This is a genomic window from Nocardia sp. NPDC003726 (assembly GCF_053586955.1).
In genome coordinates this window covers 72061-185832 of the sequence record NZ_JBSFNF010000011.1, presented here as the reverse complement: position 1 = coordinate 185832, position 113772 = coordinate 72061, and the positions used below count along the sequence as shown (strand labels likewise).

103 protein-coding genes, 1 tRNA gene and 2 pseudogenes (1 of these 106 only partly in view) are annotated in these 113772 nt (G+C 68.9%); 48 read left to right on the top strand and 58 right to left on the bottom strand.

What is annotated here, in order from left to right; all coding sequences use genetic code 11:
* Positions 1-200, top strand: partial view of an NRDE family protein gene (locus ACWDMM_RS17620; protein ID WP_357110529.1) — the end only. 688 nt of this gene lie to the left of the window's left edge; only the last 200 of its 888 coding nucleotides appear in the window; its start codon lies off the left edge, out of view; it ends in the stop codon at positions 198-200.
* A gap of 68 nt (positions 201-268) precedes the next feature.
* Here ACWDMM_RS17620 and ACWDMM_RS17615 read toward each other — a convergent pair whose 3' ends face one another.
* Positions 269-982, bottom strand: coding sequence for a hypothetical protein (locus ACWDMM_RS17615; RefSeq protein WP_195080861.1), 714 nt, complete (start codon positions 980-982; stop codon positions 269-271).
* A gap of 459 nt (positions 983-1441) precedes the next feature.
* Between ACWDMM_RS17615 and ACWDMM_RS17610 the strand changes: the two genes are divergently transcribed.
* Entirely contained in the window at positions 1442-4594 is a 3153-nt protein-coding gene (locus ACWDMM_RS17610) for a (Fe-S)-binding protein (RefSeq protein ID WP_449938390.1), read from the top strand.
* Between the two features lie 100 nt (positions 4595-4694).
* Here the strand turns inward: ACWDMM_RS17610 and ACWDMM_RS17605 are convergent, their stop codons facing one another.
* From ACWDMM_RS17605 to ACWDMM_RS17580, 6 genes are all read right to left on the bottom strand, one after another.
* Positions 4695-5852, bottom strand: coding sequence for an FAD-dependent monooxygenase (locus ACWDMM_RS17605; protein ID WP_449938386.1), 1158 nt, complete (start codon positions 5850-5852; stop codon positions 4695-4697).
* On the bottom strand, positions 5849-6325 hold the full coding sequence (locus ACWDMM_RS17600; protein ID WP_357208901.1) for a GbsR/MarR family transcriptional regulator: 477 nt from the start codon (positions 6323-6325) through the stop codon (positions 5849-5851). The genes ACWDMM_RS17605 and ACWDMM_RS17600 overlap by 4 nt, the downstream gene beginning before the upstream one ends.
* Positions 6326-6455: 130 nt before the next feature.
* Complete coding sequence (locus tag ACWDMM_RS17595) at positions 6456-7604, bottom strand: acyl-CoA dehydrogenase family protein (RefSeq protein WP_449938382.1); 1149 nt, start codon at positions 7602-7604, stop codon at positions 6456-6458.
* Complete coding sequence (locus ACWDMM_RS17590; RefSeq protein ID WP_195080866.1) at positions 7604-8833, bottom strand: acyl-CoA dehydrogenase family protein; 1230 nt, start codon at positions 8831-8833, stop codon at positions 7604-7606. The genes ACWDMM_RS17595 and ACWDMM_RS17590 overlap by 1 nt, the downstream gene beginning before the upstream one ends.
* 208 nt (positions 8834-9041) lie before the next feature.
* Positions 9042-9215, bottom strand: a complete 174-nt coding sequence (locus ACWDMM_RS17585; protein WP_449938378.1) for a calcium-binding protein — start codon at positions 9213-9215, stop codon at positions 9042-9044.
* An 82-nt stretch (positions 9216-9297) separates the two neighbouring features.
* The gene (locus ACWDMM_RS17580) at positions 9298-9834 is read right to left on the bottom strand and encodes a YdcF family protein (RefSeq protein ID WP_449938375.1); all 537 of its coding nucleotides are present in this window, start codon (positions 9832-9834) and stop codon (positions 9298-9300) included.
* Positions 9835-9969: 135 nt separating this feature from the next.
* Here ACWDMM_RS17580 and ACWDMM_RS17575 point away from each other — a divergent pair, with 135 nt between their 5' ends.
* Positions 9970-11292 carry a UDP-glucose dehydrogenase family protein gene (locus ACWDMM_RS17575; RefSeq protein WP_449938373.1) on the top strand — a complete coding sequence of 441 codons (1323 nt, stop codon included), beginning with the start codon at positions 9970-9972 and terminating at the stop codon, positions 11290-11292.
* Between the two features lie 151 nt (positions 11293-11443).
* The gene (locus ACWDMM_RS17570; RefSeq protein WP_323124685.1) at positions 11444-12751 is read left to right on the top strand and encodes an Hsp70 family protein; all 1308 of its coding nucleotides are present in this window, start codon (positions 11444-11446) and stop codon (positions 12749-12751) included.
* A gap of 13 nt (positions 12752-12764) precedes the next feature.
* Here the strand turns inward: ACWDMM_RS17570 and ACWDMM_RS17565 are convergent, their stop codons facing one another.
* The 3 genes from ACWDMM_RS17565 to ACWDMM_RS17555 all read right to left on the bottom strand — a co-directional run bounded on the left by ACWDMM_RS17565 (position 12765) and on the right by ACWDMM_RS17555 (position 16802).
* Positions 12765-14045: a YibE/F family protein gene (locus tag ACWDMM_RS17565; RefSeq protein WP_195080871.1), complete on the bottom strand. Its 1281-nt coding sequence runs from the start codon at positions 14043-14045 to the stop codon at positions 12765-12767.
* 394 nt (positions 14046-14439) lie between these two features.
* Complete coding sequence (locus ACWDMM_RS17560) at positions 14440-15693, bottom strand: pyridoxal phosphate-dependent aminotransferase (RefSeq protein ID WP_195080872.1); 1254 nt, start codon at positions 15691-15693, stop codon at positions 14440-14442.
* Positions 15694-15794: 101 nt separating this feature from the next.
* On the bottom strand, positions 15795-16802 hold the full coding sequence (locus tag ACWDMM_RS17555) for a tetratricopeptide repeat protein (RefSeq protein WP_323124684.1): 1008 nt from the start codon (positions 16800-16802) through the stop codon (positions 15795-15797).
* Positions 16803-17362: 560 nt separating this feature from the next.
* Between ACWDMM_RS17555 and ACWDMM_RS17550 the strand changes: the two genes are divergently transcribed.
* A complete protein-coding gene (locus ACWDMM_RS17550; RefSeq protein WP_195080874.1) occupies positions 17363-17812 on the top strand; it encodes a hypothetical protein in 450 nt (149 codons plus the stop codon).
* Positions 17813-17891: 79 nt separating this feature from the next.
* On the opposite strand, the gene dcd is transcribed toward ACWDMM_RS17550, so the two are convergent.
* Positions 17892-18491, bottom strand: a complete 600-nt coding sequence (dcd, locus tag ACWDMM_RS17545) for a dCTP deaminase (protein ID WP_067796475.1) — start codon at positions 18489-18491, stop codon at positions 17892-17894.
* A 114-nt stretch (positions 18492-18605) separates the two neighbouring features.
* Here dcd and ACWDMM_RS17540 point away from each other — a divergent pair, with 114 nt between their 5' ends.
* From ACWDMM_RS17540 to ACWDMM_RS17525, 4 genes are all read left to right on the top strand, one after another.
* A complete protein-coding gene (locus ACWDMM_RS17540) occupies positions 18606-19379 on the top strand; it encodes an SDR family NAD(P)-dependent oxidoreductase (protein ID WP_039804349.1) in 774 nt (257 codons plus the stop codon).
* A gap of 123 nt (positions 19380-19502) precedes the next feature.
* Positions 19503-20210, top strand: a complete 708-nt coding sequence (locus ACWDMM_RS17535) for a phosphatase PAP2 family protein (RefSeq protein WP_449938366.1) — start codon at positions 19503-19505, stop codon at positions 20208-20210.
* Positions 20211-20467: 257 nt separating this feature from the next.
* Positions 20468-20541, top strand: a tRNA-Gly gene (locus tag ACWDMM_RS17530).
* 204 nt (positions 20542-20745) lie between these two features.
* A complete protein-coding gene (locus tag ACWDMM_RS17525; RefSeq protein ID WP_449938364.1) occupies positions 20746-21444 on the top strand; it encodes a 2'-5' RNA ligase family protein in 699 nt (232 codons plus the stop codon).
* Positions 21445-21450: 6 nt separating this feature from the next.
* On the opposite strand, the gene ACWDMM_RS17520 is transcribed toward ACWDMM_RS17525, so the two are convergent.
* On the bottom strand, positions 21451-22713 hold the full coding sequence (locus tag ACWDMM_RS17520; protein ID WP_357110494.1) for a helix-turn-helix domain-containing protein: 1263 nt from the start codon (positions 22711-22713) through the stop codon (positions 21451-21453).
* A gap of 210 nt (positions 22714-22923) precedes the next feature.
* Between ACWDMM_RS17520 and ACWDMM_RS17515 the strand changes: the two genes are divergently transcribed.
* The 3 genes from ACWDMM_RS17515 (at position 22924) to ACWDMM_RS17505 (ending at position 25733) form a co-directional block, all read left to right on the top strand.
* On the top strand, positions 22924-23151 hold the full coding sequence (locus ACWDMM_RS17515) for a hypothetical protein (protein ID WP_449938361.1): 228 nt from the start codon (positions 22924-22926) through the stop codon (positions 23149-23151).
* 872 nt (positions 23152-24023) lie between these two features.
* Positions 24024-24407: a DoxX family protein gene (locus tag ACWDMM_RS17510; RefSeq protein WP_449938359.1), complete on the top strand. Its 384-nt coding sequence runs from the start codon at positions 24024-24026 to the stop codon at positions 24405-24407.
* Positions 24408-24611: 204 nt separating this feature from the next.
* Positions 24612-25733, top strand: a complete 1122-nt coding sequence (locus ACWDMM_RS17505; protein ID WP_195080881.1) for an alpha/beta hydrolase — start codon at positions 24612-24614, stop codon at positions 25731-25733.
* 37 nt (positions 25734-25770) lie between these two features.
* On the opposite strand, the gene ACWDMM_RS17500 is transcribed toward ACWDMM_RS17505, so the two are convergent.
* Positions 25771-26331: a TetR/AcrR family transcriptional regulator gene (locus tag ACWDMM_RS17500; protein WP_195080882.1), complete on the bottom strand. Its 561-nt coding sequence runs from the start codon at positions 26329-26331 to the stop codon at positions 25771-25773.
* A 238-nt stretch (positions 26332-26569) separates the two neighbouring features.
* Between ACWDMM_RS17500 and ACWDMM_RS17495 the strand changes: the two genes are divergently transcribed.
* Together ACWDMM_RS17495 and ACWDMM_RS17490 are read left to right on the top strand one after the other, a co-directional pair.
* Entirely contained in the window at positions 26570-26953 is a 384-nt protein-coding gene (locus ACWDMM_RS17495; protein WP_195081044.1) for a DoxX family protein, read from the top strand.
* A 45-nt stretch (positions 26954-26998) separates the two neighbouring features.
* The gene (locus ACWDMM_RS17490) at positions 26999-27883 is read left to right on the top strand and encodes an RNA polymerase sigma-70 factor (protein WP_195080883.1); all 885 of its coding nucleotides are present in this window, start codon (positions 26999-27001) and stop codon (positions 27881-27883) included.
* A 259-nt stretch (positions 27884-28142) separates the two neighbouring features.
* On the opposite strand, the gene ACWDMM_RS17485 is transcribed toward ACWDMM_RS17490, so the two are convergent.
* The 7 genes from ACWDMM_RS17485 to ACWDMM_RS17455 all read right to left on the bottom strand — a co-directional run bounded on the left by ACWDMM_RS17485 (position 28143) and on the right by ACWDMM_RS17455 (position 35064).
* On the bottom strand, positions 28143-29252 hold the full coding sequence (locus ACWDMM_RS17485; RefSeq protein WP_449938354.1) for a methyltransferase: 1110 nt from the start codon (positions 29250-29252) through the stop codon (positions 28143-28145).
* A 227-nt stretch (positions 29253-29479) separates the two neighbouring features.
* Positions 29480-29992, bottom strand: a complete 513-nt coding sequence (locus tag ACWDMM_RS17480; RefSeq protein ID WP_449938351.1) for a uracil-DNA glycosylase — start codon at positions 29990-29992, stop codon at positions 29480-29482.
* Positions 29993-30177: 185 nt separating this feature from the next.
* On the bottom strand, positions 30178-30693 hold the full coding sequence (locus tag ACWDMM_RS17475; RefSeq protein WP_195080886.1) for a flavin reductase family protein: 516 nt from the start codon (positions 30691-30693) through the stop codon (positions 30178-30180).
* Positions 30686-31201: an NADPH-dependent FMN reductase gene (locus ACWDMM_RS17470; protein ID WP_195080887.1), complete on the bottom strand. Its 516-nt coding sequence runs from the start codon at positions 31199-31201 to the stop codon at positions 30686-30688. The genes ACWDMM_RS17475 and ACWDMM_RS17470 overlap by 8 nt, the downstream gene beginning before the upstream one ends.
* 11 nt (positions 31202-31212) lie before the next feature.
* Positions 31213-32430, bottom strand: a complete 1218-nt coding sequence (locus ACWDMM_RS17465) for an SfnB family sulfur acquisition oxidoreductase (protein ID WP_195080888.1) — start codon at positions 32428-32430, stop codon at positions 31213-31215.
* Positions 32430-33545 (bottom strand): dimethylsulfone monooxygenase SfnG, encoded by a 1116-nt coding sequence (sfnG, locus tag ACWDMM_RS17460; protein WP_449938348.1) that lies wholly within the window; start codon positions 33543-33545, stop codon positions 32430-32432. The genes ACWDMM_RS17465 and sfnG overlap by 1 nt, the downstream gene beginning before the upstream one ends.
* Before the next feature lie 127 nt (positions 33546-33672).
* Positions 33673-35064: a styrene monooxygenase/indole monooxygenase family protein gene (locus ACWDMM_RS17455; RefSeq protein WP_357110470.1), complete on the bottom strand. Its 1392-nt coding sequence runs from the start codon at positions 35062-35064 to the stop codon at positions 33673-33675.
* Between the two features lie 98 nt (positions 35065-35162).
* On the opposite strand from ACWDMM_RS17455, the gene ACWDMM_RS17450 reads away from it, so the two are divergent.
* A complete protein-coding gene (locus tag ACWDMM_RS17450; RefSeq protein WP_195080891.1) occupies positions 35163-35645 on the top strand; it encodes a GAF domain-containing protein in 483 nt (160 codons plus the stop codon).
* A gap of 58 nt (positions 35646-35703) precedes the next feature.
* Here ACWDMM_RS17450 and ACWDMM_RS17445 read toward each other — a convergent pair whose 3' ends face one another.
* Positions 35704-37137 (bottom strand): LLM class flavin-dependent oxidoreductase, encoded by a 1434-nt coding sequence (locus ACWDMM_RS17445; protein ID WP_449938344.1) that lies wholly within the window; start codon positions 37135-37137, stop codon positions 35704-35706.
* On the bottom strand, positions 37134-38357 hold the full coding sequence (locus ACWDMM_RS17440; RefSeq protein WP_357208919.1) for an acyl-CoA dehydrogenase family protein: 1224 nt from the start codon (positions 38355-38357) through the stop codon (positions 37134-37136). Before ACWDMM_RS17440 ends, ACWDMM_RS17445 begins: the two co-directional genes overlap by 4 nt.
* 110 nt (positions 38358-38467) lie before the next feature.
* Here ACWDMM_RS17440 and ACWDMM_RS17435 point away from each other — a divergent pair, with 110 nt between their 5' ends.
* A complete protein-coding gene (locus ACWDMM_RS17435) occupies positions 38468-38716 on the top strand; it encodes a DUF1905 domain-containing protein (protein WP_449938341.1) in 249 nt (82 codons plus the stop codon).
* Positions 38717-38746: 30 nt separating this feature from the next.
* Here the strand turns inward: ACWDMM_RS17435 and ACWDMM_RS17430 are convergent, their stop codons facing one another.
* The 4 genes from ACWDMM_RS17430 to ACWDMM_RS17415 form a co-directional block, all read right to left on the bottom strand.
* Positions 38747-39376, bottom strand: a complete 630-nt coding sequence (locus ACWDMM_RS17430; RefSeq protein ID WP_195080895.1) for a hypothetical protein — start codon at positions 39374-39376, stop codon at positions 38747-38749.
* Between the two features lie 110 nt (positions 39377-39486).
* Positions 39487-39816 carry a hypothetical protein gene (locus ACWDMM_RS17425; protein ID WP_245562771.1) on the bottom strand — a complete coding sequence of 110 codons (330 nt, stop codon included), beginning with the start codon at positions 39814-39816 and terminating at the stop codon, positions 39487-39489.
* A 102-nt stretch (positions 39817-39918) separates the two neighbouring features.
* Entirely contained in the window at positions 39919-40215 is a 297-nt protein-coding gene (locus ACWDMM_RS17420; RefSeq protein WP_195080896.1) for a hypothetical protein, read from the bottom strand.
* A complete protein-coding gene (locus ACWDMM_RS17415; RefSeq protein WP_039802891.1) occupies positions 40202-40426 on the bottom strand; it encodes a hypothetical protein in 225 nt (74 codons plus the stop codon). The genes ACWDMM_RS17420 and ACWDMM_RS17415 overlap by 14 nt, the downstream gene beginning before the upstream one ends.
* 110 nt (positions 40427-40536) lie before the next feature.
* On the opposite strand from ACWDMM_RS17415, the gene ACWDMM_RS17410 reads away from it, so the two are divergent.
* Positions 40537-41328 carry an alpha/beta fold hydrolase gene (locus tag ACWDMM_RS17410; RefSeq protein WP_195080897.1) on the top strand — a complete coding sequence of 264 codons (792 nt, stop codon included), beginning with the start codon at positions 40537-40539 and terminating at the stop codon, positions 41326-41328.
* An 8-nt stretch (positions 41329-41336) separates the two neighbouring features.
* On the opposite strand, the gene ACWDMM_RS17405 is transcribed toward ACWDMM_RS17410, so the two are convergent.
* From ACWDMM_RS17405 to ACWDMM_RS17395, 3 genes are read right to left on the bottom strand one after another with little or no spacing between them, the layout of a single operon-like run.
* Entirely contained in the window at positions 41337-41933 is a 597-nt protein-coding gene (locus tag ACWDMM_RS17405; protein WP_323124680.1) for a TetR/AcrR family transcriptional regulator, read from the bottom strand.
* Positions 41934-41977: 44 nt separating this feature from the next.
* Positions 41978-42742 carry a crotonase/enoyl-CoA hydratase family protein gene (locus ACWDMM_RS17400; RefSeq protein WP_195080899.1) on the bottom strand — a complete coding sequence of 255 codons (765 nt, stop codon included), beginning with the start codon at positions 42740-42742 and terminating at the stop codon, positions 41978-41980.
* Entirely contained in the window at positions 42739-44268 is a 1530-nt protein-coding gene (locus ACWDMM_RS17395; RefSeq protein WP_449938336.1) for an acetyl-CoA acetyltransferase, read from the bottom strand. The genes ACWDMM_RS17400 and ACWDMM_RS17395 overlap by 4 nt, the downstream gene beginning before the upstream one ends.
* A 117-nt stretch (positions 44269-44385) precedes the next feature.
* On the opposite strand from ACWDMM_RS17395, the gene ACWDMM_RS17390 reads away from it, so the two are divergent.
* The 4 genes from ACWDMM_RS17390 (at position 44386) to ACWDMM_RS17375 (ending at position 48451) form a co-directional block, all read left to right on the top strand.
* Positions 44386-45141, top strand: a complete 756-nt coding sequence (locus ACWDMM_RS17390; protein WP_195080901.1) for a crotonase/enoyl-CoA hydratase family protein — start codon at positions 44386-44388, stop codon at positions 45139-45141.
* A gap of 176 nt (positions 45142-45317) precedes the next feature.
* Positions 45318-46424 (top strand): DUF4185 domain-containing protein, encoded by a 1107-nt coding sequence (locus ACWDMM_RS17385; protein WP_449938333.1) that lies wholly within the window; start codon positions 45318-45320, stop codon positions 46422-46424.
* Positions 46425-46518: 94 nt separating this feature from the next.
* Positions 46519-47727: an erythromycin esterase family protein gene (locus ACWDMM_RS17380; RefSeq protein ID WP_449938331.1), complete on the top strand. Its 1209-nt coding sequence runs from the start codon at positions 46519-46521 to the stop codon at positions 47725-47727.
* 49 nt (positions 47728-47776) lie between these two features.
* Positions 47777-48451 carry a class I SAM-dependent methyltransferase gene (locus ACWDMM_RS17375; protein WP_357208925.1) on the top strand — a complete coding sequence of 225 codons (675 nt, stop codon included), beginning with the start codon at positions 47777-47779 and terminating at the stop codon, positions 48449-48451.
* A 4-nt stretch (positions 48452-48455) separates the two neighbouring features.
* Here the strand turns inward: ACWDMM_RS17375 and ACWDMM_RS17370 are convergent, their stop codons facing one another.
* The gene (locus ACWDMM_RS17370) at positions 48456-49046 is read right to left on the bottom strand and encodes an alpha/beta hydrolase family protein (protein ID WP_195080905.1); all 591 of its coding nucleotides are present in this window, start codon (positions 49044-49046) and stop codon (positions 48456-48458) included.
* Between the two features lie 819 nt (positions 49047-49865).
* Here ACWDMM_RS17370 and ACWDMM_RS17365 point away from each other — a divergent pair.
* From ACWDMM_RS17365 to ACWDMM_RS17355, 3 genes are all read left to right on the top strand, one after another.
* The gene (locus ACWDMM_RS17365; protein ID WP_357109591.1) at positions 49866-51701 is read left to right on the top strand and encodes an acyl-CoA dehydrogenase; all 1836 of its coding nucleotides are present in this window, start codon (positions 49866-49868) and stop codon (positions 51699-51701) included.
* A 191-nt stretch (positions 51702-51892) separates the two neighbouring features.
* Positions 51893-52627 carry an MmyB family transcriptional regulator gene (locus ACWDMM_RS17360; RefSeq protein WP_449938328.1) on the top strand — a complete coding sequence of 245 codons (735 nt, stop codon included), beginning with the start codon at positions 51893-51895 and terminating at the stop codon, positions 52625-52627.
* An 86-nt stretch (positions 52628-52713) separates the two neighbouring features.
* Complete coding sequence (locus ACWDMM_RS17355; protein WP_195080908.1) at positions 52714-53799, top strand: DUF4185 domain-containing protein; 1086 nt, start codon at positions 52714-52716, stop codon at positions 53797-53799.
* Between the two features lie 47 nt (positions 53800-53846).
* On the opposite strand, the gene ACWDMM_RS17350 is transcribed toward ACWDMM_RS17355, so the two are convergent.
* The 4 genes from ACWDMM_RS17350 to ACWDMM_RS17335 form a co-directional block, all read right to left on the bottom strand.
* Positions 53847-54974, bottom strand: a complete 1128-nt coding sequence (locus tag ACWDMM_RS17350; RefSeq protein ID WP_357208512.1) for a hypothetical protein — start codon at positions 54972-54974, stop codon at positions 53847-53849.
* 73 nt (positions 54975-55047) lie between these two features.
* Entirely contained in the window at positions 55048-55578 is a 531-nt protein-coding gene (locus ACWDMM_RS17345; RefSeq protein ID WP_195080910.1) for a hypothetical protein, read from the bottom strand.
* A gap of 140 nt (positions 55579-55718) precedes the next feature.
* Positions 55719-55928, bottom strand: a complete 210-nt coding sequence (locus ACWDMM_RS17340) for a hypothetical protein (protein WP_357109601.1) — start codon at positions 55926-55928, stop codon at positions 55719-55721.
* 258 nt (positions 55929-56186) lie between these two features.
* A complete protein-coding gene (locus ACWDMM_RS17335; protein WP_357109604.1) occupies positions 56187-56582 on the bottom strand; it encodes a DNA-directed RNA polymerase subunit beta in 396 nt (131 codons plus the stop codon).
* A gap of 373 nt (positions 56583-56955) precedes the next feature.
* Between ACWDMM_RS17335 and ACWDMM_RS17330 the strand changes: the two genes are divergently transcribed.
* Both ACWDMM_RS17330 and ACWDMM_RS17325 read left to right on the top strand, forming a co-directional pair.
* Positions 56956-57849, top strand: coding sequence for a helix-turn-helix domain-containing protein (locus tag ACWDMM_RS17330; RefSeq protein WP_195080912.1), 894 nt, complete (start codon positions 56956-56958; stop codon positions 57847-57849).
* Positions 57846-58052, top strand: coding sequence for a DUF397 domain-containing protein (locus ACWDMM_RS17325; RefSeq protein WP_195080913.1), 207 nt, complete (start codon positions 57846-57848; stop codon positions 58050-58052). The genes ACWDMM_RS17330 and ACWDMM_RS17325 overlap by 4 nt, the downstream gene beginning before the upstream one ends.
* Before the next feature lie 68 nt (positions 58053-58120).
* Here ACWDMM_RS17325 and ACWDMM_RS17320 read toward each other — a convergent pair whose 3' ends face one another.
* The gene (locus tag ACWDMM_RS17320) at positions 58121-59776 is read right to left on the bottom strand and encodes a VanW family protein (protein ID WP_323124613.1); all 1656 of its coding nucleotides are present in this window, start codon (positions 59774-59776) and stop codon (positions 58121-58123) included.
* 555 nt (positions 59777-60331) lie between these two features.
* On the opposite strand from ACWDMM_RS17320, the gene gnd reads away from it, so the two are divergent.
* The gene (gene gnd / locus ACWDMM_RS17315; protein ID WP_195080915.1) at positions 60332-61360 is read left to right on the top strand and encodes a phosphogluconate dehydrogenase (NAD(+)-dependent, decarboxylating); all 1029 of its coding nucleotides are present in this window, start codon (positions 60332-60334) and stop codon (positions 61358-61360) included.
* Positions 61361-61409: 49 nt separating this feature from the next.
* Here the strand turns inward: gnd and ACWDMM_RS17310 are convergent, their stop codons facing one another.
* Positions 61410-62732 carry an acetyl-CoA C-acetyltransferase gene (locus ACWDMM_RS17310; RefSeq protein ID WP_195080916.1) on the bottom strand — a complete coding sequence of 441 codons (1323 nt, stop codon included), beginning with the start codon at positions 62730-62732 and terminating at the stop codon, positions 61410-61412.
* Positions 62733-62941: 209 nt separating this feature from the next.
* Here ACWDMM_RS17310 and ACWDMM_RS17305 point away from each other — a divergent pair, with 209 nt between their 5' ends.
* Together ACWDMM_RS17305 and ACWDMM_RS17300 are read left to right on the top strand one after the other, a co-directional pair.
* Positions 62942-64300 carry a 3-oxoacyl-ACP reductase gene (locus ACWDMM_RS17305; protein ID WP_195080917.1) on the top strand — a complete coding sequence of 453 codons (1359 nt, stop codon included), beginning with the start codon at positions 62942-62944 and terminating at the stop codon, positions 64298-64300.
* Positions 64300-65187 (top strand): MaoC family dehydratase, encoded by an 888-nt coding sequence (locus tag ACWDMM_RS17300; RefSeq protein ID WP_449938319.1) that lies wholly within the window; start codon positions 64300-64302, stop codon positions 65185-65187. The genes ACWDMM_RS17305 and ACWDMM_RS17300 overlap by 1 nt, the downstream gene beginning before the upstream one ends.
* A 96-nt stretch (positions 65188-65283) precedes the next feature.
* On the opposite strand, the gene ACWDMM_RS17295 is transcribed toward ACWDMM_RS17300, so the two are convergent.
* The 3 genes from ACWDMM_RS17295 to ACWDMM_RS17285 all read right to left on the bottom strand — a co-directional run bounded on the left by ACWDMM_RS17295 (position 65284) and on the right by ACWDMM_RS17285 (position 68498).
* Complete coding sequence (locus ACWDMM_RS17295) at positions 65284-66525, bottom strand: DUF5685 family protein (protein WP_357109623.1); 1242 nt, start codon at positions 66523-66525, stop codon at positions 65284-65286.
* Positions 66526-66635: 110 nt separating this feature from the next.
* Entirely contained in the window at positions 66636-67235 is a 600-nt protein-coding gene (locus ACWDMM_RS17290) for a TetR/AcrR family transcriptional regulator (RefSeq protein ID WP_039802917.1), read from the bottom strand.
* A gap of 99 nt (positions 67236-67334) precedes the next feature.
* Positions 67335-68498: a glycoside hydrolase family 3 N-terminal domain-containing protein gene (locus ACWDMM_RS17285; protein ID WP_195080920.1), complete on the bottom strand. Its 1164-nt coding sequence runs from the start codon at positions 68496-68498 to the stop codon at positions 67335-67337.
* 397 nt (positions 68499-68895) lie between these two features.
* Here ACWDMM_RS17285 and ACWDMM_RS17280 point away from each other — a divergent pair, with 397 nt between their 5' ends.
* The 5 genes from ACWDMM_RS17280 to ACWDMM_RS17260 all read left to right on the top strand — a co-directional run bounded on the left by ACWDMM_RS17280 (position 68896) and on the right by ACWDMM_RS17260 (position 75843).
* The gene (locus ACWDMM_RS17280; protein WP_084485711.1) at positions 68896-69369 is read left to right on the top strand and encodes a universal stress protein; all 474 of its coding nucleotides are present in this window, start codon (positions 68896-68898) and stop codon (positions 69367-69369) included.
* 135 nt (positions 69370-69504) lie between these two features.
* Positions 69505-70599, top strand: coding sequence for an isochorismate synthase (locus tag ACWDMM_RS17275; protein ID WP_195080921.1), 1095 nt, complete (start codon positions 69505-69507; stop codon positions 70597-70599).
* A 138-nt stretch (positions 70600-70737) separates the two neighbouring features.
* Positions 70738-70908 (top strand): DUF2613 domain-containing protein, encoded by a 171-nt coding sequence (locus ACWDMM_RS17270; RefSeq protein ID WP_083880942.1) that lies wholly within the window; start codon positions 70738-70740, stop codon positions 70906-70908.
* Positions 70889-75250 carry an alpha-(1->3)-arabinofuranosyltransferase gene (locus ACWDMM_RS17265; RefSeq protein ID WP_449938313.1) on the top strand — a complete coding sequence of 1454 codons (4362 nt, stop codon included), beginning with the start codon at positions 70889-70891 and terminating at the stop codon, positions 75248-75250. Before ACWDMM_RS17270 ends, ACWDMM_RS17265 begins: the two co-directional genes overlap by 20 nt.
* 92 nt (positions 75251-75342) lie before the next feature.
* Positions 75343-75843 carry a DinB family protein gene (locus ACWDMM_RS17260; protein ID WP_195080923.1) on the top strand — a complete coding sequence of 167 codons (501 nt, stop codon included), beginning with the start codon at positions 75343-75345 and terminating at the stop codon, positions 75841-75843.
* Between the two features lie 16 nt (positions 75844-75859).
* On the opposite strand, the gene ACWDMM_RS17255 is transcribed toward ACWDMM_RS17260, so the two are convergent.
* Positions 75860-77044 (bottom strand): acyltransferase family protein, encoded by a 1185-nt coding sequence (locus tag ACWDMM_RS17255; RefSeq protein WP_195080924.1) that lies wholly within the window; start codon positions 77042-77044, stop codon positions 75860-75862.
* 204 nt (positions 77045-77248) lie between these two features.
* On the opposite strand from ACWDMM_RS17255, the gene ACWDMM_RS17250 reads away from it, so the two are divergent.
* Positions 77249-78409 (top strand): DUF3068 domain-containing protein, encoded by a 1161-nt coding sequence (locus ACWDMM_RS17250; protein ID WP_195080925.1) that lies wholly within the window; start codon positions 77249-77251, stop codon positions 78407-78409.
* Between the two features lie 81 nt (positions 78410-78490).
* Here ACWDMM_RS17250 and ACWDMM_RS17245 read toward each other — a convergent pair.
* Together ACWDMM_RS17245 and ACWDMM_RS17240 are read right to left on the bottom strand one after the other, a co-directional pair.
* A pseudogene (locus tag ACWDMM_RS17245) lies at positions 78491-78714 on the bottom strand (VOC family protein); the annotation flags it as partial.
* A gap of 20 nt (positions 78715-78734) precedes the next feature.
* A complete protein-coding gene (locus ACWDMM_RS17240) occupies positions 78735-79967 on the bottom strand; it encodes a polysaccharide biosynthesis protein (RefSeq protein WP_449938309.1) in 1233 nt (410 codons plus the stop codon).
* Between the two features lie 598 nt (positions 79968-80565).
* Here ACWDMM_RS17240 and ACWDMM_RS17235 point away from each other — a divergent pair.
* Entirely contained in the window at positions 80566-82632 is a 2067-nt protein-coding gene (locus ACWDMM_RS17235) for a hypothetical protein (protein WP_449938307.1), read from the top strand.
* Positions 82633-82647: 15 nt separating this feature from the next.
* Here the strand turns inward: ACWDMM_RS17235 and ACWDMM_RS17230 are convergent, their stop codons facing one another.
* Positions 82648-82995 (bottom strand): MerR family transcriptional regulator, encoded by a 348-nt coding sequence (locus ACWDMM_RS17230; RefSeq protein WP_449938304.1) that lies wholly within the window; start codon positions 82993-82995, stop codon positions 82648-82650.
* Between the two features lie 54 nt (positions 82996-83049).
* On the opposite strand from ACWDMM_RS17230, the gene ACWDMM_RS17225 reads away from it, so the two are divergent.
* Complete coding sequence (locus ACWDMM_RS17225; RefSeq protein WP_449938302.1) at positions 83050-83655, top strand: RBBP9/YdeN family alpha/beta hydrolase; 606 nt, start codon at positions 83050-83052, stop codon at positions 83653-83655.
* 42 nt (positions 83656-83697) lie between these two features.
* Here ACWDMM_RS17225 and ACWDMM_RS17220 read toward each other — a convergent pair whose 3' ends face one another.
* Positions 83698-84870 (bottom strand): glycosyltransferase family 4 protein, encoded by a 1173-nt coding sequence (locus ACWDMM_RS17220; RefSeq protein WP_195080931.1) that lies wholly within the window; start codon positions 84868-84870, stop codon positions 83698-83700.
* A gap of 115 nt (positions 84871-84985) precedes the next feature.
* On the opposite strand from ACWDMM_RS17220, the gene ACWDMM_RS17215 reads away from it, so the two are divergent.
* A complete protein-coding gene (locus tag ACWDMM_RS17215) occupies positions 84986-85771 on the top strand; it encodes a class I SAM-dependent methyltransferase (RefSeq protein ID WP_195080932.1) in 786 nt (261 codons plus the stop codon).
* On the opposite strand, the gene ACWDMM_RS17210 is transcribed toward ACWDMM_RS17215, so the two are convergent.
* Positions 85768-86079: a hypothetical protein gene (locus ACWDMM_RS17210; protein ID WP_195080933.1), complete on the bottom strand. Its 312-nt coding sequence runs from the start codon at positions 86077-86079 to the stop codon at positions 85768-85770. The genes ACWDMM_RS17215 and ACWDMM_RS17210 overlap by 4 nt on opposite strands.
* A 209-nt stretch (positions 86080-86288) precedes the next feature.
* On the opposite strand from ACWDMM_RS17210, the gene ACWDMM_RS17205 reads away from it, so the two are divergent.
* Positions 86289-87734, top strand: a complete 1446-nt coding sequence (locus ACWDMM_RS17205; protein ID WP_357208502.1) for an aldehyde dehydrogenase — start codon at positions 86289-86291, stop codon at positions 87732-87734.
* Here ACWDMM_RS17205 and ACWDMM_RS17200 read toward each other — a convergent pair whose 3' ends face one another.
* Both ACWDMM_RS17200 and ACWDMM_RS17195 read right to left on the bottom strand, forming a co-directional pair.
* Positions 87735-87908: a hypothetical protein gene (locus ACWDMM_RS17200; protein ID WP_195080935.1), complete on the bottom strand. Its 174-nt coding sequence runs from the start codon at positions 87906-87908 to the stop codon at positions 87735-87737.
* Between the two features lie 344 nt (positions 87909-88252).
* Positions 88253-89209: a GlxA family transcriptional regulator gene (locus ACWDMM_RS17195; protein ID WP_195081045.1), complete on the bottom strand. Its 957-nt coding sequence runs from the start codon at positions 89207-89209 to the stop codon at positions 88253-88255.
* A gap of 103 nt (positions 89210-89312) precedes the next feature.
* Between ACWDMM_RS17195 and ACWDMM_RS17190 the strand changes: the two genes are divergently transcribed.
* From ACWDMM_RS17190 to ACWDMM_RS17180, 3 genes and pseudogenes are all read left to right on the top strand, one after another.
* Complete coding sequence (locus tag ACWDMM_RS17190) at positions 89313-90065, top strand: HD domain-containing protein (protein WP_195080936.1); 753 nt, start codon at positions 89313-89315, stop codon at positions 90063-90065.
* 175 nt (positions 90066-90240) lie between these two features.
* The gene (locus ACWDMM_RS17185; RefSeq protein WP_357109647.1) at positions 90241-91005 is read left to right on the top strand and encodes a hypothetical protein; all 765 of its coding nucleotides are present in this window, start codon (positions 90241-90243) and stop codon (positions 91003-91005) included.
* Between the two features lie 140 nt (positions 91006-91145).
* Positions 91146-91466: pseudogene (locus tag ACWDMM_RS17180) on the top strand (TrmO family methyltransferase domain-containing protein); the annotation flags it as partial.
* 222 nt (positions 91467-91688) lie between these two features.
* Here ACWDMM_RS17180 and ACWDMM_RS17175 read toward each other — a convergent pair.
* The 4 genes from ACWDMM_RS17175 to ACWDMM_RS17160 form a co-directional block, all read right to left on the bottom strand.
* Positions 91689-93521: a phosphoenolpyruvate carboxykinase (GTP) gene (locus ACWDMM_RS17175; protein ID WP_195080938.1), complete on the bottom strand. Its 1833-nt coding sequence runs from the start codon at positions 93519-93521 to the stop codon at positions 91689-91691.
* Between the two features lie 218 nt (positions 93522-93739).
* Complete coding sequence (locus ACWDMM_RS17170) at positions 93740-95326, bottom strand: hypothetical protein (protein WP_449938294.1); 1587 nt, start codon at positions 95324-95326, stop codon at positions 93740-93742.
* Entirely contained in the window at positions 95313-96446 is a 1134-nt protein-coding gene (locus ACWDMM_RS17165) for a hypothetical protein (RefSeq protein WP_357109656.1), read from the bottom strand. Before ACWDMM_RS17165 ends, ACWDMM_RS17170 begins: the two co-directional genes overlap by 14 nt.
* A gap of 68 nt (positions 96447-96514) precedes the next feature.
* On the bottom strand, positions 96515-97297 hold the full coding sequence (locus ACWDMM_RS17160) for an SDR family oxidoreductase (protein WP_195080940.1): 783 nt from the start codon (positions 97295-97297) through the stop codon (positions 96515-96517).
* Positions 97298-97448: 151 nt separating this feature from the next.
* On the opposite strand from ACWDMM_RS17160, the gene ACWDMM_RS17155 reads away from it, so the two are divergent.
* The 4 genes from ACWDMM_RS17155 to ACWDMM_RS17140 are packed head-to-tail and all read left to right on the top strand — an operon-like array spanning position 97449 to position 103421.
* Complete coding sequence (locus tag ACWDMM_RS17155; protein WP_449938291.1) at positions 97449-98795, top strand: lipase family protein; 1347 nt, start codon at positions 97449-97451, stop codon at positions 98793-98795.
* Positions 98796-98854: 59 nt separating this feature from the next.
* On the top strand, positions 98855-99667 hold the full coding sequence (trmB, locus tag ACWDMM_RS17150) for a tRNA (guanosine(46)-N7)-methyltransferase TrmB (protein WP_195080942.1): 813 nt from the start codon (positions 98855-98857) through the stop codon (positions 99665-99667).
* Positions 99664-100392 carry an NYN domain-containing protein gene (locus ACWDMM_RS17145; RefSeq protein ID WP_039802982.1) on the top strand — a complete coding sequence of 243 codons (729 nt, stop codon included), beginning with the start codon at positions 99664-99666 and terminating at the stop codon, positions 100390-100392. The genes trmB and ACWDMM_RS17145 overlap by 4 nt, the downstream gene beginning before the upstream one ends.
* The gene (locus ACWDMM_RS17140; RefSeq protein ID WP_449938287.1) at positions 100392-103421 is read left to right on the top strand and encodes an MMPL family transporter; all 3030 of its coding nucleotides are present in this window, start codon (positions 100392-100394) and stop codon (positions 103419-103421) included. Before ACWDMM_RS17145 ends, ACWDMM_RS17140 begins: the two co-directional genes overlap by 1 nt.
* 248 nt (positions 103422-103669) lie before the next feature.
* On the opposite strand, the gene ACWDMM_RS17135 is transcribed toward ACWDMM_RS17140, so the two are convergent.
* A complete protein-coding gene (locus ACWDMM_RS17135) occupies positions 103670-105349 on the bottom strand; it encodes a DUF2339 domain-containing protein (RefSeq protein WP_449938285.1) in 1680 nt (559 codons plus the stop codon).
* Positions 105350-106283: 934 nt separating this feature from the next.
* Complete coding sequence (locus ACWDMM_RS17130) at positions 106284-106751, bottom strand: hypothetical protein (RefSeq protein WP_323124616.1); 468 nt, start codon at positions 106749-106751, stop codon at positions 106284-106286.
* A 345-nt stretch (positions 106752-107096) separates the two neighbouring features.
* Here ACWDMM_RS17130 and ACWDMM_RS17125 point away from each other — a divergent pair, with 345 nt between their 5' ends.
* Positions 107097-108287: a helix-turn-helix domain-containing protein gene (locus ACWDMM_RS17125; protein WP_357109661.1), complete on the top strand. Its 1191-nt coding sequence runs from the start codon at positions 107097-107099 to the stop codon at positions 108285-108287.
* On the opposite strand, the gene ACWDMM_RS17120 is transcribed toward ACWDMM_RS17125, so the two are convergent.
* Positions 108284-108652, bottom strand: coding sequence for a MerR family transcriptional regulator (locus ACWDMM_RS17120; RefSeq protein WP_195080946.1), 369 nt, complete (start codon positions 108650-108652; stop codon positions 108284-108286). The genes ACWDMM_RS17125 and ACWDMM_RS17120 overlap by 4 nt on opposite strands.
* A gap of 65 nt (positions 108653-108717) precedes the next feature.
* Here ACWDMM_RS17120 and ACWDMM_RS17115 point away from each other — a divergent pair, with 65 nt between their 5' ends.
* On the top strand, positions 108718-109830 hold the full coding sequence (locus ACWDMM_RS17115; protein ID WP_449938280.1) for an alkene reductase: 1113 nt from the start codon (positions 108718-108720) through the stop codon (positions 109828-109830).
* Between the two features lie 8 nt (positions 109831-109838).
* On the opposite strand, the gene ACWDMM_RS17110 is transcribed toward ACWDMM_RS17115, so the two are convergent.
* The 4 genes from ACWDMM_RS17110 to ACWDMM_RS17095 all read right to left on the bottom strand — a co-directional run bounded on the left by ACWDMM_RS17110 (position 109839) and on the right by ACWDMM_RS17095 (position 113718).
* Positions 109839-110474: a DUF1707 SHOCT-like domain-containing protein gene (locus ACWDMM_RS17110; protein ID WP_195081048.1), complete on the bottom strand. Its 636-nt coding sequence runs from the start codon at positions 110472-110474 to the stop codon at positions 109839-109841.
* Positions 110475-110593: 119 nt separating this feature from the next.
* Positions 110594-111259, bottom strand: coding sequence for a response regulator (locus ACWDMM_RS17105; RefSeq protein WP_195080948.1), 666 nt, complete (start codon positions 111257-111259; stop codon positions 110594-110596).
* 16 nt (positions 111260-111275) lie between these two features.
* Positions 111276-112469 (bottom strand): MacS family sensor histidine kinase, encoded by a 1194-nt coding sequence (gene macS / locus ACWDMM_RS17100; RefSeq protein ID WP_195080949.1) that lies wholly within the window; start codon positions 112467-112469, stop codon positions 111276-111278.
* Entirely contained in the window at positions 112429-113718 is a 1290-nt protein-coding gene (locus ACWDMM_RS17095) for an AI-2E family transporter (RefSeq protein ID WP_195080950.1), read from the bottom strand. The genes macS and ACWDMM_RS17095 overlap by 41 nt, the downstream gene beginning before the upstream one ends.
* Between the last annotated feature and the right edge of the window lie 54 nt (positions 113719-113772).

Genomic DNA, 113772 nt, shown 5'->3' with positions numbered 1-113772 from the left:
CGCACACCGGCGTCCCTTACGAGATGGAGCGGGCGCTGTCGGCCAGGTTCGTCGCGCACACCGTGCACGGCACCCGAGCGAGCACGGTGCTGATCGTCCGCGAGGACGGGACGTTCGAGATGGTCGAGCGCTCGTTCGGCCCGCTGGGCGAGGAACGGGGCGAGAACGTCGTGCGCGGCCTGCTGGATCTGACGGGATGAACGACGACGGCCCGCCCTCCGAGGAGAGCGGGCCGCCGAGGATCTGACGAGCGGGTGCGACCGAAGGCCTACTTCGGCTTGTCCGCCCACTTGGTGGTGCCTTCCGGCGCCTGCAGCGTGTTCACCAGGTCGATGCCCGCGACGAGCAGAGCGGGACCGCCGATGGCGACCGTGCCGAGGATGCCGCCGATGCCGGCGCCCGCGATCGCGGCCGGGATGCAGCCGACGCCGAGGAACGGCAGACCGAGGATGCAGCCGATCACCGCGCCACCGATGACGCCGATGGCGGTGCCGAGGAAGCCGCCGACGGCGGTCGCGATGCCGAACTGGCTGGCGAACTCGTTCTGCGCGCGCTGGTTCTCGATCGGCGACGCGATCGGCTGCGCGACGACGTTCACCGCGTTGAGCGGCTTGTCCTTGGGCACGTTGACGTTGACGCCCTGCTCAGGCGTCAGCTCGAGCACCGTGTTGTCTTCCTTCACGACCGGCTTCACCGGGACGACGGTGTCGGCGACCTTGAAGGCGATCGGCAGCGTGAGGACCGCGTTGCCCTCCGAGTCCTTGATCCGGTAGACGTCGTCTTCCTTGACGTCCTCGGAGGACTTGGCCAGCTCGAACGTTCCCCCCTTGAGCGTCGTCACGACGGTCTTCTCCACCAGCTTGACCGAGTACCGGATCGGGTCGGGCGTAGCAGCGGCCGGCTCGGCATGGGCGGTCCCCAATCCGATGGTCATCGCACCGATGACCATCGCGGCCGCCGCGGTGGTTCTGCGGAGATTCAATTCAGTTTCCAATCCATCATCAGGTCGTACGTCACCACTGGTCTTCAGCACGCGAGAGCTCTGTACAGCAAATCCGGGTGGTCGGCTCCGGATCCTCCCCGAGCAGTGTGAAGACGGTCGCGGCAATCAGAACGTCGTGAGCCTAATAGAACGCCGCGTTTTAAGCGAGATCCCTTATCAGGACTGGGGACTAAGCCAATCCTTACCGACTGTACGGAATGCTTCGCCGTTTACGGTGGTGGTCGACCACGCGGCAGCGTGATCGGCAGAATTTACTGTGACATTGATCACAGGTAAATAGACGGTCAAGCCCCAGCATATGGGGCTATAGCCGAAAAGCCGATCGTACGATGGACATAGTTGTTACTGGCGGGTAACTTACTGCCGGTTAGGATACGAGCGAACCGAGACGGTAGCGGAACGAGCCGCACTCGGGTGCCTCTAAAGAAAGGTCGCGACATGAATGCCCTGACAGTGACGCTGGGCACGATTGGGGCGGCGCTCAGCCTCTTGTGTTGGGCGTCGTTCATCGGCGGCGTCCGCAATATCGCGCGCGCCATCATGGTCGGACAGCCCGCGCCGGACCGCTGGCGGCCCTTCTTCCCGCGCTTCAAGCAGATGCTCGTGGAGTTCATCGCGCACACGCGGATGAACAAGTTCCGCACCGTCGGCTGGGCGCACTGGCTGGTGATGATCGGCTTCATCGGCGGAGCCATGCTGTGGTTCGAGGCGTACGGGCAGACCTTCGACCCGGCGTTCCACTGGCCGATCATCGGCAACCTGGCGATCTACCACCTGTGGGACGAGATCCTCGGCATCGGCACCGTGGTCGGCATCCTGACGCTGATCGTCCTGCGCCAGCTCAACCACCCACGGGTGCCGGAGCGGTTGTCCCGGTTCAGCGGTTCCAAGTTCGGCCCGGCCTACGTCATCGAGGCGATCGTCCTGCTCGAGGGCCTCGGCATGATCTTCGTGAAGGCGGGCAAGATCGCCGCCTACGGCCACTCCGACCCGGCCACCGACTTCTTCACCATGCAGGTGGCCAAGCTGCTGCCCGCGAACACCACCATGGTTGCGCTGTTCGCCTTCGTGAAGCTGATGTCCGGCATGGCGTTCCTGTACTACGTCGGCCGCAACGTCACCTGGGGCGTTGCCTGGCACCGCTTCTCGGCGTTCTTCAACATCTACTTCAAGCGTGAGGAAGACGGCGGCGTCGCGCTGGGCGCGGCCAAGCCGATGATGTCCAAGGGCAAGCCGGTCGACATGGAGACCGCCGACCCGGACACCGACACCTTCGGCGCCGGCCGGATCGAGGACTTCTCCTGGAAGGGCTGGCTGGACTTCACCACCTGCACCGAGTGCGGTCGCTGCCAGTCGCAGTGCCCGGCCTGGAACACCGGCAAGCCGCTGTCGCCGAAGCTGCTGATCATGTCGCTGCGCGACCACGGGTACGCCAAGGCTCCCTACCTGCTGGCCGGTGGCCGCAAGGACCTGGGCGGCGAGGAGATCGGACTGGTCGACGCCGAGGGCAACCCGAACGAGGCGAAGCTGGCCAAGATCTCCGAGGCCGCCAAGGCCGAGGCCGAGCGGCCGCTGGTCGGCGGCGCCGACGTCAACGGCATCATCGATCCCGAGGTGCTGTGGAGCTGCACCACCTGCGGCGCGTGCGTCGAGCAGTGCCCGGTGGACATCGAGCACGTCGACCACATCATCGACATGCGCCGCTACCAGGTGCTCATCGAGTCGGAGTTCCCCTCCGAGCTGGCGGGCCTGTTCAAGAACCTGGAGAACAAGGGCAACCCCTGGGGTCAGAACGCCAAGGACCGGCTCAACTGGATCAACGAGCTCGATTTCCAGATCCCGGTCTTCGGCCAGGACGCCGACAGCTTCGACGGCTACGAGTACCTGTTCTGGGTCGGCTGCGCGGGCGCCTACGAGGACCGCGCCAAGAAGACCACCAAGGCCGTCGCCGAGCTGCTGGCCACCGCCGGCGTGAAGTTCATGGTGCTCGGCGCCGAGGAGACCTGCACCGGCGACTCGGCTCGCCGCGCGGGCAACGAGTTCCTGTTCCAGCAGCTGGCCCAGCAGAACATCGAGCTGCTGAACTCGGTGTTCGACGGCGTCGATGACCGCAAGAAGAAGATCGTCGTCACCTGCGCGCACTGCTTCAACGCGCTGAACAACGAGTACCCGCAGGTCGGCGGCAGCTACGAGGTCGTGCACCACACCCAGCTGCTCAACCGCCTGGTGCGGCAGAAGCAGCTGATCCCGGTGAACTCGGTGTCGCAGAAGGTCACCTACCACGACCCCTGCTACCTGGGCCGCCACAACAAGATCTACAACGCGCCGCGTGAGCTGATGGCCGCGTCCGGCTCCAACCTGGTCGAGATGCCCCGCCACGGCGAGCGCTCGATGTGCTGCGGCGCCGGTGGCGCGCGGATGTGGATGGAAGAGCAGCTCGGCAAGCGCGTCAACATCGACCGCGTGGACGAGGCGCTGACCACCTCCCCGGCGAAGATCGCGACGGGCTGCCCGTTCTGCCGCGTGATGCTCACCGACGGCGTCACCGCGCGTCAGGAGAAGGGCGAGGGCGAAGGCGTCGAGGTGGTTGACGTCGCCCAGTTGATGCTGGACGCCATCGAACGCGTCGAGCCCGCGGTGCTCACCGAGAACCTGACCGTCATCCAGGAGCCCAAGGCGCCCGAGGCGGAGCCCGAGCCGGAACCCGAGCCCGAACCGGCCCCGGCCGCCGAGGCTCCCGCGCCGGCGAAGGCCGCGCCGAGCGGCGGCGGCCTGGCGATGAAGGGCCCCGCCAAGGCACCCGGTGGCGGCGGTCTTGCCATGAAGGGCCCGGCGAAGGCCCCCGGTGGCCTGGGCATGAAAGGCGCGGCCAAGGCGCCCGGCGCCAAGGCTCCCGCCGCCGAATCGGCGGAGACCGAAGCCACGCCGGCTCCCGCCGCTCCGGCCAAGGGTCTCGCCATGAAGGGTCCGGCGAAGGCGCCCGGTGGTCTGGGGATGAAGGGCGGAGCAAAGGCACCCGGTGCCAAGGCCACCGCTTCCCCCGCCGCCGAAGCTCCGGCCGAGGCTCCCGCAACCGAGGCTGCCGAGGCCAAGCCGGTCAAGGGCTTGGGTATGAAGGGCGGCGCGAAGGCGCCCGGTGGTGGTCTCGCCATGAAGGGCGCGGCCAAGGCACCTGGCGCGAAGGCTACGGCGGCTCCTGCGGCCGAGGCCGCGCCCGCCGAAGCGGCTGCGGAACCAGCCGAGGCGAAGTCGGCCGAAGCGGTTACGGAAACGGCCGAAACCGGCCCGACCGAGACCAAGCCGACGGTGCCCGCCAAGGGTCTGGCCATGAAGTCCGGCTTCAAGCGGCCCGGCCCCAAGGCCCCCGGCAAGACGGCAGCGGCCCCGAAGGACGCGGCTCCCGCCGAACCGGCTCCCGCGGAGCAGGCTCCCGTCGCGGAAGCTTCCGCCACGCAGCCCGGACCCGCCGCCGAACCGGAGCAGTCCAACGGCGCGAGCGGCAACGGCGCACCCGAAGTCGCGCCGCCCACCGCCAAGCCGGGCGGTCTCGGCTTCAAGGCCGGTGCGAAGGCTCCGGGCCGCAAAAGCTGAGCCAGGATAGCGGAGAAGAGCCCGGGTACTCGAGGAGTACCCGGGCTCTTTCGTTCGCGCCGTATCCGGCGACCGGCACAGCTCATCGACGCGGGGTGCGCTACTCGCCTATCGCCGGAGGCGTCCAATCCCACAATCTGGCCGACTTCCGTCCGGCCACGCCGCGTCCGGCGAGGCGGGTCAGGCCGGTCGCCAGTCCGTAGACCAGGGCATTGGTGGACAGACTTATCGCGGGATCCTGGCGTGCCATGCGCTGCACCTGCTGTCCGCGTGGGCGGCGCAGCTGGTCGAAGCGGGCCAGCGCCGCCGGAACCGGGCCGTCGCGCAGCTCAGCGGCGAGCGCGGTCGCATCTTCGAGCGCCTGGCACGCGCCTTGGGCGAGGAATGGCGTCATCGCGTGCGCGGCGTCGCCGAGCAGCGCCACCCGGCCCTGGGCGAACGACGGCAACGGATCGAGATCGAAGATGTCATGACACAGAATCGCCTCCGGTGGCGTCGCGGCCAGCAGAGCAGGGATCGGGTTGTGCCAGCTGCCCACCCGCCGACGCAGTTCCGCGAGATCGTTCCCGTAGCGGATCCCTGGTTCGGACTGCCGAACGGTGAGAAACCAGAACACCCGCCGATCGGTCAGCGGGTGGGCGCCGAAACGCGCACCTCGTCCCCAAGTCTGGAATCCTTCGATCGGCCATACCGAGCCCGGCTCGGTCACCCCGCGCCAACACAGAATGCGCTGAAAGACCGGATCGGAGTCGGCAAACAGGCCGCGTCGCACCCCGCTGTGGATGCCGTCCGCTCCCACGAGGACGTCCGCGGCGGCTCGGTGCGTTCCTTCCTCCGTCCGGTAGGTCACCGACATCTCTGATCCGGACTGCTCGAACCCGATGACCTCGGCTCCGGCACGTACGACGCCGGTGGGCAGATGGCCGAGCAACCCGCTGTGCAGATCAGCGCGATGATTGGCCAGCAGCGCGACGTCGCGCCCCGCCTCGTATCGCATCAGGTATCGGCCGGACGGAGTCCGCAGGGTCGCTCCGGCCTGCGTCGGCACCGAGACGGCGCGGAAGTCCGCTCCGACACCCAGCGCGTCCGCCGCACGCACGGCGTTCGGAGCGAACGACCAGCCCGCGCCGATCTCTCCCGCTCGCGCTCTCCGCTCCAGAACGGTCACCGCCCATCCGGACCGGTGTAGTCCGACGGCCGCGGCGAGTCCGCCGATCCCGCCTCCGGCGACGATCGCCGATCGGCCCTGCCCCGTCACCGGTCGCCGCTCTCGCGCGAAGGCAGCGGTTGTTCGCTCAACCGCTTCGCCATCCAGTCGTAGACGTCGTGCGCCGCCCGTAACCGCTCGGCCCGCGCGCTGCCGGGCCCCGCCAGTTCCATGCCCTGCGCGGCGACGTCGCGAAACGAGTGCAGACCCGCCACCCGCCGCTGCACGACGGTGCTCCACGCGTCGTCGTCCATCCGGTAGAAGTGCGTGCGCTCACCGGGTTTCGTGCGCCGTCGTACGAAACCGGCATCGATGAGCACCCGCATGTTCGTGGCCAGCGACGCCCGGCTCGCTCCGATGGCCGCACCGATTTCGTCCGCCGATTGCTCGGCCGGATCACAGATCATCAACCATCCGAGGATGCGCCCCGAGATCGGCGGGATGCCGTATTCCGCCGTGCAGAACATCGCCACCCGCTCGACCCACTCCAGCACCTGCTCGTGGCCGGGGTCCCGATTCGCCATACTCACTCCGATTCACACATGTCTAGTTGATTCAGTATTTACTGAAACATATGGACATGGCAAGGCGCGGCCGAGCACGAGACCGGACGATGCGCGGGGCCGATAGCGACCCGCGCGCGCCGTCGTGCGACTATGGCCGGGTCAGTGCGGCGTAGCGTGCGAGATGCTCGTCCGCCGAGCCGAATTCGTGCTCGATGACGGTGAGCCGCTTGAAGTAGTGGCCGATGGCCAGCTCTTCGGTCATGCCCATCGCGCCGTGCAGTTGCACGGCGTTCTGCCCGATGAAACGCGCCGCCCGCGCGACGGTGACCTTCGCCGCCGAGACGGCGCGGGCCCGGTCGTCGGCGGAGGCGCGCAGGGAATGGACGGCCAGGTGGACCGCCGCGATGGCCTGCTCCAGTTCGATGTACATGTCCACCATGCGATGCTGCAGCGCCTGGAAGCTGCCGATCGGCTGACCGAACTGCTCGCGCTGTTTGGCGTAGTCGATGGTGTCGGCCAGCACTTTGCGCATGCAGCCGACCGCTTCGGCGCAGATCGCGGCGGTCGCCTCCGCGACGGTCGGCTCGATGACGCTCCAACCGTCCGACTCCGTGCCCAGCAGCGCGTCGGCGGGCAGTCGCAAGTCGGTGAACACCAGATCGGCGGCCGTCCGGTCGTCGATGGTGCGGTAGGCGTGCACCTCGACGCCCGCGGGGGGAGCGCTCGCGTCGAATTCCAGCCGGAACAGCGAGATGCCCGCCTCGTCGCGGCGATCGCCGGACGTGCGCGCGGTGATCAGCAGATCGGTGGCCAGCGGCGCGCTGGTCACCACGGTCTTCTCGCCGTCGAGCACCCAGGCGTCGCCGTCGCGGCGGGCGGTGGTCGACACGTCGTGCAGCGTGGCTCCCGACGTCGGTTCCAGCGCGGCGAACGCGACGCGCGCGTCACCGGACACGATCCGGCGCAGCACGGCATCGGCCTGTTCGCCGCCGGAACGGTCGAGCAATCCGGCGCCGAGGACCACGGTGTCCACGAACGGCTCGACCACCAGCGCGCGGCCGAGTTCCTCGGCGATCACCATGAGTTCGACGGGGCCGCCGCCGGTGCCGTCCACCCGCTCGGGCAGGGTCGCGCCGAGAATGCCGAGTTCGTCGGCGAAGCCGCGCCAGACGGCGGGCTGCCAGCCCGCCTCCGATTTCGCCGCCGCGCGGCTCTTCTCCAGGTCGTAGCGGGCGCCGAGGTATCCGGCGATCGCGGAGCGGAGCATTTCCTGCTCGTCGGTAAGCGTGAAGTCCATCAGAGCCCCAATGCTGCTTTGGCGAGGATGTTTCGCTGAATCTCGTTGCTGCCCGCGTAGATCGAGCCCGCTCGGTCGTTGAAGTACTTCAGCGGCGCGACGGCCTGCCAGTCCGCGCCGCTGTGGTAGCCGTCGGCGGGCGGCGTGTACTGGGCGATCGGGCCGCCCGGCTTGGTGGCGTGCGGCTGGTAGACGCGACCGCGCGGTCCCGCGACCTCCAGCGCCAACTCGGTGAGCTTCTGGCTGAGTTCGGTGCCGAGGATCTTGAGTGTGGAGGAGGCGGGGCCCGGGTTCTTCCCCTGCGCCATCGCGGAGATGGTGCGGTACTCCAGGATTTCCAGCACCTCGGTGCGGATCCGCAGATCGGCGAGCTTGGCCGCGAACACGCGGTCCTCGATCAGCGGGTTGCCGTCCGGGCCTGGCTGCCGCGCCGCGTTGGCGGCGATGTCCTGCGCCATGACCTGCAACCACGGCGCGGCCGCGCCACCTCGCTCGTGCACGAGCAGGTACTTCGCGACGGTCCACCCGTCGTCGATCCGGCCGAGCACATTGGCCTTCGGCACCCGCACGTTGTCGAAGAAGACCTGGTTCTGCACCTGCTCACCCGAGGTCATCACCAGCGGCCTGATCTCGATGCCCGGCGCGGTCATGTCGATCAGCAGGAACGTGATGCCCTGCTGTTTCTTACCCGTGCGCGAGGTGCGCACGAGGCAGAAGATCCAGTTGGCCTCGGTGGCGTGGGTGGTCCAGATCTTGCTGCCGGTGCACACGAAGTCCTCGCCGTCGTCGACGGCGGCCATGGTCAGCGCGGCCAGGTCCGATCCGGCCTCCGGCTCGGAGTAGCCCTGGCAGAAGAAGACCTCGCCGGTGAGGATGCGGGGCAGATAGAACGCCTTCTGCTCGGGGGTGCCGAACGCGATGATCGCAGGGGCCACCATCCTGATGCCCATCGGTGACAGCGCCGGCGCGCCGGCCAGCGCCGATTCCCGCTGGAAGATGTAGTGCTGGGTCAGGCTCCAGTCGCATCCGCCGTGCTCCACCGGCCACGCGGGCGCCGCCCAGCCGCGCTCGTGCAGGATGCGCTGCCATTCCATGCTCGCCTCATGGTCGGGATACACGCTCGTCGCCAAGCGCCCGGCCCGCCGCAACTCCGGCGTGAGCTTCGCGTCGAGGAATGCGCGCACCTCGTCCCGAAACGCCAGATCCTCCGCTGACCAGTCGTAATCCATCTGCCCTCCCAGAGGGTGTGCACCGTTGCTTCCGTGGCGACCATCCCGCCACCACGCGAGAGAATGTACGACCGTTTGTTTTACAGAGTCAAACTGACGTCATATGCCCGCAGACTCTTCACCAGGGGGCGAACCGACGGCACGGTGGCCGGACCCCAGCACAGGCCCGGCAACCGGTCCATCCGCGCCGAGCAATCGCCGCCGCACCTCAGCCGCAGGGACTGGATTCACCGATCTTGACCACCGACAGCACGGCCTCCCCCTCTCCGATCAACGTTCCCGGCCCGGGTGACTGCGCCACCACGATCCAGTTCCGGTCCATCACCTGCATCCGGCCCTTCCCGGTCGCATCCTTCGAGCGCGAGGACCCATCCGCGTTCACGCATCGACGGTCGATGCGCACGGGCATCAGATCAAGACGCCGATCACATTTGTTACTGGTGCGCTATCAAAACGTCCGGCGTTCAGCAGTCCCCGAAGAATGCCTTCAGGTAGCCCACCGATTGGTAGACGTAGTCGTAAGCCCACCGGGGGACCGACAGGGTGGGTTCGGGGTCGGTGAAGAGAAGTTCTCCGGCCCAGCACTTTTGCAGGACATAGCGGGCTCGTGAGATGTGCGGGGTGAAGGTTACGACGATGACGCGGTGCCAATTGTGGGCGCGGGCGAGGCGGGCGAGTTCGCGCCCCTCGCCGCGGGTGGTGCGGGGGGACGGGTCGAAGCAGAGCACCTCGAAGCTGTAGCCGCCGTGACAGATCCGGTTCAGCATGGCGCTGTGCTCATAGGGATTGGAGAACACCACCCGCGGCGCGTACCCCTCGCGCGCCAAGCGCAGGCCCAGCTGTTCGCGACCGTCGTGTGCTCCACCGAGAACGAGCACGGCGTCGGCCCGCGCGGGCGGATCGGTCCGCGGACGCACGTAGACCGGCCACAGCGCCACCGTGGCGACAACCACCGCCAGACCGGCGCCGAGCGCGGCAGAGACCAACCGACGACGTCGCACCATGCCGATGCTAGCCGGGCGTAACACCAGGTCACGGCGCCGGCCTCGGCCATGTAGCCGCATGTACATCTGCTGTTGCCCGGACCCTTGCCTCGCTGACGTGGCGTGTCCACCGGCGGGGCTTACCAATCGATCATGCGATGCACAGTCTTCGGAACCGGGTACCTCGGGGCCACGCACGCGGCGTGCATGGCCGAACTCGGGCACGACGTCATCGGAGTGGACGTGGACCCGGGCAAGGTCGCGAAGCTGTCCGACGGAGTGGTGCCGTTCTACGAACCGGGCCTGGAGGATGTGCTGCGCCGCAACCTCGACGCGGGCCGCCTGCGGTTCACCACCTCCTACGCCGAGGCGGCCGACCACGCGGACGTGCATTTCCTCGGCGTAGGCACGCCCCAGAAGAAGGGCGAGTACGCCGCCGACCTGAAATACGTGCGGGCGGTGGTGGATACGCTCGCCCCGCTGCTGGAACGTCCCTCGGTGATCATCGGCAAATCGACCGTTCCGGTCGGCACGGCGGCCGCGCTGGGAACTCGCGCTCGCGCACTGACTTCCACCGACGTCGAAGTGGCGTGGAATCCGGAATTCCTCCGAGAAGGATTCGCGGTCAGGGACACTCTGCGGCCCGACCGGCTGGTTCTCGGCGTCGACCGCGACCGTGACGCCGCCGGGTGGGTCGAGGAGCTGGTGCGCGAGGTCTACGCCGACCTCATCGCCGCCGAAGTCCCGTTCCTGCTGACCGACCTGGCCACAGCGGAATTGGTGAAGGTCTCCGCGAACGCCTTTCTGGCGACGAAGATCTCGTTCATCAACGCGGTGTCCGAAGTGTGCGAGGCGACCGGCGCCGATGTGACCATGCTGGCCGACGCCCTCGGCTATGACGCGCGCATCGGCCGTCGATTCCTCAACGCCGGACTTGGTTTCGGCGGCGGATGTCTGCCCAAGGATATCCGCGCGTTCATGGCCCGCTCCGGCGAACTCGGCGCCGACCACGCCGTCGCCTTCCTGCGCGAGGTGGACAACATCAACATGCGCCGCCGGACCAAGGTGGTCGACATGGCCGCTCGCGCCTGCGGCGGTTCACTGCTCGGGGCCAATGTCGCGGTGCTCGGCGCGGCGTTCAAACCCGAGTCCGACGACGTGCGCGACTCCCCCGCGCTGAACGTCGCGGGCATGATCCAGCTCCACGGAGCCGTGGTGACCGTCTACGATCCCAAGGCGCTGGAGAATTCGCGCCGAGTGTTCCCCACCCTGAACTACGCGACCTCGGTCGTCGAGGCGTGCGACCGCGCCGACGTGGTGCTCGTGCTCACCGAGTGGGACGAATTCACCGCGCTGCGCCCCGGCGACCTCGACCGGGTGGTGCGTGCCCGCTCGATCATCGACGGCAGGAACTGTCTCAATCGTGCCACCTGGAGAGCAGCCGGATGGGTGTACGCGGGACTCGGCACACCGTAGAGTTGCGGGGCGAGGCGGGCTACTGCCAGACAGACGACCAGTCCTGCCTTAAGCACAGCTGATCGCCGACGGTAGGGTCCGTCCAGCGGGTCTCCGCCGACGGATGGTGCAGGCTCGCATGTCGTGCAGTGTGAAACGAGATGGGCAGCTGATGAGTTCGGTACTGGGAGTTTCGGTGGGGGCCGGCGCTGTCCGTATGGCGCGACCACACACCGCGAACCCCCACGGGCATGTCTCCCCGCATTCCTTCGATCTGCAGACCATTCCAGTCGTCGACCAGAGCGTGGAAGAGCTGGCTGCAGAGGCCATCGGCGTCACCCTGGAGGCCACGCCCGGTATCGGCGCCACCGCGATCGCCTACCGCAGTGAGCAGCACGCCCGCGCCATTCGCGCCGCCATGGCGCGCCAGCAGTTGACCAATTACGAACTCGTGCCGGAGATCGCGGCCGCGCTCGAATTCGCGCAGGCAACCGGCGATATCCGGGGCATCTCCTCGCTGGTCGTCTACGACCTGGGCAGTTCGGGCCTGACGGTGAGCGTGGTCGACACGCAGACCCGCGAGGTCAGGCACAGCGAGCGCACCAGCGACATCAGCGGCGACTATCTCGACTCGTTGATCCGGGAGCAGCAGATCGCCTCGGGGCGGATCGCGCACCCGCCGAACGCCGCGGGCCTGGCCGCGCTGGACGCGCTGTGCCGGGAGGCGAAGGAGCAGCTGACCACCAACACCGCGGTGGCGCTGCCGAGCGAGCAGGGTCTGGTCCTGCTCGCGCAGGAGAACTTCGAATCGCTGATCATGCTGGCCATCGAATCGTCGGCGCGGATGGCGCGCGACGTGATCGTCCGTTCGGACCGCCCCGTGCACGGCGTGCTCGCCATCGGCGGTTGCGCCAGGATCCCGCTGGTGGCCAAGGTGCTCGAACGCTGGATGGGCGTGCCCGTCATCGTGCCCGACAGCCCGGAGACCGTGATGGCGCGCGGCGCGGCGCTGCTGGCCAGACCGGTCCGCAAGGAGACGCCGACGGCGAGCGCCCTGCTGGACGACGAGCTGTCACCCGCCTGGCTGTCGGCTCCGGCCCAGCGCGGCAAGCGCGAGATCAGCGGCGCGGTGCTGACCGTGAGCGCGCTGGCCGTGGTCGCCGCGATCGGACTCGGTCTCGGTTACGGACCGCAGGTGCTGGAACGCGATTCGCACACCAGCGAGGGATCGCCGTCGCTGTCGCCGACCACCACACCGCGCACCACCAGCTTGGACCCGCAGGTCGCGGTCGCGCCGGGCACCACGGAGTCACCCGCGCACGAATCCATCGCCGCGCCGCCGCCGAATCGCAGGCAGACCACCAGCGAGACGCCGCCGCCGCCCGGCCCGAACACCATCGTGGTGCCGGGCCTTCCGCCGATCGTGGTCCCCACGATCCCGCCGGAGGTCTTTCCCTTCCCTCCGCCGCCGCAGCGCTGAGCCGGGCGAAGTCTCAGACCCGCGCGTGCCGGGCGCGGCGCGGGCGCGGCGCCGGCGTGGGTTCCTTGGTCGTGAACGGGCGGGCGAGCAGCACCGCGATGCCGGTGGTCAACGGCACCGACAGCGCCAGCGCGATACCGCCGACCGCCGAGCGCGCGATCTCGATGGCCACCGCGTCACCGGTCAGCACGTCGCGGATGGACCGCCCCGCCACGCTGAACAGCAGCAACAGCGGCAGCGCCCCACCGGCGTAGGCGAGTACCAGCGTGTAGACGGTGCTGGCGATGTGATCGCGCCCCACGCGCATGGCAGCGGCGAAAACCTCCCGCCGGGAGGCGGACCGGTCGATCGCGGCCAACTCGAACGCGGCCGACGCCTGGGTGATCGTGACGTCGTTGAGCACACCGAGCGAACCGATGATGAACCCGGCCAGCAGCAGTCCGGTGATGCTGACGTGCTCGATGTAGGTGGCGACGTTGGTGTTCTGCTCCTCGGAAAGCCCGGTCAGATTGGTCATCTCGATGGTGAGCCAGGACAGCCCGGCGGCGAGCAGCATCGAGGTCAGCGTGCCGAGCAGCGCCGAACTGGTGCGCAGGTTGACCCCGTGCGCCAGATACAGCACCGCGTAGAGGATCAGGGAGCCCGCGACCAAGGCGACCGGGATCGCCGGTTTCCCGTCCAGCAGCGCGGGCAGCAGGAACAGCACCAGGACCGCGAAGGCGAACACCAGGCCGAGCAGCGCGCGGACGCCGCGCCAGCGCGCCACCACGATGATCACCACGACGAACGCGAGGGCGATCAGCGTGAGCGGCAGCCCGCGCGAGTAGTCCTCGAACGAATACAGCGGCGTCCCGCTCGGGTCGGTCTGGCGGACCAGCCGGAGCTTGTCACCGGCGTGCAGATCGGGTTGTCCTGGGCCGGGGGCGATCTCCAGCAGCGTGCGGTTGCCTTTGTGCGGTCCGGACTCGATCGAGATCAGGCTGCGCTGGCAGGTGTAGGCGTTGTTGCGCGGCGCTTGGGGTTGGTCGACGAACACCTTGCCCAGCGACGGGCTGCCGCACGGCCCCACATCCTGGAGCACCACGGTGCCCGCCTCGGTCTGCACCGCGCCGCCGCCCGCGTTCTGCATCGGCAGCGGGATGTCGATGTGCTGCTTGCTCGGCCACAGCACGATCGCGCCGATGACGACGACGATTCCGATCGCGGTGAGTAGCCCGACGACCACGCGCGCCGCGGTCGCGCCGATCGCGATCGGTCCCGAATGATCGTGATGATGGTGGTGGTGGTCGCTCACCGCGCTCCTACCTGTCCGATGTGTTTGCGCCCGGAGCGAGCCTAAAGGATTTCATTTTCAAGACCGTCGCGGCGGTTACCGAACACAGCGGATACACGGTCGATGCGGACCGATCGCGGGAGAAAAAGGAAGTTAGAGGGGGCGGCGGAGAGCAGGGGGATGTCTCCGCCGCCCGCAGGGCAGGCGGCCCAGGGGGGTAGGCGGCCTAACCCGAGGCCGGATATGCCCAGGGGGGGTAGGCAATCCGACCAGGCACTCAGAGTGCCGAGGACCACTGTACACAAAAGTACTTCTTTTGCGCTAGCCAGTCGCCAAATCCGACAGGTATCCGTACGTCGAGTTTGTTTCCAGGCCGGAAGCGGGGCGATTATATTGACCGCCGCCGCCCTTCCCACTATTGGCGATAGCTGGACAGGAAGTTGCCGAAACGTTCGATCGCGACCGCGAGATCCCTGGCCCATGGCAGCGTGACGATCCGCAGGTGGTCGTGGTCCGGCCAGTTGAAGCCGGTGCCCTGCACCATCAGGATCTTCTCCTGCAACAGCAGATCCAGGATCAGCTTCGAGTCGTCGTAGATCTCGTACACGTTCGGATCGAGCCGCGGGAACGCGTAGAGCGCGCCCTTCGGCTTCACACAGGACACGCCGGGGATCATGTTCAGCCGCTCCCAGGCGACGTCGCGCTGTTCGAGCAGCCGCCCGCCGGGCAGGATCAGGTCCTCGATGCTCTGATGACCGCCGAGCGCGACCTGAATGGCGTGCTGCGCGGGCACGTTCGGACACAACCGCGAGGAGGCGAGCAGATCGATGCCCTCCAGGAACCCGGCCGCGTGCTCCTTCGGCCCGGTGATCGCCAGCCAGCCCGACCGATAGCCGGCGACCCGGTAGGCCTTGGACAGCCCGTTGAAGGTCAGGCACAGCAGGTCGGGCGCCACCGTGGCCAGCGAGATGTGCTTGGCGTCGTCGTAGAGGATCTTGTCGTAGATCTCGTCGGCGAGCAGCAGCAACTGGTGCTTGCGCGCCAGGTCGGCGATCTGCTGGAGCACTTCGGCGGAGTACACCGCGCCGGTGGGGTTGTTCGGATTGATCACCAGCAGCGCTTTGGTCTTGTCGGTGATCTTCGATTCGATGTCGGCGATGTCGGGCTGCCAGCCGTTGGCCTCGTCACACAGGTAGTGCACCGGCGTACCGCCGGCCAGGCTGGTCATCGCGGTCCACAGCGGGTAGTCCGGCGCGGGGATCAGCACCTCGTCGCCGTTGTCCAGCAGGGCCTGCATGGTGATGGTGATCAGCTCGGAGACGCCGTTGCCGAGGTAGACGTCGTCCACATCCAGCTCGGGGAAACCGGGCACGAGTTCGTAGCGGGTCACGATCGCGCGCCGCGCCGAGAGGATGCCCTTGGACTCGGAGTAGCCCTGGGCGTACGGGAGCGCCGCGATGATGTCGCGCATGATCACGTCGGGCGCCTCGAACCCGAACGGGGCGGGGTTGCCGATATTGAGCTTGAGGATGCGGTGGCCCTCGGCCTCCAGCCGTGCCGCGTGCGCGTGTACCGGTCCACGGATCTCGTAGACGACGTTCTGCAGCTTCGTGGACTGCTCCAGAACACGCGGGGGGCGGTGCGGATGATGAGGACTCACCCGTCCCATGGTGCCATCCGTCGCAACTGGATAAATCGCCTGGCCGAGCTCCGATCGGGCCGCCACGCCCCCGACGGCGGCGACGGCCCCCGCCGGGTGTGACGCGTCACTCAGTGGGGACCGACGGGTGGGATGCCCTTGGCCGCCGTCGAGCCGCAGAATTCCTCGATCCGCTCGTCCAACCGGCGCGCCTCGACCGAGTCGCGGAAGGCCGGGGCCGCGATCCGCCTGCGCACACCGGTCAACCGCTCCTCGAGCTGCGCGATGCGCTTGTCCTCGTCGAGCCCGAGCACCGGTTGCAGCGCCTCGGCCGCGCCGTCCAGGCTGCCGTTGATCAGGTGCGCGGCCGCGCAGTCCACCCTGGCGAGCGCTTCCGCGCCGTAGGAGCGCTGTTCGGACGGTCCGTTGGAGTACAGCTCGATGGCCCGCTGGGTGGCGCTGAGCGCGGGCTCGGCCTGACCGAGGTGGATGTAGGTGGCGCCGGCGTAGTAGTTGGCCTTGGCGTCGTTGAACCCGAAGACGCCGCCCACCTCGTCGTGCAGGGTGTCGGTGGCGGCGATCTCGCGGGCGTCGCCCGCCGCTCGGACGCAGCGATCGGTGTCGGCGGCGCTGCCGAGCGCCGACCAGATGCGCGCCTCGATATTGAGCAGCCGCACCTGCGCGGTCGCGGATTCGGCGAACTCCTGCCCGCTCTGGGCGAGCTGGACCGCCCGGCGCGGCCGCTGCGACCAGTATTCGATCAGCGCGTGCATGCCGCGGGTCCAGGCCCGAAGTCCGTTGTGCCCGCACAACTCCGCGTAGGCCCATGCCGCGCGGACCTGCTCGCCCGCCGCGTCGTAGTAGCCGAGGTCGGTACTCGCGTTGGCGAGCAGGCCCGAGAGCGTGCCCGCCAACAGATACAGATGCCCGGTGTCGGCGGGCCGCTGATGGCCTTCCAGCAACCGGTACACCCGCCGCCGCACCCGCACCATTTCCACCATCATCGGAACCGGCGGGATGCGCACGTAATCGTTCGCGATGCGCACGACATCCGCGTCGAGCTGTTCCAACGTGCTCGCACCGACATTGGTGCTCTCGGCCTTGCCGGCGTGCTCGCTGGCCTCGTGGGCAGCCGCCATGATCAGATCCCTCTCCGAAATCGCTGCCAACGCAGCACCTCTCATCGCACCGGCGTCTATGAGAGCCAAAAGGTCCGCGTCGCTCGAATAGTGAACGCGCGCCGAGGCGTCGGTCTGCGCATCGAAACCCGGCGGGACGGCTCGATCGATCGCGGGCCGATCGATCAGTGCCGCGAACCGCGCCCGCACCACATCGTCGGACCTGGCCAGTGAGGTATCCAGAGCGGCTTGGTTGATCGGTCGTGGATGGACCCGGACGCCTCCGGCTTCCCACTTCGACACCAAGCGTTCGTGCACACCCAGATGGGCGGCGAATTCCCTGATGCTCATCCGCTTGGCATCGCGAAGGGCACGGGCCTCTTTGCCTGACCAATGCGTGACCACGGTGTCATCCCTTCCGAACGAACTCCTACCAGAGTACGAGCGGTTTGTGAGCGGGGCCACAGGTGAAATACGGCCCGCATCAAAGGCAGCGGAAGGGCAGCGGAAGGCGGGCGGGCGGGGGATGCCGAATCATGCGGCGAGCCGGGACCATTGAGGCGGAAGGCAAGGAGTTCGCCGTGAATGTCGAGAAACTCAGGACCGTGGACGATTGGGTGGCGTTCTATCGGCACGAGTTCGGACTGCCGGTCACCGAGCGTGGCGGTTTCGCCATGCTGCCGATCACCGGTCGCGTTTGCGTCGTCCACCTGCCGACCGCACGTGCCGAAAAGGTGCGCGTCGCACTGGAACAACAGGGAACGAGGGGTCCCATGTTGGCCAGGCAGATCCGATGGAGTTTCCTCGCCGAGCCCGACAGCCGACCGGGACCACAGGTGCTCGAGGCGCTCAATCGGCTCGATATCGGCCTGCCCGCCGTCGGCAGCGCCGTGATGTTGCCGACCGGCCTCGGCCGCTGGACCCGGGAAGGGTGCTACTGGGTCAGCCCGCCGAGCCGCGGTGACACGCTTCCACCGCTGTCCGTCATCCTCACAACGGCGCTCGCGGTGGGAGCGGGCGGCGGGGACTGATCACCTCCGCGGTCAGTTCCCCGCTGCCGTCCGCCGGGTCCGCTTCTCCCCCACAGTCGACGAAGCGGACCCGGCGGCGTCAGCGTGATTCGGCGGCGTCGATCGCGGCGGCCGGAATCGGGAAGTTGAGGTAGGACCGCGACGGAGTCGGTCCGCGCTGACCCTGGTACTTCGAGCCGGCCACGGCGCTGCCGTACGGGTGCTCGGCCGGGCTGGTCAGTCTGAGCAGGCACAACTGGCCGATCTTCATGCCCGGCCACAGCGTGATCGGCAGATTGGCCACGTTGGACAGCTCCAGCGTGATGTGCCCGCTGAAGCCGGGATCGATGAAACCCGCGGTCGAGTGGGTCAGCAGGCCCAAGCGGCCGAGGCTGGACTTGCCCTCCAACCGTCCGGCCAGGTCGTCCGGCAGGGTGCAGACCTCGAGGGTGGAGCCGAGCACGAATTCGCCGGGGTGCAGCACGAACGGCTCGCCCTCGGCAGGCTCGACCAGACTGGTGAGCTCGTCCTGCTGCTGCGCCGGATCGATGTGGGTGTAGCGGGTGTTGTTGAAGACCCGGAACATCCGGTCCAAGCGCACGTCGATGCTCGAGGGCTGGATCAGGTTCTCCAGCAGCGGCTCGACGCCGAGACGCCCAGCGGCGATCTCCGCGCGGATGTCACGATCGGAAAGCAGCACGCGACGAGCGTAGCGCCTGCTCGACGGGGCTCCTCAGCCGCACAGTGATATGGAGAGACCGATATCCTCGCATTCATTCGGGCGCCGCCGCCCGTGAGCGAAGGGATGGACCATATGACCGAGGGCTCGCTGTTCGACCTGACCGGCCACGTCGCCGTCGTCACCGGGGGTAATTCCGGCATCGGTCTCGGGTTCGCCCGTGGGCTCGCGCGAGCCGGCGCCGATGTCTGTGTGGTCGGCCGCAACACCGAACGCAACGAGGCCGCCGCCGCCGAATTGCGCGCCTTCGGCGGGCGGGTGCTCGCGCTGAGCTGCGACGTCGGCGAGGAACAGCAGGTGATCGACACCATCGGCCGCGCGGCCGCCGAACTCGGCCGCATCGACTCCTGCTTCGTGAACGCCGGTGTCAGCCAAGGGTTCATCCCCTTCGTGGAGACCGATCTCGCGGAATTCCGCCGGGTCACCTCGCTCAACCTCGACGCGGCGTTCGTGACGCTGCGCGAAGCGGCGAAGGCGATGCTCGCCCAGGGTGAAGGCGGCAGCCTGGTCGCCACCGCGAGCCTCGCCGCCCAGCAGGGCGTTCCGCGCGGGCAGTCCTACGCGGCCAGCAAGGCGGGGCTGATCGCCATGGTCAACTCGATCGCGGTGGAGCTGGCCAAGCACGGCATCCGCGCGAACTCGGTGCTGCCCGGCTGGGTCGAGACGCCGATGACCGAGGACGCCTTCGCCTGGGACCGCTTCCGCGAACGCGTCCACCCGAGAATCCCGGTTCGCCGCTGGGGCCTGCCGAGCGATTTCGAATCCGTCGCCGTCTACCTCGCCAGCCCCGCCAGCGCCTACCACACCGGCGACACTCTGCTGATCGACGGCGGTTACAGCAAGTTCTGACTCGGCGGCGGCCGCCGGTCGTTCACCTCCCCGCCAGTGGTGTCCGAGACGACGCTCGCGGTGTCGTCCCAGCTGGGAACGGCCTGGGCTACCCTCCAGCGTCGGAAGTGGGACTGTGGAATGGTGACCTCCCTTCGCATTCGCAACGTCATCTGGGTGCTCACCGCGTTGCTGGTGGTGTGCGCCGCAGCTCTCACGGCAGGTGTGGTCGGGAATCGCGGTCCCGGCGGATTCGATCGCGGCATCACCGATTGGGCCGTCGCCCACCGCAACGGCACGCTGACTCCGCCAGCGGTGACGATCAGCCTGCTGGGCGGCACGCTCGCCATGACCGCCCTGGCCACCGTCACCTGCCTGGTCCTGTCCTGGCGGCGGCGCTGGACGGCCGCCGCTCTCGTCGCGATCACCGGGCTCGGCGGCGGCCTACTCGTGCGCGGCGGCAAGCGACTGACCGACCGAGAGCGCCCGCCCGTCGAGGAACACCTGATCAGCGTGTCCAACCAGGCGTATCCCTCCGGGCACAGCATGGGCTCGTTCGTCGTGGTCGGCATCGTCCTCGCGGTCGCGCTCCCCGGCATCCACGCCCCCGCCCTGCGCGCCTGGACCGCGATCGCCGCCGCGCTGTTCGTCCTCGCGGTCGGCCTGTCGCGGATCTACCTCGGCGTCCACTGGGCGACCGACGTCCTCGGCGGCTGGTGCTTCGGGGCGCTGTGGCTCATCTTCTGCTTGACCGTGTATCGGTATTTGGTACCCGTCAGCCGGGGCGCGGCCGGGGACCACCTGCCGAGCAGGAAGTCGGACCGGGCCGCGACATCTCTTCCTCGGCCGTAGTCGGCCACCGCCAGAGGCCGCACCCTGCCGCTACTGCCCGCGTTGCCCTCGCTCAGGAGTCCGCAATCTGGGAGTCTCCGCGCTCGATTTTGTGAGGATTGTGAGGATCGCGTCCGAACGCCCCTGAAAGCCCCGGAACGCAAGATCAACTCTCGTCGACGTCCTGGTCCTAAACGAAGGACATCAGCCCTGGTCACGACCGTCTATCAGGACTTTTACCACGCGTAGGCACCATCTGCTAAAGTCTCGATACGACTGCCGATGTAGTTCAATGGTAGAACTTCTGCTTCCCAAGCAGACAGCGCGGGTTCGATTCCCGTCATCGGCTCCACCGAAGGCCCTGGACCGGCACCCGCCGCCCCAGGGCCTTTCGTCCTCGAGTGGCACATGGCTGAGGCGAATCACGAGTGGACCCCTCCGTCATGTGCCACTCAACGGGGTCGTTGCGGTAGAGGGCGAATGGATCGTGCTGAATGGGTAGGTGCGGCGGGTTTATTGTCGGACGGGCTAGGTCGCGCGTCCGTACACTCACCGCGTGGTTTCTACCCAGCGCCCATTCCCGTTGCTGCGGCCCGCATCGACGTCCGATGCGGCGGCCATTCGGTCCAACGACTGGGTTGCGTTCCGGCAACTCAGGAACTTGCACGACCACTGGACCCTGAAGTCATGGGCGCCCGGTCAGTCCGGTTACTACTGGTATCTCACTTTCGACGATCCCGCGCTGACCGATCTCGCCGAGCGATGTCAGAAGACTCTCGCCGACGATGGGATCGACCTGGTTCCCCTCGACGCTCTGCACATGACGCTCCTGAGTGTCGGCAAGGTCGGCGAGGTATCCGGCGAACAGCTCACGGGTATCGCGGATGCCGCACGTGCACGGCTCGCTGGTGTCACGCCGTTCGATGTCGAGGTCGGGCCGCTGACCGGATCCGCCAGTGCGCTGCGGTTCTCGGTCGCCCCGTGGCACAACCTACTCGCGTTGCACGACGCGCTTCGCGTGGCGACCGCCGCACACCGGCCGACGAGTCGCCTCGCCGAGACGACCGACTTCCGGCCGCACGTCGGAATCGGCTACCTCAACCGACCCCGGGACCCTGCGGCGCTGATCGCCGACGTGGCCGCGCTGCGGGATCTGCCACCGGTCACCGTGCGCGTCAGCAGGGTCGAACTCGTCGAGCTGCGCCGCGACGGCCGCCGGTATCGCTGGACCGACCGCGCCGTGCTCGCGCTCTGAAAGCGGCTACCCTTCCGGCGCGGAGAAATCCCGCGCGGAGGACGACCACTCAAGCAACGAGCCGAGGTATTCGTCCGAACCACGTGCGCGGATCGCTCCGATAATTGCCCCGAGCTCATGCGCCCGCTGCCAGACCGAGCGGATCGGGCGATCACTGGACGCATCGAGCGCCTCCACTCCGAGTTGCGCGGCCCGCTCGACATCACGACGGCGACCGGCGCCGAGCATCGCTGCCGCCATGTCGAGACGCACCAGAGATCGGCTCCATACCGAGTCCGACTCGGCTACTCGGTCTTCGACCTGCTGGCCGTACTCGAGGCAGCGCTGATACTCGCCCGCCGAAAGGAACGCGGTCGCAGCGTTTGCCATAAGCCGCGCCTGGCCGTACGGAGCGAAAGTCAGGGCGGGCGTGAGGCCGGGGCCCGTGTCGAGCGCGGCAGCCGTGGTGGTCGCGGCGTCGATCGCGCCGGCGACGCCAGCCGAGTCCCCCACCTTGCCGAGAGCGCGAGCAAGGCCGTTCGAGTACAGGCGAACCGATTGTGGTCCACCGTCTGCCAAGTCCAGCCCCTCATAGGCCGCCCGGACCGCCGCCGCGTAGTCACCTTGATAGTAGGCACAGAAACTCTCGGTGCCTTTCACCCATGCCTGTAGATCGGTGTCGCCCAGCAGCTGGCCGATGGCGAACGCTTCACGGCAATACATTCGGGCGTGTCCGAATCGTCCACGGTTGACCGCCATGTACCCGAGCACACCGGACAGGCGGCCTGCAATGGAGTAGAGCGCACGAAGCTGGGCGGGGTGTCGGCGCTGACCGAGCATCACCTCGACCTGATGGCGTGCTGCGATCGCCTCCGGCGCCAGTCGGCGCGGTCCTTCGAACTCGTAGCGATGTACGACGTTATCGACTGCCAACGTCAGGATGTCGAGTGCATCGCCGTCGGACTCGAGTTCGGTAAGACCCTGTACCCGCCGCGCGATATCCGTAGGACTCTCGAAGGTATCGGCGACTGTCCGCATGCTCGCGGCACACGGCCCCGGCGTGAGCGCGGCTTCGAACCGTGCCCGCTCGGAATCGGTGAGCCGATCGAGCATCGTGTCCATTGCCGCGGCGTACTTGCCTGACAGCTCGATAGTTTCGCGCCGCGTCTCCCACTTGCGTACCGCCGCAACAGTGAACCCGAGGATCTCGGCGAACTCCGGCTGGCTGACACGCAACGCCGCAGTGCGTAGAGCACGAACCTCGACCCCCGTCCACTTGGTCACGATCATCTGATCTGCCCATCTGTGTGTCCGTCCGTGAACGTCAGCGTAGGCCTTCCGTAGTAGTCGCATGGCTTCAATCAGCCATATTTCCGCTGGAAAGTACCGGTAAGCGCCGACGCCGGGTGATGCCGGTCCGTCGGGGGCACCGAAACGCCAGCCGATGGCGAGAGCCTCGGCGTCGGGTGCACACCAACTATTTCCAGCAGCGAGGACGGTATGACCGCGAAGGACGATTCCCTTGATCTCAAAGCCGTGCGCGCCGCCTTCTCCGCCGACGATGCCGCCAAGCTCGCCATCGCAAGGACGGAGGGACCCCTGTGGATGGCTGTGGACAAACCACATACCTGGGTATTCGTCGACGAGAACGGTACGCCAGGCGATGAATTCAGGGTCGCTGGTCCGGTTTTCGGAGCACCGGAGTTCTACGAGGGGGATGCCGAATGAACGGGTGGGTCACTTTCGCAATCGGCATCGGCGCCGCGCTCCTGGTGATGGTCCCAGTAGTCGCGGCCTCGCTGTGGTGGCAGGTTCCCTCGGACCACGAGACCATGGAGGCGCGTGTCGCCGCACCACGCACAGGCGACAGATCGTGGGCTGCGGGTTGCCTGCGCGATACCTCCGACGTGGCAGAGGCGCACATGACGATGCAGCGGCACCGAAGCTGCGATATCACCGTGTGCCGCCGGAAGCAGGCCGCCTGGCAAGCACTCATCGATGCGGGCAGGATCCGGCCGGACGCCTCGCGGCAAAGGTAGGCACCCATCAGTCGAGTGGCACATGGTTGCGGCGAATCGCGAGTAGACCTCTCGGTCATGTGCCACTCGATGACCGGGGTTACAGGCAGTAGACGGCGCCGCTGGACAGGGCGTGCACGAGGCGGACCAACGACTTTTCGTCGCTCGAGCCCGGAGACACGCCGACAGGAGTCGCCTGGGCGCCGACGTGAGCCGATTCTGGGCTCGACATGGGCTCCAGAGGTATTCCGCTGGGCGTAACAGCGGCGTTTGCCGGGCCTGCAACTGCGGCAAGGGAAAAGGCCACGCGGCAATTACTTTCAACGTCGTTCGGTTCATCTGACAAACTTCTGTGCCGCGAGGGGGATCACCCGTCACGCTAGCCAGAGGACCCGTCGGCGGCATGCCCCTGATGCCGCTGGCCACAGTTTCGGTGTGGCCGCATCGTCCTCGCGAAGGTCCGTCCGACGGCGCGGGATCGACCTGACACATTCCCTCTAGAGAGTGATTTAGGTCACTGTCTTGTCACAGTGTTCGCTCGCGCGGTGCCTTTTGGCCGACACGCTAGAAACGGAGGATCCGATGAACATCGCACTGTGGATCGCTACGGCACTGTCGGCCGCGCTCGCCCTCTTCGGCGGTATCACCAAAGCGTTCGTTCCCCGGGAGAAGCTTGCCGCGTCGCCTGGCGGGGAATGGACCGCGGCTGCGGGCGACGGCTTCGTCAAAAGCCTGGGAGTTCTGCAGATTCTGGCGGCGGCCGGGCTGATCCTGCCCACCGTGCTCGACATCGCCCCGGTAATGGTGCCGGTCACGGCCGTGTGCTGGGTCGGGCTCATGGTCGGCGCGATGATCACGCACGGCCGGCTGGGGGAGTACAAGTTCGTCGTGCTGAACTCGGTGTACCTCGCGGTGGCGGTGTTCATCGCGTGGGGCCGGTTCGCCATCGAGCCTCTCACGAGCTGACCGCTCGAATCGAGCGAAGCCAACTCTCGAGAGAAGGGTCGAGAAGATGAGCGACCAGGAGACCGACACGTTCGTCGCCCACCTCGACCTGCTGTGACCCGCGCCGCCTTCTTGACTGACGTCCAAGAAGTCTTTACCGTAACCGCCATCCACTTCTTGGATGGCGTCCAAGAAGAGTGGTGGTGAAGCGGGAGGACGCGAGTCATGGAAATCAGTGGGCCGGCCGATCGGCGCCAGGCGGTAGCGGTGCGGCGGCGTGAGGTCTCGTTCACCTCCGGCCAGGACGAGTGCGCCGCATGGTTGTACACCGCGCCTGACCTGAACGGCCCGCGTCCGATGGTGATCATGGGGCACGGACTCGGGGCGGTGCGGGAGATGCGCCTGGATGCCTACGCGGAACGGTTCGCCGACGCGGGGTGGTCGGTGCTGGTGTTCGACTACCGTCACCTCGGTGCCAGCGGCGGAGCACCGCGCCAGCTCCTCGATATCGGTCGGCAACGCGCCGATTGGCATGCCGCCCTGGCCTTCGCACGCACACTTCCGGAGGTCGATGTCGACCGGATCGCGTTGTGGGGCAGCTCTTTCGGCGGCGGACATGTCCTTCAGGTCGCCTCTGAAGACACCCGAATCGCGGCGGTCGTGGCCCAGTGCCCCTTCACCGACGGACCGGCGTCGTTGCGCTCGCGGATCCGGACCGGCCCGCTGAGCGTGGTAGCGCTGACAGTGGCAGGCATCCTCGACACGGTCGGTTCCTGGTTCGGCGCGAAGCCGATCCTGTTGCCGATGGCGGGGACGTCCTGGATGCCCGCGTTCGTGGCCTCACCCGACGCTCTCGCCGGCGCTTCCGCACTCCTGCCCGCGGGGACCCGGCTCTCGCGGCGCACCAGCGCGTTGTTGAAACGGCTGCCGTCGGTGCGGGCTCAGGTGTCGAAGAACATCGAGCTGACCGAAATCGACGGTGGGGAAGAACCCGTGACCGGTGTCGGTCGCGACAGCATATGGGGTGTATTGCGCGGCCCGGATGATCAATTCGATGCCGCCAACGCCCTGGCCGCACGGCTGGTGCTGCACCTCCCGCTCGATCGGCCCGGTCGCGCGCTGGCTCGCTTCAGCACTCCGACGCTGCTGTGTGTCTGCGACAACGACGCGGCCGCGCCCGCGAAGACCACGAAGCGCCGCGCGCAGGGCCTGGCACACGTGCACGTCCAGAACTACCCCTGCGACCACTTCGGCATCTACTTGGGCGAGCACTTCGAACGCGCCGTGCGTGACCAACTCCATTTCCTGGCAACACAGTTCGACAACACCGCACACAACACGCAGTAGGTCGCCCCTGGCTGGTGGACGTGCGGAGAGCGGGCAGTCAGTCGGCGGCTGCGGCCAGACTGCTAGCGCTGTTCAGCAACGTCTCGAGCACCGCGCGCCGCTGGGCCTGCTCCGTCGGATGCGTCAGCAAGCCTTCGACAACGAAAACGCCGATCGCGACCAGCGGATCCAGTTCGTCAGCGGGCACGCCGAGCTCGATCAGCTCTGCCCGGAACAATCCCTCGGCCAGCGCATGGAACTGCTCGTGCCATTCCTGAATGGACGCGGACTCCTTGGCGCGCATGTGCACCGTGCTGACCAACCGGCCCAGTTGCTCCAATTCCTCGACCAGCCACAACAGCCGATCAGCCAGCCCCGAGCCGAGCATTTCGCTGTAGGAGGCCATCGAGTCGGCCAGGACCGCGTCCAAGACCGCGATCAATACCGCGTCCTTGTCCCGGAAGTACCAGTACAGCGTGTTCGACACCACTCCGGCGTCGCGGGCGATCCGCGCCATCGATGCCGCGTCGTATCCCTCCTCGACGAACAACCGCCGAGCAGCCACCACGATCTCCGCGCGCTTCTCTTCCCGATCCTGCGGACGTCTGTTGCGAGGCATCTCCAGTCCTGATCTAGTGCCAGGCCCTGATGCTATCTTGACCAGCCTCCAAGAACTGCCCTCGCCATCGAGTGGCGCATGGTTGAGGCGAATCGCGAGTATCCCCTCCGTCATGTGCCGCTCAACACGGCGCCGGATGCGGCCACCCATCCGGAGAGTGATCTGGGTCACCGGGTTGTCACAACGTTCGCTTGCGCGGTGTCTTCTGGCCGACACATCAGAGACGGAGGAGATTCCGATGAACATCGCACTGTGGATCGCTACGGCACTGTTGGCCGCGCTCGCCCTCTTCGGCGGTATCACCAAGGCGTTCGTTCCGCGGGAAAAGCTTGCCGCGTCGCCTGGCGGGGAATGGACGGCGAGTGCCGGGGACGGCTTCGTCAAGGGTCTGGGCGTCTTGCAGATTTTGGCGGCGGTCGGTTTGACCCTGCCCGCCGTGCTCGGCATCGCCCCGGTAATGGTGCCGGTCACGGCCGTGTGCTGGGTCGGGCTCATGGTCGGCGCGATGATCACGCACGGCCGGCTGGGGGAGTACAAGTTCGTCGTGCTGAACTCGGTGTACCTCGCGGTGGCGGTGTTCATCGCGTGGGGTCGGTTCGCCCTCGAACCTTTCACGAGCTGACGGCCCGGATCCAACGCAGCCAACTCCCAGGGAAGGGTCGAGAAGATGAGCGATCATGCGACCGAGATTTTCGTCGCTCACCGCGACCTGCTGTTCACCGTCGCCTACGAGATGCTCGGTTCGGCCGCCGACGCCGAGGACGTTTTGCAAGAGGCCTGGCTGCGATGGGTGAAGGCCGATCTAGAGCAGGTGAGCGACGAACGCGCCTATCTGGTCCGGATAGTCACCCGCCAGTCGCTCAACAGGCTTCGCACGATGAAGCGCCGCCGGGAGTCGTATGTCGGCCCCTGGCTGCCCGAGCCGATCCTCACCACACCCGACGTGGCCGAGCACGTCGAGCTCGCCGAGAACATGTCGATGGCGATGATGCTCGTCCTCGAGACGCTTTCGCCCACCGAACGCGCTGTTTTCGTGTTGCGCGAGGTCTTCGACCTCACCTACGACGAGATCGCGGCCGCGGTCGGCAAGACCCCGCCGACCGCGCGCCAGATCGCGCACCGCGCCCGCCGCCATGTCGAGGCCCGCCGCCCGCGTTCGGTGGTATCGCCCAGCCAGGCCCGCGCATCGGTGGAAGCGTTCCAGCGCGCGCTCGAATCCGGAGATCCACAAGGCCTGCTCGACGTGCTCGCCCCGCACGTGGTCCTCATGAGCGACGGCGGCGGCATCAAGCGCGCCGCACTACAGCCCGTGATCGGCGCCGAGAAGGTCGTCCGCTACATCACCGGCGGCACCGGCAAGGTCCGAGCCGAACTCAGTTGCGAAACCATCCTGATCAACGGACACCCCGCACTGGCACTGAGCCTCGACGGCGTACTCGACGGCATCATGGCCTTCCACATCGAAGAGGACCACATCACCGGCCTCTACTTCGTCCGCAACCCGGAAAAACTGACCCGCGTCGCCTCCGAGACCCCTTTCACCTTGCGCTGAACACCGGTCGGCGACCGAAACCCTCGGTGGCTCTCGGCGACATCGATCCGTCGACCGGCCGGCGCGGCGCGCGGCCGCGCTGCTCGAGCATCACAGCGTGGGAACGCAGCGCGGCCGTTCACGCTGCACCAACTCCGGCACAGGCTCACCAACGCCACCGAGGATGGCGCGTCCACGCCGATGCTCATAGCGCGGCGCGGGCGCACATCGCCGCGACGCTTGGTCGGGGCATCGCGAGTGCCCTCTCCGTCTGTGCCTCTCAACTAGGGGTCAGGCGGTACAGGGAGGTGGTCTCGCGGGTGCGGGCGCTGTGGAGGGGGGAGCTGGGGTTACGGGCTCGGTGGTGGGTGGGATGGGTGGTCAGTTGGGCGGTGATGCGGAGGCCGGCGGCGGAGATGCGGTCGCGGAGAGCGCCCACGGGACGTAAGCCGAGATGTTCGGGAAGGTCGGACAGGATCAGCCAGCCTTCGCCGCCGGGGCGCAAGTGGGCGCGGAGGCCGGAGAGGAAGGCGTGCAGCATGGACGAGTTCTCGTCGTAGACACCGCTTTCGAGGACTGAGGTAGGCGTGCCAGGGAGCCAAGGAGGGTTGCACACCACGAGGTCGGCCTTGCCATCCGGGAAGAGAGCCGGGCCATGCACGGCGACGGATGACAGGCCCAGCCGATCGAGGTTGGCGCGGGCACAGCTCAGCGCGCGAGGATTGTTGTCCGTGGCGATGATTCGCCGGAATCCACGACGGCCCAGGATGGCCGCGAGCACGCCGGTGCCCGTACCGAGATCGAAGGCGCTGTCCACCCGCGCGGGTAGCGGCGCGGACGCGACCAGATCGACGTACTCGCCGCGGACCGGGGAGAACACGCCGTAGTGCGGATGAATCCGCTCCCTGAGGGCGGGCACGTACACGCCTTTCTCCCGCCATTGCGCCGCACCCAGCACGCCGAGCAACTCGGTGAGCGCGACCACCATGCGTCCGTGCGGCGCGCCGTATGCCTCGGTGCACGCGCGCCGCACGTCGGGAGCGCGCCGCAACGCCAGCGAATAATCGTCTTCCAGAACCACGAGCAACTTGCCGAGCACGTGCGCGCGCCTGCGACGCGACGCGCGATACCGCCGGAACGCCTCGGCCGGATCACCACCCGGCGCGACTTTCCGCTCGACCCGTCGCCCCATCGCCCGCAGCAGTTGCCGAGCGTTGTGGAAATCGCCACGCCACAGCAAGCCGGTTCCCGCTCGCGCCGATCGGCAAGCCGCGTCAGCGGTCGTCGAGTCGTCCACCACCACGATAAAACGGGGTGGCAGCGTGCCATTTTCGGAATGCCAGCGGGCGGTCGGGCAGGTGTTGTCCTCGGTCCAGGAAACGGTGGACACCGCGTACTCCTCGTGATCGAACGTGCAAAGGGCACGAAGAGCACTTCGACGCGGAGTCGCGAAAGACCTGTGCGGCTATCGCACAGGAGTCAGTAGGTCGCCTGTCTACGCCCGCGCCGAAGTGCGCGGGAAATCACCGAGAACCATCCCGAGCGTCATGGTGGACCTTTCCGTGGAAGACGCATGATCCTCGCACAGCGGCGACCGCCGGAGCAACGTCCGCGCCATCAGTCGAGCAACCGGACGGCCGTGTGGATCGCCGCTTCGAATCTGCTGCGATTGTCTGGATCGTTGATGCCAGGCGGAGATGGCGAGGCTCCGCACACCAGATGGATGTCCGGTTTGATCAAAGACATCCGCTTCCAGGCATGCTGTGCCGGACGGCCGAGTAGTACGACGACTCGCAGCTGTGGAAGCAGCCCGAGCATTCGACGTGTGTACGGCTCGGCCCTACCGAGTTCGAACCGTGAGGGCGACTTACCCTCGATCGGAAACGGGCAGGCGTTCCAGGCGGTGCAGCGCCGACGGTCGAGACCGTATTCGTCGCAGGTGCGGAAGAAATTCTCCGCACCGGCATCGTCGTTGTCCCAGCTCAGAAACCGTTTGCCGGTGATATCGGGACTCGCGTCACCCTCCGGCGCTTTGAGCACGAACAATAACTCGGCCGCGACGCCACCGAACAGCGGATCTATGTAGGGCAGATTTCCGAACCCGGTATCCGCTCCGATGCGATCGATCAACTGATTGAGCTCGCGAACGTGCGGCGCTCCGAGTGCGGCGGCACGTTCTCTCCGAATTCGCTCCTGTTTCAGAGCTCTCGGATGATCGGGGACGTCCATGGGCCACCTCAAGGACCGACGACAGCAGTGTGAGGGTCAACCCTACGCGCTGTCGATCCGGTCATCGGGCGGATTGCACCCGCGATTCAGGCCGCCCCGTTCGCCGGTTCGGCGTGCAGCCGGCGGAACTTGCTGCCGTGGAAGACGAGTGGGTCCACGTCGGTGCGGGTGGCGATGCGGTGGATGCGGAGGATGACGACGGCGTGGTCGCCTGCCGGGACGTGGGCCTCCTGGACGCCCTCGATCCAGGCGGACGCGCCGTCGATGAAGACGGCGTCGCCGGAGCCGCGGTGCAGTTGGATGTCGCGGAAGCGGTCGCCGTCGCGGGTGCCCAGCGAGCGGGCGGCGGCCTGCTGGTCGGTGCCGAGCAGGCTGAGGCCGAGGTGGCTGGCGGCGGCGAGTTTGGGCCAGGTGGCCGAGGAGTTCTGCACGCAGAACGAGACCAGCGGCGGATCGAGGGAGACGGGGACGAACGTGCTCACCGCGAGACCGTGCGGGGTTCCGTCGATTTCGGCGCACACGGCGACGACGCCGCTGGGGAAGTTGGCGAACGCGCGACGCAGACCGGCTCCGTCGGCGGGAAATTCGAACAGGTCATGCATGATTCGCAGCCTTCGAGCTGTGGGCCAGTGCCTGGGCGACCGAACGCCACCGACCACTGTACCGGTCGATGACGCCGTCCTCGGCGAACGTGCGGTCGGACAGGTAGAGCCCGGGCAACGCGGCGGTGGCGCCGATTTCGACGAGCACGGGCTTCAACAACAGATCCGGCGCGAGGGCGTGGGCCGGTCCCGCGCCGAGCATCACCGGGACCGCGAGCACGCCTTCCAGACCCGTCCCGCCCTCGAACTGTTCGAGGAACAGCTTCAGCAACCCGGTGTAGGTGGCCTTGAAGGTGGGGCTGGCGAAAACGACGAGTTCCGATCCGGCCACAGTGCGCACCGCGTCGGCCACACCGGGGTCACCCCAGCTGAGCAGCGCGGGACCGAACTCGACCAGGTCGATCACGGTGGGCTCCACCTCAGGCCGCAATCCCCGCGCGACCAGGGTGGCCGCGGTGAGCGTGCGTGAGGCGGGTTTCGGATTTCCGACGACGACAGTGACTGTCATTTCGTCTCCTTTCAGATCACGCCGTGAAGCGGAGGCGCGGCGTCGTGCAGCAAGGCCCGGCCGATGTGCTGGTACTTCCAGCGCACCGGATCGTGCAAGGTATGCGTGCGCGCGTTGCGCCAGAAGTGGTGCAGATTGAGATCCGCCGCCGCGCTGCGCGTTCCCGCGACCTCGAACAGCGCGGCGGACACGTCGTTGGCGGCGCGGTCGGCGAGCACTTTGGCGGTCGCGACGGCCAGCGACGCCTGGGCGACGTTCGCGGCGCTCTGGTCGATCCGGATGGCCGCGTCCAACGTCCATCCGGCCGAGGAGAGGGTCGCCTCCGCGGCGGTCACCGCGACGGACAATTCACCGAAGCGCTGGATCAACAGCGGGTCGTCCACCGCGTTCGCGACTCCGGCCTCGAACCACGGACGACTCTTCGTGCGCACGAATTCCGTCGCGGCGGTGAGGGCGCCCCGGGCGATGCCCGTGTCGATCGCGGCGTGCAGCAACTGCGCGAACGCACCGTACCCGGTGGGCGCTCGCACCGCGCCGGAGCGGGGAATCACCTGGTCACGGTCGACGAGCACCCCGTCGAAGGACACCGTTCCGCTGCCGGTGGTGCGCTGCCCGATCCCGTTCCAGTCGTCCACGACGCGCACGCCGGGAGTGTCGGCGGGCAGGTAGACGATGTACTCGCCCGGCTCGAGACCGCCGCGCCCTTCCGGATCGTCCAGCCGGGTCAGCACCGCGAACAGGTCGGCGAACAGCGACCCGGTGCAGTAGTACTTCACGCCGTCCACCCGGAACCGGTCGCCGACCGGCCGCAAGGTGGTGGCGATGTCGGCGACGGTCGCGCCGCCGCGCTCGGACTGCGCGTTGGCGATGCGCCCGCCGTCGAGCACCCGCCCGAAGTACCGCTCTTGCTGCTGCGCCGTACCCGCGAGCCGCAGCAGGTTCACATACACGAAGTGGCTGTGCGGGATCTGCGCGATATTGGGGTCGGCGGTGGCGAGAATTCGCGTCACTTCCGCCACCGCGCTCGGCGGCAGATCCGCGCCGCCGTGCGCGGCGGGCACGGTGATCGCGAGCAGACCGCTGGCCGCCAACCGATCGACCTCCGCGTACGGCAGCGCACGCTCCCGGTCGCGGTCGGCGGCGCCCGGCGCGAAGCCGGCCGCGAGCCGCTGGGCGACCGCGAACGCCTGGGCCGCCGACAGGATGCGATCGGCGGCGACCGCGGTCATCAGTTCACCGCCGCGACGGGCCGCTGCGCGGCTTCCAGTTCGCGCACCAGCGGGAGCACCTTCGCCCCGAAGTACTCGATCTCCTCCTGGAAGTGCAGGAAGCCGCCGAGGATCAGGTCGACGCCGAGCTGCTTGTAGGCGACGATCCGCTCGGCCACCTGCTCCGGCGTGCCGATCAGCTGGGTGCGGAAACCGTCGTTGTACTGCACCAAGTCCTCGAAGGTGGAGTCGGCCCACATGCCCTTGCGGTCCTGGGTGGACGCGCCCGCCTGCTGCACCGCGTCGCGGAAACCCTCCACGGCGGGCTTGTTCGCCTTCTCGATGATCTCGCGCAGGGTGTCGCGGGCTTCCTTCTCGGTGTCGCGGGCGATGATGAAGCCGTTGAGCCCGAATTTCACCTCGCGGTCGTTGGCGCGGGCGACGGCGCGCAGGTCGTCGAGCTGTTCGGTGACGCCGTCGAAGTCCTTGCCGTTGGAGAAGTACCAGTCGGCGTAGCGGCCGCCGTTGCGCCGGGCGGCGGTCGAGTTGCCGCCCTGGAAGAGTTCGGGATTCGGCCGCTTGGGAGTGTTCAGCGGCTTCGGCTTCAGGGTGAAGTCACGGATGCGGTAGAAGTCGCCGCCGTAGTTCACGTTGTCCTCGGTCCAGATCTTGCGGATCACCTCGAGGAATTCGGCGCTGCGCCGGTAGCGCTCGTCGTGCTCGAGCCACGGCTCGCCGAGCGCGGTGAACTCGCCCGCGAACCAGCCGGACACGACGTTGATGGCGAACCGGCCGTTGGACAGATGGTCGGCGGTGGCGCCGAACTTGGCCAGCACCGCCGGATGCCACAGTCCGGGATGCACCGCCGCGATCACCTTCAGCCGTTCGGTCGCGCCGAGCAGCGCGAGGCTGAACGAGGTGGATTCGTGCTGGTACTCCGCGCCGTAGGAGGCGGTGTAGCGCACCTGGGACAGCGCGTAGTCGAAGCCGTTCTTCTCCGCGGTCCGCGCCAGCTTCTTGTTGTATTCGAAATCCCAGCTGGTGCGCTGTTCGATATCGCTGGTGACCAGTCCCCCGCTGACGTTGGGCACCCAGTAGGCGAACCGGATCTGCTCGGTGATCTGCTCCGTGGTCATAGCTGCTCCATGGTTATCGGGGGTAGCCGTCGGATCGGAGGCCGGACGCCACGCATGCGTCCGGCGCTCCTTCCACTCCAGCACCGGCCCCCGGACGGGACGAGGTTTTGAATCTGTGCGATTCGGATCAGGCGTCGGCCAGCGCGGGCGAGTAGCCCGACCTGGCGAACTTGCCCGCGGGCGCGAAGCGGCCCAGCAGCGCGGCGGCGTCCTCGCCGGTGACCCGCGTGATGAACTCGTTGACCGCTTCCGGCGAGTCGACCGGCAGGAACGGCTGCGGCCGGTGCAGCAGGCCGACCAGCGCCGAAGCGAACGCCGGATCGACGGCCGCCGCGGCGAAGAACGCGTTGCCGACCTCGGCCAGCTCGGGATCGCTGAGGAACAACCTGGTCACCTTGTTCGCCGCGTCGGCGCGCGCGGCCAGGAACGCGGCGTATTGCTTCTCGATCCACGCCTCGTCGAACGGTCCTTCGTGCACGGCCGCCGCCGCGACCAGCCGCTGCGCCTGGATCAGGCCGCTCTGCGCGCCCTGTCCGGCGATCGGGTCGTAGGCGATGGCGGTGTCGCCCAGCGCGGCGACCACGTGCCCGCCCGCGGTGCGCCCGACACCCGACCGCACGACCGGGCGCACCGCGCCCTTCAGCCAGGAGTGCGGGTCCTCGGGAATGGTTTTGGTGGTCAGCACCTCCGGCAGGTCCCACTCGATGTAGTCGCGGTAGAGGTCCTGCACGATCCGGTGCGCCGATTCGGCGGAATCGGCCGCGGCGAAACGCTTCTCCCAGTCGCTGCCCGGGCGCGCCCAGCCGAGGAAGGCCCAGCTCGGCCCGGCGTCCTTGTGCAGGTACGGGCCCCACCAGCCCTCGCCCTGATCGGCGAGGATGGAGAAGCCGCTGTGCGCGCCGCCGGCCACGCTGCGATGAGCGAAGACGTTCTGGTCGTGGCCGAGTCCGGTGACGACGACGGTGAGCAGCTTGCGCTGCGGCGCGTCGTAGGGCGTGCGCTGCGCGTCGACGGGGAACAGGTCCGACAGCCCGCCGCGACCGGTTGCGACCAGGGTGAGGTCGTTGGCGGCGGCGATGCCGTCGAGCGTCTCCGGCGTCACCTGATCGACCACGAACCGGCCGCCGCGCTCCAGGAACGCGGTGAGCCGCTCGTCGGCCTTGAGCCGCGTGTCCACCGCGACGCCGACGTATCCGTCGAAATGCCCGTCGAATTGGATCAATTCGGGGCGCTCGGGGCCGGGTCCCGCGATGCGCACGCTCAAGCCGGTGTGCCTCGGCGCGCGCGAGGTGTAGCTGTCCAATCCGAGCGCCGCCTCGGCCTGCTGGGTCTCACCGAATTCGAGCGCGGTGCCGGTGGCGGGCACGTCGTCGCGCAAAGCGCGCTGATCGCGCTCGCTGTAGAGGGTGACGTCGAAACCGGCGTCGAGAAGTCCCAGCGCCGCAGTGACGCCGGTCTGTCCGGCGCCGATAACCGCGGCCGAACGAGTGGAACGGGATACGGATTGCTGCGAAGTCATGCAGGGATGATGCGATGGCCGCACCGCGCCCGCCGAGTGTTGCGATCACCGAGAATCAATGGGCAGACAGCGAATTCCCAGCGCGTACCATTCGGCCCATGTCGTTCGTCGTCGCCGAACTCACCGGAGACCGCACCGAGCAGTACCGCCAGCTGGCCGCCCAGGCCGAAGCGCTGGTCGCGGGCGAAACCGACCGCATCGCCAACGCCGCCAATCTCGCCGCGCTGGTATTCCACGCGCTACCGGATGTGAATTGGGTGGGTTTCTATTTCTACGACGGCCGGGAACTGGTCGTCGGTCCATTTCAAGGCAAACCCGCGTGCGTGCGCATCGCGTTGGGGAAAGGTGTATGCGGCACCGCGGCGCAGGCCAGGGCAACCCAACTCGTGCCCGACGTACACGCATTCGAAGGACACATCGCGTGCGACGGCGACACACGTTCGGAAATAGTCGTCCCGCTGGTCCGGAACGATGCGTTGATCGGAGTATTCGACCTCGATAGTCCGCTGCCCGAGCGCTTCGACGAAATCGATCGGGCGGGGCTGGAAGCGGTGGCCGAGATATTCCTCGCCGCGATCTGATTCGGCCGGAACGCGCGAAGGCGCCGGGCCACCAGGGCTCCGGCGCCGTCCGAGCACGTCAGGAGTTCGCCTCGACCGTCGCTCCCGGCCGCGAGACGGCGTCCGGCACAGCCGTCGATCCCGTACCGCCCAGCCGGTAGCTCGCGCCACGGTGGTCGGCGGGCAATCGATCCCCCGCGCCGAACAGGGCGTTGCGCAGTGTGCCCGGCGTGTACTCCGGGGCGTACGCGCCTCGGGCGGTCAGCACCGGCACCACGTGCCGGACGATGTCCTCGAACGTTCCCGGTGTGATCGCGTAAGCCAGATTGAAGCCGTCCAAGTCGGTTTCGGCGGCCCACTCCTGGAGCAGGTCGGCGACCGTCTCCCCGGAACCGACGAACACCGGTCCCATACCGCCGATACCGGCCCACTTGCCGATGTCGCGGACGGTCCATTCCCGCCCGTCGTCATCGAATTCCTGGAACGCCGCGACTGCCGACCGGATCGCGTTGCTCTCGACTTGGCCGATCGGGTCGTCGAGGTCGTAGCGGGACAGATCGATGCCCATCCAGCCGGACATGAACACCAGCCCGCCTTCGACGCTCGCGTAGGACAGATACTCCTCGTGCTTGCGCCGCGCCGCCTCGTCGGTCGCGTCGGTGACGACCGTCGCGAGCGCGTAGACGCGCGCCGCGTCCCGGGAACGGCCCGCCGCCTCCAGCGCGTCCCTGATCCGGGAAACCGTCTGCGCGAGGACCCGTTTGGACGGACCGGCGATGAAGATCGCCTCGGCGTTCTCGGCCGCGAACCGCACCCCGCGCGGCGACGCTCCCGCCTGGTAGATCACCGGCGTGCGTTGCGGCGACGGCTCCGAGAGGTGGATGCCGGGCACCGTGTAGTGCGTGCCGCGATGGCCGATGTGGTGCACCTTGGCCGGGTCCACGTAGACGCCCGCGGCCGCGTCGCGGACCACCGCGTCGTCCTCCCACGACCCTTCCCACAGCTTGTAGAGCACCTCGAGGTACTCGTCGGCCTGGTTGTAGCGTTCGTCGTGGTCGAGCTGGTCCGCGGCGCCGAAATTGCGCGCGGCCGACGGCAGATAGCCGGTCACCACATTCCAGCCGAGCCTGCCGTTGGTCAGATGGTCCAGCGTGGACAGCCGCCGCGCGAACGGGTACGGGTGCTCGAATCCGGTGCCGGTGGTGATGCCGAACCCGAGATGCTCTGTCACCGCCGCCATGGCCGAGACCAGCAGCAGCGGGTCGGCCACCGGGATCTGCGCCCCCTGGCGCAGCGCGGCGATGTCGTTGCCGCCGTATACGTCGTAGGTGCCCAGGACGTCGGCGATGAAGATGCCGTCGAAGCGGCCGCGTTCCAGCAGCTGCGCCAGCTCGGTCCAGTAGCCCAGTTCCTTGTAGCGGTGCGACTGGTCGTCGGGATGCCGCCACAGTCCGGGGGACTGGTGGGCGACGCAGTTCATGTCGAAGGCGTTGAACCGGATCCGGCGGGTCACCGCGCATCTCCCGCGCCCGGGGTGCGTTCGCCCGCGCTCCACGCGAACGGCAGATCGGCGCCGTTGAGCAGGTGGTCGCCGATCGCCCGCGCCTTCTGGATCGCAGGGTTGTGCACCGAGATGGTGCGGGCGTTGCGCCAGTGCCGGTCCAACCGCAGCTTTTCGGAAACGACCGAAGCGCCACCCACTTCGAACAGCAGCGAGGTGGCGGGCAGCACCAGCTCGATGACGGCCAGCTGCGCCCGAGCCGCCGCGAGTTCGGCCGCCACCACCGCGCTCTCGTCCTTCGCGCCGCCCGCGAGCACCCCGTCGAGCACATCGGCGACGGCGAGCACGCTGGCTTCGGCGGCGAACGCGGCGGCCGACAGCCGCCCGATCACCTGTTGCACCAGCGGATCGTGCCGCGGCAGGTCGGCGGCGGAGTGCGTGTAGCCGCGGGTGCGCGCCGCGACCCACTCCCGGACGTCGCGTTCGGCGCGCTTGGCGATACCCGCCAGCACCGCGAGCTGGACCAGTTGCAGGTAGGAGGTCGCATAGGTCGGGCCGGGCGCGCCGTAGCCCGGGCCGAGAATGCGGTCCTCGGTCACCGCCACATCGGTGAATTCCGTTGTCCCGCTGGCGGTCAGCCGCTGGCCGAAGCCGTCCCAGTCGTCGTGCTGGCGCACTCCCTCGGCGTTCGCGTCCACCAGCACCCCGACGCGCTCGCCCTCGCGGTCGGCGGCGGCCAGAATGTAGTCGGCGTACAGCGAACCCGTGCTGTAGTACTTCACACCGTTGAGCAGCCAACGCTCGCCGTCGCGGGTCAGCGTGGTGCGGTAGCGGTCAACCGCGCCCGCACCGGGTTCGGTGATCGCGTTGCCCACCAGCGTGCCCTCGGCCACCGCGCGCAGCCAGCGCTCCCGCTCGGGCCCCTCCTCCGCCAGCAGTTGGTCCTCGACGAACGAGAAGTGCACCCGCAGCGCCTGCGGCAGATTCGATTCCGCGGCGGCGAGTTCGATGAGCAACCGGAACAGCTGCCGAACCGTGACGCCGTAGCCGCCGAACTCGACCGGAACGCGCAGCGCGCCGAATTTCGCCGCGCGCAGCAGTCCGACCTCGTCGTAGGGCAGCGTGCGGTCGATTTCTCGGGTCACGGCTCCCTGGGCGATCCGGTCGAAGATCGGGCCGAAGATCGCATCCAGTTCGGCATCGGTGGTGGATTTCGCCTCGGTGGTCGTCATCAGCCCACCATCGCGCACCGCGGCCGGTCGCTCACGGGTTGCGCGCAGCGCGATCGAAATAGTCGCCGACGCGCGGAGATGCCGTCGCCGCGCGAGCCAAGTTCGTAGCCGTGCGGAAGCATTTCGTCTCGCTGCCCGAGGACGTGGCCGATGAGATCGAGGAGCGGTACGCGCATCGTTCCGGCGGATTCGGCGCGGTGCGGGTGCATGTGGTCGTCGGCGATTCCCGGTGGTCCACTTCGCTGTTTCCGGACAAGTCGCGAGCGACCTATGTCCTGCCGATGAAGAAAGCGGTGCGGGTCGCGGAGGGGCTCGAGGCCGGATCGGCCGCGCGCATCGAACTCACCGTCGCGCTGTGATGCGCGCGGCCAGGGATGCGTCCACGCCGTTCAGTATCCGACCGGCTGTCCCGGGAATCCCGCGCCTTCGCGCCTGTTCGCACTTCGCTTGACCGCCACCACCACGATCACCAGCACGCCGAGCACCACACCGCCGAAGCCCAGAGCGAGCGCGCCGAGCAGGGTGCCGACGAACGACGAGCCGAGCCCCTGGCCGATGGCGACCGTCACCTCGGAACTACCCGCTGTGGTCACGCGGTAGGCGCCCGGCTTCGCGGCATCGAACGAGAACCCGGCCCGTCCTTCGTGACTACCGAAGGAATACGTGACGGTCGCGTCGTACTTCCGCAACTCCGCATGCTTGCCCTCTGGATCGAGCACTCGCAGGTTGACCGTGCCGGAGGGTCCACGGGACGATGCCCCCGAGTACTCGAGGTACACGGTGTAGCCACCGGACTCCGCCAAGTTCACCACCCCGGAGCCGGGCACCTTGACCCGCTGGAAGTCGTCGATCCGGCCCGAGGTCTGCAGGAAGCCGAAAGCGCCGAGGATGATCCCGCCGATGATGCCGACGCCGATCAATACACCACCCAGCGCGAACCAGCGACCGGACGGGGTGATCGGTTGCGTCGCAGGGGATCCCACCGGGCTCGGCGAGGTCGGAAAAGACGGCTGTGACACGGTCGGATCCTCGGCTTCTGGTCGACACCCGCGTCGACGTAGCGACAGCGTACGGTCTGCCGCACCGCCTCGCTACGCGAAAGGCCGACCGCGCCGCCGGGCCCAGGAGCTCAACGCGTCTGGGCCGCCGACATGCACTCGCTGGCGATGCGACCGCTGGCGGCGCGCGCCTTGTCCGCGTCCTCTTTGCTCATCCCCAGCGTTTCCTGGTTGGGCGACTTGGTGTCGTACTCGTCGCTGATCATGATCCGCAGTCCGGCCTGCGAGATGCCCTGGTCGACGAACACCTTCGCGGCGCATTCGGCCAGTTGCTTGTTCTTGAGGCCCTTGTCCTGCAGCGATTTGGCGAGATCGGCCTGCGTCACCGTGGGCGCCGCCGTGTCCTTGTCGCTGCCGCATGCCGCGAGCACCGGCAGCGCGATCAGCGCCGCGGCGATCATGCAGATCCGCACCTGACTCCTCTTCCTCGACTGACCACTGTCGGTGGCGTGGTCACCATAATGCCGTCCGGCGTTCGGCGGTAGCCACGGGCGGCAAGTTCGCTACAGGTCCATCGCCGCGCGCAACGCGGTGTCGAGCCGTTCCAGCGTCTCGGTGTCCACCACGTCCACCCGTTCGGCCAGCCAACCGCGGAAGATGCGCCCGATGTTGCCCGCGTGCACCCAGCCGTGTTCCTGCACCGGAACCGCGAGGATGTCGCGCGGATCGTCCTCGATCACCTCGGCCGCGATGAGCCAGGGGCGTGGCGATTCATTGATGCCGTCACTGCTGATGAGCACGACCGTGCGGCGACGCGGCGAACCATGCGGGTTGTAGATCCACAGTTCACCCCGACGCACGCATCGCCTCCTCGGCGGCCGCCAGCTCGGCCGCGTCCGCGGCGGCCTCGGCGGTCACATCCGGCACCGGACCCACCCCCGTGCGCACGGCCTCCCGGCGCGCGGCCTTCGAGATCCAAGCCGACGGCGACATTCCCGCTCGAGCGGCCGCCTGTTCGGCATACGACCAAGCGGCTTCGTCCAGCGAAAGGGTGACCTTACGCGTTGCCATACCAATTATCGTACCGACGCCGCAGGCCCCGGCGCCAGCCCTCGGCGGCGACCGGCCGAACGACCCCGCGATCCCAACTGATGACAGGTGACTGCTGTTAGGGTTGCCGCATGACGACGTTGCACCATCACCGCGTCGGCGCGGGTGACCCGCTCGTGCTGGTACACGGGGTCGGAAGCCGGTGGCAGGTGTGGGAGCCGATCATCGACACACTGGCCACGTCGTACGAGGTGATCGCCGTCGACCTGCCCGGCTTCGGCGGTTCGACGCAGCCGCTCGCGCACAACACGGTGCCCAACCTCACCGACGCGCTCGCCGAATTCCTCGCCGCGCAAGGGATCGAACAGCCGCATCTCGCGGGCAACTCGATGGGCGGGCTGATCACGCTGGAGCTGGGCGCTCGCGGGCTGGCTCGCTCGGTGACCGCCTACTCCCCGATCGGGTTCTGGGACACGGCGGGACGCGTGTGGTGCCAGCAGTCGCTGGGCAAGTCGCGGGCGCTGGCGCGCAAGCTGCGGCCCGCGCTGCCGTCCGTCCTCGGCACCGCCGCGGGCCGGACCCTCTTCCTCTCGCTGGTCTTCGGCAAGCCGTGGGCGCTGGATGCGAAGGTGGCGCTGGAGACCGCTCTCGGCGCGGCGGACGCCGCGGGCTTCGATGAGGCCATCGCCTCGTTCACCGACGTCCGGCTACCGGAACTCGGCTCGCTGGCCGACATCCCGGTGACCATAGCCTGGGGCAGCCGCGACATCCTGCTCACCTACGCGACGCAGAGCCGCAAGGCGCGCAGCGTGCTGCCGGACGCCGAGCACGTCACGCTGCGCGGCAGCGGGCACACGCCGTTCTTCGACGACCCGGCCGGGTGCGCCCAAGTGCTGCTCGAGACGATCACCCGGGTGCGGTAGCGCCCGGTTCAGTCGGCGGGCGGGTCGAGCAACGTGTCCGCGCAGGCCGTGCCGAGCAGGACGCGCACAGCGTTGCCCCACCGATGCCGCAGCAGCCGGTTGCGGGACAAGTCGCCGGTGAGCAGCACGCGCAGGGCCAGGCCGGTCATGATCTCGATGGTGAACTCGGTGATCGTCGGCACCCGGGGATCGTCCGGGAATTCGCGCCGGAAACTGTCGCGAATGCTGGTGTGCATCAGCTCGAACAGGCGAACCTCCAGCGGCAGGAACGCCGCGCGCAGCTCCGGGTCGGTCCGCGCGCCGACCCACATCTCCAGCGCCGCCCAGAACGACGGGCCGCTGAGCATCCGCATGGTCAGTTCGACGGCCGTCTCCAGTCGGTCCGCGTCGTCGGGGATCGCCTCGAATTCGCTGGTCAGCTGGTCGAATCGACGACGCGCCACATGCTCGACGGCGCCGGCCAGCAGGTCGGCCCTGGTCGGGAAATAGTGCTGCAACGTTCCGCGCGGCACACCCGCCCGCTTCTGCACCTCGAGCGTGGTCGTGCCCGCGTAACCGACCTCGACCAGGCTCTCCACCGCGGCGTCCAGCAGCCGTGTGCGCATGCGCTCCCTGCGCTGCGCCTGCGGCTGCCGGACATGTCCCGCCGTCAGCGGCCCTGCCACTGGGGCTCGCGCTTCTGCGCGAACGCCAGAGCGCCTTCGGCGGCGTCCTTGGAGATCAGAGCGGGCAAGGCGATCTCGCCCTGCTTCGCGAACCCCTCCGCGACGGGCCAGTCCGGCGACTCGTCGATGATGCGCTTGCTCGCGGCCACCGCGAGCGGTGCGGCGGCGACGATCTCGGCGGCGAGTTCCAGCGCCACCGACAGCGCAGCGCCGGGATCGGTGACCCGGTTGACCAGACCGAGCTGGTAGAGCCGCTCGGCGCCGATCCGTCCTCCGGTGAGGGCGAGCTCGGCGGCGGTGCTGCGCGGCAACCGCTGGGTCAGGCGCAGCACGCCACCGCCCGCGGCCACCAGGCCGCGTTTGACCTCGGGAATGCCGAACTGCGCGTCGCGCGCGGCGACGATGAGGTCACCCGCGAGCGCCAGCTCGAAACCACCGGCCAGCGCGAAGCCCTCGACCGCGGAGATCATCGGTTTCGCCGGTGGCTTCGCCGTGATGCCGAGCGGGCCCCTGCGCTGCGTCATCGGCATCTCGCCTTTCGACGCGGCGACGAGATCCATTCCGGCGCTGAAGGTTCCGCCCGCGCCGGTGAGTACCAGCACGCGCGCCGCCTGGTCGGCCTCGAACTCGTCGACGGCGGCCTCGATGGCCTGCGCGGTGGCGAGGTTGATCGCGTTGCGCGCCTCGGGACGGTTGACCGTCAGCACGGTGATGGCCTCGCGCCGCTCGATCAGGACCGAGTCGTTCATCGGGCGCTCCTCTCGGTGAGCAGGGTGAACGTGTCCGCGGCGATCTCGGCGTCCGCGCCGAGCGGGTCGCCCGCGGTGAACGCCGCGAGGGTGCCGTCATCCGACGCCCGGACCAGTATGCGGGTCCCCTCGGGCGTCAGTGCGCTCACCACAACGGCTTCCGGCTCGTCGGCACGCTCCGGCGCGGAACCTTTGCGGTAGGCGACGGTGTACGCCTCGACCGTGGCGGGACCGGTGTATCCGGGCGCCGGTTCCCGCCGCGCCGCGGGCACCTGCGCCTCGATCGCATGGAACAGCCGCCGCGGCGGCTCGGTCGAATACACCCCGACGCCGTGCTTGGTGCTGTACCAGCCGAGCGCCGTCGCCAGGCCGTATGCGCCGGGGTCCGCGCGCAGAATGCCCGACAGCGTCGCGATCGAATGCGTCGTGTAGTTGTTGCCCGGCCCGCCCGCGAAGGTGAGACCGCCGGTGACCGACAGCGGCCGGGCCGGATCGTCGATGGGCAGGCCGAGTTCCTCGGCGGCGATCTGCACCGCCACGGGGAAGCAGGAGTACAGGTCGACGTGCGCGACATCGTCGATCGCGATCCCCGCCGCGCCCAGCGCCGCCGCGCCCGCCGCGGCGATCGCGGGCGAGCGGGACATGTCCGCTCGCTCGGAGACGAACCACTCGTCGGTGGCGGTGGCGCCCGCGTGCGGGAACACCCACCGCTCCCGCGGCACACCGGCGGCGTCGGCAGCCGCCGCGCTGCACAGGACGAGCCCGGCGCCCAAGTCCACGGTCAGGTTCGCGACCAGCAGCTTGGGATACGGCGTCGACACCATCCGGTTGGCCGGCGCGGGCGTCACGAGTTCGGCGGCGGATTGCGCGGCGGGCTGCCACGCGTACGGATTGCGCGCGGCGATCTCCGACAGCCGCGACCACAGTCCGCCGATCCGCTCCCGGTGCGCGGCTTCGCTCGACCCGAGCCTGCGGCGCAGGGCGGTCTCCATCAGCGCGTAGAAGTACACCGGGCCCCACAGGCCCGCGGCGGTCTCCATCTCGGAGTTCGGCCCGCGATCGGAGCCGATGATCTCGTCGGGAGCCGCGCCTTCCGGCTGCTCGGGCCAGTTCACCGCCGCGCCGGAGCGGGCGGCGGTGTTACCGGAGTACACCGCTTCGGCTCCGGTGAGCAGGGCGACCTCCGAGCGGCCGTCGGCGATGGCCTGCGCGACCACGTTGAGCAGCCGCTGCGGCGCGTCGCCGCCGAAACGCACCGACTGCACGGTCCTTTTCGGGCTGACGCCCAGTTCGGCCGCGACGAGCGCGCCAAGATCACCGTAGGGGCGGCTGACCGGGGCGACGGCGGCGATCAGATCGGCCGAGCGCAGCAATCGGTCTCCGACGCCGCTGTCGGCGCCCGCGCGGCGCAGGGATTCGGCAGCGAGTTCGACGGGGCCGGGCAAACCCGGCTCACCCGGTCGGTGTACGACCTGCCCCGCGCCGACGAGCACCGGCGTCCTCGGGTCCATTCCGGCTGGCAGCATGCGTCCTCCGCTCCATAACCGTCAGCATTGACGGTAACTCGGGTCCGATTAGAACAGAGGCCGGGGACGACGGCAACAGCGCGCGCCGCAGAACTGACTCGCGAGTAAGATTCGGCCATGGGCACCCACATCGCAGTGCGGTTCGACGACCACCGCGCGTACGTCACGCTGGACCGGCCGGACAAGCACAACGGCCTGACCATCGACATGCTCCACGACCTGGTTGCCAGCGCGAAGCTGGTGGCCCGTCGAAGCGAGGTGCGCGCGGTCATCTTGTCCGGCAACGGCCCCAGCTTCAGCAGCGGACTGGACATCGCCGCAGCGATGAGCAATCCATTGGCAATCGTGCGGAACTTCGTGCCGCTCCCCTGGCGCGGCACCAACGCCTTCCAAGAGGCGTGCTGGGCATGGCGCCGCCTGCCCGTGCCGGTGATCGCCGCGGTGCACGGGCGCTGCTACGGCGGCGGCCTGCAACTCGCGCTCGCCGCCGACGTCCGTTTCGCCACCCCCGACGCCGAGTTCTCCGTCATGGAGGCCAAGCACGGCCTGATTCCCGATATGACCGGCGCCGCAACGTTATCCAGACTGATCGGCATGGACAAAGCCCTCCTGCTCACCATGACCGCCGACCTCGTCGACGCAAACCACGCCGCGCGGATCGGCTTGGTCACCGACCTGACGCCGGACCCGGTCGCGGAGGCCGAGAAACTCGCCGACCGCCTCGCGACGCGGCCACCGCACGCGGTCGCCGCCGCCAAGCGACTCTTCGAGAAGTCCTGGGGAGCATCCACCCGGCGAACCCTCGCCATCGAACGCGCGACCCAACTTCCCCTGATTCTCCGCAAGGCGCGCAGCCGCCGCACCGAACAATAGCTACGAATTTGCTAATCTGCGCGAGAAGCCTCCGCGCGCCCGGTTCCGCTGCTACCATTTGCACGATTTGCCAGCCAGTCGACTAGTGGTGCGCGGCACACTGCGAAGGGTCTGTGTATCGCGGGACGTCCGTGTTTCGCACCGCTCTCGGGAAGAAACCGGAGGGCTCACAGACAGTGATCAAGACCGCATCCTTCCTGCTATCGGCGCTGGCGGGCGCCTCGGTTCTGCTCTTCACGGCCTCTACCCCCGCCATCGCGAACCCGAACGCCATCAATCCGATCCCGGTGCTCAACGGCACCACGGGTTTGCCCAATCTGCTCGGCCGCACCAAGGCGGTCTTCCAGGTGACCGGCATGGCCAGCCCGAACAACACCCAGTCCTACAACGTTCTCGGCACCGATCTCGGCATCATGTGGGACAACGGGCACGGCGAAATGCTCACCGCGTTCGGTGACACCGCCGGCGTCGGGTTCCCCAATCTGCTCGCGGGCAGCATGTGGGCGTGGCGCAGCAATATCCTGCTGCGCAGCCACACCACCGATCCGGCCGATGGCATCTTCTTCGACAGCGTGGTGCGCGACATGTTCGGTCAGGCCCGCGATCTGATCGCCAGCCCGAAGATTCCCTTCCTGGAGATCAGCCGGATCCCCACCGCGGGCATCGCCGTCGACGGTGTGCAATACATGAGCCTGATGTCGGTGAAGAGCTGGGACGACGTCGGTCAGTGGAGCACCAACTTCTCCGGCCTCGCCGTCTCCGGCGACAACGGCGAGACCTGGGCGGAGCTGCCGGAGACCCGCCGCACCAACGAGGGCGGGAACGCCAACTTCCAGATGAACGCCTTCCTCGCCGACGGCGGATACATCTACGAATACGGCACGCGGTCCGGACGCAATCACACCGCCCATGTCGCCCGCGTGCGCGCGCAGGACATCGGCAATCTCGCCGAATACGAATACTGGGACGGCGGCGCGTGGCGCAAGGGCGACGTACATGCCGCGGCGCCCATCATGTTCGGCGTCGGCGAATTATCGGTGATGTACAACGCCTATCTGGGGCAATACATTTCGCTGACCACCGATCGGTTCAATTCCGTGGTGATGCGGCGCGCGTCCGCGCCCGCAGGGCCGTGGAGTGAGCCCGAAGTGCTGATCGACACCCGCGAGTTGCCCACCGCCTACGCGCCTTCCATATTCCCGTACCAGACCGGGCGCGATCTGTACTTCCTCACCACCGTGCACAGCCAGTACAACGTTCTGCTGATGCGCACGACGCTGTGACGCGGAACCCGGCGATCCGACGCGGTGCTTGACCTCAACAATGGTTCATGTATGAGGCTGCATCGCGTTGGATCGTTCACTTCCGGGAGGCACCATGCTCAGCACCACCGTCGACGTCCGCGCCTGGTTGCGCGACAACGCCGTCGCGATCGACAGTTCCGATCCGGACGCGGCAGGCACGGAACTGGAAGCCTTGCTCGCGCGGCTCGCCCCCGCGACTGTGGTCGGGCTCGGTGAGTCGACGCGGTTCTCCCGGCAGACCTTCGGCGTGCGCGAGCGACTGTTCCGCGCGCTGGTCGAACGGCACGGTTTCCGCGCGCTGGCCATCCAGGACAGCGCGCGTTCCGGCGAACGCTGGGACCGGTTCGTCACCGCGGGCGAGGGCGATCCCGAAACGGTGCTCGCCGGAGCCTGGCGCCCGTGGCGCACCGCGGAATCGGCAGCCGCGCTGCGCTGGATGCGCGCCTACAACCTGGCGCATCCACAGGACCCGGTGCGCGTCTTCGGCGTCGAACCGCCTCGCGCCGAGCCGAGCGACTACGACGCGGTGCTCGACTACGTGCGCCGCGCCGCTCCCGACCGGTTGGCCGCGATCGAGGCGCACCTCGCGCCGATCCGCACCGCCCACCAAGTCGACGAACATGTCCAACGTCATCAGGGCACCCACCCCGGCCGCCCGTTCGCCGAGCACGCCGAAGACGCCCTCGCGCTGCTCGCCGCGGTGCCGGACACCGGCGAGCGGGCCACGGCACTCGCCCACGCCCGCCTGATCCTCGACTTCCACCGCCGGAGCGTCGCGAGCCAAGGATTCGCCCGCGACGAGCGGCCCGCCGCCGAGACCGTGCTGCGATGGCACCGCTCGACCGGGGCCAAGATCGTCTACTGGGACGGCATCGCGCACACCACCAGCCTTCCGATCGTCTTCGGCGCGGCCGAGTTCCGCGGAGCCGGAAGCCATTTGCGCGCCGAGCTGGGCGACGGATACCGGTCCGTCGGCATCGGCTTCCATCACGGCGACCTCGGCGCGGCCGTGGCCCCTGATCCGCAACCCGACCTGGTCGATGCCGCGCTGGGCGAGGTCGAATTGCCCGCCTACTACGTGGATCTGCACGCCGCGGCGCCGCGACCGGTCCAGGATTGGCTGACCGGCCCGGCGAAGTTGCGCACTATCAGCGGCGTCTACGACCCGTCCGCCGACGCCACGGCCAACATCCGGCTCTCCTCGCTCATCGACGCGTTCGACGTGCTGATCCACGTGCGGGAGACCACGCCGGTGCACTGGCTCTCGCAGGTATCGGACTGACTCGCGCAACCCCACCGGGCGCGGGCCGCGCGATCAATAGACTCGAAATATGGATGCGGCCGACTGGGATGAGCGCTACGCGCAAACGGAATTGGTCTGGGGCGCACCGCCGAACAACACCGTGGTGGAGCATGTCTACGGGTTGGAACGCCGTGCGCCGCTGCAAGCCGCCACGCCCGAGGGCGATGCGCCGGAGTTCCCGCGCGCTCTGGACTTGGCGTGCGGCGAGGGTCGCAACACGTTGTGGCTCGCTACGCACGGCTGGCAGGTGCACGCCGTCGATTACTCCCAGGTCGGCATCGATAAGGGCCGCACCGTGGCCTCGCGGTTGTCCCGCTCGGTTCGCGGTCGCATCACCTGGCAGTGCGCGGACGTCACCGATCTGGCGGAGGCGGGTATCACCGGGCCGTTCGAGCTGGTGTTGATGGTCTTCCTGCATTTGCCCGCCGAGCAGCGCCGTGTGCTGGTCCGCGAGGCGGCCGGACTGCTGGCGCCGGAAGGCACCCTGCTCGTGCTCGGCCACGACACCACCAACATCACCGATGGCTGCGGCGGGCCGCAGGACCCGTCCATCCTGTTCACTCCCGACGACATCGTGGCCGACCTCGGCCCGCTCGCGGCGGCGAACGAGGTGCGGGTGCGCATCGCCGACCGCGTCTACCGGCCCACCGAGACGGGCGACGCCATCGACGCACTGGTCATCGCCACCCGCCCGGCCGAGTAGGAACTCAGGACCAGCGCTCCAGCCACGGGGTCACGGTCTCGGCGATCGAGTCGAAGCCGGCGCGGAACGCGTGCGGCTGGCCCGGGATGACCCGGACTTCGGCGGCGTCGGCCGGATCGGGAATGCCGAACGGATCGTTGGCCCCGTTGACGACGACCACCTCGATGTCTCCCGGAGCGAGCAGTTCGTCCCGCCGGGACTTCTCCGGCTTACCGGGCGGATGCAGGGGGAACGAGAGCGCGAGGACGCCACGAACCCGCGCCGCGACGGCCGTGCGGCAAGCCACCCGCGCCCCGTTGCTGCGCCCACCCTGGATCAGCGGAATGCGCTTGCGCCCGCGCAACCGCGCGACGACCTCCAGCCAAGCCTCGTCCTGCTTCACCGCCGACCCAGGCGCCCGCCGCCCGGCAACCCGATACGGCTGCACCACCCGCGCGACCCCACCCCCCAGCCGCAACGCCGCGTCACGCACCGCGAGCAGGTCCTTCGCCTCCACCCCACCCCCGGCGCCATGCGTGAGCACCAGCAGAAACGCGGGCTTGCGCGGCTGTTCGAGCTCGACCTCAGCCGGCCCGGCACTCGTCTCGATCAGCACTGTTCTATTTTCCAGCGCCTTCGGCGCTGGGTGTTCGCGGCCCCTTTGTGGCTCGCGTTTGCGCGACCGCCGCTTGCTCCTTCGTCGCGTACGCGGCGGCCACGCAAACGCGAGCCGGGCCGCGAACGCGGATGCTCGGTCTCGCTTCGCTCGAAAGACGTGGTGGCGGTGCGCTGGGCGCGTAAGCGTGCGAACTCTCGACTTCATGCGCGAGATCGGAGCTAGTGGCCGGTGAGACCGTGCGCGACGGTCCCCGCCAACTCGGGCAGTTGATCAGCGAACGACAGTGCGTGCCGAGATTCGACGACTCGAGTCCTCCTGGTTCGCTCGCCGAAACCGACGCGCCCCGCCCCGCGTCCGAGGGTCACCACATCCGCGACGAGGGAGCAGCAGCCACGGCGAGCCGCCAGCCATCCACTTCCACCGCGCGCCTGGTAAGTAGCTCCGCGACCAACGCGCCCAGCGCACCTGGACCACAGGTTTCGAGCGAAGCGAGACCGAGCATCCGCCGTTCGCGGCCCGGCTCGCGTCCGAGTGGCCGCCGCGTCCGCGACGAAGTCGCCAGCGGCGGTCGCTCGGACGCGAGCCACAAAGGGGCCGCGACACGCCGCGACGAAGTCGCGGCCATCAGACACTGTAAAACGCGTCACATTCGGCCGCTTGACACTTTGCGCAGTCATTACCGGCCGGTAATATGTTTCATAAGTTACCCGCGAGTAGCATGCGGAAAACCGGCACGACTACCCCGGTGGAGCGAACAACGGGCGGGAACGGCAACCATACCGACCGCACCAACTCAACGGAGAGTGAGTACTGACAATGGGTCACTACAAGAGCAACGTCCGCGACCTGGAGTTCAACCTCTTCGAGGTTCTCGGCCTCGGGTCGATCCTGGACAGCGGCGCCTACGGCGATCTCGACACCGACACGGTCAAGGAGATGCTCAACGAGGTGCGTCGCCTGGCCGAGGGTCCGCTCGGTGAGTCGTTCGCCGACGCCGACCGCAACCCGCCGGTCTTCGACCCGCAGAACCACACGGTCACGCTGCCCGAGTCGTTCAAGAAGAGCTACCGCACCCTGCAGGACGGCGGCTGGGACAAGCTGGGCATCGCCGAGGAGCTGGGCGGCCTGCCGATCCCGCGCGCCGCCTACTGGGCCATCGCCGAACTGATCCTGGGCGCGCAGCCCGCCGCCTTCATGTACGCCGCCGGTCCCGGCTTCGCGAACATCTTCTACAACAACGCCACCGACGAGCAGAAGAAGTGGGCGCAGATCGCCGCCGAGCAGGGCTGGGGCGCGACCATGGTGCTGACCGAGCCCGACGCGGGCTCCGACGTCGGCGCGGGCCGCACCAAGGCGATCAAGCAGGAGGACGGCTCCTGGCACATCGAGGGCGTCAAGCGGTTCATCACCTCCGCCGACTCCGACGACCTGTTCCCGAACATCATGCACCTGGTGCTGGCCCGCCCCGAGGGCGCCGGGCCGGGCACCAAGGGCCTGTCGCTGTTCTTCGTGCCGAAGTTCCACTTCGACCACGAGACCGGTGAGCTGGGCGAGCGCAACGGCGTCTTCGTCACCAACGTCGAGCACAAGATGGGCCTGAAGGTCTCGGCCACCTGCGAGGTCACCTTCGGCGGCCACGGCATCCCGGCCAAGGGCTGGCTGGTCGGCGAGGTGCACAACGGCATCGCGCAGATGTTCGAGGTCATCGAGCACGCCCGCATGATGGTTGGCACCAAGGCCATCGCGACCCTGTCGACCGGTTACCTGAACGCGCGGGACTACGCCAAAGAGCGGGTCCAGGGCGCCGACCTGACCAAGATGACCGACAAGGCCGCGCCCCGCGTGACCATCACCCACCACCCGGACGTCCGTCGTTCGCTGGCCACCCAGAAGGCGTACGCCGAGGGCCTGCGCGCGGTGTACCTGTACACCGCCGCCCACCAGAACGAGGATGTCGCGCAGCTGGTTTCGGGTGCGGACGCCGATTTGGCCGCGCGGGTCAACGACCTGCTGCTGCCGATCGTCAAGGGCGTCGGCTCCGAGCGGGCCTACCAGTACCTGACCGAGTCGCTGCAGACCCTCGGCGGTTCCGGCTTCCTGCAGGACTACCCGATCGAGCAGTACATCCGCGACGCGAAGATCGACTCGCTGTACGAGGGCACCACCGCGATCCAGGCGCAGGACTTCTTCTTCCGCAAGATCGCCCGCGACCGCGGCGTCGCGCTGGCCCACGTGGCCGGCCAGGTGCAGAAGTTCATCGACTCCGAGGCGGGCAACGGCCGGCTCAAGGGCGAGCGCAAGCTGCTGGCCACCGCGCTGGAGGACGTGCAGGCCATGGCCGCCACGCTCACCGGTCACCTGATGGGCGCCCAGGAGCAGCCGAGCGAGCTGTACAAGGTCGGCCTGGGTTCGGTTCGGTTCCTGCTCTCGGTCGGTGACCTGCTCATCGGCTGGCAGCTGCTGCGTCAGGCCGAGGTCGCCATCGCGGCCTTGGACAACGGCGCGGCCGGCGCCGACGAGGCGTTCTACAACGGCAAGATCGCGGTCGCGCAGTTCTTCGCCCGCAACATCCTGCCGGAGCTGACCGCCACCCGCGCGGTGCTGTCCAACCTGGACAACGACATCATGGAGCTGGACGAAGCCGCGTTCTGACGCTTCGCGAACCGTGACGGCAACGGCCCGGAGAACTTCTCCGGGCCGTTGTCGTCTACATTTGTCGATTCGTGACGTTCGATCACCGCTCGACGCCGATCCTCTCCGGTAGATTGCGTGCTCCCGGGGGGCAACCCGAACCTCCCGCTTCGCACAGTTCGACGCGACAAATGTCGGCAGAGGTGCCCGAGGTGACGCGCAAGGCAACTGGCATCGGCGCTTATCTGCGCGAACGACGCCTCGCCGCGGGGCTGACACCCGCCCATCTCGCCGCGCGCGCCGACCTCACCGAAGCGGTGCTCGACCAGATCGAAACGGGCGCCGTCGCGCCGAATCAGCCCCTGCTGCAACGCTTGTTCGACGCACTGGAGGTGCCGATCTGGTACCGCAAGCACATCGTCGTGCTGAGCCTGCCCGACTTCTTCTCCGCGGCCTTTGGGCCCGGCCCCGACGTGCCGACCCCCGATGACCGGGCCGACCTGCACAGCCTGCCCGACCCGGCGTGCTTCCAGCGGATGCCCACCCAGGATCTCGTGGAAGCCAATTCCACCTACGAACGCGCGTTCCCGGGTGCGGTCGCCCGAGGGAACGTGCTGGAGTGGATGTTCCTCGACGCGGCGGCCCGGCGGGTGATGGTGGACTGGGCGGTGGAAGCGCACCTGCTCGTCGACGCCTTCCGCATCCTGTCCCCGCTCGCGCCGCGCGAGCGCGTCGAGGAGATCGCCGCGCGTTGCCGCCGCTCCCCCGATTGGGATCGCATGTGGACCACCGAGGTGCGCGGCGAGGACATCCCCCGCCGCCGGTTGCAGGTGCGCGACCCCGCCACGAGACGGGTGCGGTCGATGAGCATGCGGGTCTACAGCCCCGAACTGCCGGAGCGCCCATGGTGGCTGTACCGGTTGGTGACCGTCGGCCCGACGCGCTGAACCGACCCATCGATGTAGGCGACATCGCGGCGGCGAGCGGGCACAATGACCGAGCAGACTGCGTCCCAGAGGAAGGGAATTGCCGGATGACTCGATCGCTGTCCGCACTCGCCGGGGCCGGCGCGCTGGCCGCGGTCCTCGCGCTGGCCGCCGCCACGCCCGCAGGGGCCGACCCGAACAACGTCATTCCGATCCCGGCGCTCAACGGCATCCACGGCCTGCCCGACCTGCCCGGCCCGGCCCACGCGGTGTTCCAGGTGACGGGCATGGACAGCCCGAATCGCACCCAGAACGTCAACGTGCTCGGCACGGATCTCGGCATCATGTGGGACGACGGCAACGGCCGCATGATCACCGCGTTCGGCGACAGCGCCGGCATCGGCATCCCGAACCTGCTCGCGGGCAGCATCTGGGCCTGGACCAGCAATGTGCTGTTCCGCAGCTCCAGGCACGATCCGGCCGAGGGCATCTTCTTCGACGACGTGGTGCCGAATCCGTTGCCCAGCCCCAAGATTCCCGGCATCGAGATCAGCCTGATTCCCACCGCGGGTATCTCGGTGGGCGGCGTGCAGTACATGAGCTTGATGTCGGTGCGCGAATGGGGCGATCACGGGAAGTGGAACACGAACTTCTCCACGCTGGCCGCCTCCGGTGACGGCGGCACCACTTGGACGCAGCTGACCCACACTCGCCGGGCGAATGTCGACGGGCACGAGAACTTTCAGCAGAACGCATTCCTGAAAGCGAACGGCTACGTCTACCGCTACGGCACCCCGGCAGGCCGCAACAATCCCGGATTCGTCTCCCGCGCCAAGGAATCCGATATCGCGAATATCGACGCCTACGAATACTGGGACGGCAGAGAGTGGAAGCCCGCCGACGCCAAGACCGCGGCTCCGATCGTCGGTGGCGTCGCCGAGCTCTCGGTGATGTGGAACCAATACCTGGGCCAGTACGTCATGCTGACCACGGACCCGGCCAACAGCGTCGTCCTGCGCACCGCACCGGCTCCCGAAGGACCATGGAGCGAACCGCGCGTCCTGATCGACGCCCGCGCCCTCCCCACCGCGTACGCACCCATGATCTACCCGTACCAAACCGGCCGCGACCTCTATTTCCTGGTCACCCAGCACACCCAGTACAACGTGCTGCTGATGCGAACACCGCTGTGAAAAGGGCATCCGCCCTTCCGGATTTGGTTCCTGTAACGCAAGCAATGTCACCGATCACGGGTGATTCCCCGGCTGCGTTCTTGCCCTTGCCCGGTACCGCCACGCACAACGCCTGGCGCATGACCAGGCAGCTGCCGTACAGCCGCTGACGGTGGCTGCGCTTGCCCGAGCCCGAGAAGCTTCACCACTTCCGGGGGCACTCCCCGGGCTTGCAATCGCGCCAGTTCTTCCGCGCGTTCCTTGTGGTCGGCCGCCTCGCGGGCAATTCGGGCGTCTTCGCGCGCTTTCTCCTTCGCCGCGCGGGCGTCGGCTGCTGCCCGCTCCAGGCTGGCAGCGTCGGCCGCCTCTCGGGCCACCTGTTCCCCGGTGTCGGCTGCTCCCCGTTCGTGGAGCTGACTTGGCGCGGGGAATTCCAGCGCCACCCGTTCAGCGACTTCGCGCTCAATTCGCGCACGCTCGCTCTCCGGAGTTCTGCCCGCTTGCCTGGCTCGCTCGGCCTCTTCTCGCGCCTGCCGCTCGCGCTCGACTCGTTGGGGGGCTTCCGCCCTGCCGCGTGTAGCGCCGTCGCGGAATCGCAGCATATTCCGGAACTTCTCGGCTCGCTCACGCGCCCGCGCCCGCTCCGCAATCTTGTCCCGCTGCCTTTGTAGCTCCTGCGCTTTCTCCTGTCGCGCCTTCTCTGCTACGCCTGGTAGCTCGAGTTGCTGACCTCGCTCCGGCAGTTGGCGCTGCTTGCTCCGCTCCAGATCCATACCCAATGCCCAAATTGTCCGGGCTTCAGCTCGCGAGATTTCTAGGTGCGTGAATCTGTCGCGGAAGTCTTTCTTCAAACCATTGATGAGTATCTGACAGTCTTTCGATACAGTCTCACCTTCTACTGACCGTAGCGTATGCTCCTGCACGACGCCTGTCTCGAGAAGGACCCGCAATGCCTTGAGCTGCTTTTCGTCCTTGGGTCCTCCGATTCTCCCGGATTTATCCTCGATGGAGAAAGTTTTGCCTTGATCCTCTCTGACGTGGTCGAACTGGATCCGACCTTCCGGCGTCTTATATATGCGGGAGCTGGGGAGATATCCACGCTCACGGTCCTTGAAATATGCTTCGACACCGTTCTCGAATATCCTTCCACGCTCGTGGGGCTTGTAACGCTCCCGGTCTCTTTCGTATTCGTCCAACCGATCCCCCCGGAAGCGTGAAGTGATTCGAGAATTTCCTGGCCGTAGCTTTTCAGGAAGCAGTTGAGGCAGCTCAGTGGCTGCGACGACCCTCGTGGATAGAGGCGTATTCGCGAATGGCGTCAGCCATTTTGGAAAACATTCCCCCATACTCCTCGGGGCTATATTCGATCATGCGTCCGATTAACCCCCATACGGTCTCGACATCTTCTTCGTCGCCCGTGTCCATCTTCAATGCGGGATTCACGTCGTCATAGAACGAATATTCGCGGCCGAACCATTCTTCCTCGATGAATCTAGCCCCCGCGAATCTCTCGAAGCAGTCGCCGATGAAACAAACGAACGCGTCAACCATGTCGGCGCCATCGGGTGACGCCGCAGCGGCAGCCCTGGTCGGGAACAGTTCGGCGACAATGGGGTCAAGCCGTTTCACCTCCGCCGAGTTCTCCGGCCACGGCTCCGAAGGAATCTCACGTATGCCCGCATAGTCCATGAACTTACGAGCTTGTGCCTTTCGGCGGTCAGGGTCGACCCATTTACCCCAAGCGGTCTGCTCGACAGGAACTCCCAGATCCATACTCAACTGGTCGTCGCCTTGCCCCATCACGTTCCCTTCCGGTAGTCGGTAGCCCTGCGTATCACCCGAACGGGACAGTGTCCCACGTTCATGGATTGTGTCGCGCCCGTTCGCCTCACCGAGCAAGCACCGGGCGGCAGCACGGGGTGGTAGGCGCAAACGAACCATCATCGCTCGACATACAGCCGCTCACACGGCAACCGGGGCAGCCGATCAGTTGCGCCCTTGGCGACGCGTACGGCGTCGGTGCAACGGCGGATATCTTCGTCTTGGACGAAGATCAAAGCCGCGGTGAGGCATGCCGCGTAGTGCAACTGGTAGCCGCGCAGCCGCACTATCAAGTGCACGTCAGGTTCGTCCGGCAACGGGGAAGCCATCACATGCCCCGATCCCGGAAATACCGGTAATCGTCACCCGAAACGATCACGGCCGCTACCCGCGTCGAGCACTCCAACGGGTCGCAATCCTCATGCATCATGAGCGCTTGATCGGCCGCTTTCCGGCTCGACACAGGCCACGCCGGATTGTGGTGCCCCCACCGTCTATAGAACTCAGCTAAACCCACTCGGGCGTCATATCTGCCGGACCTGCCGCCCTGTAGCAGAGTCAACACAGGGCGACCAGGGGGTGCACCATCAGGCATACGTCATCACCCGCCGACGCCGCGCGACCTTCTCGGCTCGGACCGCGCGGATCGCTTCCACGATCACGTGACCAGAAGGGCGAACGTGGCTGTCGGGGCGCACAATCCACGCACGGAACTTCGTCCCAACATCAGCGGGACTGGGCAGCCCGATCGTTCCGCCCTCACGCGCAATGGACACATCCAACCGAAACATCTCAGCGAACAACGGAATCTCATCCGGCAGGTCAGGCCGGATGATGAACGTCCACCTCTTCGACCGTGGATGCGACAAGATCGGACCGAGCTTGTACCCCTGGTTCTGCATCCACACCTTCACCGCCTGCCCCAGCACAGCGGGCATGGTGATCGCCCACACCGACCCGCAGCGGGCCACGATCCGGCCCACATGAGGCGGGTCGACCGTCGCGGGTAGGTCACACACGTTCCGGTAGTAGTGGCATCGAGACAGCGGCGTGTCCCCAAACGCTATGTGGCCCATCAAGACCTCTGCTCGTATCGGAGGGGCATCAAGGTGCGCCCGGCCCCCGACAACCCCCTGATCGGTACCCGAGGACGGAAGCGAACCACATTGAGGGACATGTGGTTCCGCGCTTCCAACCGGGCGCACATCCAGGAGACACCCAAGACCGTGGAACTGGAATCCTCAATCGCACGAATCCGATTGATAGATGCCGTACTTTCAGTGCGTACGCCGCCACACGGAAGCTGCCCGTTGGCGGCTTCCAAAATCCGGGTCACTCGATAGTGAGGCTAACGACATGAGCGTTACCGGTAGTACCCTCGCCCGCCGGGCTCTGGGCCGTGAACTGCGCCGATTGCGGATTGCCAAGCGCATTTCCCAAGCCGAAGCGGCGAGGCTGGCCGAGACATCGCCGCAGTCGATTGGCCGTATCGAGGAGGGCCAGTCCACAAGGGTGACCAGCTTTCAAGTGAACGCCTTGTGTGATGCCTACGGCGCCAGCGATACCGAACGGCGCATCCTGCTTGGGTTGGTCTCGGAAGTCCGAGCAGCGCGGGAGCGGGGCGGGGGCTATTGGCGGGCGTACGCGGACGCCGAGCTTCCGACCGGGTTCGACCACTATCTAGCCCTCGAAGAAGCAGCGCATCGGTTGACCGCGTGGAAAGTCACCATCATCCCCGGTCTGCTCCAGACCGCCGAGTACCGCCGTGCGCTGGCTTGGTCGGAAATACCAGAGCTGTCGCCCGAAGCCATCGAAGGCCGGATCGAACTGGCGGCCCGCAGGCAAACCCGACTCGCAGACCCGGAATTCACAGTCGATGTCCTGCTGTCCGAAGCAGCGGTGCGCGACCAGGTAGGCGGTCCGGGGGTGATGACGGATCAGTTGCTCCACCTCTCGGCAGCGTCGGAACTGCCGAATGTTTCGGTTCGGGTAGTGCCCTTCACCGCGCCCAAGCATCTCGGGTCACTGGTCGGGTCGTTCATCCTTCTCGAATTTCCCGAGCTGCCGCAGACCAAGTTGACCGAGCCGCCCATTGTGTACGTGGAGGAGTACGCCGGGGACCTGTACCTGGAGCGCGAAGCCGAAGTGGCTCGCTATCGCAGCGCGTTGCGGGAGATAGACCGGGTAGCGTTGGACCACGACAAGTCCAAGGATCTCATCCTGGCGGTAGCAAAGGAGTATGGCGCGTGAACGTCGACCTGTCGGGGGCCAAGTGGTTCAAGTCCAGCCGAAGCTCTTCCGGCAAGGAATGTGTTGAGGTTGCGTTTCTCGACAGGGGCATGGTGGGCGTGCGTGACTCGAAGAATCCGACCGGCCCGGCGCTGATCTTCACGCCGGCCGAGTGGGATGCATTCACCGCTGGCGTTGTCGATCGCGAATTCGAGCGTCCGTAGGCGGAAACGCAGAGCCCCGCTCTGAGTGGGCGGGGCGGATTCGGGAACCGCGCGCTCGGGCCTATCCCTCACTCGCACTTGACGATCGGAACAGGGTCGTACTTCACCGTGCGGGTCTTGCGGGATACTTCGCGGCCGGTTTTGCGGTCGGTGATGACGCGGGTGTCGGAGATCGTGAAGCCGGGGGCGCCCTCGGTGGCGATGCAGTCCTTGCCCTTGGGCAAGGTGACGGTGGTCGGTTCGGTCGGTTTGGTCTTCTCGCCCGTGATGGATTCGACGTCGACCGTCTTCGTCCCCCACAGGCGGACGGTGATCTCGGCGTCGGTCGCGGCGGTTTCGATGTAGATGCCGGTCTGGGTGTTGTTGCGGAATTTCAGGTCGATCACGCCGTCGAAGACGGTGGCCTCCCGGGCGGCGGGGTAGCGGGAGATGTAGTAGCTGTGCTCGGTATGGCCCGCGTCCTCGAGCCCCGCGAAGTACGCCGCGTTGTAGAGCGTGGTGGCGAACTGGCTGATGCCGCCGCCGACCGCGGTGCTCGGACGCCCGTGGTCGATGATGCCGGATTCGACATATCCCTCCGCGATGCCGCGCGGGCCGGTGAAATCGTTGAGCGAGAACGTTTCTCCCGGCTTCACGATCGCACCGTTGACCTTTCTGGCCACGGTGCGGATGTTGACGCCGGAGGGTCCGCTGAAACCGCCGGTGGTGAACGAGCCGACGGGTTCGACCACGCCGAGCCCCTGCGCGGCCTCGGTGGTCAGCTTGGGCTCGACCCGTTCGTAGACCACCTGCGCGGTCCGCTCGCCCGGCGCGGTCAGCAGCGCGGTGAACTGTTCGAAGGTCTTGGGCCAGTTGATCTTGTCACCGACCACGGCGGGGACGACCGACGCCTTGCCGCCCGACACCGCGAACGTCGCGTCCTTCGGCTCGACTTCCGTGGGGGCCAGTTGCGGCCCGAGCAGAGCGATCGCGGCGTCCTGATTCACCGACGCCGCGAGACCGCCTTGCCCGTCCGGCCCGAACGCCAGGACCGACGCGATCTGCTCCGGATCGAGCCTGCCCGCGGCACCCTTGCCCGCGAAGGAGATCGGCGCGCGCACCGCGGGCTGGGCGATCTCGCGCAGAGCCTTGTCCACGGCCTCCGGGCGCACCTGCAAGGGCGCGGGGACCACGGGAAGATCCACCGTCGTGCCGGTGACCCACCGCTCGGCCAGTTCCGTGCGCGCGGCGGCCACGTCGAGCACCCGGCCCGGAACCGGCGGCACCGCAACGGGTTCGGCGTTGCGGAAGGTGACGGTGCCATCGACCGATGGCCGGTCGTGCACCCGCAGCTCGGTGAGCTGGCGATCCAGTGCGGGCTCATCGATCGCGCTGACGACCGACACCTCACGGGTGGTGAAGAAGGACGCGAGCCGGGTGAACGGATTGAGCGGCTGGGAGCCGATCCGCGACCAGGTGGCGTCCCAGTCCACGGACAGTCCGGCGGCGCTCGGCACGATGCGGGTCTGCACGTCGCCGATGCGCAGCGGTAGCTCCCGGGCCGCCCGTGGGTCCAGCTCGGCGCGCAGTCGGGCATCGGCGGCGGATTTGTCCTTGCCGCCGACGTCGACGCCCGCGACGACGGTGCCACGCGCCACCTCGCCGGAGGACATCACCAAGTCGACCACGTAGCCGAGACCGGCGACCGCGAGCACGGCGCCGACCGCGATGCCCACCCGGCGCACGACGGCACTGTCCAAGCGCTTCGGTGGCGGGGCCGAGATCGGCCGACGCGCGGGACGACCACGGGGTGCGGGCGGCACGGGCCGGCGCGGGGTAGTTTGCAGGGGCTGGGTGAGCTGTTCGTCGCCGTTCCAGGCGACCGACCGGTCCGCTACCTGGGGGCGGTCCGCCCCGAGAAGCTGGCGCAATCCGACTTCGCCACCAGCCTGTCGGCCGCGTCCTCCGGTGCTCGGCTGGCTCGTCACGAACCGTCCTCCCCGTTCGATTGAATTGTGGACCCGCACCACTGCGCGTCCCTGCCAACGATAGTGGTGCGCACCGACAGGGGTCGGCACAGCTCGGGCATAACGCACATCCCACGCGAAGAACCGGGTACACCACAAAAGAGCCCCGCGCAGTTGCCGGGTCGGGGGTCAGGCAACTACGCGGAGCCGACCTGTTTATCGGGCTGTCGCGGGCCGCGTTACACCCGCGAGCCGAACCGTGATCGATCCCACGCGGGAGAATCGAGACGACCCCCGCCGCGAGACTCGGCAGACACGAGGGAGATGGATGGCATGCAGCTGGGAATGATCGGCCTCGGCCGGATGGGCGCGAACATCGTGCGCCGCGTCGTCGAGGACGGACACACCGCCGTGGGATACGAACGTCGTTCCGCGCACATCGATGAACTGCGCGCCGAGCTCGGGGACGGCTTCCGGGGCAGTACCGATCTCACCGAGTTCGTCGGCATGCTTGAGACCCCCCGCGTGGTGTGGGTGATGATCCCCGCCGGGGCGACGGGGGCGGTGATCGAGCAGGTCGCCGAGCTGCTCGAACCGGGAGACATCGTCATCGACGGCGGCAACAGCCGCTACCACGAGGACCTCGCGCGCGCCGAGCGCTTGCGGCCCAAGGGCATCCACTACGTGGACATCGGCACCTCGGGCGGGGTGTTCGGCCGGACCCGCGGCTTCTGCCTGATGATCGGCGGCGAGTCCGAACCGGTGAAGCACCTGGATCCGCTGCTGAAATCCATCGCGCCCGGCCTCGGGGCGGCGGAGCGCACACCGGGACGCACCGGCGAGCCGTCCACAGCCGAGCTGGGTTATCTGCACTGCGGGCCCGTCGGCGCGGGGCACTTCGTGAAGATGGTGCACAACGGCATCGAGTACGGGGCGATGGCCGCCTACGCCGAAGGGCTGAACATTCTGCGACGGGCCAACTACGGGGCCGAGCACACGGGCGAGTTCTCGGCGGAGGAGACGCCGCTGGAGCACCCCGAGTACTACCAGTACGACCTGGACATTCCCGAGATCACCGAGGTGTGGCGGCGGGGATCGGTGGTCGCGTCCTGGCTGCTGGATCTCACGGCGGCCGCGCTGCACGCCGACCCGAACCTGGATTCCTACAGCGGGCGGGTGTCCGACTCCGGCGAGGGCCGCTGGACGATCGATGCCGCCATCGACACCGGCGTGCCCGTGCCCGTGCTGGCTTCCGCCTTGTTCGAGCGATTCTCCTCGCGGGGCGAATCGGCGTACGCCGACAAAGTGCTCTCGGCGATGCGCAAAGCCTTCGGCGGGCACATCGAGCTGCCCGGCAAATGACGCGAAGGTGGTCCGACCGGAAAACCGATCGGACCACCCTTCGACTACGTCAGCGCTCGAGGATGGCGACGACGCCCTGACCGCCCGCGGCGCAGATGGAGATCAGCGCGCGACCGGAACCCTTCTCGGCCAGCAGCTTCGCGGTGGAGGCGACGATGCGGCCGCCGGTGGCGGCGAACGGGTGACCGGCGGCCAGCGACGAGCCGTTGACGTTCAGCTTGCTGCGATCGATCGAACCGAGCGCGCCGTCGAGGCCGAGGCGCTCCTTGCAGTAGGCGTCGGACTCCCACGCGGCCAGGGTGGCCAGCACCACCGAGGCGAACGCCTCGTGGATCTCGTAATAGTCGAAGTCCTGCAAGGTCAGGCCGTTGCGCGCGAGCAGGCGCGGCACCGCGTAGGTGGGGGCCATCAGCAGGCCGTCGGGGCCGTGGATGTAGTCGACCGCCGCGACCTCGCTGTCCACCAGGTGCGCCAGCACCGGCAGCTTGCGCTCGGCGGCCCACTCCTCGCTGGACAGCAGCACCGCGGAGGCGCCGTCGGTCAGCGGGGTGGAGTTGCCCGCGGTCATGGTCGCGTCGCCCGCCTTGACCCCGAAGACCGGCTTCAGCGTCGCCAGCTTCTCGATCGAGGAGTTCGGCCGCAGGTTGTCATCGCGGGTCAGACCGAGGAACGGCGTGATCAGGTCGTCGAAGAAGCCGCGGTCGTAGGCGGCCGCCATGTTCTTGTGCGACAGATAGGCCAGCTCGTCCTGCGCCTCGCGCGGGATGCCGAACTCCTTGGCGGTGATGGCGGCGTGCTCGCCCATGGACAAGCCGGTGCGCGGCTCGGCGTTGCGCGGGATCTCGATGCCGAGCATGCTCGGGCGCAACTGGCCGACCAGCTTGAGGCGGTCCTTGCCGGTCTTGGCGCGGTTGGCGTCGAGCATCCACTCGCGCATGCCCTCGCTCACGCCGATCGGGGCGTCCGAGGTGGTGTCGGTGCCGCCGCCGACGCCCGCTTCGATCCGGCCCGCGGCGATCGCGTCGCCGACGGTGACGATCGCCTGGAGGCCGGTGCCGCAGGCCAGCTGCAGGTCGTGGGCCGGGGTGTAGGGGCTGAGCTTGCTGCCGAGCACACTCTCCCGGATCAGGCCGTGCTCGCCGACCCGCTTGAGCACGGCGCCGCCTGCGACCATGCCCAGGCGCTCGCCCTGCAGGCCGAAACGGCTGACCAGCCCGTCCAGCGCGGCGGTGAACATGTCCTGGTTGGAGGCGTGCGCGTACGCCTTGTCGGAGCGAGCGAACGGAATCCGGTTGCCACCGACGATCGCGACCGGGCGGGTGGTCCTGCCGGTCTTGGCGGCACTCTTGGCCGAACGGGCTTTGCTAGTCACTCGAGTCTCCAAGGTTCGTGGATGGGTGTCCCGGCGGCCCGGTGGAGCGCGGACATTCCGCGCTGCTCGGCGCCCCGTCGCGGTTGTTTACATTAAACTTACTCTGGAGTAAGTTTAATGTCGACACGTACCCCCGCAAAAGTGCGCCAGCAGACCACGCAGGGGCGATACCCAGACCCGAGAGACAGAACTCAGAAAAGGTAGGAATAGTGGCAGCCAGCAAGAGCAAGGGTGCTCCCAACCTCTATGGATCGTTCGTACACTCCGCGCCTGGCGCGTTCCTGGCCGGCAAGCTCGGCCTGCCGAAGCCGGAGAAGCTGCGCCGCTACGTCAAGGGCGAGCCGCCGCTGTCCGGGCCGGTGCTGCTCGGCGGCAAGGGCCGGGTCGCCGAGCCGGTGCGCGCCCTGCTGTCGGACTACACCTTCGCCGACGCGCTGACCTCCGGCACCAAGTACGGCGCCCTGGTGTTCGACGCCACCGGCATCGGCACCATCGAGGACCTCTCGCAGCTGTTCGAGTTCTTCCAGCCCGCCATGCGCAGCCTCACCCCGTCCGGGCGCGTCGTGGTCATCGGCACCACCCCCGAGCTGACCGCGAGCGTGGACGAGCAGATCGCGCAGCGCGCGCTGGAGGGCTTCACCCGTTCGGTGGGCAAGGAACTGCTGCGCGGCTCGACCGCCCAGCTGGTCTACCTGCACCCCGAGGCGTCCGCCGCGGCGACCGGCCTGGAGTCGACCCTGCGCTTCCTGCTCTCGGCCAAGTCGGCGTTCGTCGACGGCCAGGTCATCCGGGTCGGCAAGGACGACGCGAGCGCACCGGCCGACTGGGACCGCCCGCTGGAGGGCAAGGTCGCGGTGGTGACCGGCGCGGCGCGCGGCATCGGCGCGACCATCGCCGAGGTGTTCGCCCGCGACGGGGCCCAGGTGATCGTGGCCGACATCCCCGCGGCGGGCGAGGCGCTGTCGCAGACCGCGAACAAGGTGGGCGGCACCGCGCTCGCGCTCGACGTGACCGCGCCCGACGCGGCGGAGAAGCTGGCCGAGTTCGCCACCGAGCGTTTCGGCGGCATCGATATCGTCGTGCACAACGCGGGCATCACCCGCGACAAGCTGCTGGCGAACATGGACGAGGGCCGCTGGAACGCGGTCATCGACGTCAACCTCGCCGCGCCGCACCGGATCACCGAGGGCCTGGTGGCCAGGGGCGCGCTGAAGGAGGGCGGTCGCGTGATCGACGTGTCCTCGATCGCGGGCATCGCGGGCAACCGCGGGCAGACCAACTACGGCGCGTCCAAGGCAGGCGTCATCGGCATGGTGAACGCCGAGGCGCCGAAGCTGGCGGAGAAGAACATCACCATCAACGCCGTCGCGCCCGGTTTCATCGAGACCGCGATGACCGCGGCCATCCCGCTGGCCACCCGCGAAGCGGGCCGGTTGATGAGCTCGCTGCTGCAGGGCGGCCAGACCGTCGACGTCGCCGAGACCATCGCCTACTTCGCGAGCCCGGCGTCGAACGCGGTCACCGGCAATGTCGTGCGGGTCTGCGGGCAGAGCCTGATCGGAGCATGATGACCCAGGCTCCGGCAGGCAAGGAGAAGACCCAGGTGATCGCCCTCACCGAACCGCCGAAGAACAGCCGCCTGTTCGTCAAGGCCGCGCTCGGGGCGGTGCCGCTGCTGTCGTCGCGCAAGCCGACGCTGCCGGACCGGGCCGTGCAGCTCGAGGGGCTGCGGGTCGACCCCGATCATCTGGCCGCCTACTGCCGCGCGACCGGTCTGCGGTTCGGTGACGCGTTGCCGCTGACCTATCCGTTCATCCTCACCTTCCCGCTGGCCATGCAGCTGGTGGTGGCGCGGGACTTCCCGTTCGTCGCGGTGGGCGCGGTGCACGCGCAGAACGTCATCGAGCGCACCCGCGAGATCTCGGTGAGCGAGCCGCTGGACATCCGCACGCACATCGAGAACCTGCGCGAGCACCCGAAGGGCCTGCTCGTGGACGCGATCAGCGACGTGAAGGTGGGCCGGGAGCAGGTGTGGCACCAGGTCACCACGTTCCTGCACCAGCAGCGCACCTCGCTGTCGGGCGAGCCGAAGCAGGAGCCGAAGCCGGAGGAGATTCCACCGCCGCCGCTGCGCACCCTGCGGGTGGATCAGAAGACGATCACCCGGTACGCGGCCGCTTCCGGTGACCACAACCCGATCCACACTTCGGCATTGGGCGCCAAGGCGTTCGGCTTCCCGCGGTCGATCGCACACGGCATGTGGTCGGCGGCGACCATTCTCGGCGCGGTCGAGGGCCGCATCCCGGAGCAGACCACGTACTCGGTCAAGTTCGGCAAGCCGATTCTGCTGCCCTCCACCGTCAACCTGTATGCCGATCAGGTCGAAGGCGGTTGGGATCTGGCGCTGCGTCACCCGAAGAAGGGCTACCCGCATCTGACGGCGACCCTGCGCTGAGTTCTCCGCGAGCCGCATCCCGATTTCACGAATCGGGATGCGGCTTCGTGCTTTCCGGAGTAGGTCGAGCCGCCGCGCGACGCTCGGGGTGATCGCTCAGCAGTCGCAACCGCAGTCGCAGCAATTGCAATCACCGCAATCGCAGCATCCGCCGCAGTCGCCGCAATCACCGCAGTCGCAATTCTTGATCCACGCGTCCTTGCGCTCGCCCGTGCACGGTTGCGTGTGGTCGGCGCAGCACGCGTAACCGGTGCAGTAGGCGCCCAGAATGAGCGCGAGCGATTCACCGATACCAGGGCGACGGGTCGGCGGACGGTGGCGCGTTCCGCGCGAGTGGGCACCGACATCGGCTCGCGACGATCCCTCGATGCGGGGCGGCACCGAGCAGGTGTGGGCGGCGAACGCGCCGAGCCCGCCGCCGATCCGCCGCAGCACCGCGCTCAGTGGGTCGAGCAGCATCCAGCGGACGGTGGGCACCCGGCCGAGTTCGGCCGCCGCGACCGCCGCGCGCAGACGTGAGTTCGATTGCCGCATCAGGTCGTATGCTTCCGGCACGCCGGTGCCGGTGGCCGCGAGCGGGTTGAAGCGGTCGTTGGCGGCGTCGTCGTCGTAGTCGGTCACGGCGTCGGCCAGATGCGCGATCCGGCCGAAGTGCCACCCCGCTTCCCGCAGCGCGTCGACATTGTCCGGGCGGTCGGCCAGCACGGCTGTGTGCGCGAAGAACGCCGACGCGCACAGCTGGGTGGGTGCGGTCAGCCGGTCGATCGGGTCGGCCGACGACATCGCCGAACGCCAATGCGCGGACTCGGCAAGCGATTCCGGCACGAACCCGGGCCCGCCCACGGCGACCAGCTCTTTCGCCTGCTGCTCCAAGCGGACCTGCGCGTCGAGCGCCGCGACGAGCGGTTCGACGTCCAGCCCGATCCGCGCGGCGCCCGCGCGGGCCTCCCGGTGCCAGCGCGCCGCGGCTTTCGCCAGCGGCCCCCGCGCGAGCGCGGTCACCTCACCGTCGTCGACGTGATCGCGAATCTTGGCCGCCGCCAGCAAAAGCGAGGCGGTGGTGGCGAGCTGAACGCCGGGCGCGCCGGCGGTGACCACCGACGCCCGGCGCATCCCCCGCAGCGGGCACGGCGCCGCGGTGACGCGTGCCGCCGATCCGGACTGCGCCTCGGTGAGCATGCTCAGCACCAGCGCGTCCTTGTTGGTCGTGGCGCGGGCGAGCTGACCGTGCCCGTCGCGCAAGCCGAGACACAAACCGCACAGATGCGCCCGCCACTCGGCCGCATCGATTCCGTACTTCTGAGCGCCGTGCGCACACGGCCTGAGCAACCCGAACACTTCCGCCCCGTTTCTTTCCGGCTCTTCCGGCGAGCCGGTCCGCGCTGTGCGAACTCACGCACTTTGGCAGGAGGGCGGCGCGGAAGCAACCGGTCCGGGCAATGGGCGGGCTACTCGGTCTTCTTCCGGCCCGCCAGACCGCGCCAGGCCAGATCGTCGAGCAGGTCGACGGCCTCGGCGACCTCGATCCTGCCGCTGGCCAGCCGGTCGGCGATGGCCTCGCCCGCGCCGATCACGGCGACCGCGACCACGTCGAAGTTCGTCCCGGGCTCGGCGTGCTTGGCGCTGGACTCCAGCAGTTTGGCGGTCAGTTCGATGACGCGTTCGCGCGCGTTCTCGATCTCCGAGGCGAACGCCTGCTGGCCGATGGCCTGCCGGTAGAGCACCTGCCAGGAGCGCCGGTTGCGGTCGACGAAGCCGAGGAAGCCCTCCAGCGCGGTGCGCACCTGCTCGTGCGGCGTGAGCAGCGGGTTGCCCGCTGGCGCGACGGATTCGATGAATCGCATGCCCTCCCGCTGGATGCAGGCGCGGAAGAGTTCGTCCTTGGAGCCGTAGTACAGATACAGCATCGGCTTCGAGATCTTCGCCTCGGCGGCGATCGCGTCCATCGACGTGTCGTGGAAGCCTTTACGCGAGAAGACCTCCACGGCGGCGTCGAGCATCTGCTGCTCGCGCACCGCCCGCGGAAGCCGCTTCGTACCGCCCGCCATCCACACTCCTACCACAGGTGAATCTCATATATTACTCCAAGGTAAGTTCCGGCGGTCCGATTTGCTCACCAGTCGCCCGGCCCGACCGTACGGTGCGCGTCAGCAGCGCGGCAGCGCGCCCTTGTACGCGGCCAACCGCAACACCGAGGCATCCACCTGAGCCATCGGCAGTCGCCCGCTCGATACCGCCTGCTCCAGCCGGTCGAGCACCTGCGACACCGCGTCGGTGGTGATCCACAAGGCGCTGTCCGCGCCGGCGACCAACGCGGCTTCGACGGCGTCCTCGATCGACATCCGGCTGGTGATCGCCGCCATGCCACCGAGATCGTCGGTGAAGATCGGTCCCTGGAACGGCGCGGCCCCGTAACCGGTGCCCTCGCGCAGCAAACGCATCGCTTCCGGGCTGATGCTGGCCGGGACGTTGGGAGTGGTCAATCCGGGCACGTCGAGGTGACCGACCATCACCGCGGCGCCCGAGCCGATCAGGTTGCGGAACGGCACCAGATCCACGTTCTGCATCTGGTCCAGCGGCGGGGTGCGCACCGCGCCGGTGTGCGAGTCGCCCGACCCGGATCCGTGACCGGGGAAGTGCTTCATCACCGTGCCGACGCCGACCTCGCGCATGGCGCGGATGTAGGCGTCCGCGTAGCGGGTGACCACCTCCGGATCGTCGGAGAAGGAGCGGTCGCCGATGACGGAATCGTCCGGCTGAGAGCTGACGTCGACGTCGGGAGCGAAGTCCACCGTCACGCCGAGATCCTTCAGCGCGCGGCCTCTGGTCAGCGTCGCGTCGTAGAACTGCTCCGGGCTCATGGTCTGCGCCGTCTCCCGCGCCGACGGCGCGGCGCCGATCAGGTCGCGCACCCGGGAGACCCGGCCGCCCTCCTCATCGATGGTCACCATCAGCGGCACCTTGGCCGCCTGCTTCACCTGCGCGATCTGACCGGAGGCGAGCAGCGCCTGGTCGGTCCAGCCGCCCACGAAGATGCCGCCGATCTGCTCGTTGCGCACCACGTCGGTGGCGTCGGCCGCGCCGGTGACGCCGACCGTCAGCAACTGGGCGAGCTTCTGGCGGGTGGTGAACTGCGCGAGGTATCCCGCGTTGCAGTCCGGCGGCGCCGAGCTGGTGACGGGGACCGCGGCGGTGGTCGCGTCCGTCGTGGTGGTCGTACTCGACGAGGCCGACTCGGTGGAGCCGCCGTTCGAGCAGGCGGTGGCGACGGCGGCGAGAACGGCGAGGACGAGCAGAGGCGTCTTCCGCATAGAGGTCAACCGTACTCGCCGCGACGTGCGCGACCGCACTCGCTACATCCCTACCCAGCGGGTAACTCCCGCACCGGTATCGAATCGTTGTCTCGTCACCGGGCCGATGGGTCACGGTCTTGTCCACATCGCGTCTCGTCCGCCGCTGCTTCCGCGCGCCTGGCAGGTGTCACCCGGATCGAGCCGGAGGCCGTGCGCACGACGCCGCATACTCTCCGGCCGTTGTTCCTGGATGCGGCATCCTCTCGCCGTGGCGGTCACCGCAGCGTCGGCGCGCGCGAATCCAGCCTCGACGGGTTGACGTTTGCGCAGGTCATGCCGAGAAACAAGCCGGTTCACGCGGCCGTGGGCGGGGTAATCTCGTGGTGTCGCCGTGCGTCCTTCTCAGGAGGTCATCGTGCCCTGCGATCTGATGCTCATCGCCTACGACGGCTCCGAGAACGCCAAGCGCGCCGTCGAATACGCCGGACGATTCCTCAGCGCCGACCGGGCCGTCGTGCTCACCGCGTGGGAACCCATGGTGCGCCAAGCCGCTCGCCTGTCCGGGCTGTCGGGTGTCATGCAACCGGAGTGGGTGCCGGACGACGAGATCGAGGACATCGCCTACGTCGACGCGCGCGCCATCAACGCCGAGGGCGTGCGACTGGCGCGACTGGCCGGCCTCAACGCCGAGGCGCGCACCGCCGAATGCGGCACCACCATCTGGAACGCCATCGTCGACTGTGCCGACGAGCTGGACGTCGACATCATCGTGGCGGGCACCCGCGGCGCCACCGGCTTGCGCGCGCTGCTGCACAGCAGCGTCGCCGACGCCGTCCTCAAGCACTGCCACCGGCCCGTGCTGCTCGTCCCACCCGGCAAGAACCCGTGACCGCGCTCACATGAGATCTCGATCGCTACGCCATGGTGGGACTCGGGCGACGGGGCTGGGCGTACCAGCGTCTCCGCTCCGGCCATGCCCGGCTGAGGACGGACTTCGTCCGATCGCACCCATTATGTTGGGTGCATGGATGGGTTCCTGCTTGCCCGGGCCGACGGGGTTGTTCGGGGTCATGGGAGCCGCGTCCGCTTCGACGACGCGCGACGAGCGCGGGCGGCGCTGCTGGACGGCAGTGCGCCGCTCGTGGTCGGCGCGCTGCCGTTCGATCCACGGGAACCCGCCGCGCTCAGCGTGCCGGAGCACGCGGTGCACACCGCTGGTCCATGGCGGCCCGCCGCGCTGCCCGACCTGCCGCCGGTGCGCGTGGTGACCGAGATCCCGAGCCCGGCCGAGCATGTGGCACGGGTGACCGAACTGGTGGAGCAGCTCAACGATCCGGCCCAACCGCTGCGCAAGGTGGTCGCGGCGCGTTCGGTGCTGGCCGAGGCGGGCTCCGCGCTCGAGCCGGAAGTCGTCGCGGGGCACCTGCTGACCCGGCATCCGCACGCGAACGTCTTCGCGGTCGATCTCACATCGGCCGGACGCCACGGCGCGACGCTGGTCGGCGCGACGCCGGAAGTGCTGATCGCCCGGCAGGGCGACACGGTGACGCTGCGCCCGCTGGCAGGCACCGCGCCGCGGCGAGCCGATCCGGAAGCCGACGCGGCGCAAGCGGCGCAGCTGCTGGCCAGCACGAAGAACCGGGACGAGCACGCCTTCGTGATCGACTGGATCCGGGAGCGACTCGGCCCGGTCTGCGCCGAGCTGTCGATTCCGGAGAGCCCCGAACTGATCAGCACCCACGAGGTGTGGCATCTGGCGACGCCGATCACGGGGCGTCTGCGCGACGCGGCGACCACCGCGCTCGACCTGGCGTTGTCGCTGCACCCCACACCCGCCGTCTGCGGCACCCCCACCGATCTGGCGCTGGAGGCCATCACGCGCGTCGAGGACGATCGCGGTTTCTACGGAGGGGCCGTCGGCTGGTGCGACGCCGACGGCGACGGCGTCTGGGTGGTCGCGATCCGCTGCGCGGAACTCTCGGCCGACGGCCGCACCCTGCGGGCGTACGCGGGCGGCGGCATCGTCGCGGCCTCCGACCCGCAGGCGGAACTCGACGAGACAACCGCGAAGCTGCGCACCCTGCTCGGCGCGCTGCACTGCGCGCTCCCCGCGCACTGACGCGGCCGTTTCCCGGAGGCCCACCGAGCGCTCGCGGAGCCGTCCTACGGAGATTCGACGGCCTGAACGCATACAAATACCGGACGTCCTGCTAGGTTGGCCGGGAACGTGCCTGCATCGACGTATTGGAGTACCGCGATGAAGTTTGCTGTCCCGGGTGTTGCGAGTGCCGTCGCGGGCGCCGTGCTGGGCGTGCTCAGCGTCTTCCTCATCACCATGGCGGTCCAGCAGAACTCGCGGCCGGAGATCGACCGCAGCGGCGACAAGGACTCCTCGCTGCTGAACAACGTTGAGTACGGCAGCCGCTGACCCGCTGACCTCCGCTTCACCCGCCGACTCGCTCGGATCGTCCGGGGCGCCGGGGCAGCACAGCACCGCGCCGCTGGGCAGACGCTGGTTCGCCGCGACCGTCGTCGTGGCGTTCCTGCTGACCTTCCTGCAGGCGCCCGGCCTCACGGTCGCCGACACCAAATACGACCTGGCGCAGAATCCGCTCGGCTTCCTCGAACGCGCGAGCCATCTGTGGAGCAGCCAGGCGCCGATGGGCCAGGTGCAGAACCAGGCCTACGGCTACTTCTTCCCGCACGGCGCGTTCTTCTCGCTCGGTCATCTGCTGGGCGTGCCCGCTTGGGTGACGCAGCGGATCTGGTGGGCGCTGCTGCTGCTCGCCGGGTTCTGGGGGATCGTCCGCCTGTGCGAGGCGCTCGGCATCGGCACGCGCGGGTCGCGCGTCGTCGCCGCGCTCGCCTTCGCGCTGTCGCCGCGGGTCCTGACCACCGTCGGGTCCATCTCCTCCGAGACCCTGCCGATGATGCTGGCGCCGTGGGTGCTGCTCGCCCCCGCCGCACTGGGTGTCGCGCGGAACCGGCGGCGGGGCGGGGCCGCGTCGCCGGCGGGCAGCGCGCTGGCACTCGCGCTGATGGGCTCGGTCAACGCGGTCGCCACGGTGGCCGCCTTCCTGCCCGCCCTGCTGTGGTGGGCGGCTGCCGCGCCTGCGCTCGGCCGCGGACGAGCGTCCGGCAGCGCCCGACGCTGGTGGCGCTTCACCGCCGCCTGGATCCCGCTGCTGGTGCTGGCGACGTTCTGGTGGGCGGTGCCGTTGCTGCTGCTGGGCAAGGTGAGTCCGCCGTTCTTGGACTACATCGAGTCCTCCGGCGTGACCACGCAGTGGGCTTCGCTCGGCGAGGTGCTGCGCGGCACCGACAGCTGGACGCCGTTCGTCTCGCCGGAACGCATCGCGGGCGCGGTGCTGGTCACCCAGCCCGCCGCGGTGCTGGCCACCGGGCTGGTCGCGGCGGCGGGCATGGCGGGGCTGGCCCTGCGGTCCATGCCGTACCGGGGCAGGCTGGTGCTGATCCTGTGCGTCGGGCTGGTCGGCATCTGCGCCGGGTTCGTCGGTGAACTGAGCGGACCGTTCGCCGAGTCGGTGCGCGTCTTCCTGGACTCCGGCGGCGCCCCGCTGCGCAACGTGCACAAGCTGGAGCCGCTGATCCGCATCCCGCTCGTGCTGGGGCTGGCGCAGCTGCTCGCCCGGGTTCCGCTGCCCGCCTCGGTACCGCGCAACGTGTGGCGCGGCGCGTTCGCCCACCCGGAGCGCGACCGCTCGGTCGCGGTCGCGGCGCTGATCCTCACCGCGCTCGCCCTGTCCACTTCGCTGGCCTGGACCGGCAAACTCGCGCCGCGCGGCGCCTACGACCGCGTGCCCGAGTACTGGCAGCAGACCGCGGACTGGCTCGAGCGCAACGCCGCCGATACCCGCGCGCTGGTGGTGCCCGGCGCGCCCTTCGGCAGCCAGGTCTGGGGACTCACCCGCGACGAACCGCTGCAGGCGCTGGCCGGCACGCCGTGGGCGATCCGCGACGCGGTGCCGCTCAACCCGCCCGGCACCATCCGCGCGATGGATTCGGTGCAGCGGCTCATCGCCGACGGCAGACCGTCGCAGGGACTGGCCGCGACGCTGAGCGCCCAGGGCATCGGCGTCGTCGTCCTGCGCAACGACCTCGACCCGGAGACCTCCCGCTCGACCCGGCCGATGCTGGCCCATCAGGCGCTGGACGAGTCGCCCGGCCTGCGCAAGGTGGCCGAGTTCGGCAACCCCATCGAGTCGCTGGTGCTCGCCGACGACTTGGTGGCCGACGGCGACCTGCGCCCGCCGTATCCGGCGGTCGAGATATACCGGGTGGACACGCCGGGGCGCGGAACGCCCGCCGACGTACGGGGCGGCACCGGCGCGCCGCAGGCGTTCCCCGGCGCGTACACCGTTCCGCTCGCGAACGTCCCGGTCGTCCAGGGTGGACCCGAAGTGCTCGAGCGGATGCGCCGCGACCCCGGTCTCGCCGGGACACCCGCCCTGCTCGCCGCGGACGCGACCAGGGCCGGGCTGCCGATGGGCCCGGTGACCGTCACGGATACGCCGATGGATCGCGAGACCGATTTCGGCCGGGTGGACAACCACAACTCCGCGTTGCGCGCCCCCGACGACGCGCGCCGCACCTACAATCTGGTCCCCGACTATCCGGTGCCCGGCGCCGAACTGGTGCGCGGCGAGTGGTCGGGCGCGACCGTCACCGCGTCGAGTTCGGCCGCGGACGCCACCCAGCTCGGCGGCGCGGCGCCGGGAAGTTCCACCGCGGCCGTCGTCGACGGCGATCCGTCCACCGCGTGGATCAGCAACGGCACCGAGTACGCCCTCGGCCAATGGCTGCGGCTCGATCTGGATCGCCCGATCAAGGCCGGACAGCTGAAGCTGACCACCAGTCCGGCCGCCATCGGCGACCCGATCAAATGGATCGAGGTGCGCACCGCGAACGGCACCGTCTCGGTGCGGGTGGCCGAACCCGGTGCCCCGGTCTCGGTCTCGCTCCCCGCGGGGCGCACCGAGTGGCTGACGATCACCGCGATCCGCACCGAGAACGGCTCCTCCGGAGGGCAATTCGGCATCAGCGAACTCACGCTGGACGACTACTCGACCCGCGACGCGCCCGTCCGGGTGGACATCCGGCATCGCACCGTGGTGCCGCCCGCGTCCGCGGGCGCATCGGTGCGGGGATGGGATCTCGGTCAGGAATTCCCCGGCCGCGGCGCCTGTTTCGATGCCCCCGACCGGGTGCGCTGCAGTAAGGGCCTGGCCTTGGCTCCGGAGGAACCCGGCACGTTCCAGCGCACGCTGACCGTCCCGGAACCGATGTCGGTGGCTCCGGAGCTGACCGTGCGCACCAGGCAGGGCCCGGCGCTGGAGGCGCTGCTCACCGACCACGCCCGTCCGGTGGCCAGGGGCAAGGCCGACGTCGGCGATTTGCGCGGCGCCGCGTTCGCCGCGACCGACGGCGATCCGCGCACGAGCTGGACCGCACCGGAGGACTCGGTCCGCGAACCGACCGCAGGCAGGCCGACGCTCACCCTCGAGCTGCCCGAACCCACGCTGGTGACCGGCCTGGAACTCACCCCGTCGCTCGGCGGCCTGCCCGCTGCGCCCACCTCGGTGACGGTGAATCTCGGTGACGGTCCGCAGGTGCGCGAGCTGGACGACGACGGTCCCGGCACACCGGCGCGAATCTCCCTGCACCCCACCGTGACCGATCGCATCGAGCTGAGTATGCGGACCTGGCGGCCGGTGCTGGACAAGACCGCGCTCGGCTTCGTGCAGACCCAGCCCCCCGGACTGGCGGAGGTGACGGTGCTCGGACCGGACTACCCGGCGGCCGCCGCACTGGACCGTGAGGTCACCGTCCCGTGCGCATTGGGACCGACGATCGACGCGGGCGGGCGGACGCTGCGCACCACCGTCACCGCCACCGTCGGCGAATTGCGTTCCGGCGCGCCGGTTCCCGCCCGGGTGTGCACGGACGAGACCGGCACATCGAACGAACTTCCGCTGCCGCCGGGCCGTGCCGACGTGGCGGTGGGCCCCACCGACCTGTTCTTCGTCGATCGGCTGCGCTTGCACCCGGCCGACGCCCAGACCCCCGCCGCACCGGCGACGAACGCGGGTGACCGCCTGCTCGTGCTGCCGCTGAGCACCAATGTCGGATGGCGCGCGACCAGCGCGGACGGTCGCGCACTCACGCCCGTGGTGGTCGACGGCTGGCAGCAAGGCTGGCTGCTTCCCGCCGATGCCACCGGGCCGGTGACGATCGCCTTCCCGGTCGACCGGTGGTATCGCCTCGCCATCTTCGGCGGGTTGTTGCTGCTCCTGCCGCTCGTGATCCTGGCTGTTCCCCGTCGCGCTCGATCCACCGCAGACTCGAATATGGCTGCGGAACAAGATGATTCGAGTGCCGATTCGTCCGGCTCCACGACCCGTCGCCGGCTGGGCGCGGTAGGGCTCACCGGCGCGGCCACCGTGATCGCCGGTCCGGTGGGCGCTGCCGTCACGGTGATCGCCTTGGCGGCAACGCGTTTCACGCGGTACGTCACCCCCCGTGTGCTCGTCGTCGTGGCGGGGGCAGGCACGATGCTGTCCGCCGCCGCGCTGTCCACCGGCCCTTGGCGCTCACCCGATGGATATATGGGTGGCTCCGTGCTGGTGCAACTGCCCGCGCTGCTCGCGATCATCGCGGTCGGCGTCGCGGCGCTGCCCCGGCCGAAAGACGCCGACCGACCCGGCGCGCCGGAGCCGGACGACGCCGATCCGCCGACCGGCGAGCACTGAACGGCCCCTGCCGCGCGTGCCCGGCGAAGCGCCGCTGCACAAGACCCATTCGCCGTGCGCCGCAATGGCACCCGTTGCTAACGTGACCACGCGTGAGCACCTGTGCCGAATGCGGTTTCGTCTACGACTTGGCTTCGGCGGCCGACGTGCCGTCGCTGGCGCGGGAACACGCCGTGGAATACGCCGACCTGCTCGGCGCCGACAGCGTCAAGTTACGCGAGCGCGGCAAGCCCGATGTGTGGTCGCCGCTGGAGTACGCCTGCCATGTCCGGGACGTGCTGCTGGCCCAGCGCGAACGCGTGCTGGCCGCGCGCCGTTCGGACAACCCGCCCGCGGCGGCGATGGGCCGGGACGAACGAGTCGAGCACGACGGCTATGCCCAGCAGAACCCCGCCGATGTGGCCCGCCAGATCCGGGACGCCGCCCTGTTGTTCGCCAACGTGCTGGAGCGACTCGGCGACGACGACTGGGAACGCACCCTCGGCTTCCCCTACCCCGAACCCGCGGTTCGTTCCCTGCGCTGGCTGGCCGTGCATACTCTGCACGAGCTGCGCCACCACCTGCTCGACATGCACCGGCAGCTCGACGGCTGAGCTCGCGCGCCGCCGATCAGGGCGCCGGTTCGGGGTCCGGCGTCCGCCGCACTCGGTCCCTGCGGCGGGCCCAGCGCCGCACCGGCTCCTCCACCAGCGCGTAGCTGGCCGCCGCGACCGGAAGGGTGATGGCGACGGTGAGCACCAGAACGTAACCGAAGTCGCCCTGGAACGGCAGGATGCCGAACACCGGGAACACGATCGACAGCACCGCGAGGTGCCAGATGAAGATGCCGTAGGACCAGCGCCCGAGCGTCGCGGCCACCGGCGACTCCAGCCAGCGGTGCCCGCGCGCCGCCGGATCGCGCAGCACCAGCGGCGCGAGCAGCGCGAACCCGATGATCGCGCCGAGACCCATCTTCACCGCGTACTGCCACGGTTCGGCGCGGGTCAGACCGGCGGGACCGGCCAGATCGGTCGCCGCGAGCAGGAAGGCCGCCGCCGCGACGGTCCACATCAGCGGCTGATTCGCTCCGACTTTCCACCAGCGTGATAGCCGGACGCTATGTTCGGCGAGCTCCGCGAGCAGCATGCCGGCGGCGAACCAGGGCAGATAGCCGGGCAGCCAATTGTCCGCGTGGATCGCGTCGGGCGTCGGCACCGGGATGAAGTTCCAGCCGAGGCTCAGCAGGGCGACTGCGACCAGCACCGGCACCCGCCACCGCGCCGCGCGGCCGCGCAGGCGCACCAGGGTGAACGCCAGCAACGGCAGCACGAGATAAAACGCCACCTCCACCGACAGGCTCCACATCTGCGTGAGGCCGTCGGTGAGCGTCAGCGGCACGAACACCTGCAACAGCGCCAGGTTCGACACCCATACCCGCAGGCCCGCCGTCCCGGCGGCACTCGGCAGCAGCACCAGGACCGCACACACCACCAGCCAGTACGCGGGCAGGATGCGAGCGGCACGATGTCGCAGGTAGTAGCCGACGGGCGGGGCGCTGTCGAGTCCGCGCGCCGCCGCCGCGTGCGGGCGCCAGAGCAGGAAGCCCGACAGCGCGAAGAACACCGCCACCGCCATGTCGAACCGGCCCCACACCCGCCCGATGACGGGCGTGCCTGCGGCGCCGGTCTGGAAGGCGACATGGGTCAGCAGCACGCCGAGCGCGGCCATGCCGCGCATGCCTTCCAAGGCCGGCACGAACGCGCGGGGGCGCACCCGTTCGGTCGCGGGCGCGGCGGTGGGCATCGTTGCGGTCATCGGGCTCCAGTCTGCCTCGGCGGATCCACAGTTGATAACCCGGCGTTTCAGATTTCGCGTTAGACTCGGGCGATTTCTGGGCCGTTTCCGGCCTCGACGCCGCATGGTACGACATCGGACTGTTAGTGTCGGGGCTCACGAGTGCCGCGGCGTGCCCGCAGTACTCGCCGGAGCGACCCGTGTTCTACGACGAGGAGAGTTTGCATGGCACTGAGTGCCGGTACCAGAAGGACGGTGGCCTGCCTGCTCGTGGGTCTCGGCGCGTTGCTGATCGTCGCCGCCATCATGATCCCGACCTACACCGTCGACAAGCTGGCGAAAACTCCCCTCGACCTGGAGATCACCACCATCGCGACGAACCAGCAGGGTGAGGACAGCCTGGTGCTCGACTCCAAGTCGCTGACCGCTCCGGAGGGCTCGGCGAAGGTCGACACCAACGTCCCGCTGGTCTCGCAGCGCTTCCTCACCGTCGAGGACCCGGCCGACGCCCACCAGATGACGGTGCAGGCGGGCCAGACGCTGCGGCGCATCGACAAGCAGGGCGACACCGGCCTGCTCACCGCGACCGTCGACCGGGTGACCATCGACCGGGTGACCGGCGAGCCCGTCGGCACCGAGCCCAACGGCTCGATCGCGGTGACCGCGAACCTGGAGGGCCAGAGCATCGCGGAGCCGGTGCAGCACACCGGCCTGCAGTACCGGTTCCCGATCGGCACCGAGAAGAAGACCTACCCGTACTTCGACCTCAACGTGCGCAAGACCTTCGACGCGAACTTCATCGAAGAGACCGAGATCAACAACACGAAGGTCTACCACTTCCAGATGTCGGTGCCCGCCACCAACCTCTACGACGTGGTGCCCGCGCCGACCAACCGGCTCAGCCTGCCCGCAGCCAAGTGGGGCGTCGAGGGCGGCGAAGCGCCCGTGACGATGACCCGCTTCTACACCAACACCCGTGACCTGTGGGTGGAGCCGCAGACCGGCACGGTCGTCAAGGGCGGCGAGGCGCTGCACCTCTACTACTCGCGCACCGCGGACAAGCCGGAGGTCACCGCGCTGAAGTCGCACCTGGTCTTCGACGAGAACACGATCGAGTCGCAGCTGGCGGTGGCCAAGGAGAACATCGACAAGCTGTCGCTGTACGGCCGGATCCTGCCCATCATCCTGGGTGTCCTCGGCGTGATCGCGCTGATCGTCGGTGTGGTTCTCGGTATCCGCGGCGGCTCGGCTCCGACGCCCGCGCGGACGGGCGGCGCTCCGTTCCAGCGTCCGGGCGGCTCGGCTCCGGCCGGTCCCGCTCCGCACGTCAACCGCGGCGCCGATGACGCGCCGACCGAACAGATTCGGATCGACAAGAAGCCTTGATCGGCTGAACATCCCTGAATTCGGCTCCCCCGCCTTCCGGCTGGGGAGCCGAATTCGTTTCCGGCCCTATGCTCGGTCGCCGGCCGCCAACTCGGTCATCGTGCGTTCCAAGTCGTCGCACATCAGGGAGATCTCGTGACGCGGCGGCCCATCGGTGGGATGAACGCCCAGTTCACTCGGCCCGGTCGCGGACAACAGCCAGCCGTCGCCCCGTCGAGGTTCGGCAGGCGCAGGACATCGCGGAAGAACGCGCGGGCGGCGTCGGGATCCTCCGCGTAGACCAGGGTGTGCACCGCGGTGATCATGCGACGATCGTAAGCGCCGCTCAGCCCACCGGGCGCAGCGGCTCCGGGCGCGCCGTGTTGTCGGCCGCGCGCAGGACCATGACGGCGACCACGACGGTGGTGGTGGCCGCGACCGACACCGCCGTGGTGATCAGCGCGGGAATCGTGCGGGCCAGCGACAGCATCAAGGTGACCTCGACGGCCAGACCCAGCCAGGTGACCAGTGCCAGAGAGGTGCGGTCGACGGCGATCGCCGACAGCACCGCGCCTTGCAGCACCGACAGCATCGCGCCGTGCAGCGCGAAGATCCACAGCAGGCCCTGGATCGGGGCGTAGTCCTCGCCCGCCAGCAGCGGGGCGAGCGGCGCGGCCAGCGCGGCCCCGAGCACGGCGACGAGGCCGATGCCGCTGAGCACCGCCAGCGCCGCCCGGATCGCGCTCGCGGAGTGCGTCGGCTGGGCCATCCGCGGATAGAGCACGATACCGACCGCCTGCGGCAGCCAGAAGGCGATCTTCGTGGCGATGGTGCCGAGCGCGTAACGGCTGGCGTCCGCGTCGTCGAGCACGATCCGGACCACGATCAGGTCCGCCGACGAGAGCGCCATCATCGCCGCCTGCACCTGGGCGGCCCGCAGGACCGGCAGCACACCCGGGGCGACGACGCGCGGTTCGGTTCCGGCGTCGGGCACGGACGCACCGGCGACGATCCTGGCCAGCAGCGCCGCCGTCGCGATGCCGCAGGCCGCCGCCCACAGCGCGAGCGTCGCGCCGCCGCCCAGCGCCAGGATCACCAGCGCGGGGGCGACCCGGGCAACCCCCGCGGCGCCGAGCACAGCTCCCAACGCCCGAAACCGCTTGCCGCCCTGCAGCACGCCCTGCTCACCGGACAGCAGCACCAGCGCGGGCGCCGCGCCGAGCGCCGCCGCGGTGGCGGCCACCCCGGCGTGCAGTGTGACGGCGACCAGCGGCACCAGCACCGCGGCCGCCACGGCGACGATCACCGCGCAGCGCCACTGCAGCCCGCGCAGCGCGGCCGTTCCCGCGCCGCGCACGAGTTCCCTGGCCACCACGTTCTGCAACGCCAGCGCGGGCACCGCGCACAGCAGCTGGACGGCGAGCAGGCTCGCGAACTCGCTGTACCCGGTGACCCCCAGCCACCGCCCCGCCAGCAGTTGCAGCAGATACCCGGCGACGTTCGCGGTCATCGCACCCGCCGTCACCCACGTCAGATCCGCCACCACGGGAAACCGACGGACAGCAGACACGCCGCCCATCGTCCCACCCGCGCGTGCCGCCACCCTGCGCGCCCCGCCGGTGCACGAGCGGTGATGCGCCGACTCGAAGTCTCCGGCCCGATGACGCCGTCGGGACACCTACTCGAGCGGGCCCGCGCCGACCAGGATGACATCGCCCACCCTGCACCCGGTCGGGGCTTCCTCGACCCCCGCGAGCATGTCCTCGAGGACCGGCTTCGGCGACAACGAGAACCACGAAGAATTCGGGGGACGGGTTCCGATGGATCGCCGTGGCGCTGTCCGGTTCGGTGCGGTAACCGAGCCGGGCGGCGAGCGCGGCCACTGCGTCGGACTCGCTCCAGTCGCGAACTCGGCGTCCGGCACGCTGACGCGTCACCCCAGATCAGACGGTGTGCTGAGCCCGAAGCATGGCCAGTGAAGGGGGCGGAGCGATCCCGGCATCGCCATCTTCTTCCCGCAGGCGCAACGATGCGTGACCCACCGGACAACGGGCACGAAACGCCGCAACGGCGCTGAAACGCGGCGCCGCGCGGTCCCGGCGCAACCGCACGGGACATTTCCGCGCCGAGCCCGCTGGATCGGCGACGGAGGTGGCCGGGACGTACAGTGCTCAGGCGTGAGCGGGAGCGAGCGGACTCGAGCGGTGGTCGCGGCGTACAGCGCAGCTGTCGCGCTGCTCGTCGCCGGGCCGCTGCTCGCGCCGGGGTATCTGCTGTTGCGGGACGCCGTGAGCACGCCGCGCAGCTATCCGACCGACGCGGCGCTCGGTCTCGGCGATGCCGCACCGCGGGCGGTGCCGCAGGACGCTCTGCTCGCCGCGTTGTCGTCGTTCGTGGACGGCGGTCTGGTGGTCAAGGCGATCCTGCTCGTCGCGCTCTGGGCCGCGGCGTACGGGGCCGCCGCGCTCGCGCGCGAACTGCTGCGCGCGTCGCTCGGCCCGCAACTGATCGCCGCGACAGTCGCGTTGTGGAACCCGTACGTGGCCGAACGCCTGCTCCAAGGGCACTGGAGCCTGCTCGCCGGTTACGCGGCGTTGCCGTGGACAGCGTTGACCGCCTACCACCTCCGATCAGCGGCCACCGCTCAGCGCCGCCGGCGAATCCTGGCCAACCCTCCTGGACGACCGCCCCACTCCTCCGACCGCCCCACGCCATCCGATTCAGCTCACGCTTCCGCACCAATCGGCACGGCGAGCGAAGGCAGGACTCGGCCCGGCAGCCCGGCGGCCCGACGCGCGACCATCCGAACGGCATCCGCGTGGGCGGCTCTCGCCGGATCGCTCGCCGCGGCCGGGCTCACCCCGACCGGCGCGCTGCTGGCGGGGGTGACCGCGATCGCGCTGGTGCATCGACGCCAACTGCTCGGGACGCTTGTGCTCTGGCTCGCCGCTTCCGCGCCGTGGCTGGTCGCGACCGTGCTGTCCGGTGCGGGTGCGGAACCCTCCGATCCGGCGGGCATCGCCGCGTTCGCCGCGCGGGCCGAACCCGGCCTCGGCACGCTCGGGAGCCTGGCCGGTCTCGGCGGGATCTGGAACGCCGATGCGGTGCCGGACTCACGCACCACGCCGCTGGCCGCGGTCGCCACCCTGGTGCTGCTGGCGATCGTGGCGCTGGGCGTGCGCTCCGTGGCGTCCGGCGGGGCCGACCCCGACAACCGCCACGTCCGGCGGGCATTGCTACTGCTCGCGGCCATCGCGATCCTGTTCCCCGCGCTCGGCGCGACCGCGTGGGGCATGCACGCCATGGAGTGGCTGGTCGCCCACGTGCCCGGCGCGGGTCTGCTGCGCGACACCCAGAAGTACGCGGCCCTGGCCATGCCCGCTTTCGCCTTGTGCGCCGCGGCTGGTAGCGCGGCGACGGCCCGGCGTCTGCTCCGCGCGGACACGGACTCGACAACGGAGCGACCCACGACGACGTCCCCGGCCACGTCGGGCTCGACAACGGACCTCTCCGAGGCGACTTCTCCGGCCACGATGGACTCGACGACGGACCGGCCCGAGACGACATCTCCGACCACGTCGGACTCGACAACGGACCGGCCCGCGAAGACGTCCCCGGCCACGATGGCAGCCGTCACAGCGGTGTTCGCAGCGCTGATCGTATTGCCGCTCTACGACCTCGCTTGGGGCGGCGGCGGGGCCGTGCGTCCGGTGCACTATCCCGCGGGTTGGCGGCAGGTCGCCGAACGAATGGACGGTCCGGGCGACGTCGCGGTGCTGCCGGGCGGCATGTTCCGCAAGTTCCGCTACAGCGGCGCGTCCCCCGTACTCGACCCGGCCCCGCGCATGCTGCCCAACGACGTCTTACAGACCGGCGAGTTGCCGGTGCGCGGACGCACGGTCTCCGGTGAAGGCGCTCGCGCCACAGAGGTGGAGAACCTGCTGTTCCACGGTGGCGCGCCAGCCGACCTGGCCCGCCTCGGCGTGGGCTGGATCCTCGTCGAACGGACCACCCCGGGCCCGCTCGGCGCATCGGCGGCGACTCTGGCCCAGGTCGAACAGGTCTACGAGGACGCCGACCTCGCGCTGTACCGCGTGCCCGATGTCATCGAGCGCGGTGCATCGACAACCACGCAACGCTCCATCGCCATCGCGGCCCACTTGCTCTGGGCCGCGATGCTCGTCGCGGGCCCACTGATCGCCCTCGGCACACGAATCCGATCGCGGAGGAGACCGCGAACCTGATCACGGCGCTCGCCGTCACGCGCTCCGCAGCGCGTCCAGCCGGCGCTGCGTCGCCTCCAGCGCCGTCTGCTGCGCGGCGAGTCGCGCGGCGATGCGGTCGAGCTCGGTCCGCAGGCCGGAACACATGTCGACGCTGAGGCCGTGCTCGCCGTCGCGCACACAGTCCAGGTACCGCCGGATGGCAGCGGCGTTCAGCCCCGCTCCGAGCATGACCCGGATCTGCGCGACCACGGCGACGGCGGACTCGGCGTAAAGCCGGTATCCGTTCGCGTCACGCTCGGGCACCAGCAGCTCTTTCTCCTCGTAGTGCCGCAGGGCGCGCGCACTCACCCCGGTGCGTTCCGCGAGTTCCCCGATGAGCACTTGTCCTCCTCAGCTTGACCTTCACGCCGACGTGAACTCCTACCGTCGGGCACCGTGACTTCACGACCAACACCCACCCGTACCGTTGTCATCCACGGCTACCACGCGACGCCCGGCGACCACTGGTTCCCTTGGCTCGCCGACCGCCTCGCAGCCGTGGGCATCCCGGCCCACGTCCCCGCCATGCCCGACCCGGGTGATCCCGATCCGGACGCGTGGCTCGCCGCCACCGCCAGGGCCGTCGGCACTCCCGACGAGGGCACCGCCGTGGTCGCGCACAGCCTCGGCTGCCTGACCGTCCTGCGCTACCTCACGGCGCTTCCCGGCCGGTGGCGGCTCGGCCACCTGGTACTGGTCGCGGGGTTCCTCGACCCGCTACCCGCGCTGCCCGACCTCGACGGCTGCATCGCATCCGGCTGCGACGTGCGGGCGATCCCCGCGCATGTGACCCGGCTGACCGTTTTTCGCTCCGACGCGGACGACTGCGTCCCCACCGCGCACACCGACCGCCTCGCCGCCCTCCTCGGCGTCACCGCGCGAACGATCCTTGGTGCGGGGCATTTCCTCGCCGACGACGGCGTCACCGAACTCCCCGAAGTCCTCGACGTACTTCGGACAGCGCACCCCCGGCCCAACGCGCTGTGGGCATCTCCGGCCTGAACCGGCTACCGTGCAGCCTTGTCCCCGCCCGGCGGCGACAACTCAGCCGACCGCCCGTGGGGCGATCAACCCGCTGGTGTGCTCGCCCCTGGCAGCCGCCGCCAGCACTTCGTAAACCCCGTTCCCGGTCTGCTCCCAGGAGAATTCGCGGGCGCGGGCGCGTGCCTTCTCCCCCATCACCGTGCGTGCGCCCGGATCGTCCAGCAGGTCGCCGACGGCGTCGGCCAGCTGGGCGACGTCGTCGACCAGGATTCCGGTGGCGCCGTCCACGATGGAATCGGTGAGGCCGCGCGAACTGCGGTAGCCGACCGTGGGAACACCGTGCTGCGCCGCCTCGATCACCGCGAGCCCCCAGCCCTCCTTCCGGGAGGGCAGCACATGCACCCAGGCGCGGGCGAGCAGTTCGTGCTTGCGCCGCTCGTCCACGTGGCCGTGGAAGGTGACGGCGTCGGCGATGCCGAGTTCGCGGGCGTTGTCTCGTAGGTTGTCGGCCCACCAGCCGTCGCCGATCACGTCGAGGCGCAGACCGGGAATGCGGTCGCGCAGCCGAGCCACCGCCGCGAGGGCGTCCTCGATCTGCTTGTGCGGCACCAGACGGGAGAGCACCACGACAGTGGGTGCGGCGGTGCGGGTTTCCGCGGCGCCGGTGGGGGCGTCCACTGGAACAGGTTCGGCTCCGTTGCGGACCACCGCGATCCGGGAGCGGTCCACCCCGAGCGTGGCCAGTTCTTCCGCCGACGGCAGCGAAACGGTCAGATATTGATTGCGGCGGTGCACGCGGGGCGACAGCCGCGACTCGATCCACCAGCCGACCCGGCCGACCAGCCGGCCCGCGACCGGCCACTGCTCACGATGGCCGTGGTGCACCAGCACCACCGACGGTGCCGCGGTGACGGCGGTGGCGAAGAACGGTATGCCGTTCTGGGTGTCGATCACCGCGTCCGGCCGCACGCCGCGCAACGGACCGAGGCCGATCCTGCCGAGCAGGAGCGCGGCCAGCGCGCGCGGATAGACGGTGTAGCGGCCGCCCGCCCGGCTGATATCGATGCCGTCGACGCGTTCGCGCCGCGCCGCGCCCGGATAGCGGGCGGTGCGCAGCGTGACCTTGACCCCGCGCGCGGCGAGCTGAGCGCCGACCTGTTCGAGGTACCGCTCGCTGCCGCCGCCCTGCGGGTGCCCGGTGTCACGCCAGCAGAGCAGGAGGACTTCGCGCACGGTGGAGCTTCTCTCGGTCAGTAGGTCCCGGTGGGAACGTCGGATGTCGCGCTACACCCTAACCCGAGCACCCGCCCGAGCAGCCCGGCATCGCGGTTGTGCGAGACTCGGCGCCGTGCTCAAAGCCGCGAAGACGCCGACACGCAGCAGCCAGCCCCGGTTCGCCCGCAGGGCGACCCTGCGCCGGTCGCTGCGACTGCTCGGCAGCTTCCGGTTCGAGCAGACCGACCCGGCCCTGTTCTACGGGGGTCTCGCCGCCGACAGCGCGGCGATGATCGCCGACTTCTATGCCGATCTCACCGGCCGTTCGCTCGACGGCGCGACGATACTCGACGTCGGCGGCGGTCCGGGCTACTTCGCGGACGAGTTCGCCCGTACGGGGGCGCGCTACATTCCGGTGGAGCCCGACCCGAGGGAGATGCACGCCGCGGGTCTGTCGGTGGCGGGCGCGGTGCGCGGGTCCGGGATGGCGCTGCCGTTGCGCGACGACGCGGTCGACATCTGTTTCTCGTCGAACGTCGCCGAGCACGTCTCGAAGCCGTGGGTGATGGCCGAGGAGATGGTGCGGGTGACCAGGCCGGGCGGATTGATCGTGCTCTCCTACACCGTGTGGCACGGCCCGTTCGGCGGTCACGAGACCGGACCGTGGCACTACCTCGGCGGTGAGTACGCCGCCCGGCGGTATCGGCGCAAGCACGGGCGGGAACCCAAGAACAGGTTCGGCACGTCGCTGTTCGCGGTGCGGGCCGCGGACGGATTGCGCTGGGCGGCAACCACTCCGGCGGAGGTGCACACGGTGTTCCCGCGGTATCACCCCCGCTGGGCGTGGTGGTTGGTTCGGGTCCCGTTGGTGCGCGAGCTACTTGTCAGCAATTTGGTCGTGGTGGCAACCAAAAGTTAGCCGACGTAAGGTTCCAGCCATCCGCGGCGCCAGTGCCGCTTGCCGCACGGGGCGTGCACGGGCTCGCTCCACGGCGATTCGCGCATAGCCAACCCGACGGTCTCGAGCGTGGTGAGGCCGACCAGGTCGGCCAGCATCCCTACCGCGGCGACCGCCTCCGCGGCCTGCATAGCCGCCGTCGCCTGCTCGATCGTCAGGGTGCGTCCGGGTAGGAAGGAGACCACCCACCCCCCGCTGCCGACGCACTTCGCCTGATGCTCGGTTTGATCACTGGTCATCAACGACCGGCCGATCACTTGCACCGCCATGACTCGGACTCCCCAGTTTGCGGTAACGATTCGGTAATGGAGCGAGCTGATATGCCGCTCCAGCATCCCCCTTCCAGCAACAGAACGCAATAGTGCGTTCTGCGAAAAGCGAACCGAGAGGTCGGGATTCACACTGGCCAGAGCGTCGCCGCCGCGCAAAACTGAAACAGGTTACAGACATGAGGGCGGCAAAACTGTAACGTGTTCTCATGCACTACGACAGCTTGTTCATCGGCGGCCGCTGGACCGCGCCAACCACCGCCGAGCGCATCCAGGTCATCTCGCCGGCCACGGTCGAGCCGGTGGGCAGCGTCCCCGCGGTGAGCCGGGCCGACGTCGACGCCGCGGTCGCCGCGGCCAGGCACGCCTTCGACCACGGGCCATGGCCGGCCACGCCCCCGAAGCAGCGAGCCGAGGTGCTCACCCGCGCCGCCCGGCTGATCGAACAGCGTTCCGCCGACCTGCTCGCCGCGCTGGTCGCCGAGGTCGGCGCGCCGCAGATGATCGCGATGACGCTGAACCAGCTCCCCGCGGTCGCCGCGCTGGACGCCTACGCGGCCCTGGCGGACTCCTTCCCCTGGTCGGAGACCCGGGTCGGCGGGTTCGGCACCACGCGGGTCACCCGCGAGCCGCGCGGTGTCGTCGCGGCGGTGACCGCGTGGAACGTCCCCTTGTTCCTCGCGGTCAACAAGCTCGCGCCCGCCCTGCTGGCCGGCTGCACCATGGTGCTCAAGCCCGCCCCGCTGACTCCGCTCACGGCGAACCTGGTCGCCGACATCTTCACCGAGGCGGGCCTGCCCGAAGGTGTGCTCTCGGTGCTTCCGGCCGAGCCCGACGCGGCCGAGTACCTCGTCTCCCACCCCGGCGTGGACAAGGTGACCTTCACCGGAAGCACCGCGGTCGGCCGCAAGATCGGCGCCATCGCCACCGGTCAGCTCAAGAGCGTCTCGCTCGAACTCGGCGGCAAGTCGGCGGCCATCCTGCTGCCCGACATGGACCTCGCGGCCAACATCCCGGTGCTCGCGTTCTCCGGCCTGATGAACAGCGGACAGGGCTGCGTCGCGCAGACCCGCATCCTCGCCCCGCGCAGCCGGTACGACGAAATCCTCGACGCGCTGGTCGAGCACGTGAAGACGATGAAGGTCGGCGACCCGAACGACCCTGCGGTCCAACTCGGCCCGCTGATCTCCGAGCGCCAGCGCGAGCGGGTCGAGGGCTATATCGCCAAGGGCAAGGCCGAGGGCGCGCGGCTCGTGCTCGGCGGCGGGCGCCCGGAGGGGCTGGACCGGGGCTGGTTCGTCGAGCCGACGATCTTCGCCGACGTGGACAACAAGTCGACCATCGCGCAGGAGGAGATCTTCGGGCCGGTGCTGTCGGTGATCCCGTACGAGACCGAGGACGAGGCCGTGGCCATCGCCAACGACTCCGTCTACGGCCTCGCCGGATCGGTGTGGACCGCCGACGTCGAACACGGCGCCGAGATCGCGGCGCGGGTGCGCACCGGCACCTACGCGATCAACTGGTACGCGTTCGACCCCAGTTCGCCGTTCGGCGGCTACAAGGCCTCCGGCCTCGGACGCGAGAACGGGCCGGAGGGTCTCGATTCGTTCTGCGAACAGAAGTCGCTGCTCATGCCGCTCGGCTGGACCGGGTGATCACTCCGGCGGCATGACCACGCGCAGCAGCGGCGCGCGGTTGCCGTAACGCCGGGGTGGCGCCTCGACGATCTCGACGCGCCACCCGGGCGGCAGCACCGCGCGCAGCCGGGCGGCGGCCCGGCGCAGCGGGGTGCTCGATGTGGCGAACTCGAATGTCTCCAGATCGGCCATGCTCCAACCACCTCTCGCGTCGATCTCGCTGTGCGCCGCGGCATCGCGGGTCCGATATCGGTATGGAAGTCGTTCAGTCGATCAGTTAATCATCAGCTATCCGACTGGGTGATGCGGAAGGAAGAACACGCCAAGCATAGATTACGAATACACGAAGTCTCTCAACAAGATCATTACCCCCTTTCCCAGCGGGCTAAACCCGTCGGTCCGTGGGAATTTCGCCGACTCCGGTGTGACTTGGGACACCACCTCAGGGGCACGTCCTCGCAGCGCCGAGGGCAGCAGGACCGAATCAGTGCCACCGCAACGGCATTCGCCGAGCCGGTCGATTCATAGCGACGCGCTCACCGACCCAGCGACCGGCGATACGCGGCCGGCGTGGCGCCCGTCGCCGCACGCAGGTGCACCCGCAGCGCGGTGACGCTGCCGAACCCGGCCTTCGCCGCGACGACTTCCACTGGCAAACGTGTGGTTTCCAGAAGTTCGCGTGCTCGTGCGGTGCGCTGGGCATCCAGCCACCGCCGCGGCGTGGTGCCGACTTCCGCCTTGAAACGCCGGACGAAGGTGCGCTCGCTCATCAGCGCGTGCGCGGCGAGCGCCGAAACATCCACCGCCGCAGCGGGGTTCGCCACCGCCCACGCCAACGTGGCGGCCAGCCCGCCGTCGGCACGCACCCGCTGTGGTTCCGGAATGTATTGCGCCTGACCACCTTCCCGGTGTGGCGCGGTGACATTCCACCGCGCCAGCTCCGCCGCCGCGTGCGCGCCCAACTCCTTGCGGACGATGTGCAGACACAGGTCGAGGCCCGCGGACAGCCCGGCCGACGTCAGCACGTCACCGTCGTCGACGTACAGGGCCGTCGGGTCCAGTTTCACCGCCGGATACCGCTCGGCGAACTCGCCGCGATAAGCCCAGTGCGTCGTCGCGGGTCGCCCGTCCAGCAGCCCGGCCTCGGCCAGGACGAACGCGCCGACGCAGATGCTCACCATGGTGGCGCCGCGCTCCGCCGCGCCGCGCAACGCGGTCAGCGCCTCCGGCGGGGTGGGCAGCGTCGGGATGCAGATGCCCGGCACGACGACGACGTCGGCTTCCGCCAACGCCTCCAAGCCGTGGTCCACCCGCAGTTCGAAGCCGTTCGGTGTCCATACCGGCCCGGCACGCAACCCACAGGTCCGCATCTCGAACCCGGACGGCTCGCCCGTCTTGCCCGGCCCGTGCCGGAAGGCCTGCACCGCGCAGGCCAGGTCGAAGGTCATCACGCCGTCCAGCGCGAGCGCCACCACTTGCTTCATCGTCCCCAGTTTGGCAGAAATCCGAGCGATACTGTCATTCCCGCCACTCGCGGCGGCTCCGCACGCCCGCTTGACTCGATGCACACCGAGTTCCGATCAGAAGGAGGGCATCGTGGCCGCACCGACGGGCCTCGACTGGACCTGGGCCACCAGCACCGGCGGCGCGTTGTCGAAAGAGCAACGCCGCAGGTTGGCCGTCGCGACCGCCCGCACGCTGCCCGCCATGATGACCGACCGGGTCCGGCTGGCGCTGGGCAGGCGTGGGCGCGGAAACCTGGAGTTCGCCGGCCTGCGGTTGCCCGATTCCGCGCTCGCCGTCGCGGCGGAGACCGAGGCGCGCGAGTCGCTGTCGCCGCACATGCTGAACCATTCGCTGCGGACCTACTACTTCGGCCGGGTCCTGGCCGATCTCGACGGCGCCGCCTACGACGACGAACTGGTCTACGTCTCCTGCCTGCTGCACGACCTGCAACTCGAAAGTCCCACGCCCGGCCGGTGTTTCGCCGTGGTCGGCGGCGAGCGGGCCGTCGCTCTCGCACTGGGCGCAGGCGCGCCGCCGGAACGTGCCGAAGCGATCGGCGCGGCGATCGCCGCCCACCTCACCCCCGGCGTCGCCGACGATCTCGGCGAACCCGGCGGATTCGTCTCCGCGGGCGCCTCGGTGGATGTGCTCGGGGCGCGACTGGCGGAATTGGACCGGGAATGGGTCGCCGAACTGCTGCGCCGCCACCCGCGACTGGAATTCAAACGGCACGTTGCCGCCGCCTTCCGGGCGGAGGGGAAGGCGATGCCGGAGGGCCGGATCCACTGGCTGAACGGAGCGGGTTTCCAGATCATGGTCAAGATGTCGCCGTTCGCCGAATAAAGTGGCTCCGCACTACTGAGCAATCCGACTTTTCCGCATCGGCGCTTTCTGTTTTCAGCGGCTATCAGTTCGGCTCGACCGGACACCTATTTCCGCATAATTCCCGCGGGTAGGTGAATAATGCTGCCGCCCTTTTCACTGGGCAAACCCTCTCGGTGTGAGTATGCTCGATGTCATGAACGGTGTCACCGGCATCGCAAGCGCACGGCTGAAGCTCGCGCGCGCGTGGCACCACATCGACGACCTCGCACGCATTGTCTCGGAATACCAGGACGCGAATGAGGTCGAAGTCCGGGTCGACTTTTCCCCGAGTATCGAAGACGAAAACGAGATCGACTGCGAAGTAGCGGCGGTCGGCATGTCCGACGCGCCCGACGAATGGGCGCTGATCACGGGCGATGCACTCGCCAACCTGCGAGCCGCGCTCGACCGCGCTGTCCATCCGCATGCCGAGCAGTTTCCCATTATGCTGAGCAATACGAACAGCAAGGGCGAGGAGATATATGTCGAAGAGATTTTCGACGCCGTCACCACAGCCCTGATTCTCCGCCATCAGCCTTTTTGCGATCCCTTGCCGACACACCACCCGCTCGGCCTTCTCCGCGAATTGACCAACCGCGACCGGCACTGCCGACTGAAGGTCAGCAACCAATTCAGAACCGAGCTCATCTTCGCACGGTCAGATGACTACGAAATAGTAGACACCCCGGAGTCAGCGGTACACGAACTCGTGCCAGGAGCCGTCTTCAAGCATTTCCGCCTGCGGCTCAACCCCGGCGTCACGCAGTCCCAGCTCACCTACAACAAAAGACTCCGGGCAACCGTCGTCATCAATATTCCGGACACCGACGACGATGTGCCGCTCATCGCGAGCATGAAATCTATGCACACCCAAGTGTCGGAAATCCTGGACCAACTCGAAGCCCTCGGAATCCTGTAACCAGCTCCGAAGTCACCGGTCGCGCGATATTCCACGCGCGCGGTCCTGCCCGTGCCCGGTGCCGCCACGCTGGACGCCCAGCGCATGCCCACGTCTGGAGCAGATGCCGGTCTATGGCAATTTGCTTGTGAATCTCTTTCGTGTCATCGACGCGGCCGGACTCGTATTCGGTGAATGCAGTTCGCCACGCTCGGTATACACCCGCGCCTGGTCGATACGACGGTTTCCTTCTGTGGTGTACTCTCTGTGCTCGCGAACCCACCGTTTTCGCGGGTCTCGGCGCGCGCAGTGCCTGTGCCAATCCCGAGTGGCCGAAGGTCGGCATCTTCGGACATCGCAACACGCGACGCGTCAACTGGCTCGGCGTGTCCCGCACCCGGCTGCTCCGAGTCGACGGTCTCGACCTGCACGTAGCCGAGCTGGATGCGGTAGACGGCACGCCTGTGCTGGACATCAAGCCGTGGTTCGCGGAATTCGGCCCCCGAGGAGAGGTCCAGCAAGCCCCGTGGTCCACCGAAATGCTCGAAGACTACTTCTGGACGAGCACGGAAGCGCTACTCGGGTCAGTTGAGACGGGCGCTTGCTTCGACCCTGTTCACTGCGCGCAAACCTTTGTCTCGCAGAACAAATCGCCCGTGCCATCTGTCAGATGGCACGGGCGAGGTGCTACTTTGGGTGGAGTGTCAGCCCAGACGCTGCTTGAGCGCCTCGAACTCGTCGCGCACGCCGGAAGGCAGCTTGTCACCGACGAACTCGAACCACTCTTCGATCAGCGGGATCTCCTTGCGCCACTCGTCGGCGTTCACGGCGAGCGCCTCGTCGACGTCCTTGGGATCGACATCCAGCCCGTCCAGGTCGAGCTGCGCGGCGGTCGGCACGTTGCCGATCGCGGTCGCCTCGGCCTCGGCGGAACCCTCGATGCGGCCGATGATCCACTCCAGCACGCGGGAGTTCTCACCGAAGCCGGGCCACAGGAAGCGGCCGTCCTCGCCGCGGCGGAACCAGTTGACGTAGAAGATCTTCGGCAGCTTGGCCGCGTCGGCGTTCTTGCCGACGTTGATCCAGTGGCCCAGGTAGTCGCCGACGTGGTAGCCGAGGAACGGCAGCATGGCCATCGGGTCGCGGCGCACGGTGCCGACCTTGCCCTCGGCGGCCGCGGTCTGCTCGGACGACAGCGTCGCGCCCATGAACACGCCGTGCTGCCAGTCGAAGGACTCGGTGACCAGCGGGACGGTGGTCTTGCGGCGGCCACCGAACAGGATCGCCGAGATCGGCACGCCCTGCGGGTCGTCCCACTCGGGGGCCAGGATCGGGCACTGCGCCATCGGCGTGCAGTAGCGGGAGTTCGGGTGGGCGGCCAGCGTCTCGGTCTCCCGCAGGTACCAGTCGTTGCCCTTCCAGTCGATCAGGTGATCGGGCTCGCCTTCCAGGCCCTCCCACCACACGTCGCCGTCGTCGGTCATCGCGACGTTGGTGTAGACGGTGTTGCCCGCTTCCACGGTGGCCATGGCGTTCGGGTTGGAGCTGCGGTTGGTGCCCGGCGCGACGCCGAAGAAGCCGTACTCGGGGTTCACCGCGTAGAGGCGGCCGTCCTTACCGAAGCGCATCCAGGCGATGTCGTCGCCGAGGGTCTCCGCGCGCCAGCCCGGCACGGTCGGCTGGATCATCGCGAGGTTGGTCTTGCCGCAGGCGCTGGGGAACGCGGCGGCGATGTAGTAGGCCTTGTTCTCCGGGGAGATCAGCTTCAGGATCAGCATGTGCTCGGCCAGCCAGCCCTCGTCGTGGGCCATCGCCGAGGCGATCCGCAGCGAGTAGCACTTCTTGCCGAGCAGCGCGTTGCCGCCGTAGCCGGAGCCGTAGCTCCAGATCTCCCGGTCCTCGGGGAAGTGGGTGATGTACTTGGTGTCGTTGCACGGCCACGGCACGTCGGCCTGGCCGTCGGCCAGCGGCGCGCCCACGGAGTGCAGCGCCTTCACGAACGGGCGGTCGGCGCCCAGCTTCTCCAGGGCGGCGGCGCCCATGCGCGTCATCACGCGCATCGACACGACGACGTATTCGGAGTCGGTGATCTCCACGCCCAGCTTCGGGTCATCGGCGCCGAGCGGACCCATGCAGAACGGCACCACGTACATGGTGCGGCCCTTCATCGAGCCCCGGTACAGCTCGGTCATCGTGGCGCGCATCTCGGCCGGGTCGACCCAGTTGTTGGTCGGGCCCGCGTCGGCCTCGGTCTTCGAACAGATGAAGGTGCGCGACTCCACCCGGGCCACGTCGGAGGGATCGGAGAGGGCGAGGAAGGAGTTCGGCTTCTTCTTCTCGTCCAAGCGCTTGAACGTCCCCGCCGCGACGAGCTGCTCGGTGAGCCGCTCCCATTCCTCGTCGGAGCCGTCCGCCCACACCACTCGATCCGGCTGGGTGAGTTCGGCGACTTCTTGTACCCAGGCGAGTAGTTCGCTGTGCTCGGTCGGCGCCTTGCCGTCGGATCCACGAAGACCAGGAATGGTCGCTGACGTCATGAAAACTCTCCTGAGATGGGTGGCTATTCGATGCTTCGCCACCTGGCCCAAGGCCCATGACCAGCGCGAATGCACCGAGCGCCACCGTTGGCGGGAAGGCGCCCGCTCCGACCGGTCGAACGCGCACCCCAGGAGGGCGGCAGATCAGGACTTAGCGGACGCCCAAGTTCCTGAATAGAGGTTAACGCGATGTGACGGCCGGTACGGTATCGGGTTCCTCACTGTGTACCCAATTGCTCGCTCGTTTCAACAGGCGAGATCCAGCGATCGAGGACTCGGACATCTCGCTCGCATGCGGCGAGCTGCCCCGGCTGCTCGGCCGCCATCCGGCGCAATTCGGCCTCCAACTGGGCCACCCTGCGATCCGTCTCGACCATTCGCGCGGCGCTTGCCTGGACCACGTGATCTGCCAGAACGGTCTCCGCTTCCACGAGTGCGGTCACCACGCGTTGCTCGAGCTGCGCTTTTACATTGACCAGCGCGTCGGCGATCCATTGCCGGATGTGCGCTCGATCGGCCAACTGGCGGCGGGCCCGGACCACCCACGCCGCGGCACCGCCGCCGAGCAGCAGCGTCACCGGCACGCTGGCGACGTCCAAGGCCGGTACGAGGGAGAACGGAGCAACCAGCAGGCGACCGAGGCCGACACCGGCCGACGCGCCGAGCGCGATCATAAGGTGATCTTCGACACCTCGATGGCGGGGTTCGGGATCCGGACCGACCCGAGGCGCGGGATCGCGCCGCCGCGTCGGCGAACCCCGATCCGTGCTCTCGATCCGGGCGCTCAGTTCGGCGATGCGCTGGTCGATGACGTGATCCAGAGCGCCGGTCAGCTCGGTGACGTACTGCTGCAGCCGAGCGGGATAGCCGCCGAGCTCGGCGCGGCTCAGCCGGTCGAGCTCGGCGCGCACGGCGGTGTGCAGCGCCCGGATGTTCGCGCCGATCTCGGTCATCAGGTCCACCCTGGCCAGGTGCAACTGCCCGCGCAGGGTGGACATGGCGGTGGCTCGCCCGCCGTCGCGACCGGCGAGCAGGAGGGCGCGCGCCTCGCGCAGCCGGGCCGGTTCGGCGCCGGAGCGCAGCACCGCCACCTGCTCGGCCACCCGCCGGCGGGTGTCGGCGAGGACCCGGCCGACGACCGCGCCCTGCCGGTCACCGCCCGCGGCGGCCGCGGCGGTGAGCTGGGCGTGCAGTGCGCCGACACCGGAGCGATCGAGCAGCCCGGCGTCGCCCGCGGTGCGTGCGGCGGCCGCGAGCCGCGCCGAGACCGGCACGATATCCAGATCGCCCGCGCCCACCGCGGCGAGCAGTTCCAGGTCGCGCTCCCGCACCGACTGCCAGTCCTGGTGGGCGTGGATGCCGTTCATGGCCAGCAGCAGGCGGGTGCCGTCCGCGCGCAACCGGTCGATCGCCCCGAGCGTGTCCGCGCCGATGATGGTGCCCGCGTCGAGCAGGATCAGCGCCACCGCCGGCGGAGCGGTCTCTGGCCCCGGCACCGCGTCGGCGCGCGGCTCCGACAGCGTGAGGCGCGGTTCGAACCGGGCCAGCTCGGTGCGCAACAAGGTCGTGTTGACGTCGGCCGGACCGATCACCGTGACCGCACCCGCGGAGCCGGAGTCGCGCACCGCGCGCAGCAGCGCCATTCCCTGCGGATTCCATCGCTGCACCACGGCCGCGAGTTCGGGGCCGAGTGTTGCGGCGGCGTCCGGCTCGCCGTCGGCGGGCGCGCCCCCGGGGCGAGACGGCGCGACCATCTCGGCGGACGCACTCGCCGCCGCGGATTCCGGAGGCTCAGAGACCGGCACTGCTCATCCGTTCCCATAGTCGGATGTAGCCGTTGTGCACGCGCAACGCGGCGCGGCGGGCGGCAGGGGGCATATCGCTGGTGACGACGGCGCGCCAGCGCGCGGCGCGGGCCAGCGCGTCGTCGGCGTCGGAAGGCGCTGGCGCGGAGTATCCGGCCGCGAGATGGGCCACGTCGGGCCCTGCGAGCCCCGCGCAGAGCCCGAGCCAGACGGCGTCGTCGCTGTTGAGATAGGACTCGAGCAGGTCGCGCGCCCGACCGCCCTCCTCCGGCACCGCGCGGGCGGCGAGGCGGGCCAGCTCGTCGAGCAGCTCGCCGCCGCGCAGCGCGGAGACCTGCTCGTAGCGGCGGTGCAGCACCTGGTGCAGCGCGTCGATGCCGCTGGCCGCGTGCAGGATCTGCAGCAGCGCCTGCGGAGTGAGATCCGGATCGTGCCGCAGGGCCGTGCAGGCGCAGGCCACGCCGTACAGATCCCAGCGGCGCAGCAGTTCCGCGCGCTCGGCGGCGTCCGGCCCCGACCCGACGAACAGGTCCGGCGCGAGCAGCAGCGCCGCGTCGGCTTCGGTCGCCAGTTTGCGCAACAGGTCCAGCTCGGCCTCGGTCAGCGCGCCCGCCCTCGTTCGCGTGGCCAGCGAGGCGACCACCGGAACCACCGGAACTCCTAGCTCCCTGCCGTACTGCTGGGCGGCCGCCACCGCGTCGCCCCAGCGGGAACCGACCGCGTCGGCCTTGTTCAGCACCGCGATCGCGCGCTGCGGCGGCAGCGCGGCCAGCACCCTGCGGTCGGCCGGCGTCGGCGCGGCCGACAGCACGTAGACGACGATGTCGGCGTCGAGTTCCGGGTCGGGCGCTCCCGGCCGGTCCACCGGATCGGTCTCCACCGCCGACATCAGCGCGAGCGCGTGCAGCACCGTGGTCCGTCCCGCGTGCGCGCGTCCGGTCACCTGGATGCGCGGTGGTTTGCGCCACGCGCTGACGGCCGCCGCCGCGGCGTACCCGATCTGCGGATCGCGCCCCGTGCCGAAGCGCAGTTCGGCCAGCAGCTTGTCGAGCTGATCGTGTGCGGAGGTGGGCACGCCGCGCTCCCGCAACGGCCCATCGGAATCAGTGGCTGCCTGCATGCTGCGCACACCCCCTTTTACGGTGCGCAATTCTGTCAGAAGACGGCGCGCGGGACAGGTTCGACGGCTCAGCTGCCACTGAAGTACTTGTTCGCGGTGCGCACCACCCAGTTGGGGGCGTATTTGCCCACCGTCGCCAGCACCTTCGCCTGCGCGCCGATCTCGTAGTGCACCTTCGGCAGCCTCGCGCGCTTGCGGGTGGCCTCCCAGATCCCGGCGGCGACGTCGTCGGCGGTCAGCCGCACGCCGAGCGACTTCGTGGTCCCGGTCGTCACGCCGTCCACCATCGCCGTGTCCACGAACATCGGCCAGATCGCGAGCACCCGGATGTCGTGGCGCTCCCACTCCAGGTCGAGCGCCTCGGTGAAGCTCTTGACCGCGGATTTGCTGGCGCCGTAACTGGCGAGTTCGGCCTGGCCGTAGATCGCCGACGCCGAGCAGAGGTTGACCACCTGCGCACCAGGGGTGTCGCGCAGATAGCGGAACGCGCTGTGCGTGCCCGTGAGCACGCCGAGCACGTTGACCTCCACGATCGCCCGATGCGCGGCGAGGTCGATCTCCTCGAACGGCCCGGCGCGCAGGATGCCCGCGTTGTTGACCAGGATGTCCAGCCGTCCCGCCGCGGCGTGGAACTCCGCGAGCCGTTCCGCCCACTGCGTGGCGTTCGTCACATCCAGCACCCCGGTGTGCACTGCGCCACCTTTGGCTGTGATATCACCGGAAAGCCTGGTCAGCCCGACCTCATCGATGTCGTAAGCCCCGACCTGGTATCCCTGCGCAGCGAAAAGCAAGGCCGTGGCCCGCCCGATACCGGACGCCGCGCCGGTGATGAATACTGTCGGTCTGCCCATGCCGGGGAGTCTAGTGCCGGGAACGCCGTGTACCGCGGGGTTCCCACAGGCCCGGTCGGTCACTTACCCTGCTGAAGTGGTCGGCGCCATAACCGGTGCGCAGCTTGAACTTTCGCATGCGGCAACCGACCTCGACGATGAGGAGGTTGCGATGACCGCGAACGTCATCGGCGCTGTCGACCCGGAGCCGGCCTGTCCCGCGGAGCGCAAGCCCTTGCTGCCGAGCGCGGACCCGTTCCATCGACCGCCCAAAGGGTTCGCGGCCAAAGCGCCCGGCACCATCCTGCGCAGCAGGAAGATCGAGGTGGCGCTGTTCGGGGTTGTCCCGCAGCAGGTCTCGGCCTGGCAGCTACTGTACCGCAGCTGTGATCTGCACGGCGCGCCGGAAGCGGCCGTCACCACGGCGCTGCTGCCGATCGACGCGGAGCCGGACGAGGATCGCCCGCTGCTGGCCTTCCAGACCGCGATGGACGCGGTGACCGAGAAGTGCTCCCCGTCCTACGCCCTGCGCCACGGCGCGCGGGCCCTCGGCTCGATCACCCAGCTCGAATGGCTCCTGGTCGCGAACGCGCTGCGGCGCGGCTGGGCGGTGAGCATCGCCGACCACGAGGGACCGCACGGGAACTTCGGCGCGCCGCGCGAGCCCGGCTACCGCGCGCTCGACGGCATCCGCGCCGCCCTGCGTTTCGGCCCGCTCGGGCTCGGCCCTGACACCCGCGTCGCGGTGTGGGGCTACTCCGGCGGCGGCATGGCCAGCTCGTGGGCGGTCGAGATGGCGCCGGCCTACGCCCCGGAGCTCGACATCGTCGGCGCGGTGCTCGGGGCCCCGGTCGGCGACCCGCGCCAGGTCTTCGACCGGCTCAACGGCACGCCGTACGCCGGCCTGCCCGCCATCGTCATCGCCGCCCTGCGCAGGCTGTACCCCGCGTTGAGCTCGCTGATCGACAACGAACTCAGCCCGGAAGGCCACCGGTTCGTCGTCCGCGCGGAGAACGCCACGCCGGTCGGCGCGATCCTCGGGCTCGCGGGCAAGAAGGTGGACGACTTCCTCGACCGGCCGCTCGCCGAAGTGCTCGATACTCCGCAGCTGCGGGCGATGTTCGACGACCTGCGGCTGGGCAACACCACGCCCGCGTGCCCGTTGCTGGTGGTGCAACCCATCCACGACCAGGTGATCCACATCGATGGCGTCGACGGCCAGGTGGACCGCTACCGCCGCGGCGGCGCCGCGGTGACCTACGTGCGCGACCGGCTCAGCGAGCATTTCTCGCTGCTGCCGCTGTCCACGCCGATCAGTCTGGATTGGCTGGCAGACCGGTTCGCCGGGCAACCGGTGAGCGAAGTCGGCGACAGCACCGTGTGGTCGGTCGCGGCCTCGCCTTCGGGCGTGCGCGGACTGCTGGAGATGGCGGTGACCGCGGCCAAGGTCGCACTCGGAAGACCGCTGCGTCAGCAACGGCCGACCGTGCCGAGGATCGCGCCCGCGCGCGCCGCCTGACCGCCTGCTCAGCGGCCCGGGTGCAACCGCCTGCCGCACTGATCGCCGGATGCTGGACAATGGACGCCGTGAACGACGCCGCGAACCATACTGCCGAGTCAGTTCCGGGCCCGCCGTCCACAACGTCGGCTCCGGCCGAGGGCGGACCGAGGCACAAGACCGGCTCCCGCCTGTACCCACGAGTCACCAGCTTCCGGTCGCGCAGGGGCGCGCTGACCGCGACCCAGCAGCAATCCTGGGACCGGATGTGGCCATCGATCGGCCGCGAGGTCGCCGACGAGCCGCTGGACGCGGCCGCCTGGTTCGGCCGCGACGCGCCGCTGGTCATCGAGATCGGCTGCGGCACGGGCACCGCGACGGCCGCCATGGCCCAGGCCGAACCGCACCTGAACCTGATCGGCATCGAGGTCTACCAGCCCGGCCTCGCGCAATTGGTACAGCGCGTCGAGCGCGAAGGGATCGGCAACATCCGCCTGCTGCGCGGTGACGCGGTCGACGTGCTGGAGAACATGATTGCTGAAGAGTCGCTGACTGGCGTCCGCGTGTTCTTCCCCGACCCGTGGCCGAAGGCGCGCCATCACAAGCGCCGGCTGCTGCAACCGGCGACGGTCGCGCTGATCGCCAGCCGCCTGAAGCCGGGCGGTGTGCTGCACGTCGCCACCGACCACGCGGGCTACGCCGAGCACATCCACGCGGTGGGCATGGCGGAGCCCCTGCTCATCGGCCTGAACGAGACGACGGGCGGGGTGAGCGCCGAGCATCGCGACACCGCGCCGATCGGTTTCGAGCGGCCCGTCACGAAATTCGAAGGCAAGGCACATCGCGCCGGTAGCGCCATCACAGAGCTCATATGGGGGAAGATCGACCGATGAGCGTCAGTGAAATGGCCCACGAAGTGGTCGATGTTGCCGGGGAGGTGCACGGCGGCGGAGCGGAAGGTCTCGGCAGCTCGGGACCGGACGTGCGCCGCGTCCTGTTGGTGTGGGACGCCCCGAACCTCGACATGGGCCTCGGCGCTATTCTCGGCGGTCGTCCGACCGCCGCCTACCGCCCGCGTTTCGACGCGCTCGGCCGCTGGCTGCTGGCCCGCACCGCCGAACTGTCGGTGGGCGCGATGCATCGAGTGGAACCAGAGGCCACCGTCTTCACCAACATCGCCCCCGGCACCGCCGACGTCGTGCGGCCTTGGGTGGAGGCGCTGCGCAACGTCGGCTACGCGGTCTTCGCCAAGCCGAAGATCGACGAGGACTCCGATGTCGACGCCGACATGCTGGCGCACATCGCCCTGCGCAGCCGCGGCGCCGGTCTGGCCGGCATCATGGTGGCCTCCGCCGACGGCCAGGCGTTCCGCGAACCATTGGAGGCGCTCGCCGCCAAAGGCGTGCCGGTTCAGGTGCTCGGCTTCCGCGAGCACGCGAGTTGGGCCGTCACATCCGATACTCTCGAATTCATCGACCTCGAGGACATTCCGGGCGTGTTCCGTGAACCGCTGCCCCGGGTGAGCCTCGACTCGCTGCCCGACGAGGGTGCCTGGCTGCAGCCGTTCCGGCCGCTGTCGGCACTGCTCACCTCTCGCCCCGCCCAAGGAGTCGCTTAGTGTTCACACGCTGGGGCGATCTGGTATACCGGCTGCGCTTCGCCGTCATCGGCGTGGTCGTGGCCGGTCTTCTGGCTCTCGGTGGCTACGGCCTCGGGTTGGAGGACCACCTCAGCTCCAGCGGGTGGGACGATCCGACCTCGGAGTCGGCGCGCGCGGCGCGGATCAAGGACGGCGCCTTCGCACGGGATCACACCTCCGACGTCATCGTGTTGTACACGGCGCCGGAGGGCAAGACCATCGATGATCCGGAATTCAGCGACAAGATCCTCGAGAACCTGACGAGTCTGCCCCGCGAACATCCCGACGAGATCACCCAGATCAACGGCGTCTACTGGCGGAACACCGCGAATATCCCGGTTCAAGCCTCGGTTTTCGGCTCCAAGGACAAGAAGTACGCCTTCGCCTCCATCGCCATCAAGGGCGACAACGACACCGAGATGGTGCGCAACTACCGGAAGGTGAAGAACGTCTTCTTCATCCCCGGCGTGGATGTGCAGGTGACCGGTCTGCAAGCCGTGGCGGGCACGCTGAACGACACCATGGCCGACGACCAGAAGCGCATGGAGATCCTCGCCATTCCGGCGGTGGCCGTCCTGCTCTTCTTCATCTTCGGCGGTATCGTGGCCGCCGGGTTGCCGCTGATCGTCGGTGGTCTCACCGTGATCGGCGCCTGGGGGATCGTCCGCTTCATCACCGAGTTCACCGAAGTGAATTCGTTCGTCTCCCCGGTCGTCTCGATGATCGGCCTCGGCTTGGCCATCGACTACGGCCTGTTCATCGTGAGCCGGTTCCGCGAGGAACTCGCCGAGGGGTATGACACCAGGGTCGCTGTCCGCAGATCGGTGATGACGGCGGGCCGCACCGTGGTGTTCTCCGCGACGATGATCGTCGCCAGCCTCGGCGGCATGCTGTTGTTCCCGCAGGGCTTCTTGAAATCGGTCGCCTACGGCGCCATCGCGACGGTCTCGCTGGCGGCGCTGACCTCGATCACCGTCTTGCCCGCCATGCTGGCGGTGCTCGGTAAGCGCGTCGATATGCTCGGCCTCAAGCGGTTCCGCAAGACGAAGACCGCCGACGAGGTGGAGGGCGGTTTCTGGGGGCAGTCCACCCGCTGGGTGATGAAGCATCCGCTCAAGATCGCGATCCCGCTGTGCATCATCTTGTTGCTGCTGATCATCCCGGTGAAGAACCTCAGTTTCGGCGGTATCAACGAGCGGTATCTGCCGCCGGACAATCCGACCCGGCTGGCGCAGAAAGAGTTCGACACGATCTTTCCGCTGCGCAAATCCGACCCGATCGAACTGGTCTTCATCGTCGACGATCCCAGCCTTGCCACCCAGGTCGGCAAGGTGGTGAAAGAGGCGAGCAAAGCGCCCGGACTGGCCGGCGAATTCGCTTATCCCCCGAGCACGGCTCCCAACGACAAGACCATCTACAAGACTTCCGTCACGCTCACCAATTCCGAGGACGCCGATCCGACCATCGATTACCTCCGCTCGCTGGAGTTGCCCGACGGCGTCACCATGCTGGTGGGCGGTCAGCCCGCGATCCAGAAGGACAGCATCAGCGCGCTGCTGGGCCGGATGCCGCTGATGATCGCGCTCGTCCTGTTCGTGACGACGCTGCTGATGTTCCTGACCTTCGGCTCGCTGGTGCTGCCGATCAAGGCCGCGCTGATGAGCGCCCTCGGTCTCGGGTCCACGCTCGGCATTCTCACCTGGATCTTCATCGACGGCCACGGCGCCGGGCTGTTGAATTTCACTCCGCAGCCGATCATGTCGCCGGTGCTGGTGCTGATCATCGCGATCATCTACGGCCTCTCGACCGACTACGAGGTCTTCTTGATGTCGCGCATGGTCGAGGCGCGCGCTCAGGGCGCGAGCACCACCGAGGCGGTGCGGATCGGCACCGCGCAGACCGGCCGGATCATCACCGCGGCCGCGCTGATCCTGCTCGTCGTCACCGGCGCGTTCGCCTTCTCCGACCTGGTGATGATGCAGTACATCGCCTACGGCATGATCGCCGCGCTGTTCATCGACGCGACCGTGCTGCGCATGCTGCTCGTCCCGGCCACCATGAAACTCCTCGGCGACGACTGCTGGTGGGCGCCGACCTGGATGAAGAAGGTGCAGGAGAAGGTCGGGCTCGGCGAGCCCATTCTCGACGACGAGCGCGTCGGCGGCGGTGATGTCGTCGACTTGGTGAAGACCACGCCGATCACCGATCCGGTGACCATGCAGATCCCCGCGGTCGCCGCCGCAAACAAAGTGCCGCGCAGGCGCAAGCCGCGCACGGTCGCCGAGATCGAGGCCGAGGCGCCGACCAGGCGGCTGGACCGGGTTCCGCCCTCGCCCGCACCGCAGCCGACTCCCGCTCCGCCGCCGCTCGATCCGGGCAGGCAGCGTCCGGAGCCGCCGCGCAATCCCACGCCCCCGCAGGGTGAACCGATTCGGCCCCGGCGAATCTCGCAGGTCCCGAACGATCCGCGCTCGACGCCGGGCCAGGCGGAGCAGCGGCCGCCGTCACCGCCCGCCAACCCGCAGGGTCCCGCAGGGTCGCGACCGTTGCCGCCCACCGGCCTGCCGCACGACCCGAGCGCATCGCACGCCGGTGTGCCCTCGGTGATTCTTCCCGAACGCAGCCCGCGTCCCGCGGTCTCGCCGATCACGCCGCCCGCCCCGCGCCCGACCCCCGCCCCGGAACCACGTCCGCTGTCCGGCATCACGCAGGATCCGACCCTCGACCTCGCACAGCACGAGCCGAGCGGCCCGCGTCCGGCGCGCCTGCCGTCCGAGGATTCGGCCGTCTCCGACGGTCCCGCGCATCGTGCGCCCGAGCCCGAGGCCCCCGCGGAGCCGTACAACGGACCGGACACCACCAACCGCAGCAGCATCGAGAGCTGGATGGCCGAACTCCGCTCTTCCCGCCGCCACATCGGCCGGGTCCCCGAGGAAGGCAGGCACCACGGCGGCGACGGCCGCACGGTGAGCGTGAACGAACTACTGCGCCGCCGCGAGCGGGAGTGAGCGGTCGCTCCTGACAGCGAAAGCTGCCACGCCGTGCCGTTCGCGCTGAACGGACCAAGCACCCGCAGCTTTCGCACCTAGCCGCGCGGTACCGGCAGGCCCGGCTCACCGCCGGGATGTACTGCCGGTAGGGCACCAGGCGGTCGAATACACCCGGCTACTCGTACTTGCGCCTATTCGGCTCGGTTCGCAGGCGATGATCGTCGTCGGGCGTAGTGCCGACCTCGCCGACGAATAGCAGCGACCGGTCAGCCTGCCCGGCCGATGTCATCGGGCCCTTCCGGCTGCTTTCCGGTAGCCGTTGCCTGGCCGTTGGATTCGCTGCCCGTCCCCGCGTCGGCGAAGGCTCGGGCGTAGCGGGTTCCGGCCAGGAGCAGGAGGATGCCGACGACGAGGAAGGCGGCGACGCGGAGGAGGCCGTCCAGCGTCGCGAGGTCGAAGAGGAACAGTTTGGCCAATGCCGCCGCGGTGACCAGCAATCCGGAACCCAAGGCTAGTTTGGCGACCGCGGGTGCGTCGGCGAGTTCGCGCAGTCCGAACAGGAGGGCGCCGGTCGCGGCGGCCATCCACAGGATGGTCGCGGCGCTGTGGCCGATGAGGAACCCGTTCGGCGTTCCGGTCGCGACGCCGAGCGAGACCGTCGTGGTGGTCACCGCGTACAGTCCGGCGACGCTCGCGACGATCCACGGCCACGCGCTGCCCGCTGCCGGGCCCGGCAGCCGCCGCGCGCACCACAGCGCCACCGCGACCACCGCGAGGGCCAGCACCGCGCTGAGCGCGGTCGACATACCCAGATAGCGCTCCGAACGATGCTGCGAGGCAAGGATTTCGGGGCTTGCGACATTCAGCAGCGCCAAGCCGCCGAGCACCGCGAACGCACCGCCGAGGCCCGCCGCCGGGCGGGACATCCGCTGGCCCGCCACGCCGAGGAAGACCAACGCCACCAGCAGCAGAGCCGTGGGCAGCGTCTGTGTGTCGGTCGCGCCGACACACGCCTCGAGCAGCGCGATCGAGCCCGCGACGGCGGCCGCGAGGGCCGTGTGTCCGGGAATGTTGAGAATGGCATGCGCTTTCGGCACCAAGCTCACCGCGGCGACGAGCAAGAGCACAGTAGCGGCGATCGACGCCACCCATACCGCGATGAACCGTTCGGAATACATTCCCGGCGCGAGCAGAATCGGCACCACCGCCGCCGCCATCGTCAAAGAGGCGGTGAGATCGGCAGGCCGGTGCCGGACGACGACGATCGTCCCGACGACTCCGACCAGCGCCACCGCTACAGCGGCCACGAGCACCCAGGTGCGCTCTCCGGCGGAGGGAGTACCGAGCACCACACCCGCGACGAACACCGATGTCGCCAGCACAGCGGGCAATGTGCGCGCCACATGCAGGTAGGGCCAGTCCCGCGCCGACTGCACCGGCACGCAGGCCGACTGCAACACGATCAGGAACGCGAGCAGCACCGGTCGCGTGGTCACCACTGGAGACAGCGCCGCCGCGGCGAGCACCACCAGCGCCGCGAAAGGCTGCGAGCGCCACCGCATCGCCAAACCGACGCCTCCGGCGGCGACACCCAGGGCGACGGCGAGCCCGAACACCGGATGCAGCCAGTGGTAGATGGCGGTCACCGCGACGACATCGAGATAGGCGCCCGCGATGCCGGTGGCCGCCAGTGCGATACCGCCGACCCGCCCGCCGACCCGCCGGAAGACCCGCACGCCCGTGACGACCAGCCCAGCGGAGAAGGCCGCACCCGCGACCACCCGCGGCACCGGCCCGAAGAAGCCCGCCTGCGCGGCCAGAACCAGCAGCATCGCGACGCCGATCAGCGTCACCGCGACACCGGCCAGCGCCAAGATCCGGCTGATCACCCCGTCCCGCTGCCACCACGGCGTGTGCGGCACCGGCGACCCCGGGCGCGGCGGCATCGGCGGACGAGGCGGTACCGCGCCCGGCACCGGCCCCCACGTGTTCGGCGGCCACGCAGCGCCACCCCAGCCACCGCCTGGCGCGGCGTAACGCGGAACGTACGCGGGCTGCGGAGGAACCGGCACCCCGGCCGGCGGTACTCGACCCGGCCACGACGGCGGCACCGGCGGTATCGCCCCGGACGGCACGCGTCCCGACTCCCCGAACCCACTCGCGGGCACATTGGTCCCACTCGACGCTGTCCCCGCGGACCCGCCACCAGCGGGTGCACCGCGCCCACTCGACACCGGCCCTGCGCCAGAGCGTACGGATTCGGGAGTAGACCCGAGCGCATGACTGCCAGTCCCAGGGAGTACCGACGATTGCGAGATAGAACCGCCCGTCGACCCGTGCGGCGCCTCACTCGCGGACGCACCCGTCGCGTCGGCCACCGACCCGCGTGCCGCCGGGGACACACCAGCACCCGACGGGTCGGATACCGATCCACGTACATCCCCGGGAACGTCGGCACCCAGCGTGTCGGACGCCAACCCCCGCAGCGATCCAGGCTCGCCCGCAGCCGTCGCCGCGGACCCCGCCGCACGTACCGCTTCGGCGCCCGGCACACCCGGCCTGTCCGACGTCGGATGCGCTTCTCCGGGCCCGTCCGCACCCGGCGCGCCAGATGCGGACGGGCGCACCGAGCTGTCCGCGACGACTTGCTCGCGTAACAGCCGCAGATCGCGCCCGAGCGCGCCCAGCTGCGTCCCCAGCGTGGTGAACTCGCCGGAGAGCCGCGCGAGCAGCACCGGGTCGATGGAGGTGGTCATGACTTCATGCTGGTCATCGCGACGCGCGCGGGCATGAGTAGTTACCCCTGGTAGACGGGCGGGTTCTACCCGCCCGACCGGCCCGCACCCGGGCAGTCGGATGCGGACCGGTCGCGCCAGGTGGTCAGTAGGCGCGCAATCCGATGACCTCGTGCACGGCATCGATCACCGCGGCGCGCGGCGGCATGCGCAGCACGCCCGGCGCGGGTTCGCCCGCCCAATGCCAGCCGAGCGACGAATCGGAGCTGGGCAGCAGGACGATGCGACCGCCGGGAACCACGGTGACCCCGTGTCCGGCGAGGCAGCGCCGGACCGCGACCTCGACCGGCCGAGCGGGGCTGGGCGGCGTGACGAGAAAGGTCCACGTGCGCTCACCCGGATCGGCGATGACGGGCGCGGTGTGGTTGCGGTCCAGCTGGACGAGCACCTTGCGCCCCAGCTCCGGCGGCATGACGATCGCGCCCAGGATGGAGCCGGTGGTGATGGTCGGGCGTCCGGCGAGCAGCTGAACCGGAAGCCCGTAGGTATGCCGCAGCAGCTGCGCGACTTCATGGGGGTCGTGACAGCCCTCGAACATCGCTTCACTCCGCATCGCAGTAGCCGAATCCGGTCGAAATGACGGACTTTCGGTGTAGCAACCCGCGCTCGTCGCGCATATTTGCCAGCGGAGCGCTGACGAGACGTGCCGATCGCATCGCGCGGTGGCGCGCCGGTCGTTGGGTCCGAGCGTCAGGCCGCCACACGCGATCGGCGCGCGCGGCCTGGACGGTGTTCATCGGCATGGTTTTCATCGCCGCCGCCCTTTGCAGTCAAAGTTGCAGAAAGGCAACGGTATTCCAACCCGCAGCGAACGAGTCGTACGCAATGTCCCACTTCGGTAGTCGCAGATAACATAGCGTCGTACTCTGAAACCCAGATTTAACAAAAGGACTTGGGTATGGACGAATCGTCGATCGGAGTTCGGATCCGCCAGTTCCGCGGCAAGGCGCTCACGCAGCGCCAGCTCGCCGACCAGGCGGGGGTCAGCGTTGATCTGGTGCGCAAACTCGAGCAGGGGGGCCGCCAAACCGCGTCCATCGCCAGCTTGCAGAAGATCGCGCGCGCCTTGGACGTGGACATCGCCGATCTGATCGGCAAACGCCAGGGCGTGCCGTCCACCAATCCGGACGCGGGCATCGTGGCCATCCGCCGCGCGCTGACGCCGGTCGACGACCTGCTCGGCGAGACCAGGGAAGAAGAGGCGGTCAGTCTCGACGACGGCCGGCGCGCGGTCGAATACGCCTGGGGCGCTTACTGGTCGGGCCGCTACGAATTGCTGACCTCGATCCTTCCGCCCGGATTGACCCAGCTGCGCGCCACCGTGCATGCCGCGCGCAACGGTTCGGTCGCCCCCGCCAATGAGTTGCTGGCCAGGATGTACTGGGTAACCGGATGCACGCTGGTGCATCTCGGCCAAACCGATCCCGCCTTCCTCGCCATCCGGCAGGCGCTCAACGCCGCCGAGCTGGGCGACGATCCCCTGCTGCTGGCCACCATCCGCGGTTCGGTGGCCTGGCAGTTGCTGGTGCAGGGCCGCTACGACGAGTCCCGCGGCGTGGCGCTGAACGCGGCCGCGACCCTCGAGCCCTCCGGCGACGTCACGCCGACTCATCTGTCCGCCTACGGCTCGCTGGTGTTGCAGGGCGCGACCGCCGCGGGCCGAGCCCAGGACGTGCACGACGCGTTGTCCCTGGTACAGGCGGCCAGCGAGGTCGCCCTGCGAATCGGCACGGACCGGCAGGACTACGAAACGTATTTCGGCCCTTCGCAGGTCGTCATGCAGACGGTGGATGTCAACGTCTCTTCCGAGCGCTACCCGGAGGCGCTGGCCGCCGCCAAGGAGATGCCGGTCAACGGCAGTCTGCCGCAGACGTCCCGGGCCAGGCACCTCGCCGACACGGCGGTCGCGCTGACCCGCACCGGCAGGCACCAGCACGCGCTGGACGCCTTGCTCACGGCGGAGCGGGTGGGCGGCGCGGACTGGCTGAAATACCAGACCCTGCCCCGCCATATCGTGTCCGAACTGCTCGACCACGACCGCAAGGTGCCGCTGCGCGCGTTCGCCCGCAGGATCGGGGTGAACACCTAGGACGCCGGGCGTTCCCCGGCCCGTTCGATCACCTCGTCCAGCACCTCGCGCGAGCGCAGGAGATCGTTGATGGTGCGGGTGATCCGTTCGCGCTCGGTGTGCAGCTCGGCGACCAGCGCGGGCGTGGCGTACTCGTTGGGACCGCCGTCCGCGTCGCGCATGCACGGCAGGATGCGCGCGATCTTCTTGCTGGTGAGTCCCGCCGCGAGCAACTCTTGAATATGGATGACGCGGTCCACCGCCCGCTCCGGATAGTCGCGATGACCGCCGGGAGTGCGATCGGAGGCCAGCATGCCCTGCTCCTCGTAGTAGCGCAGCGACCGTTCACTCACGCCGGTGCGCTCGGCGAGTTCCCCGATCCGCATCCGTCACCTGGCCTTTCACCCTCGGGCTTGAATCTCACATTGGTGTCAAGTTTTACCGTAATGTCATGACGAACGCAGCGGCTTCCGCCCTTTTCCAGCCCGTGACTCTCGGCCCCCTCGCGCTGCCGCACCGACTCGTGATGGCACCGATGACACGTAACCGCGCCGCGGCCGACGGCACGCCGTCTCCGCTCATGGCGACCTACTACGCACAGCGCGCGAGCGCGGGCCTGATCATCGCCGAGGCGACCACGCCGAACCGGGTGGGGCAGACCTACGCGAACATCCCCGGCATCTACACCGACGCGCACGTGACGGGCTGGCGGGAGGTCACCGGCGCTGTCGCGGCGGCGGGCGGGCGAATGTTCCTGCAACTCCAGCACGGTGGCCGGGTCGGTCATCCGGACAACAGCGGGTCGATCCCGGTCGCGCCGTCGCCTGTTCCACTGCCCGAGCCCATCCACACGCCTAGTGGGGCGCAGAATGCCGTCGTTCCGCTGGAGATGTCCGCCGCCGATATCGAGGCGACCATCGCCGATTTCGCGGCCGCTGCCGAAAACGCCATCGCGGCCGGATTCGCCGGGGTCGAGGTGCACAGCGCGAACGGATATCTGCTGCATCAATTCCTGGCGCAGAACACCAACCAGCGCACCGACTCCTACGGCGGTACGGTGGTCAACCGCATCCGTTTCACCGTGCGGGTGGTCGAGGCGGTGGCCGACGCGATCGGCGCGCAGCGCGTCGGTGTGCGGATCTCCCCCGGAGTTTCCGTGAACGGCATCGATGAGGGCGACACCGAGGACATCTATCCGGCACTCGTCTCGGCGCTGGCCGGCAAGGATCTCGCCTACCTGCACTACGTCTTCGCCGACCCCGATCAGCCGCTGTTCCGGCGCATCCGGGCGCTGTGGCCGGGCGCGCTCGTCGCCAACCCGAATCTGGGCTGGGGCGTCCCCCTGCCCGAGGACGGCGGTAGGGAAGCCGCGTTGCGCCTGCTCGCCGGCGGAGCGGACGCGGTCTCGCTGGGCCGTTCCTTCCTGGCCAACCCCGATCTGGTCGAACGGATGCGCATCGGCGCGCCGCTGAACCCGGTGCGCGACGCGCATCTGATGTATGTGGGCGGCGCGGAGGGCTACACCGACTACCCGGCGCTCGACCTGATCCCCGCGGCGGGCTGACCCGCCGTTCAGCGACCCATCAGCCGGCGCCACTGCGCCATGAGCGGATGCTTCGCGGTGACCGAGCCGAATCGGATCTTGCCGTGCACGACCAGGTGCAGCGGGCCGATCGGCGGCCCGGTGCGGACCTTGTTGGTCACGCTGGAACCGATCAGCTCCAGCCCGTTCAGGTCGACGGTGGCCTCCGCGGGCACGATCAGGGTGATCGAACCGGCGAAATCGTCGACGCGCACCTCGACCACCTGGGTGGACATGATCGCCTCGGTGAAGTCCAAGGTCACGCCGGACAGCCAGTTGTTCAGAAACAGCGTGGGCGGCACCTGCCACGGGCCGCGACGGCTCACCCCGGACAACCGCGAGCGGATCACGTTGCCCGCGCCGTTCGCGGCGGGCGCCTGCCTGGTGAAAGCGGGCGAGGAGTTCACGAAGGTGGACGGCGGCGCGGCAGGCTGCCCGACCAGGCGGACGCCGGGCAGGTCGATGAGAACGGCGTTCAACTCGCCGCGGGTCTTGGCGGCCAGCGCGGTGTCCATCCGCTCGGTGAACTCACCGAGCGAGAGCATGCCGAGGCCGACCGCGCGTTGCAGCAGTTGACCGACGTGTTCCCGCTCGGCGTCCGACACGCGCAGTTCCCGGTCGCCCACCGCGCCGCCGGAGCCGACCGCATTCGATACCGATTCGGGCCCACCCATGCGATCGAGGTTACCGAGCAGGCCGCCACGGGCGCATCAGGGCGATCCCTGATTCCGAAGCGCCCGGCGGATCACTCGAGCCCCTGTTCGATGGCGTAGCGGGTCAACTCGACCCGGTTCGCCAACTGCAATTTGCGCAGCGTCGCCTGGACGTGGTTCTCCACCGTGCGGTGACTGAGCCCCAACCTCGTCCCGATCTGCTTGGCGGACAGTCCTTTCGCCACCATCCGCAGCACCTCGGTCTCGCGCTCGGTGAGCGCGGGCCGGTGCGGCTCGTCGGGGCGCGCGGGCGTGGTCGCCATCCGCCGGTACTCGCCGAGCACGAGTCCGGCCAGCCCCGGCGTGAACACCGCTTGACCGGCCGCGGTGGCGCGCACCGCGTCGATCAGTTCGGCCGCCGACGCGCTCTTGACCAGATAACCGGATGCGCCCGCCTTGATCGCGTCCAGCACGTCGTCGCGCTCGGCCGAGGCCGAGAGCACCAGCACCCGGCTGTGCGGCGACACCCGCAGCACCTCGGCCGTCGCCTGTGCCCCGTTGCCGTCGGGCAGTTGCATGTCCATCAACACCACGTCCGGCCGCACCGCCCCGGCGCGCCTGCTCGCCGCGGCGACGCCGTCGGCCGTGGCCGTCACCCGGAATCCGGCTTCGGTGAGGTCGCGGGAGACGCCGTCCCGCCACATCGGGTGGTCGTCCACCACCATCACCGCAATGGACCCGTCCGCCTGGCCGGTCATCCGCGCCTCCCGTCTGTCATCTGGGCACCCGGAATTCCCATTCGGTGCCGAACCCGACCCCGCCGTCGATCTCGGTGAGCAGGTCCGCGCTGCCGCCGAGGGCCGCGATCCGCCCCACGATGGACCGGGAAACGCCCATGCGCCCTTCGGCTTCCGCCTCGGCCAGCCGTCCGGGCGGGATGCCGACGCCGTCGTCGCGCACACTGATCACCAATTCGTCGCCGGTGTCCTCCAGTAGCACATATGCTCGCGCATCCGGCCCGGCGTGCAGTTCCACATTGGACAACGCCGTGGCCACGGCCGAGGCGATCTCGTTCGCCATCCAGCGGCCGACCGGCACCGGATCGCCGGGCGTCGACACCGACACCGTAGGCGTGGATTGCGCGGTCAGCAGCGGCCGCAGGTCGACCTCGGCCCCACCCGCGTCGCGGTGATCGGCCTGCTCGGTGATCAGCACCCGCAGGGCCACCTCCTGCTCACCGGCGCGCAGAGCCAATTCCTCCGTCGGTCCGCCGATTTCGCTGCCGCGGCGCTTGATGTAGCTGAGCACCTGCAACACCCCGTCGTGCACCTCGCGCGACAGCCGCTCGCGCTCCTCGGCCGCCGCGGTCAGGCGCACCGCCTGCTCCAGCTGGTCCTGGGCGCGGCGCGCGGTGTTGGCGGCCAAGCCGAGCGCGAGCCCCACGGAGACGAGCACCGGCACCGTCGCGTCCGTCCACACGTCCTCGCCCCACTGATCCCGCACCGTCAGCGACACCGCGGCGATCAAGGCGCCGGACAGCACGCCGGCGAACGGTCCGCGCAGGATCGCAGCGCCGATCACGGCGTTGGTGGCCCACAGCGTGGTCGGCAGCGTCTGATGTCCGTGGTACCAGCCGTAATCGGCGACCAGGCGGGTGGCGGCCATCAGCCCGATCACCACCACGTGGTCGCCGATCACCACCCAGGTGCGCAGCCGGGCCACCTCGGGAAAGTGCCACTGCGACAGCATGATCGCCGAAGCGCCCGACCACACCGCCATCAACGCGATGAGCACCCAGCTCAGCCGCTGGTTGGTGTAGTACGGCGCCGAGGCGATCTGCTGGCCGACCGCGTACAACAGTGTGACCAGCCGCAACGCCTGCGCGGCGCGCCACAGCGGCGTGGTCGCCACATCGGCCGATGGCAGCTCAGTCCTGCTCCGTGCCTTCGCCGGCTTGCGCGCCGTCATCGGAGTCCGCCTTCCGCTGTGCCGAATCCGTCGCCCGCTTCTTCGTCGCCTCGAGCAGCGTCGCGGCCACGTCGAACCGACCGGCCTCGGGCCGATCCGGATCGGCCGAATACAGCCCGCGATGGTCATCGCCGGTGTTCAGTTCGCCGTACAGCTCCTCGGGACCTTCCAGCAACGACCGGATCGCCGTATTCATCACCGCCACGAACGGCACCGCGAGCAGACCGCCGGCTATCCCGCCGATCACCACGCCCGCCGTGATCGCCAGCACCACCGCCAGCGGATGGATGCTGACTGCCCGGCCCAGCAGCAGCGGTTGCAGCACATGGCCTTCGAGCTGCATCACCGCGATGATGATGCCGAGCACGATCAACGCGGTGACCAGGCCTTTGGTCACCAACGCGATGAACACCGCGATGAACCCGGCCAGGAACGCGCCGATGATCGGGATGAACGCGCCGATGAACACCAGCGAGGCCAGCGGCAGCGCCAAGGGCACGCCGAGAATGGCCAGCCCGGCGCCGATGCCGATGGCGTCCACCGCGGCGACCACGACGGTCGCGCGGACGAATCCGACCAGCGTGCCGAACCCGAGCCGCCCTGCGGTGCGGACCCGCTCGCGGTGGTCGGTCGGCACGATCCTGGTGACGAACTCCCAGATCTGATCGCCGCCGTAGAGGAAGAAGATGAGGATGAACAGCGTCAGGAACGTCCCGGTCAGCAATTCGCCGATCACGGTCGCCGTGGTGAGCGCGCCGCTGGTCAGGCTGTCCTGATTGGACTGGATCGCCTTGACGATGGCGTCGCCCGCGTTGCGGATCTGCTCGTTGCTCAGATGCAGCCTGCCGTTGATCAGCCAGTCCTGGATCTGATGGATGCTGTCGGTGAACTTGTTCGACAGCTGCGGCACACCGGCGACGAACTGTTCCACGACGAAGGTCATGATGCCCGCGACCACGCCGATCGACCCGACCAGCGCCACGAACACGCCGACCGCGCGTGGAACGCCCAAGCGCTGCATCCAATCCACCAGCGGCGCCAGCAGCGCCGCCGCCAAAAGCGCGATGGCGAGCGGAATGACCACGGTGGCCAATTTCTGCACGATCGCGGTGACCGCGAGCCCCAGCGCGAACAACACCAGCAGTCGCCAGCCCCACTCCGCCGACACCCGGACGATCGGATGCACCGTCTCCGCGGCGGGCCGCGACAGCGTGATTTTCCGCTCTGGACTTGGCTTCGCCTCGCTCACCTCCGTGAGCCTAATGTGTACTGTCGGACGTAGTCCGTCCTCAGCCCGCGCACG

Excerpts from the sequence above, each read along its gene's own strand:
- gnd (WP_195080915.1), top strand. The coding sequence starts at position 60,332 with ATGCAGCTGGGAATGATCGGCCTCGGCCGGATGGGCGCGAACATCGTG.
- ACWDMM_RS17155 (WP_449938291.1), top strand. The coding sequence starts at position 97,449 with ATGACCGCGAACGTCATCGGCGCTGTCGACCCGGAGCCGGCCTGTCCC.
- ACWDMM_RS17555 (WP_323124684.1), bottom strand. The coding sequence starts at position 16,802 with ATGGCGGCTGCCCACGAGGCCAGCGAGCACGCCGGCAAGGCCGAGAGC.
- ACWDMM_RS17570 (WP_323124685.1), top strand. The coding sequence starts at position 11,444 with ATGAGTTCGGTACTGGGAGTTTCGGTGGGGGCCGGCGCTGTCCGTATG.
- ACWDMM_RS17160 (WP_195080940.1), bottom strand. The coding sequence starts at position 97,297 with ATGGGCAGACCGACAGTATTCATCACCGGCGCGGCGTCCGGTATCGGG.
- ACWDMM_RS17115 (WP_449938280.1), top strand. The coding sequence starts at position 108,718 with ATGACGAACGCAGCGGCTTCCGCCCTTTTCCAGCCCGTGACTCTCGGC.
- ACWDMM_RS17560 (WP_195080872.1), bottom strand. The coding sequence starts at position 15,693 with ATGGGACGGGTGAGTCCTCATCATCCGCACCGCCCCCCGCGTGTTCTG.
- ACWDMM_RS17125 (WP_357109661.1), top strand. The coding sequence starts at position 107,097 with ATGGACGAATCGTCGATCGGAGTTCGGATCCGCCAGTTCCGCGGCAAG.
- ACWDMM_RS17330 (WP_195080912.1), top strand. The coding sequence starts at position 56,956 with ATGAGCGTTACCGGTAGTACCCTCGCCCGCCGGGCTCTGGGCCGTGAA.
- ACWDMM_RS17165 (WP_357109656.1), bottom strand. The coding sequence starts at position 96,446 with ATGCAGGCAGCCACTGATTCCGATGGGCCGTTGCGGGAGCGCGGCGTG.
- ACWDMM_RS17400 (WP_195080899.1), bottom strand. The coding sequence starts at position 42,742 with ATGAACGACTCGGTCCTGATCGAGCGGCGCGAGGCCATCACCGTGCTG.
- ACWDMM_RS17105 (WP_195080948.1), bottom strand. The coding sequence starts at position 111,259 with ATGACCGGCCAGGCGGACGGGTCCATTGCGGTGATGGTGGTGGACGAC.
- ACWDMM_RS17130 (WP_323124616.1), bottom strand. The coding sequence starts at position 106,751 with ATGCGGAGTGAAGCGATGTTCGAGGGCTGTCACGACCCCCATGAAGTC.
- ACWDMM_RS17145 (WP_039802982.1), top strand. The coding sequence starts at position 99,664 with ATGAGCGTCAGTGAAATGGCCCACGAAGTGGTCGATGTTGCCGGGGAG.
- ACWDMM_RS17185 (WP_357109647.1), top strand. The coding sequence starts at position 90,241 with ATGAACGGTGTCACCGGCATCGCAAGCGCACGGCTGAAGCTCGCGCGC.
- ACWDMM_RS17200 (WP_195080935.1), bottom strand. The coding sequence starts at position 87,908 with ATGGCCGATCTGGAGACATTCGAGTTCGCCACATCGAGCACCCCGCTG.
- ACWDMM_RS17470 (WP_195080887.1), bottom strand. The coding sequence starts at position 31,201 with ATGACAGTCACTGTCGTCGTCGGAAATCCGAAACCCGCCTCACGCACG.
- ACWDMM_RS17250 (WP_195080925.1), top strand. The coding sequence starts at position 77,249 with ATGGCACTGAGTGCCGGTACCAGAAGGACGGTGGCCTGCCTGCTCGTG.
- ACWDMM_RS17465 (WP_195080888.1), bottom strand. The coding sequence starts at position 32,430 with ATGACCGCGGTCGCCGCCGATCGCATCCTGTCGGCGGCCCAGGCGTTC.
- ACWDMM_RS17380 (WP_449938331.1), top strand. The coding sequence starts at position 46,519 with ATGCTCAGCACCACCGTCGACGTCCGCGCCTGGTTGCGCGACAACGCC.
- ACWDMM_RS17520 (WP_357110494.1), bottom strand. The coding sequence starts at position 22,713 with ATGATCGTGACCAAGTGGACGGGGGTCGAGGTTCGTGCTCTACGCACT.
- ACWDMM_RS17495 (WP_195081044.1), top strand. The coding sequence starts at position 26,570 with ATGAACATCGCACTGTGGATCGCTACGGCACTGTTGGCCGCGCTCGCC.
- ACWDMM_RS17365 (WP_357109591.1), top strand. The coding sequence starts at position 49,866 with ATGGGTCACTACAAGAGCAACGTCCGCGACCTGGAGTTCAACCTCTTC.
- ACWDMM_RS17390 (WP_195080901.1), top strand. The coding sequence starts at position 44,386 with ATGGGCACCCACATCGCAGTGCGGTTCGACGACCACCGCGCGTACGTC.
- ACWDMM_RS17410 (WP_195080897.1), top strand. The coding sequence starts at position 40,537 with ATGACGACGTTGCACCATCACCGCGTCGGCGCGGGTGACCCGCTCGTG.
- ACWDMM_RS17275 (WP_195080921.1), top strand. The coding sequence starts at position 69,505 with ATGGATGGGTTCCTGCTTGCCCGGGCCGACGGGGTTGTTCGGGGTCAT.
- ACWDMM_RS17270 (WP_083880942.1), top strand. The coding sequence starts at position 70,738 with ATGAAGTTTGCTGTCCCGGGTGTTGCGAGTGCCGTCGCGGGCGCCGTG.
- ACWDMM_RS17590 (WP_195080866.1), bottom strand. The coding sequence starts at position 8,833 with ATGGATTACGACTGGTCAGCGGAGGATCTGGCGTTTCGGGACGAGGTG.
- ACWDMM_RS17135 (WP_449938285.1), bottom strand. The coding sequence starts at position 105,349 with ATGCCGCCGCGCCCGGGGTCGCCGGTGCCGCACACGCCGTGGTGGCAG.
- ACWDMM_RS17355 (WP_195080908.1), top strand. The coding sequence starts at position 52,714 with ATGACTCGATCGCTGTCCGCACTCGCCGGGGCCGGCGCGCTGGCCGCG.
- ACWDMM_RS17450 (WP_195080891.1), top strand. The coding sequence starts at position 35,163 with ATGTCGTTCGTCGTCGCCGAACTCACCGGAGACCGCACCGAGCAGTAC.
- ACWDMM_RS17505 (WP_195080881.1), top strand. The coding sequence starts at position 24,612 with ATGGAAATCAGTGGGCCGGCCGATCGGCGCCAGGCGGTAGCGGTGCGG.
- ACWDMM_RS17575 (WP_449938373.1), top strand. The coding sequence starts at position 9,970 with ATGCGATGCACAGTCTTCGGAACCGGGTACCTCGGGGCCACGCACGCG.
- ACWDMM_RS17120 (WP_195080946.1), bottom strand. The coding sequence starts at position 108,652 with ATGCGGATCGGGGAACTCGCCGAGCGCACCGGCGTGAGTGAACGGTCG.
- ACWDMM_RS17240 (WP_449938309.1), bottom strand. The coding sequence starts at position 79,967 with ATGGGCGGCGTGTCTGCTGTCCGTCGGTTTCCCGTGGTGGCGGATCTG.
- ACWDMM_RS17375 (WP_357208925.1), top strand. The coding sequence starts at position 47,777 with ATGGATGCGGCCGACTGGGATGAGCGCTACGCGCAAACGGAATTGGTC.
- ACWDMM_RS17425 (WP_245562771.1), bottom strand. The coding sequence starts at position 39,816 with ATGATCGCCGCGGCGCTGATCGCGCTGCCGGTGCTCGCGGCATGCGGC.
- ACWDMM_RS17210 (WP_195080933.1), bottom strand. The coding sequence starts at position 86,079 with ATGGCGGTGCAAGTGATCGGCCGGTCGTTGATGACCAGTGATCAAACC.
- ACWDMM_RS17255 (WP_195080924.1), bottom strand. The coding sequence starts at position 77,044 with ATGACCGCAACGATGCCCACCGCCGCGCCCGCGACCGAACGGGTGCGC.
- ACWDMM_RS17285 (WP_195080920.1), bottom strand. The coding sequence starts at position 68,498 with ATGCGGAAGACGCCTCTGCTCGTCCTCGCCGTTCTCGCCGCCGTCGCC.
- ACWDMM_RS17610 (WP_449938390.1), top strand. The coding sequence starts at position 1,442 with ATGAATGCCCTGACAGTGACGCTGGGCACGATTGGGGCGGCGCTCAGC.
- ACWDMM_RS17290 (WP_039802917.1), bottom strand. The coding sequence starts at position 67,235 with ATGGCGGGCGGTACGAAGCGGCTTCCGCGGGCGGTGCGCGAGCAGCAG.
- ACWDMM_RS17345 (WP_195080910.1), bottom strand. The coding sequence starts at position 55,578 with ATGGGGCAAGGCGACGACCAGTTGAGTATGGATCTGGGAGTTCCTGTC.
- ACWDMM_RS17540 (WP_039804349.1), top strand. The coding sequence starts at position 18,606 with ATGACCGAGGGCTCGCTGTTCGACCTGACCGGCCACGTCGCCGTCGTC.
- ACWDMM_RS17205 (WP_357208502.1), top strand. The coding sequence starts at position 86,289 with ATGCACTACGACAGCTTGTTCATCGGCGGCCGCTGGACCGCGCCAACC.
- ACWDMM_RS17595 (WP_449938382.1), bottom strand. The coding sequence starts at position 7,604 with ATGGACTTCACGCTTACCGACGAGCAGGAAATGCTCCGCTCCGCGATC.
- sfnG (WP_449938348.1), bottom strand. The coding sequence starts at position 33,545 with ATGACCACGGAGCAGATCACCGAGCAGATCCGGTTCGCCTACTGGGTG.
- ACWDMM_RS17510 (WP_449938359.1), top strand. The coding sequence starts at position 24,024 with ATGAACATCGCACTGTGGATCGCTACGGCACTGTCGGCCGCGCTCGCC.
- trmB (WP_195080942.1), top strand. The coding sequence starts at position 98,855 with ATGGACGCCGTGAACGACGCCGCGAACCATACTGCCGAGTCAGTTCCG.
- ACWDMM_RS17440 (WP_357208919.1), bottom strand. The coding sequence starts at position 38,357 with ATGACGACCACCGAGGCGAAATCCACCACCGATGCCGAACTGGATGCG.
- ACWDMM_RS17455 (WP_357110470.1), bottom strand. The coding sequence starts at position 35,064 with ATGACTTCGCAGCAATCCGTATCCCGTTCCACTCGTTCGGCCGCGGTT.
- ACWDMM_RS17405 (WP_323124680.1), bottom strand. The coding sequence starts at position 41,933 with ATGCGCACACGGCTGCTGGACGCCGCGGTGGAGAGCCTGGTCGAGGTC.
- ACWDMM_RS17475 (WP_195080886.1), bottom strand. The coding sequence starts at position 30,693 with ATGCATGACCTGTTCGAATTTCCCGCCGACGGAGCCGGTCTGCGTCGC.
- ACWDMM_RS17600 (WP_357208901.1), bottom strand. The coding sequence starts at position 6,325 with ATGGCGAATCGGGACCCCGGCCACGAGCAGGTGCTGGAGTGGGTCGAG.
- ACWDMM_RS17175 (WP_195080938.1), bottom strand. The coding sequence starts at position 93,521 with ATGACGTCAGCGACCATTCCTGGTCTTCGTGGATCCGACGGCAAGGCG.
- ACWDMM_RS17490 (WP_195080883.1), top strand. The coding sequence starts at position 26,999 with ATGAGCGATCATGCGACCGAGATTTTCGTCGCTCACCGCGACCTGCTG.
- ACWDMM_RS17500 (WP_195080882.1), bottom strand. The coding sequence starts at position 26,331 with ATGCCTCGCAACAGACGTCCGCAGGATCGGGAAGAGAAGCGCGCGGAG.
- ACWDMM_RS17395 (WP_449938336.1), bottom strand. The coding sequence starts at position 44,268 with ATGCTGCCAGCCGGAATGGACCCGAGGACGCCGGTGCTCGTCGGCGCG.
- ACWDMM_RS17415 (WP_039802891.1), bottom strand. The coding sequence starts at position 40,426 with ATGGCAACGCGTAAGGTCACCCTTTCGCTGGACGAAGCCGCTTGGTCG.
- ACWDMM_RS17340 (WP_357109601.1), bottom strand. The coding sequence starts at position 55,928 with ATGGCTTCCCCGTTGCCGGACGAACCTGACGTGCACTTGATAGTGCGG.
- ACWDMM_RS17515 (WP_449938361.1), top strand. The coding sequence starts at position 22,924 with ATGACCGCGAAGGACGATTCCCTTGATCTCAAAGCCGTGCGCGCCGCC.
- macS (WP_195080949.1), bottom strand. The coding sequence starts at position 112,469 with ATGACGGCGCGCAAGCCGGCGAAGGCACGGAGCAGGACTGAGCTGCCA.
- ACWDMM_RS17300 (WP_449938319.1), top strand. The coding sequence starts at position 64,300 with ATGACCCAGGCTCCGGCAGGCAAGGAGAAGACCCAGGTGATCGCCCTC.